82 protein-coding genes, 4 tRNA genes, 1 rRNA gene, 1 riboswitch and 3 other annotated features are annotated in these 89,156 nt (G+C 30.0%); of the genes, 68 read left to right on the forward strand and 19 right to left on the reverse strand.

The window, feature by feature from the left end; all coding sequences use genetic code 11:
- Positions 1–555: 555 nt before the first annotated feature.
- Positions 556–1,653, forward strand: a complete 1,098-nt coding sequence (locus tag B5X81_RS03690; RefSeq protein WP_079489441.1) for a GerAB/ArcD/ProY family transporter — start codon at positions 556–558, stop codon at positions 1,651–1,653.
- Positions 1,654–1,785: 132 nt separating this feature from the next.
- On the opposite strand, the gene B5X81_RS27710 is transcribed toward B5X81_RS03690, so the two are convergent.
- From B5X81_RS27710 to B5X81_RS03705, 3 genes are all read right to left on the reverse strand, one after another.
- On the reverse strand, positions 1,786–1,953 hold the full coding sequence (locus B5X81_RS27710; RefSeq protein WP_330397329.1) for a hypothetical protein: 168 nt from the start codon (positions 1,951–1,953) through the stop codon (positions 1,786–1,788).
- A 76-nt stretch (positions 1,954–2,029) separates the two neighbouring features.
- Positions 2,030–3,538, reverse strand: a complete 1,509-nt coding sequence (locus tag B5X81_RS03700; protein WP_079489442.1) for a recombinase family protein — start codon at positions 3,536–3,538, stop codon at positions 2,030–2,032.
- Positions 3,539–4,120: 582 nt separating this feature from the next.
- Positions 4,121–4,255 (reverse strand): zinc ribbon-containing protein, encoded by a 135-nt coding sequence (locus B5X81_RS03705; RefSeq protein WP_079489444.1) that lies wholly within the window; start codon positions 4,253–4,255, stop codon positions 4,121–4,123.
- Positions 4,256–4,476: 221 nt separating this feature from the next.
- Here B5X81_RS03705 and B5X81_RS28325 point away from each other — a divergent pair, with 221 nt between their 5' ends.
- On the forward strand, positions 4,477–4,605 hold the full coding sequence (locus B5X81_RS28325) for a hypothetical protein (protein ID WP_280175242.1): 129 nt from the start codon (positions 4,477–4,479) through the stop codon (positions 4,603–4,605).
- A 117-nt stretch (positions 4,606–4,722) separates the two neighbouring features.
- Here B5X81_RS28325 and B5X81_RS03710 read toward each other — a convergent pair whose 3' ends face one another.
- Positions 4,723–5,301 carry an ABC transporter substrate-binding protein gene (locus B5X81_RS03710; RefSeq protein ID WP_079489445.1) on the reverse strand — a complete coding sequence of 193 codons (579 nt, stop codon included), beginning with the start codon at positions 5,299–5,301 and terminating at the stop codon, positions 4,723–4,725.
- 230 nt (positions 5,302–5,531) lie between these two features.
- Between B5X81_RS03710 and tpx the strand changes: the two genes are divergently transcribed.
- Positions 5,532–6,044: a thiol peroxidase gene (gene tpx, locus B5X81_RS03715; RefSeq protein WP_079489447.1), complete on the forward strand. Its 513-nt coding sequence runs from the start codon at positions 5,532–5,534 to the stop codon at positions 6,042–6,044.
- Between the two features lie 142 nt (positions 6,045–6,186).
- Here the strand turns inward: tpx and B5X81_RS03720 are convergent, their stop codons facing one another.
- Both B5X81_RS03720 and B5X81_RS03725 read right to left on the reverse strand, forming a co-directional pair.
- Positions 6,187–8,316: a HAMP domain-containing sensor histidine kinase gene (locus B5X81_RS03720; RefSeq protein WP_079489449.1), complete on the reverse strand. Its 2,130-nt coding sequence runs from the start codon at positions 8,314–8,316 to the stop codon at positions 6,187–6,189.
- Positions 8,291–8,977, reverse strand: coding sequence for a response regulator transcription factor (locus B5X81_RS03725; RefSeq protein ID WP_079489450.1), 687 nt, complete (start codon positions 8,975–8,977; stop codon positions 8,291–8,293). The genes B5X81_RS03720 and B5X81_RS03725 overlap by 26 nt, the downstream gene beginning before the upstream one ends.
- A 358-nt stretch (positions 8,978–9,335) precedes the next feature.
- Here B5X81_RS03725 and B5X81_RS03730 point away from each other — a divergent pair, with 358 nt between their 5' ends.
- Both B5X81_RS03730 and B5X81_RS03735 read left to right on the forward strand, forming a co-directional pair.
- Positions 9,336–9,800: a C-GCAxxG-C-C family (seleno)protein gene (locus B5X81_RS03730; protein WP_079489452.1), complete on the forward strand. Its 465-nt coding sequence runs from the start codon at positions 9,336–9,338 to the stop codon at positions 9,798–9,800.
- A 13-nt stretch (positions 9,801–9,813) separates the two neighbouring features.
- Positions 9,814–10,746 carry a TDT family transporter gene (locus tag B5X81_RS03735; RefSeq protein WP_079489453.1) on the forward strand — a complete coding sequence of 311 codons (933 nt, stop codon included), beginning with the start codon at positions 9,814–9,816 and terminating at the stop codon, positions 10,744–10,746.
- 50 nt (positions 10,747–10,796) lie between these two features.
- Here the strand turns inward: B5X81_RS03735 and B5X81_RS03740 are convergent, their stop codons facing one another.
- On the reverse strand, positions 10,797–11,096 hold the full coding sequence (locus B5X81_RS03740) for an STAS domain-containing protein (protein WP_079489455.1): 300 nt from the start codon (positions 11,094–11,096) through the stop codon (positions 10,797–10,799).
- A 15-nt stretch (positions 11,097–11,111) separates the two neighbouring features.
- Positions 11,112–12,779, reverse strand: coding sequence for a methyl-accepting chemotaxis protein (locus tag B5X81_RS03745; RefSeq protein WP_079489456.1), 1,668 nt, complete (start codon positions 12,777–12,779; stop codon positions 11,112–11,114).
- A 399-nt stretch (positions 12,780–13,178) separates the two neighbouring features.
- Here B5X81_RS03745 and B5X81_RS03750 point away from each other — a divergent pair, with 399 nt between their 5' ends.
- The 7 genes from B5X81_RS03750 to B5X81_RS03780 all read left to right on the forward strand — a co-directional run bounded on the left by B5X81_RS03750 (position 13,179) and on the right by B5X81_RS03780 (position 19,529).
- A complete protein-coding gene (locus B5X81_RS03750) occupies positions 13,179–13,556 on the forward strand; it encodes a MarR family winged helix-turn-helix transcriptional regulator (protein WP_079489458.1) in 378 nt (125 codons plus the stop codon).
- Between the two features lie 100 nt (positions 13,557–13,656).
- On the forward strand, positions 13,657–14,010 hold the full coding sequence (locus tag B5X81_RS03755; protein WP_079489459.1) for a carboxymuconolactone decarboxylase family protein: 354 nt from the start codon (positions 13,657–13,659) through the stop codon (positions 14,008–14,010).
- Positions 14,011–14,147: 137 nt separating this feature from the next.
- On the forward strand, positions 14,148–15,854 hold the full coding sequence (lpdA, locus tag B5X81_RS03760) for a dihydrolipoyl dehydrogenase (RefSeq protein WP_079489461.1): 1,707 nt from the start codon (positions 14,148–14,150) through the stop codon (positions 15,852–15,854).
- Between the two features lie 183 nt (positions 15,855–16,037).
- Positions 16,038–16,988, forward strand: a complete 951-nt coding sequence (locus tag B5X81_RS28330; RefSeq protein WP_079489462.1) for a L,D-transpeptidase family protein — start codon at positions 16,038–16,040, stop codon at positions 16,986–16,988.
- 174 nt (positions 16,989–17,162) lie between these two features.
- The gene (locus B5X81_RS03770; RefSeq protein WP_079489464.1) at positions 17,163–17,594 is read left to right on the forward strand and encodes a PspC domain-containing protein; all 432 of its coding nucleotides are present in this window, start codon (positions 17,163–17,165) and stop codon (positions 17,592–17,594) included.
- A 1-nt stretch (position 17,595) separates the two neighbouring features.
- Entirely contained in the window at positions 17,596–18,483 is an 888-nt protein-coding gene (locus B5X81_RS03775; protein WP_079489465.1) for a LiaI-LiaF-like domain-containing protein, read from the forward strand.
- 437 nt (positions 18,484–18,920) lie between these two features.
- Complete coding sequence (locus B5X81_RS03780) at positions 18,921–19,529, forward strand: winged helix-turn-helix domain-containing protein (protein ID WP_079489467.1); 609 nt, start codon at positions 18,921–18,923, stop codon at positions 19,527–19,529.
- A 54-nt stretch (positions 19,530–19,583) separates the two neighbouring features.
- On the opposite strand, the gene B5X81_RS03785 is transcribed toward B5X81_RS03780, so the two are convergent.
- Complete coding sequence (locus B5X81_RS03785; protein WP_079489468.1) at positions 19,584–20,120, reverse strand: cob(I)yrinic acid a,c-diamide adenosyltransferase; 537 nt, start codon at positions 20,118–20,120, stop codon at positions 19,584–19,586.
- A 222-nt stretch (positions 20,121–20,342) separates the two neighbouring features.
- Here B5X81_RS03785 and B5X81_RS27270 point away from each other — a divergent pair, with 222 nt between their 5' ends.
- The 7 genes from B5X81_RS27270 (at position 20,343) to B5X81_RS03820 (ending at position 27,718) form a co-directional block, all read left to right on the forward strand.
- Positions 20,343–20,489 (forward strand): hypothetical protein, encoded by a 147-nt coding sequence (locus B5X81_RS27270; RefSeq protein WP_170917263.1) that lies wholly within the window; start codon positions 20,343–20,345, stop codon positions 20,487–20,489.
- A 204-nt stretch (positions 20,490–20,693) separates the two neighbouring features.
- Positions 20,694–21,047, forward strand: coding sequence for a hypothetical protein (locus tag B5X81_RS03790; RefSeq protein ID WP_079489470.1), 354 nt, complete (start codon positions 20,694–20,696; stop codon positions 21,045–21,047).
- 17 nt (positions 21,048–21,064) lie between these two features.
- The gene (locus B5X81_RS03795) at positions 21,065–21,553 is read left to right on the forward strand and encodes a flavin reductase family protein (protein ID WP_079489472.1); all 489 of its coding nucleotides are present in this window, start codon (positions 21,065–21,067) and stop codon (positions 21,551–21,553) included.
- 117 nt (positions 21,554–21,670) lie between these two features.
- Positions 21,671–22,198, forward strand: coding sequence for a CDP-diacylglycerol--glycerol-3-phosphate 3-phosphatidyltransferase (pgsA, locus tag B5X81_RS03800; RefSeq protein ID WP_079489473.1), 528 nt, complete (start codon positions 21,671–21,673; stop codon positions 22,196–22,198).
- A 65-nt stretch (positions 22,199–22,263) separates the two neighbouring features.
- Positions 22,264–22,482: a binding site (T-box leader), on the forward strand.
- 210 nt (positions 22,483–22,692) lie between these two features.
- A complete protein-coding gene (locus B5X81_RS03810) occupies positions 22,693–25,347 on the forward strand; it encodes a valine--tRNA ligase (protein WP_079489477.1) in 2,655 nt (884 codons plus the stop codon).
- Between the two features lie 50 nt (positions 25,348–25,397).
- Positions 25,398–26,696, forward strand: a complete 1,299-nt coding sequence (locus B5X81_RS03815; RefSeq protein ID WP_079489478.1) for a bifunctional folylpolyglutamate synthase/dihydrofolate synthase — start codon at positions 25,398–25,400, stop codon at positions 26,694–26,696.
- A 107-nt stretch (positions 26,697–26,803) separates the two neighbouring features.
- Positions 26,804–27,718 carry a YncE family protein gene (locus tag B5X81_RS03820; RefSeq protein WP_079489480.1) on the forward strand — a complete coding sequence of 305 codons (915 nt, stop codon included), beginning with the start codon at positions 26,804–26,806 and terminating at the stop codon, positions 27,716–27,718.
- A 51-nt stretch (positions 27,719–27,769) separates the two neighbouring features.
- Here the strand turns inward: B5X81_RS03820 and B5X81_RS03825 are convergent, their stop codons facing one another.
- Both B5X81_RS03825 and B5X81_RS03830 read right to left on the reverse strand, forming a co-directional pair.
- Complete coding sequence (locus tag B5X81_RS03825) at positions 27,770–28,297, reverse strand: DUF4364 family protein (RefSeq protein ID WP_079489481.1); 528 nt, start codon at positions 28,295–28,297, stop codon at positions 27,770–27,772.
- A gap of 434 nt (positions 28,298–28,731) precedes the next feature.
- Positions 28,732–28,938, reverse strand: coding sequence for an alpha/beta-type small acid-soluble spore protein (locus B5X81_RS03830; RefSeq protein ID WP_079489483.1), 207 nt, complete (start codon positions 28,936–28,938; stop codon positions 28,732–28,734).
- Positions 28,939–29,228: 290 nt separating this feature from the next.
- Here B5X81_RS03830 and B5X81_RS03835 point away from each other — a divergent pair, with 290 nt between their 5' ends.
- Positions 29,229–29,915: a 4Fe-4S double cluster binding domain-containing protein gene (locus B5X81_RS03835; protein WP_079489484.1), complete on the forward strand. Its 687-nt coding sequence runs from the start codon at positions 29,229–29,231 to the stop codon at positions 29,913–29,915.
- A 129-nt stretch (positions 29,916–30,044) separates the two neighbouring features.
- Here the strand turns inward: B5X81_RS03835 and B5X81_RS03840 are convergent, their stop codons facing one another.
- Positions 30,045–30,233, reverse strand: coding sequence for a hypothetical protein (locus B5X81_RS03840; RefSeq protein ID WP_079489486.1), 189 nt, complete (start codon positions 30,231–30,233; stop codon positions 30,045–30,047).
- A 142-nt stretch (positions 30,234–30,375) separates the two neighbouring features.
- Between B5X81_RS03840 and B5X81_RS03845 the strand changes: the two genes are divergently transcribed.
- From B5X81_RS03845 to hpt, 7 genes are all read left to right on the forward strand, one after another.
- The gene (locus tag B5X81_RS03845; RefSeq protein ID WP_079489487.1) at positions 30,376–31,551 is read left to right on the forward strand and encodes a polysaccharide deacetylase family protein; all 1,176 of its coding nucleotides are present in this window, start codon (positions 30,376–30,378) and stop codon (positions 31,549–31,551) included.
- Between the two features lie 132 nt (positions 31,552–31,683).
- Positions 31,684–32,463, forward strand: coding sequence for a polysaccharide deacetylase family sporulation protein PdaB (gene pdaB / locus B5X81_RS03850; RefSeq protein ID WP_079489489.1), 780 nt, complete (start codon positions 31,684–31,686; stop codon positions 32,461–32,463).
- A 169-nt stretch (positions 32,464–32,632) separates the two neighbouring features.
- Positions 32,633–33,343 carry a UDP-N-acetylmuramoyl-tripeptide--D-alanyl-D-alanine ligase gene (locus tag B5X81_RS03855; protein ID WP_079489490.1) on the forward strand — a complete coding sequence of 237 codons (711 nt, stop codon included), beginning with the start codon at positions 32,633–32,635 and terminating at the stop codon, positions 33,341–33,343.
- A gap of 163 nt (positions 33,344–33,506) precedes the next feature.
- A complete protein-coding gene (locus B5X81_RS03860; protein ID WP_079489492.1) occupies positions 33,507–34,151 on the forward strand; it encodes a single-stranded DNA-binding protein in 645 nt (214 codons plus the stop codon).
- 525 nt (positions 34,152–34,676) lie between these two features.
- Positions 34,677–34,826: a hypothetical protein gene (locus B5X81_RS27275; RefSeq protein WP_170917264.1), complete on the forward strand. Its 150-nt coding sequence runs from the start codon at positions 34,677–34,679 to the stop codon at positions 34,824–34,826.
- Between the two features lie 341 nt (positions 34,827–35,167).
- A complete protein-coding gene (locus B5X81_RS03865) occupies positions 35,168–36,100 on the forward strand; it encodes a 1-phosphofructokinase family hexose kinase (RefSeq protein ID WP_079489493.1) in 933 nt (310 codons plus the stop codon).
- A gap of 257 nt (positions 36,101–36,357) precedes the next feature.
- Positions 36,358–36,888: a hypoxanthine phosphoribosyltransferase gene (gene hpt, locus B5X81_RS03870; RefSeq protein WP_170917265.1), complete on the forward strand. Its 531-nt coding sequence runs from the start codon at positions 36,358–36,360 to the stop codon at positions 36,886–36,888.
- Between the two features lie 172 nt (positions 36,889–37,060).
- Here hpt and dapD read toward each other — a convergent pair whose 3' ends face one another.
- The 4 genes from dapD to B5X81_RS03890 all read right to left on the reverse strand — a co-directional run bounded on the left by dapD (position 37,061) and on the right by B5X81_RS03890 (position 40,850).
- Positions 37,061–37,783, reverse strand: coding sequence for a 2,3,4,5-tetrahydropyridine-2,6-dicarboxylate N-acetyltransferase (gene dapD / locus B5X81_RS03875; RefSeq protein ID WP_079489609.1), 723 nt, complete (start codon positions 37,781–37,783; stop codon positions 37,061–37,063).
- A gap of 53 nt (positions 37,784–37,836) precedes the next feature.
- Positions 37,837–38,589: a 4-hydroxy-tetrahydrodipicolinate reductase gene (gene dapB, locus B5X81_RS03880; protein WP_079489495.1), complete on the reverse strand. Its 753-nt coding sequence runs from the start codon at positions 38,587–38,589 to the stop codon at positions 37,837–37,839.
- Positions 38,590–38,644: 55 nt separating this feature from the next.
- Positions 38,645–39,523 carry a 4-hydroxy-tetrahydrodipicolinate synthase gene (gene dapA / locus B5X81_RS03885; RefSeq protein ID WP_079489496.1) on the reverse strand — a complete coding sequence of 293 codons (879 nt, stop codon included), beginning with the start codon at positions 39,521–39,523 and terminating at the stop codon, positions 38,645–38,647.
- Between the two features lie 115 nt (positions 39,524–39,638).
- Positions 39,639–39,828, reverse strand: a riboswitch (Lysine riboswitch).
- 26 nt (positions 39,829–39,854) lie between these two features.
- A complete protein-coding gene (locus B5X81_RS03890; RefSeq protein WP_079489498.1) occupies positions 39,855–40,850 on the reverse strand; it encodes an aspartate-semialdehyde dehydrogenase in 996 nt (331 codons plus the stop codon).
- A gap of 687 nt (positions 40,851–41,537) precedes the next feature.
- Between B5X81_RS03890 and B5X81_RS03895 the strand changes: the two genes are divergently transcribed.
- From B5X81_RS03895 to thrS, 13 genes are all read left to right on the forward strand, one after another.
- Entirely contained in the window at positions 41,538–42,707 is a 1,170-nt protein-coding gene (locus tag B5X81_RS03895; RefSeq protein WP_079489500.1) for a M20 metallopeptidase family protein, read from the forward strand.
- A gap of 85 nt (positions 42,708–42,792) precedes the next feature.
- The gene (locus tag B5X81_RS03900; RefSeq protein ID WP_079489501.1) at positions 42,793–43,770 is read left to right on the forward strand and encodes a type II CAAX endopeptidase family protein; all 978 of its coding nucleotides are present in this window, start codon (positions 42,793–42,795) and stop codon (positions 43,768–43,770) included.
- Between the two features lie 225 nt (positions 43,771–43,995).
- Positions 43,996–44,226 (forward strand): small, acid-soluble spore protein, alpha/beta type, encoded by a 231-nt coding sequence (locus B5X81_RS03905; RefSeq protein ID WP_079489503.1) that lies wholly within the window; start codon positions 43,996–43,998, stop codon positions 44,224–44,226.
- Between the two features lie 97 nt (positions 44,227–44,323).
- Positions 44,324–45,064: a class I SAM-dependent DNA methyltransferase gene (locus tag B5X81_RS03910; RefSeq protein WP_079489504.1), complete on the forward strand. Its 741-nt coding sequence runs from the start codon at positions 44,324–44,326 to the stop codon at positions 45,062–45,064.
- A 153-nt stretch (positions 45,065–45,217) separates the two neighbouring features.
- Positions 45,218–45,415 (forward strand): cold shock domain-containing protein, encoded by a 198-nt coding sequence (locus B5X81_RS03915; RefSeq protein ID WP_079489506.1) that lies wholly within the window; start codon positions 45,218–45,220, stop codon positions 45,413–45,415.
- Positions 45,416–45,678: 263 nt separating this feature from the next.
- A complete protein-coding gene (gene hslO / locus B5X81_RS03920) occupies positions 45,679–46,569 on the forward strand; it encodes an Hsp33 family molecular chaperone HslO (RefSeq protein ID WP_079489507.1) in 891 nt (296 codons plus the stop codon).
- An 86-nt stretch (positions 46,570–46,655) separates the two neighbouring features.
- Positions 46,656–46,731: transfer RNA gene (locus B5X81_RS03925), tRNA-Val, on the forward strand.
- 102 nt (positions 46,732–46,833) lie between these two features.
- Positions 46,834–46,909, forward strand: a tRNA-Phe gene (locus B5X81_RS03930).
- 5 nt (positions 46,910–46,914) lie between these two features.
- Positions 46,915–46,989, forward strand: a tRNA-Gly gene (locus B5X81_RS03935).
- Positions 46,990–47,008: 19 nt separating this feature from the next.
- A tRNA-Cys gene (locus B5X81_RS03940) sits at positions 47,009–47,083 on the forward strand.
- 538 nt (positions 47,084–47,621) lie between these two features.
- Positions 47,622–48,548: a putative sporulation protein YtxC gene (gene ytxC, locus B5X81_RS03945; RefSeq protein WP_079489509.1), complete on the forward strand. Its 927-nt coding sequence runs from the start codon at positions 47,622–47,624 to the stop codon at positions 48,546–48,548.
- Positions 48,549–48,769: 221 nt separating this feature from the next.
- Complete coding sequence (locus B5X81_RS03950) at positions 48,770–49,372, forward strand: DUF445 domain-containing protein (RefSeq protein WP_079489510.1); 603 nt, start codon at positions 48,770–48,772, stop codon at positions 49,370–49,372.
- A 123-nt stretch (positions 49,373–49,495) separates the two neighbouring features.
- Positions 49,496–49,709: a binding site (T-box leader), on the forward strand.
- 69 nt (positions 49,710–49,778) lie between these two features.
- Complete coding sequence (thrS, locus tag B5X81_RS03955; RefSeq protein ID WP_139380236.1) at positions 49,779–51,704, forward strand: threonine--tRNA ligase; 1,926 nt, start codon at positions 49,779–49,781, stop codon at positions 51,702–51,704.
- 53 nt (positions 51,705–51,757) lie between these two features.
- Here the strand turns inward: thrS and ftsH are convergent, their stop codons facing one another.
- Entirely contained in the window at positions 51,758–53,320 is a 1,563-nt protein-coding gene (gene ftsH / locus B5X81_RS03960; protein WP_244281988.1) for an ATP-dependent zinc metalloprotease FtsH, read from the reverse strand.
- A gap of 525 nt (positions 53,321–53,845) precedes the next feature.
- Here ftsH and B5X81_RS03965 point away from each other — a divergent pair.
- The 18 genes from B5X81_RS03965 to B5X81_RS04050 all read left to right on the forward strand — a co-directional run bounded on the left by B5X81_RS03965 (position 53,846) and on the right by B5X81_RS04050 (position 74,981).
- Positions 53,846–55,063, forward strand: coding sequence for a DUF3798 domain-containing protein (locus B5X81_RS03965; protein ID WP_079489512.1), 1,218 nt, complete (start codon positions 53,846–53,848; stop codon positions 55,061–55,063).
- A 57-nt stretch (positions 55,064–55,120) separates the two neighbouring features.
- A complete protein-coding gene (locus B5X81_RS03970) occupies positions 55,121–56,758 on the forward strand; it encodes a sugar ABC transporter ATP-binding protein (RefSeq protein ID WP_330397330.1) in 1,638 nt (545 codons plus the stop codon).
- Positions 56,758–57,798 (forward strand): ABC transporter permease subunit, encoded by a 1,041-nt coding sequence (locus tag B5X81_RS03975; RefSeq protein WP_079489515.1) that lies wholly within the window; start codon positions 56,758–56,760, stop codon positions 57,796–57,798. The genes B5X81_RS03970 and B5X81_RS03975 overlap by 1 nt, the downstream gene beginning before the upstream one ends.
- A 1-nt stretch (position 57,799) precedes the next feature.
- Positions 57,800–59,116 (forward strand): ABC transporter permease subunit, encoded by a 1,317-nt coding sequence (locus B5X81_RS03980; protein ID WP_208984973.1) that lies wholly within the window; start codon positions 57,800–57,802, stop codon positions 59,114–59,116.
- A gap of 269 nt (positions 59,117–59,385) precedes the next feature.
- Positions 59,386–59,928 (forward strand): translation initiation factor IF-3, encoded by a 543-nt coding sequence (gene infC, locus B5X81_RS03985; protein WP_079489517.1) that lies wholly within the window; start codon positions 59,386–59,388, stop codon positions 59,926–59,928.
- Positions 59,929–60,253: 325 nt separating this feature from the next.
- Entirely contained in the window at positions 60,254–60,451 is a 198-nt protein-coding gene (gene rpmI, locus B5X81_RS03990) for a 50S ribosomal protein L35 (protein WP_079489518.1), read from the forward strand.
- A 33-nt stretch (positions 60,452–60,484) separates the two neighbouring features.
- Positions 60,485–60,844, forward strand: coding sequence for a 50S ribosomal protein L20 (gene rplT / locus B5X81_RS03995; RefSeq protein ID WP_079489520.1), 360 nt, complete (start codon positions 60,485–60,487; stop codon positions 60,842–60,844).
- 151 nt (positions 60,845–60,995) lie between these two features.
- Entirely contained in the window at positions 60,996–62,360 is a 1,365-nt protein-coding gene (locus B5X81_RS04000; protein WP_079489521.1) for a TrkH family potassium uptake protein, read from the forward strand.
- Positions 62,361–62,372: 12 nt separating this feature from the next.
- Positions 62,373–63,023 carry a potassium channel family protein gene (locus B5X81_RS04005; protein WP_079489523.1) on the forward strand — a complete coding sequence of 217 codons (651 nt, stop codon included), beginning with the start codon at positions 62,373–62,375 and terminating at the stop codon, positions 63,021–63,023.
- Positions 63,024–63,035: 12 nt separating this feature from the next.
- Positions 63,036–63,848, forward strand: a complete 813-nt coding sequence (gene rlmB, locus B5X81_RS04010) for a 23S rRNA (guanosine(2251)-2'-O)-methyltransferase RlmB (RefSeq protein WP_079489524.1) — start codon at positions 63,036–63,038, stop codon at positions 63,846–63,848.
- Positions 63,849–63,945: 97 nt separating this feature from the next.
- The gene (locus tag B5X81_RS28715; protein ID WP_139380243.1) at positions 63,946–64,029 is read left to right on the forward strand and encodes a YqzL family protein; all 84 of its coding nucleotides are present in this window, start codon (positions 63,946–63,948) and stop codon (positions 64,027–64,029) included.
- Positions 64,030–64,067: 38 nt separating this feature from the next.
- Positions 64,068–64,364: a binding site (T-box leader), on the forward strand.
- 67 nt (positions 64,365–64,431) lie between these two features.
- Positions 64,432–65,451 carry a phenylalanine--tRNA ligase subunit alpha gene (pheS, locus tag B5X81_RS04020; protein ID WP_079489527.1) on the forward strand — a complete coding sequence of 340 codons (1,020 nt, stop codon included), beginning with the start codon at positions 64,432–64,434 and terminating at the stop codon, positions 65,449–65,451.
- Between the two features lie 36 nt (positions 65,452–65,487).
- A complete protein-coding gene (gene pheT, locus B5X81_RS04025; RefSeq protein ID WP_079489529.1) occupies positions 65,488–67,881 on the forward strand; it encodes a phenylalanine--tRNA ligase subunit beta in 2,394 nt (797 codons plus the stop codon).
- Between the two features lie 334 nt (positions 67,882–68,215).
- Positions 68,216–68,779 carry a cell division protein ZapA gene (gene zapA / locus B5X81_RS04030; protein WP_079489530.1) on the forward strand — a complete coding sequence of 188 codons (564 nt, stop codon included), beginning with the start codon at positions 68,216–68,218 and terminating at the stop codon, positions 68,777–68,779.
- Between the two features lie 214 nt (positions 68,780–68,993).
- Entirely contained in the window at positions 68,994–71,453 is a 2,460-nt protein-coding gene (locus B5X81_RS04035; RefSeq protein ID WP_079489532.1) for a DUF3656 domain-containing U32 family peptidase, read from the forward strand.
- Between the two features lie 32 nt (positions 71,454–71,485).
- On the forward strand, positions 71,486–73,852 hold the full coding sequence (locus tag B5X81_RS04040) for an endonuclease MutS2 (RefSeq protein ID WP_079489533.1): 2,367 nt from the start codon (positions 71,486–71,488) through the stop codon (positions 73,850–73,852).
- 47 nt (positions 73,853–73,899) lie between these two features.
- Positions 73,900–74,358 carry a DUF523 domain-containing protein gene (locus B5X81_RS04045; protein WP_079489535.1) on the forward strand — a complete coding sequence of 153 codons (459 nt, stop codon included), beginning with the start codon at positions 73,900–73,902 and terminating at the stop codon, positions 74,356–74,358.
- A 14-nt stretch (positions 74,359–74,372) separates the two neighbouring features.
- A complete protein-coding gene (locus tag B5X81_RS04050) occupies positions 74,373–74,981 on the forward strand; it encodes a GerMN domain-containing protein (protein ID WP_079489536.1) in 609 nt (202 codons plus the stop codon).
- A 99-nt stretch (positions 74,982–75,080) separates the two neighbouring features.
- On the opposite strand, the gene B5X81_RS04055 is transcribed toward B5X81_RS04050, so the two are convergent.
- Positions 75,081–75,986 (reverse strand): rhomboid family intramembrane serine protease, encoded by a 906-nt coding sequence (locus B5X81_RS04055; protein WP_079489538.1) that lies wholly within the window; start codon positions 75,984–75,986, stop codon positions 75,081–75,083.
- 711 nt (positions 75,987–76,697) lie between these two features.
- Here B5X81_RS04055 and argS point away from each other — a divergent pair.
- Entirely contained in the window at positions 76,698–78,398 is a 1,701-nt protein-coding gene (gene argS / locus B5X81_RS04060; RefSeq protein WP_079489539.1) for an arginine--tRNA ligase, read from the forward strand.
- Positions 78,399–78,441: 43 nt separating this feature from the next.
- Here argS and B5X81_RS04065 read toward each other — a convergent pair whose 3' ends face one another.
- Entirely contained in the window at positions 78,442–78,930 is a 489-nt protein-coding gene (locus B5X81_RS04065; protein ID WP_079489541.1) for a hypothetical protein, read from the reverse strand.
- Positions 78,931–79,136: 206 nt separating this feature from the next.
- Here B5X81_RS04065 and B5X81_RS04070 point away from each other — a divergent pair, with 206 nt between their 5' ends.
- The 9 genes from B5X81_RS04070 to B5X81_RS04110 all read left to right on the forward strand — a co-directional run.
- Positions 79,137–79,628 carry an amidase domain-containing protein gene (locus tag B5X81_RS04070; protein ID WP_079489542.1) on the forward strand — a complete coding sequence of 164 codons (492 nt, stop codon included), beginning with the start codon at positions 79,137–79,139 and terminating at the stop codon, positions 79,626–79,628.
- A 105-nt stretch (positions 79,629–79,733) separates the two neighbouring features.
- Positions 79,734–81,482, forward strand: a complete 1,749-nt coding sequence (locus B5X81_RS04075; protein WP_079489544.1) for a B12-binding domain-containing radical SAM protein — start codon at positions 79,734–79,736, stop codon at positions 81,480–81,482.
- A gap of 31 nt (positions 81,483–81,513) precedes the next feature.
- On the forward strand, positions 81,514–82,266 hold the full coding sequence (locus B5X81_RS04080) for a hypothetical protein (RefSeq protein WP_079489545.1): 753 nt from the start codon (positions 81,514–81,516) through the stop codon (positions 82,264–82,266).
- Positions 82,267–82,506: 240 nt separating this feature from the next.
- On the forward strand, positions 82,507–82,995 hold the full coding sequence (locus tag B5X81_RS04085) for a GNAT family N-acetyltransferase (RefSeq protein ID WP_079489547.1): 489 nt from the start codon (positions 82,507–82,509) through the stop codon (positions 82,993–82,995).
- Positions 82,996–83,171: 176 nt separating this feature from the next.
- Positions 83,172–84,293 (forward strand): tetratricopeptide repeat protein, encoded by a 1,122-nt coding sequence (locus B5X81_RS04090; RefSeq protein WP_079489548.1) that lies wholly within the window; start codon positions 83,172–83,174, stop codon positions 84,291–84,293.
- Between the two features lie 517 nt (positions 84,294–84,810).
- Positions 84,811–85,725: a bifunctional enoyl-CoA hydratase/phosphate acetyltransferase gene (locus B5X81_RS04095; RefSeq protein ID WP_079489615.1), complete on the forward strand. Its 915-nt coding sequence runs from the start codon at positions 84,811–84,813 to the stop codon at positions 85,723–85,725.
- Positions 85,726–85,794: 69 nt separating this feature from the next.
- Positions 85,795–87,573, forward strand: a complete 1,779-nt coding sequence (gene iorA / locus B5X81_RS04100) for an indolepyruvate ferredoxin oxidoreductase subunit alpha (protein WP_079489550.1) — start codon at positions 85,795–85,797, stop codon at positions 87,571–87,573.
- 1 nt (position 87,574) lies between these two features.
- Positions 87,575–88,150 carry an indolepyruvate oxidoreductase subunit beta gene (locus B5X81_RS04105; RefSeq protein WP_079489551.1) on the forward strand — a complete coding sequence of 192 codons (576 nt, stop codon included), beginning with the start codon at positions 87,575–87,577 and terminating at the stop codon, positions 88,148–88,150.
- Between the two features lie 794 nt (positions 88,151–88,944).
- Positions 88,945–89,156 (forward strand): 16S ribosomal RNA (locus B5X81_RS04110); the annotation flags it as partial.

Here is an 89,156-nt window from a genome sequence, read left to right on the forward strand (position 1 = left end):
TTTTAAATTGCTTTATCAATTCTAATTTTAGTTTGAACTTTTTATCCAGAATATAAAGTACTAAAACCGGAATAAATGGACTAATTATCATAAGTGCTAAATTCATAGGATACACCCCATTCAGTATAATTATAGTTTTATTATATTGAAAAAATAGAAATGTTCATATTAGAATAAGAGTTAGGAGAGAAATTATTCATGTTTATATAATTTAAAAGAAAGCTTGTTTATTTGATTAATTAGCTTTTAAGTCCCATAATCATTTTGGGCAATCACACATTAGTTTAGTAAAATAAAAACTAACAGGAGGTTGTCTGAAATGGGAAGTAAATAAATATTATTGTATAGTTATAAACTCTATCATATCTCTTTTTTAATTAAAGATATAGTAATTATAACATAGATTTAAAGAAAAATGGATATAAATAACAAAAGTGTTAATTTACATAACAAGTGTAGTGAGCAAACATTAGATTTAAATCCTCTAAATAAGTTTATGAAATATTTTAAGTGATTTGACAAATACTAATTTTAAATATTTTGGAGGCTGAAATAATGAAAAAGGAAGTTATTTCTGATAAGCAGGGGATAGGACTTATAGTTTTGTTTATAGTAGGTTCATCTTCAGTATTTACACAAGGATTGGAGGCTAAAAAAGATTTATGGTTAGCTTTTATTTTAGGAGTAATTATGGTTTTACCTATGGTAATTATATATGCCCGGCTTCATTATATTTTTTCGTATAAAGATTTATTTGATATTGTTGAAATTTGTTTTGGAAAGTTTATAGGAAAGATTATAATATTTTTATATGTTTGGTTTGTCTATTTTGCCGCTGGTGATATTTTGGTGAATTATGGTCAATTTATTAAAATCGTTAGTTTCGATGAAACACCTCAAATTATATTAATAATGTTTTTGGGTATACTATGCATTTGGGGAATAAAGGAGGGAATTGAAAACTTAGGGCGACTAAGTGATATTTTTATCTATATATCTATTTTTGCTTTATTAATAATAGTGCTATTTTTAATTCCTGATATGAATATAAATAATTTACGCCCTGTACTTAGTGAAGGTATTAAACCAGTTTTAAAAGGTGCTTTTAGTGTATTTACATTTCCACTTGTTCAAATAGTAGTGTTTACTATGGCTTTTTCAAAATTCAAAAGAGCGAAATCTTCTTATAAAATTTATATTACAGGTTTATTGATAGGAGCAGTATATTTAGCTTTACTTTCTATAACTAATGTTTTAGTGCTAGGTGTAAATGCAGCAACAAGCACACTTTATCCTTCACGTTCTACGGTTGCCAGAATAGATATTGGTTATACAATACAAAGAATAGAAGTAGTTGCAACTACTATATTTATATTAGGGGGATTTATTAAAATAAGTTTATTATTGCTGTGTGCTTGTAAAGGAGTTGCTAAAATATTTGAGTTTAAAGATTATCGATTTATCATAACTCCTATTTCTTTACTGGCAATTAATTTATCTTATTTTCAGTATGAAGACGTAATATATTATTTTGAATTCAATAGAAACATTTGGCCCTATTATCATCTTCCTTTTCAAGTAGTTTTTCCTATTGTTATATGGATTGCTGCTGAAATTAAGAAAAAACGCTTAGAAAGCAAATCAAATATGTGAAATATAAGATTTTTGATTTAGAATTATTAAATAAAATCTATTTTTTCTTATCTCTTAAATATCTGATACGATATGTTTGATTGATTATTAGAATTTTCTGTTTTTGGCGTGGTTATTAAAAAGTATATCATTTTACGAATAGAAGTACATAGCATTATATATTGCATTAGTGAAAGATTGGATTATTTCAGGATTTTTTTCAATATAACTTTTTTTAGCTGAATAACAAGTATAAGGTAAATATCCACCTTCTTTACCAATAGAGGCCACTATATAACCAGCGCCTTCTTTTTCCATCATTGTGGCAGTTGGTTCGAAAAGAGTAACATAGTCGTTTCTATGATACCACCAATATAGACCCCAGTAATTTCAACCCTTATATTTTCAAGTATACATCTAAATTAAAATCATTTCTATCCGCATCTTTATTTTTATTATAAATAATCCTATCAATAATGTTTTTTAAGAATATATTTTTTCCTTCAGCATTAATACTATTATAATATGTTTTAATATACTCGATAGTATCATTAATCATTGGAATCCTATTTTCCTCAATATTCTTCGACTCATTTAGTAAAGATACTTTTTTCTTAAGAACTTCTAGATCTTCATTAGTATTATCTATCTTGGAAGACAAAGTATTCATTCTATTTAAAAAGGTATCATTATCATAAACTTCCTGCTCCAATAGATCATAAAGCTTTTCTTTTTGCTGATTGAGAGTATTAAGCTGCTTAATCTTTGATTGTATAGTATCCTTTAGAACTTTTAACTCAGTATTGTTTGAGGTTTTTTTATTTCTTTTAAACTCAAATTTTATATTTTCCAATTCTTCAAGAACAATTTTTATAACACGTTCTTCAATCAAGTAAATATAGCTGGACTTAAGCTTACCGCAATTTTTATAGCATCTAATGGTATCAGGCTTATTTTTACATGTCCTGATAGTCATAGTATTGCCGCAGCCACCACATATAATAAGACCTGCCAGTGGGTTTCTTAGTTTTTTGCTAGTATGCTTTCTAGGATTATGTCTTTCTTTAGCAATTGACTGAGCCTTTTGAAAGGTTATCTCATCAATAATAGCCTCATGCTTACCATCAAAAATCAACCAGTTTTTCTTGTCCTGGAGTCTTGATATTTTCTTTCCTGAGTTATCATATTTAACCTTTTTCTTACCCCAAACAACCTTGCCAGTATAAACAGGATTTTTTAATAATGTTCGGATAGTAGTCTTTTCCCAATTCAAATTATTACTAGCATTTGGGATTTTATTTTCAATCAGATACTTAGCAATTTTAGAATCTCCATAGTTCTTATTTACATACAAATCAAATATAAGCTTAACCACATTGGACTGCTTATCATTTGTTATTAAACTATTATCTTTCTTTTCATATCCAAAGGGAGGAATAGCAGAAATATAATTTCCTTCTTCAAGACTTTTCATTCTGCCGCGAAGAAGACGCTTTTTAATTATTTTAAGTTCTCTTCTTGCCATAAATGCCTCAAACTCACTAAATTCCTCATCAAATTCATTGGCCAGATCATAGATCTTGCAAGGAGTAATAATCTTGGTATCGAACTCCTTAAAAGTCTCAAGAATAAGCCCCTGCTCGCGCATATTCCCCCTGCCAAGCCTATCAATATCCATGACTAATACAGCTTCATATTTATTATCTTCGACTTCATGGAGAAGCTCTAGCATCTTAGGGCGCCTAGCAATAGACTCTCCACTCACCACTTCTTCCTTTATATCCAAAACATTATAATTATGTTTCTTAGCATAAGCCAATAGAGTAGTTCTATGCCTGCTTAATACTTCCTCCATAGACATATTTTCTTCAGCTCTGGATTTTCTAAGGTAAATACATATCTTCATATTATAGACACCACCTATTTAGATAATGGGCTTATTTAATTATATTGTTGTTGAGGTAAAAATATTAAGGTGGAAAAGAACAGTTAGCAGGATATTATAGATTTGAATAAAGAGGCTGAGGAAGTGATATTAAAAGAATTATATATAGATAAACAACATTAAGATTTAAAATAAATTTTAAAGAAAATAATAAATGCTTCTGAATTTTTTATTTTAAATTTATTGAACCTCAAAGTTGTTTATCTTTATTAGAAATAAAAAATATCAAAAAAATAATGTCATGCAGAATATTTATATTTGTTAAGGTTATTTTTATTAAGATTTTCAAAAGATTCTTTATTATTCTTCTGAAATTTGTTCAAAAAATTTTCTCCACCATATTTATTTTTAGAATAATTGTCACTGATAAGATAGTCAGTAGATATTATATATATATATTGATTAAAAAAGGATATGGATTCTGTATTTTAAATATCAGAAGCAATAGAAGTTTATCTGAATAGTCAAAACTAATTTGTGATTATTAGGTTTTGAAAAAGTTATTTGACTATCCAGACGAATTGACAAGATAATTTATTCAAGTTAAAATTTACGATATTCTGTATGATCACAACTAGGGCATGGTGGAATAGTATTAGTATCATTATCAAACACTACTTGTCCACATTTTAGGCAGATGTAAGGACCGTTACCTGTTTTTTCTCCTGCACTTGGCATAAATCACACCTCCTCTAATTATCATATTTCTACAATTATAAAGAAAAACCTTCATACAAATAGTGACATAAAAATACGAATTTAGATACGATTATAACAATAAAGTATCCAATTGAAACTGCATTAAAAAGTTAATTAAACAACAATTAACTTTTTTGCATGTAGTTATTGTTATAGGACAATTCACATAGTTCATACAAATAAATAAGGAGGGATACCTGGTGGATAGGATTTTTTATACTGGGAAGATAACAAAGGGTGAACTCTCTGAGAGATTAAATGAACTATTGAATAAATATTTAGATGAGTTATATAAAAATGATAAAGTAAAGATAGAAAAGGAGTCATAGACTCCCTATTTTTTTATAAATACATAGGTGAGGGAATTGCATAATTCTAACTTGGCAAAAGTACATAATATATATTACCTTTATTTGTAAAGATAAAAAATCTTTACTTGTATGGTATCATATGAATAGTAATACATAATCACCTTCACCACCTTTAAAAGCTCCAGCCATTACTGCAAACTGGATATCAGTTCTAACAGTAACATCTTTTCCAGGCTCTAGACCATGTTTTCTAAGTACATATTCCAACGTCATCTCAGGCATTCCACCTTTTCTTCCTCCTATGATGGTTTTTCCATTAAGCATATCAAAGGTAAAGTTGTCGTTTTTTTCTCTTCCTACTAAGAATGAACCATCTCTTTGAGTAAGCTGTGCGAAATTTACTGCATAATCTTCTTTTCTCTGATTGTAAACATATACTGATGCTTCTGGACCCATAAAACCTATGTCTGCCTGATTGGATAATAAAGCAGTCATTGTTTTATCGGCACCATTAGTATTTATGAGTTCTACTTTAAGACCTTCTTTTTCAAAAAATCCTTCCGTTAAAGCTACGTATTGAGGTGCATAAAATACTGAGTGAGTTACTTCTGCAACGGTAACCTTTGTAAGCTCTTTTTCGCCACAACCTGTTAAAACTATAGAAAAAATTAGTATTGCAGACAATAACAAGGAAATGACTTTAAACTTTTTCATATAAATCCCTCCATAATAAAATTTTGCCTATAATTTTATTATATTCACTATATTTTTAAAGGTTACAATTGAGTAGGTTATATAAAATTAATTGCTTGGGAAGAGCTATATAATAGATTTGCTAATAGAAGGCCCAATTAAGCCATGATAAATAAAACGTATGTTATATTTATCCCATATTGGGTATTAATAATATCAAAAGAAAGGTATAGGAATAGAGGAGGAATATTATGAGAAAAGATATTATTAAATTTGGTGGAAAACCAATAACATTAAGAGGTAGAGAAATCAAAGCTGGAGATATTGCCCAAAATTTTAGTGCAGTTAATCAAGATTTATCTAAATTTAATTTTTATAACGATACGAAGGGAAAAATAAAGGTTATAAGTGTTGCACCTTCCATAGATACATCAGTTTGTTCCCTTCAAACTACAACCTTTAATCAAAGGGCTTCAGAGTTTAAAGATGATGTTGAAATAGTTACTATTACAGTAGATTTGCCCTTTGCTCAAAAGAGATTTTGTGGAGCAAAGGGGATTGAGAATATTCAAGTAGTATCAGACCATAAGGACCTTGACTTTGGAGAAAAATATGGCTTTGTAATAGATGAAATGAGATTGCTTTCTAGAGGTATAGTTGTAGTAGATAGGGACAACACAGTTAAATATGTTGAATATGTTGAAGAAGTAACCAACGAACCCAATTATGAAAAAGCTTTGGAAGAGGTAAGGAAATTAATATAGGATTTAATTTAATTATAGAAAAACACCACAGTCAAATAGAATCTTTTCTGCCTGTGGTGTTTAATATTGATACCAAAAAGAATTACCAAGACCTCAAAAATCAAATCTTAAAATTACAAATGTCTACTTAAGCTTATTTGTACTATTTCAGTAGAACAATAACAACCTTAAATAAATCGCCATCAATTTCTATGTTGAATGTCCCATTTTGTAATTCTATAAGACTCTTCGCAATAGATAATCCAAGACCGCTGCCTTCACTGTTTCTGGATTCATCTCCACGTTTAAAGCGCTCCATTAGTTCATTTGCATTGATGTTAAGTTCATATGAGGATATGTTTTTTATTATAATAGTAACGTTATTGTCTGAATCGATTATATCAATATAAACTCTGGAGCTATTAAGGGCATATTTAAAAATATTGGACATAAGATTTTCTATTACACGCCATAAAAGTTTACCGTCTGCTTTAACAAATACTTTTTCCTTTGGATATTTAAGCTTAAAATCTAATCCAGAAGCAGCTATTTTGTCATCCAATTCCCCCATTCCTTGCTTTATTAGAGATATTACATCTATTTCTTCTAAATTTACTGGAATACTGCCACTAGATGCCTTTGAGGCTTCAAATAGGTCATCGGTTAATGCTTTTAGTCTTAAGGCTTTTTGATCTAATACATCTATATATTTTTCTGCATTTTCAGATTTCAAACCTTCTTTTTTTAATAAATCTATATAGGTTATTATAGAGGTAAGGGGAGTTCTTATATCATGGGATACATTACTTATAAGCTCAGTCTTTAATCGCTCACTTTTAAGCTCATTTGCAACTGCTTTACTGAGGCCTTCAGCTATGCTGTTTATGTTATCAGCGAGCTTTGCAAACTCACCCTTTCCCGATATATCGATTACATGATTAACATGACCTTCCTTTATCATAGTTACGCCCTCTTTTATTGCAGTAAATTCTTTTGTCTTCTTAAATGATAGCCATAATGTTACTCCTACAGCTCCAGAAGCAATAAAAAATACTAAAATAGCAGGTATAAAAGCACCAGTCAATAGTGCGAGCATAAGGGAAGATAACCCTATTATTAATGGGCAGCCTATTGAAATTAACAAAATTTTTATGGTGAAATTCCCACTATTGTATATTTCACATATAAGCCTGAATAGCTTATTGAATATATTGTATATTAATGTATGCTTTATAAGGGTTCTATTCTTAATATGCTTAACTAGGGATAGGACTAATAATAAGCCCAAAGTACCCAATGCAGCTGTTATATATGGGATTAGAATATAAATATCTTTTATAAATATAAATTCCATTGCTCCAAACCATAATACTATAACACCTAAGCACAGTATAATATTAATATCATTGTAAAGTCTATTGACGAAATTTAAATAAAGCTTATTATCTTTAAAGGATTTTCTACCAATAACCAATATTAAGTATATAAATGCAAGTAATAGACCAACTAATAAAGTTGCCACATTATATAGAGTGTCAGTTATAGCAGCTTTGCTTTTTTCCCATTTTTTAATTTTATCATTCAAGGGCTCTTCAATAAATGCAATATACATAGTATGGTTTGCTTTCTCTAATCTTCCAGCATTCCTTGTAATCAAGTAATCATTATAATACTTAGGATTAGTTTTTACTTCCTTAGGAAAAACTATTTCTTCAGATTTATCAAAAATTAGATAAGCAGGATAGTTTTTAAAATATTTTTTAGATTTACTTGGGCTATTAGTAAATTCATTTTCACCATCGCTTGCATAATATAAAATTCCATTTAAGTTTTGTAATTTACTTAAATATGAATCAAATATTTTCAAATCCTCTTCGATTAATTTATTTTTACTTTGGAATATTTCATCGGCATTATATCTTTCAAAGGTTTCATAATTTTTATCATCAGACCAGTTAGGATTATAGTTATTGGAATTTTTCTTGAACTCTGAGAAGAGATGTTCTTTTTCTCTTTGCAGATCCCCTGTAACTGTTTTACCAGATAAGATATAATCCTTGTTTTTGTACTTTGTGATTAAAAGGGATAGATAATGGGTTAAAGAGTCTAATTCCCTTATATAATCTTCACCATGATAATAATTATCCTCAAAAACTATATCTATTTCACCCTGGGTTGATTCCATCAAATTTATAAATATAGTTATACTACTGGTAAAGCAAGTTATTACTATTATAAAAACAATAATTTTTGTTATTATTGAATGACTAAAATTTTTCCATTTTATAGCCAATTCCCCACACCACCTTTAAATATTTTGGTTCCTTTGGATTTATTTCTATCTTTTCTCTTATTCTCCTAATATGTACCGCAACTGTATTTTCTGGATTATAGGCTGGTTCATTCCAAACTTTTTCATAAATTTCATCTATGGAATAGACCCTGCCGGCATTTTTTGTTAAAAACTTAAGTATTTTATATTCAAGGGGAGTTAATTTAATTAATTGTCCATCAACAGTTACTTCTTTACTTTCATCCTTTACAATTAATTCACCGGTTTTATAAACTCCAGCTTTAGGGGTGAAGCTTCCAAGATTTGTATACCTTCTAAGCTGGGATTTAACCCTGGCTATAAGCTCTAATGGGTTAAAGGGCTTTGTAATATAATCATCGGCTCCTATGTTTAGTCCCATTATCTTGTCCATATCTTCAGATTTAGCAGAAAGCATAATAACTGGAATGTTTTTAGTTTCTCTTATTTTATTTGTAGTCTTCATACCATCCATTTTAGGCATCATTATATCCATAATAATTAAATGAATTTCTATATTATTTAATATATCCAGTGCTTCCAGTCCATTATAAGCCTTTAAAATACTGTAACCTTCATTTTTTAAGTATATTTCTATAGCTTCAACTATTTCTTTATCATCATCGCATACTAATATATTCATAAAGTGTCACCTCTTATTTTTTTTGTAGACATATTATATCACATCCCTTCAATATATAAGCTTTAAATATGAAGATTCAAGTAAAGCTATTAACTTTCTAACTCCCATGCTTAGATGATAACATTTGTATCTTACAGAATAGTTAATAAAATTCTTAAGGTTTTCTTAAGAAAAGAAATCAATAAAAATTCCTAATCACTTTGACTTTGTTTATATGCTAAATAATGAAGATATTTACTAAAAAATAACTATAATATTTTGAAATAGAAAACAGTTATATATTTAAATTTTTAATTAGAAATCCACAATCTTATCTGATATATTTAAAAGTAATTGAATCAAAATGGAGGAGATATAAATGAAAAAGGAAGTAAGTATAAAAAAGATTAAAAATGATGCGGAAGAATCATTTAGAAGAGGCGATTTTTACTGTTCAGAAGCCATAGTGAGTTCTATAAAAAATAATTTTGAAATTGATATGCCCGATGAAATGATTGCAATGGCTTCTGGATTTCCAATAGGAATAGGAAAATCAAAATGTGTTTGTGGAGCAGTATCAGGTGGAGTATTATCTTTAGGATATTTTTTCGGAAGAACAAAGGGTGGAGATCCAAAGGTTCAAAACACTTTGAAATTAGCTAATGAATTACAACAAAGCTTTAGAGATAATCATGGGTGTTTATGTTGCCATGTTCATACAAAGGGAATGAATATGGCTTCTGGTGAGCATAAAAAGCAATGTATATCCTTTACAGGTGAAATAGCTCAGAAGGCAGCTCAAATAATAGTAAGAGAGCTTAATCTTAAAAATATAGACGAATAATGGGGAGTGAGAAATGGAAAGAGTAATAAGAAAGGTTCCTCTACCAATAGCAGGACTGATGTTGGCTTTAGCAGCAACAGGTAATTTAGTATTGTCTTATGGTAGTATATATAGAAATGTTTTTGGATTAGTATCTTTGGTAGTATTTATGCTCCTAGTAGCTAAAATTTTAATTTATACTAAATCAGTTGGTGAAAAACTTAAGAATCCTGTTATAGCCAGTGTAAGTCCAACTTTTTCTATGGGGATGATGATTTTATCTACTTATATAAAACCGTATTTTCCTTTAGGTGCTTATATAATTTGGGTATTAGGGTTATTGATACACTGTGGTTTAATAATTTACTTTACAAAGAATTTTATTTTTAAATTTGATATTAGAAAGGTTTTTCCAAGTTATTTTGTAGTTTATGTGGGTATTGTAGTTGGCAGTGTTACAGCTCCGGCATATAATATGCTAAAGCTTGGTCAGATAATATTTTGGTTTGGGTTTATTTCCTATATGATTTTATTACCGATAGTAATTTACAGAGTTTTTTTTATAAAGGAAATTAAAGAGCCCGCTTTGCCAACAATAACTATATTTGCAGCACCTGCAAGTTTATGCTTGGCAGGATATATGAGTAGCTTTACAGAAAAAAATATGAGTATAGTTATATTTTTAACGGTTTTATCACTTTTTATGACTTTATCTGTGCTTTTATACATGCCTAAAATGTTAAGAATTAAATTTTATCCAAGTTATGCAGCATTTACTTTCCCATTTGCGATTAGTGCCATTGCTTTGAAAAAGGTTAATGGATTTTTAATCAAAACTGATCAAGGAATGGAGGTATTAAAATATATAGTAAATCTTGAAGAATTGATTGCAGTTATAATTGTAGTTTATGTATTAATAAAATACTGTGGATTTGTTTTTGCTAAAGAAAAAGCTATTTCTTTCTAAGATTAAAGAGGCCTGTACTTATTTAAAATAGGTACAGGCTATCTATATAACTAGTCTACTATTTGAAAAAAATCATTTAATTTTGTAATTGTTAAAATCCTATCTACTAATCTCGGTATACTTTTTAAAATCATATGGCCTTCTTTTTCATTCATTACTTTAAGGAGTGAAATTAAAATACCTATTCCTGAGCTATCAATAAAGGTAATGTTTTTCATATCTAGAACTAATGTTTCTATATCCTTTGTTATATTACTTTTAATTTCTTCCTTAATATTATTGGAGTTTTCAAACGCTACTTTTTCCTCTAGTCTTACAATAAGGGAATTTTCTCCTTTTTCAAATATCATATTATCACATCCTAATCAATCTAGTTTAAATTCATTTATGCTATTAATAAGATTTTCTGAAATATCCTTTAGCATATCAGAAGTAGCTGCCAGTTCTTCCATTGTTGCTGTTTGTTCTTCAGTAGCTGCTGCAATTTCTTCAGTTGCAGCGGCATTTTCTTCAGAGATAGATGACAAGGTGTATACCATTTGTTCTAACTCATTACTTGTATCAATTAATGAATTGGTTATTTTTTCAACGCCTTCAAGTTCATTAGCAGTATCTTCAGTATGTTTAACTATTTTATCTAATTCATCCCCTGCTCCTCTAATATTTTCCACTTGTTTTTTAATTTCTTCCTCATTAAACTCCATAGAGTGAACAGAAACTTGAGTTTCAGAAACAATATCTTCTATAAGGCTAGTTATTTTTTTAGCAGAAATACTTGATTCTTCAGCTAGTTTTCTTATTTCCTGAGCCACTACTGAAAAGCCCTGTCCATATTCACCTGCTCTTGCAGCTTCTATTGCTGCATTTAAAGCAAGAAGATTTGTTTGAGAAGCTATTCCATGGATAACTTCAACAATGCTGCCAATCTGCTGAGATCTCTTCCCTAAGTTTTGTATTGATTTAGTTGCAAACTCTACAGTTTCAGTGATTTTATCTAGTTCATCAATTGTCGAATGCAGATATTGGTTTCCGTTTAAAGCAGCATTATAGGAGCTTAGAGATTTTTGTGATGCAATATTAAAGCTTTCCTTAACATCTCCACTGATATCATTTAGTTGATTAGAAACATTTTTTAAGTTGTCAGCATCTTCAGTTAATCTAGTGCTGCCTGATGCCATATCCTGGATGTTAATGGCAATTTCTTCAGCACTTTTGCTTGTTTCTTTTGAGGAAATTCTAATAGAATTACTATAGTTTTCCATATCATCAGAGTTTTCCTTAATCTTCGATATAAGATTTTTTAGATTCTCAATCATAGTTGAAAAGGACTTAGCTAAAATACCAAGCTCATCCTTGGAAGAATATTGAATTTTCACATTTAAATTTCCCTTGGATATGGCTAAGGCTTTATCTGACATAGTTCTAATTGGTTTAACAAGCCATTTGTTAAAAAATAATACTATTAAAACTAATATAATCACAGTAATTGATGAAAGTATAATTACTAAGGTTTTAATATTTTCAATATCTTTGTGAGATTTAGCCTCAATATTTTTAATATCTTTATCGATAATGCCTTCGAATTCTCCTATTAGACTTCTAACTTTGTTAACGGATTCAGTAAAATCTGTTCCAAATAATACTTTAGCTTCATTGATTTTTCCAGACCTATAGAGGGAAATAACTTCTTTTCCTAGATCATGTATTTTTTTATGGGGTTCTTCTATTGCTTTATGGACATCCTTTGTAGAGTCTGTTGGCTTAAATGAGTAATACCATTTACCAAAACTACATTCAGTGTGGGAGTTTACCTCTGGAATTTCTCCAGTTGCAAACATTCTCGTTATATTTTCCATCCAAATTATATGATCTATTTCTTTGTTCAATAGAAATTTAGATAATTCATAATGCTCTTCTATAATTTCTTGATTTGTAGCTAGTTTTTCATTAGATATAAAAAAACTATATGCTAGTACTGCTGATACTAAAAAAATAATAATAAAACTAATAGATATTTTATGCAGTATTTTCATTACGTAATCTCCTTTCTTGTCTAAAAAATCTTCTATACAATTCTAATTTATACCCAAGTAAATTTAAATTATATATAATTTATGAAAAGAATTTAAAAAAATGATATAATATTTTTAAAAGTTGAAAAAAACCTTAAAATAGAGGACAATAAGTTATAGTACAGATTAAAATATATAGTGAATTAAATTCAAAATTAAATTTATACATCAAAAAATCCAAGAAGCATCGATATTTTTAGAGTGTATAAATTAAGTTTTACTATAATAAACCCTATATAATAAGGGTTTTAAAAAATTTTTAACTATTATAAAGAGGTGATATAATTGTTTAATCTGGATACATGAGTTGCATATATAGCTGATAACTCCACTAAATATATTGCTGAAGTTTTTGATAACATTCTTCACAAAAAAGGAGTTACCAGAGTGCAATGGATTGCACTTTATTATTTAGGGATACAGGAGCATACAAATCAAAAAGAATTGTCAAGTAGAATGAATATAAAAGAGTCAACTGTGGCTAGGCTTGTAGATAGATTGGAGCGAGATGGTCTTGTTGTTAGACAAAGAAGTGAAGAAGATAGGAGGGTTTATAACCTTTTACTTACAAAAAAGGGGAATGAATACAGAAAAGAGTTACTTCCAGAAGGAGAGAAATTTAACGAAATAGTATCCAGTAATATTACGGAAAAAGAAATGCAAACCTTTATGACGGTATTAGATAAAATGATTAATAATATAAGATATTATAGAATTAAAAAAGAAAGTGAAAAATAAATATTTATTTTTTAACTAAGATTGATTGACATTTAACAAAATACTTGCTATACTAATAATTAGTATAGCAAGTATAAAATGTGTAAGGAGGAGTAGAAATATGTCAAAAAATCCAAGAGAACTTTTGAATGCTTTTATTGGAGGTCTTGAAAAATTAGGTGAAACCAATGGTGAAAATATAGAAGCTTTTATGGGATTACTTGGAAAATCCTATGAACCGGGAAAACTAGATGTAAAGATGAAGGAGTTAATAAGTGTGGCCATAGGTGTATATAACCGTTGTGAGTATTGTATAGTATTCCATACTTACAAAGCCCTTGAAGCTGGAGCTACTCGTGAAGAAATAATTGAAGCAGCTATGGTATCTGTTGCCTTTGGTGGAGGACCAACAATGGCATATAGTGTAACACTGCTTAAAGATTCTATAGATGAATTTGAAAAAGATTTCCAATAAGTAGAAGGCAGCTTAGGCTGTCTTCTAAATAATTTTTTTATTAAGACCTCGAAGAAACATCTTAAAATTAGAATTTTGGATTTGCAATTTCAAATTTATAGTCATATGAATTTGCACCTATAAAGGAGGTTTTAAAGATGGCTAAAATAAAACTAAATAAATTAACTGGACATGCAAAAGAAGGAATAATAGGAGCAATTAATAAAAAAATAGGAGATACAATTAACTCAGGTGAAACTTTGCTGGAGATTGAATCCAATAAAGGAAATATAAGCGTTGAATCAGAAGTATCTGGGAAGATATTAGCGATAGAAGTAGAGGTAGGATCAAAGGTTAAAATTGGTGATGTGTTGGCTGAGATTGAAGGAGAAGCTTCAGAAAGTAAAGAAACGAAAAGCAAAGGAAAATTCGATTATTTCGGCAGTTTAATGAAGCCGCAGAAAAAGGAAATTAATACAGATATTACAATAATAGGCGGTGGGCCTGGTGGATATGTTACAGCATTACAAGCTGCAAAATTAGGAGCTAATGTTGTTTTAATAGAAAAAGAGAAATTAGGTGGAACATGTTTAAACTGGGGATGTATTCCTACTAAATGTTTTGTAAGATCTTCAGAGGTTTTTGAAAATCTTAAAGAAGCAGAAAAATATGGATTACAAGCGGAAAATGTTTCAGTGGACATGAAAAAAGTAGTAGAAAGAAAGAATAAAGTAGTGACTCAACTTGTAGATGGAATAAAATACCTTCTAGACAAAAACCATGTAAAAGTGCTACAGGGTAAAGGAGAAATAATAAATAAAGAAACTGTTTATGTGAAGGAAAGAAATGTTGAAAACACAATTAAGACGAAAAATATCATAATAGCCACTGGATCAGAAACCTTTACTTTACCGATACCTGGAGTTGATTTGGAGAACGTTATAACTAGTAATGAAGCATTGGATATTACAAGCTTACCTAAAAGCCTTGTTATAGTTGGAGGCGGAATAATAGGTATGGAATTTGCTTTTATTTTTAATAGCTTTGGAGTTGAGGTGTCAGTAATTGAATATTTAGATAATATTCTTTCAGTACTTGATGAAGATGTTTATGAAGAGATAACCAATATAGCTATAGAAAAAGGGATAAATATTTATACTGGTTCAAGGGTTGAAGAAATTATGGAAAGTGAAAATAAGGAATGTATTGTGGTTTTTAGTAAGGATGATAAAAAGAAATTTATTTGTTCAGAAAAGGTTTTAATGGCAGTAGGGAGAAAACCATATTTAGGAAATTTGGACATAGAAAAATTAGGCGTAGAATTAAATGACAATAAAAAGGGTATAAAAGTTAACGAAAAGATGCAAACCAGTGTATCAAATATATATGCAATTGGTGATGTGACTAATAAAATACAGCTAGCCCATGTGGCATCCCATCAAGGTATTATTGCTGTAAAAAACATTCTTGGTGAAGGTGTAGATATGAACTATGATGTAGTACCTAGTGGAATATTTACTAATCCGGAGATTGCAGTAGTTGGGCTAGGGGAAAAAGAAGCTATGGACAAGGGTTTGGATATACAAGTAGGAAAGTTTCCATTTGAGGCCAATGGTAAGGCTTTAACTATTGGAGAAAGTAAAGGTTTTATTAAGCTAATTAAAGATAAAGCTACAGGTAAAATAATAGGGGGATCAATTATTGGGCCCCATGCCACTGACTTAATAGCTGAAGTTGCTTTGGCAGTAAAAAATGGATTAAAGGCAGAAGATATAATTGAAACAATTCATGCACATCCTACCACAGCTGAGGCAGTTCATGAAAGTGCATTAGCAACAGAAGGTGGAGCAATACATTTTGAATAAAAAATCAAGAAGCATTCATATTTTAAAATACAGTCATTGTAAAATTACAGTGTCTGTTTTTTCTTTTTTAAAAAAGTATGTGGAATATCATCTAATAAAGACTTTAAAATGAAAAAATTACATATAGATTTCTTTAATATAATATCTCTAAATTTAGAATAATAAATTTAGGAGGTATTTTTTATGGTTAGAAAGCATAAAAATATTATTCTAATATGTATAATAATATTTTGTTTTTTTAATATCTATAGTATTACATTTTTTGTTTCTAAAATTGAGGATGCAGCTTTAGTATTTTCACAACAAGAAAGTAGCAATACAAATATGATATTTATTAATAGGTTAGTTAAAGACGGTAAAGTAGTAAAATTACTTAGAGAGGAAGAAGAGCTTGGTGAGATTATTATAGATGATAATCTATCATCGGATAGAAAAGAAAAAATTAGTTTCTTTAGAACCTTGGGTTTATATAACATAGGCGCAGATGTCAAAGAACTAAACATATCTTTATATTATTTAGGTTATGGTACTAATAAAAATTCACGTATTTTTGATAAGAAAACAAAAGAAGCAGTCCGAGCTTTTCAAAGAGATTATAAATTGAAAGTCGATGGCTTTGCAGGAATACATACAATAGGAGCTTTGAATCAAACATTGAAATCTAAAAAAATTACAATACCAAATTGTGAACCTAATGTGCAAAAGGTTTTATCAAATAATTATTGGATAGTTATTAACAAAGATGCCAATATATTAAAATTGTACAGAGGACAAAAATTAGTGAAAAAATATCCTGTGGCCACAGGAAAAGAAAAAAATTATACACCTGAAGGAAAGTTTAAAATAATAAGGAAAAATATAGACCCATATTGGGGTGGGGGAAGAGATAAAGATCCAATAAAGGGAGGAGTTCCACAAAATCCATTGGGAACAAGATGGTTAGGATTAGATTTTGGAGGAGGAACTTTGTATGGAATTCATGGAACTAATAATCCTAGAAGTATAGGTAAGCATGTATCAAATGGATGCATTAGAATGCATAATAGGGATGTGGAAGAGCTTTTTAGTATTGTTAAAAGAAATACCATGGTATATATAGGGACAGATAAAAAATTAAATCAGTATATTTATTAGCCGCCGATGAAAATATCAGCGGTTTTTTTATATTTCATATTTCAGGTATTTAGATGAATTAATAAATTCCCAGCAGTACCTTGTAAAACAAGATAGCTTATGTTATACTATAATCCATGAAATTAATATATAAATGGCAATAAGTATGAGAAAACGTAGCAAAGGAGTGTTAAAATGTCAAAAAAATTATTTCGTTCACCAAATGACAAAATCCTTGCAGGGGTATGTGGAGGAATTGCAGATTATTTTGCAATTGATCCTACATTAGTTAGAATTGTATGGGTTATTTTTACTTTAATGGGTGGAGCGGGAATAATAGCATATATAATATGTGCTGTAATTTTTCCTGAAGGGTCAGGTAATGATACTGGATTAATTGGTGATGAATATGTAGTTGGAGCAAAGAATTATGAAGATAAGTATAATAATTATGATGATGAGGGACATGATAAAAATAAAATTTTAATAGGTTCTATACTTGTTGTTTTGGGAGTTTTATTCCTGATTAGAAGATATGTTTACTGGTTCGATTTAGGTAAGCTTTGGCCAGTCGTTTTAATAGGTCTTGGAGTATTTATTATATATAAAGGAAAGGAGGGAAATTAATTTGAGGAGCAATGGTCTGACAGGCGGACTAATATTGATATGTATAGGTATCTTTTGGCTATTAATGAACTTTGGGATTATAAACTGGTCAATTCTAGATGTGATGTTTCAGTTATGGCCATTAATACTTATCGTAATAGGTATTAATATTATTTTTAAATCCAAAAAGTTTATAAGGTATATAACTTGGGGGATATTTTTTGTTATCATAATTTTATTTGGATTTTATAATCAATACAGATTTGAAAATGATATTGTGTTAGATTCGAATTCAAATATAAACATTGAAAAACGTGCAGAAACTACCAAGGGAAAATTAAAACTTCAATTAGGTAGCGGAAATATAAAAATAAAGTCAACGGGAGATAGGTTATTAAGAGCTAAAATACCTAATTCTAAAGTTAAAAAGGAAGTAAGATTTAGCAATGATAACACCAATGTGGATATAGATATTGAGCAAAGGTCCGATTTTATTAGATTTGGTGACAAAAAAGACTATGATTATGATTTGGAAATAGATGAAACTTTGCTATGGAATTTGGATATAGACACAGGTGCAATAAATGGAACAATGGATTTTACCGATCTAAAAGTAGAAAAACTTGATATAGATATGGGAGTATCTAATTTAAACTTATTGTTTGGAGATAAACAAGAAAAAACAAAGGTTGATATTGAGGGTGGAATATCAAATCTTGAGATAACTATACCGGAAAATCTTGGGACTGAAATTCAAATTAATGGTGGGCTAAAAAATACTAATATTCATGATTTGGGATGGAGAAAGCTAGGAGATAAATATATATCTCCAAATTATGATGAAGCTGAAAAAAAACTTGAAATAGATATTGATACAGGTATTGGAAGACTCAATGTGAGAGAAAAATAGAATTCAAATATAAGAAGGAAATTAGTCCTTCTTTTTTTATTGAAAATCTTAAAATACTATTGAAAAAAAATAATAATAACTTTAAAATATTATTAACGTAAAAAATATTTTAATAAGATAGATTTTATATAAGAATAAGCAACTTTAAGACTTAATTTGATTATCTTTATAATTGAGCAAATTGCATAATTACCTTCCTAAAAAATTATTTACTACATATAGTTTTAAAATCTTCAAAGCCATACCATCGAAATATATTTAATTCTAAATAATTAAATTAAGGATAATATTCGCATATGCAACCCAGCCAAATTAGAGTTATGCAATTTCCTCAATTAATATTAAAAACCCCGATATGAGAACTGTCATGAAGAGTCAAATTATAATAATATTTTTGTTGTTTTTAGATTGAAGGCTTAACATGGAGGTGATATTTTATGGAAAAAATGAAAACTTTAACTACATTAGAAGAAATTAAAGCTTTTTCAGACCCATATAGAATGCAAATAATAAGATGCTTTAAAGAGTTAGGAGAACCTGCTACTGTCAAGCAAATAGCTGATGAAATGGGGGAAGTTCCTGCAAAGGTACATTACCATGTGAAAAAGCTTGAAAAGGCAAATATTTTAGAGCTAGTATATACTAAAGAAATTAAAGGTATCATTGCTAAATATTATAATCCTACTGCCAAGTTTTTTAGAATAGAAAATTGTGATTATGAAATGCCAATGTTTAAAGATTTCTTAACTAAGACTCAAAAGTTGTTTTCAAATGTTTTTGATGATGCTAAAAGAATATTTATTGAACAATTAGATTCTTTTCAATCAGATAAGTCCGATGAGAATCTTAAAGAAAGTGAAAATCTTGAAGATGGGTTTATAACGTCATCATATTTATATTTAAATGAAAAGCAATATATAGATCTTCAAAACTATATTAAAGATTTGAGCTATGAAAATCAAAAGAAGGATAATAAAGAAAAAGAAAAGTATTTTTTAATGACAAGTATAATAAGAATAGAAGATGAAAAAAATAATCGAAGGTAGAGACCAAAGTCTCTACTTTCGATTTGTAAAATTTTATATATTTTTAACGTTTTACTATTTTTTAAAATCTACATATGCTAAGTTCACTTCTAAATATCTTGCCAGTGTATAAATAACATCTGATAGTCTGTTTACATATTTAATTAATATTGAGCTTACCTCCTCAGTACGAGACAATGTAATTATTCGTCTTTCTGCTCTTCTACATATAGTCCTTGAAAGATGAAGTGCTGCACTGCTTTTATTACTTCCAGGAATTATAAACTTAGATTTTTGATTTTCATTCATTTTTGATAAATATTCATCAATTATTTTCTCCAATTCCTTAACATTTTCATCATTGATTTTTTCAGGGAAATTCCCCTTTTTCTTTGTTGCTAATTCTCCAGCCACATTAAATAAGGATCTTTGTATCTGTAATATGATTTCATTGATTTTCTCATTTTCTATAAAATTTTTGGCAAATCCAAGTGAAGAATTTAATTCATCAATTGTTCCATAGCTTTCTACTCTAATTGAATCCTTATCAACTCTAGTATTATCATAAAGGCTTGTTTTACCTTTATCGCCGGTTTTGGTATAAATTTTCATATGAGCACCTCCTATTCTATGATTTATATATTAAATATTTACCCCATACATAATATTTTATTCTAGAGATTAGATAAGTAACCTTAGAGTTTATTAAGTGAGGGAAATGAATAATTATCTCAATCAATTTAAAAAAAATATATTGGATTTTAAAAATAGAAGTATAAATTGTAGAAAATTAGCATATAATTTCTAAAAAGGTTAAATATGGAGGTTTGCTAAATGCGTGAAGAATTGGTAGATATAGTGGAAGATTTTATTAAGCTTTGTGATAAGCTCCTTGAAAGTGGAAAGATAGACAACAAAATGTATGATGAATTGACGCAAAAGAAGGTAGAATTTCTTAAAGATACAAAAAGAGTAATTTAAAAAAATTACTCTTTTTGTATCTTTTATGAATAACCTTTTGGCTGAAGAGAAGAATATTATATATAAATAGTTCATAGACATTTTAAATATAACCAAATATCATAAATTTCATAGAAAAATGCGATCTATTTACTATTTTTCATGAAATTTACATTATATTTTAAATTTGGTTATATATAGCAAGGACATTTTGGAGGGATTTGAATGTCTAATTATAATTATGAAATAAAAATTGATAGCAATTGTAATAAGTTTGGGTATATAAGAGGTAATATAGATAATTATGCATGGTTTGCATTGGTTCACAAGGAGGCTGTAGAAAATGGTATAAATCCTGAAGATTTAAGTAAAGGGGTGGGGAGGATTACTAGATTATGTCTTTATAAGGACCATTCAGACTTTTTAGGAAATCCTCATATGCCTTCACTAAGTGTAAAAAGATATATTTTTGCAAATTATCACAGGGATTGGAGTGTTTTAAATAGAAATTATTATGATATGGTAAAAGAATTGATAACTTATTTGGAAAGGAGGTATTCTTTAAGATTAGTTAAATGATAAAAGGGGGAATTTAGTTGAATACAAAAGAAAAAAGTTTTAAACAAGCATTAAAGAAAATAGCCAATACTGTGGCAATTGTAACATGTGAAAATGGTGAAAGAAGAGATGCTACAACTGTTGCATGGATAACAAAGGTTTCAAATGTACCACCTCTTATAATGATCAGTGTTTCATCAAAGAGATATATTCATAACTTAATAAGTGAAGCTAAGGAATTTAATGTAGCAATAATAGGAGAGGAATTGGAAGATTTAGCTTTATTTTGTGGGACAAAAACAGCTTATGATGTAGACAAATTTAATGAATGGAACATAGAAACAATGAAGCCCTATTTGATATCATCACCCCTTATAAAGTCTGCATTAGTTAATTTGGAATGTACTTTAGTCAATAAATTTGAAGTGGGAGATCATACTGCATTTATTGGGGAAGTTGTAGCTGCTCATAATTTAAGGGAGGGAAAACCCTTAATAGTTACTGATAGATTATGTACATTAGATTAATAATAGCATATAATAGTAGAAAGAAAGTTGAAATTCTTTTGCTAAACATGTAAAATATTGTTTTAGGAAGTTATATAATCCTAATTTACTTCTTTAACCAAAATAAAGGAGAAAAATATGAATCTACCTAATATTTTAACAACTATAAGGTTTTTACTGGTGCCCCTATTTATTTATGTTTTTTTTAGTGAAGCTAAAGAGAGCATCATTTATGCAACATATATTTTTATTTTAGCAGGAGTAACAGATGTTCTAGATGGTTATTTTGCGAGAAAATATAATTTAATAACAAAGTGGGGACAAGCAATGGATCCATTAGCTGATAAATTAATGCTCATTACTGTACTTATATGTTTTACTATTAAAAATTATTTACCGATATTGGTAATTATGATTGTTGGTCTAAAAGAGATTCTAATGATTTTAGGAGGAATATTTCTTTATTACAAAAAAGATAAAATTGTTATTCCAGCAAACAAATTTGGAAAGATTGCCACTGTGAGTTTTTACATAGCAATTTTATACATGGCCTTTAAATTGCCCTATAGTATAATACCGATCTCTTTGGCAATCATATTTGCTCTATTTGCTTTAATAAAATATATATTACAATTTAAGGAATTAAAACAAAATACTTTTATATAGATTTTTAAAACAAGATATATACTTGACTTTTATTTATTATATATATATAATAAATAAAAAATTGTATAAAATCAGTGAAGAAGAGGAGTAGGAATGCAAAACATCTAGAGAGGGAAATTCGAAGGCTGGAAGATTTCCTATGATAATTGCTTTTGAAGGTAGCTTCTGAGATGCTGAATTGAAGATGAGTAGATTTAGCCGGGATATCCCGTTATAGATATTAGAGTGTTGGTTATATACTGAAAATAGGGTGGTACCGCGAAACAAGCCATTTCGTCCCTTTGTGGATGAAGGGGCTTTTTTATTTGTTTGGAATATGGAACTTGAAACTACTGTGTGGGGGGGAATACGAATGGATATTAAAATTAGGTCTGTAAAGTTAACTGATGCACCTGATATAAACGAAATGAGAATACAGGATGGGGTAAGTGTTAGAAAAGAGTATCAGGTACCACAGCAATTTAAATAAATTATGAGTTAAAGGAGATGGTAACATGACAAAAGAAAATTTAGCAACCAAATATAATCCTAAAGAATTTGAAGAAAAAATATATGATATGTGGATGAGTGAGAACTATTTTAAAGCTGAAATAGATCATGATAAAGAGCCTTATACTATAGTATTGCCACCACCTAATATTACTGGACAGCTTCACATGGGTCATGCACTAGACCAGACATTGCAGGATATACTTATTAGATGGAAAAGAATGCAGGGTTATTCTGCTTTATGGCTTCCAGGAACAGACCACGCAAGTATAGCTACTGAGGTAAAAGTAGTAGAAAAAATCTATAAAGAAGAAGGAAAAACAAAGGAAGAAATAGGTAGGGAAGAGTTCTTAAATAGAGCATGGGATTGGAAGAAAGAATATGGAAATAGAATTACTGAGCAAATGAAAAAGCTTGGAAGCTCATGTGATTGGGAACGTGAAAGATTTACAATGGATGAAGGGTGTAACAAAGCAGTAACAGAAGTATTTATCAAATTATATGAAAAAGGATATATTTATAGAGGCAATAGATTAATAAATTGGTGTCCAGATTGTAAGACATCACTGTCTGATGCCGAGGTTGAACATGAAGAAAAACAAGGTTTTTTCTGGCATGTAAAATATCCAGTTAAAGATAGTGATGAATATATTGAGATTGCAACCACTAGACCAGAAACAATGCTAGGTGATACAGCGGTAGCAGTACATCCTGAAGATGAAAGGTATAAGCATTTAGTAGGTAAAACACTTATATTGCCAATAGTAAATAGAGAGATTCCAGTTATAACAGATGAATATGTAGAAATGGAATTTGGAACTGGTGCAGTTAAAATAACTCCAGCTCATGACCCAAATGACTTTGAAGTAGGTCTTAGACATGATCTTGAACAAATTAATGTAATGAACGAAGATGCAACAATGAATGAAAACGCTGGTAAATATGAAGGTATGGATAGGTATCAGTGTAGAAAAGAGCTTGTAAAGGACTTAGAGGCTGAAGGATACTTAGTTAAAATAAAAGAGCATGATCATAATGTAGGAGCATGCTATAGATGTAATACTGTTGTTGAGCCAATACTTTCAGAGCAATGGTTTGTAAAAATGGAAGAACTGGCAAAACCGGCTATTGAAGCTGCTGAAAACAAAGATGTGGAATTCGTACCAGAAAGATTTACTAAAATATACTCACATTGGCTAGAGAATATTAGAGACTGGTGTATATCAAGACAATTATGGTGGGGACATAGAATTCCTGCATATTATTGTAATGATTGTGGAGAATTAATGGTTAGTAGGGAAAAACCACAAAAGTGTACTAAGTGTAATTCATCGAATATAAGACAGGATGAAGATGTTTTAGATACTTGGTTCAGTTCAGCCCTCTGGCCTTTTTCAACATTAGGTTGGCCTGAGGAAACAGAGGATTTAAAGTATTTTTATCCAACCGACGTTTTAGTTACTGGATATGATATTATTTTCTTTTGGGTTGTTAGAATGGTATTTTCTGGCTTAGAACAAATGAAAGAAGTTCCCTTTAAGCATGTATTTGTACATGGTCTAATTAGAGATCCCCAGGGAAGAAAGATGAGTAAATCCTTAGGTAATGGTGTGGATCCATTAGAAATAATAGATGAGTATGGAGCTGATGCTTTAAGATTTATGCTTGCAACAGGAAATAGTCCTGGTAATGACATGAGATTCTTCATAGAAAGGGTAGAAAGCTGTAGAAATTTTGCCAATAAGTTATGGAATGCGTCTAGATTTGTATTAATGAATTTAGACTCTGAAGAGTTAAATCAAGAGTATGAAAAGCAGCTGACTCTTTCTGATAAATGGATACTGTCAAGATTAAATACACTTGCTGATGAGGTAACAACAAATCTTGAAAAATTTGAACTTGGAATAGCAGCTAGTAAGCTATACGATTTTATCTGGAATGAATATTGTGACTGGTATATCGAGTTGGTTAAACCAAGATTGTATGGTGAAGATTTTGATTCTAAACGTACGGCTCAGGATGTACTAACTGAGGTATTAGAAAATATATTAAAGCTTCTTCATCCATTTATGCCTTATATAACCGAAGAAATATGGACTCATTTACCAGATATCAAAGATCATGTAATAGTAGCCAATTGGCCAAGTGCAGATAGGGAAAAAATAAAGCCAGAAGAAGAGAAAAATATGGAATTAATCATGGATGCAATTAAGAACGTTAGAAATATTAGAGCAGAGATGAATGTAATTCCATCTAGAAAAGCGAAAGTTATTATTGTGGCCAATGAAGATGTATTTGAGACTATAGTAGAAAACAAGAGTTATCTAATGACATTGGCTAGTGCTTCAGAAGTAATAATTAAGAAAGATAAGATAAATATACCCGAGGATGCGGTATCGGCTGTTATAAATGGTGGAGAAATATTTATTCCCCTTGATGATCTTGTGGATTTTGAAAAGGAACTTGAAAGACTGGAAAAAGAAAAAACTAAACTTGAGAAAGAGCTGGATAGAGTTAATAAAAAGTTATCTAATAAAGGATTTATTAATAAAGCCCCTTCTAAATTAGTTGAAGAAGAAAAGGAGAAAAAAGATAAGTATCAGGAAATGTATGATAAAGTATTAGAAAGATTGGAGTATACTAAAAATAAGCTAAAGTAGTATTATAGCCCAGCTTTTTTGCTGGGCTTATATGGATAGGGGGATTAATATTGAATTATAATGAAGCTTTAGAATATATTCATGGGACTTATAAATTTGGTAGCAAGCTTGGTTTGCATAATATAAAATATTTACTTAAGCTTATGGGTGATCCTCATAAGGACTTAAAATTTATACATGTTGCAGGGACTAATGGGAAAGGATCAACCTGTGCATTTATAAGCTCAATTCTTGTAGAACAGGGCTATAAAGTAGGCCTATTTACATCACCTTATCTCGAGGAGTTTACCGAGAGAATAAGAATAAATGGGAAAAATATACCTGAGAAGGAATTAGCTAAGGTTACTGAGATAGTAAAGTCAAAGGTAGATATTATGTTATCAGAGGGTAAGTCTCACCCTACTGAATTTGAGATAGTAACTGCAATAGCCATGCTTTTTTATAAACTAGAAAAAACCGATTATGTAGTACTTGAAGTAGGTTTGGGAGGAAGACTTGATTCAACAAATGTTATACCTGCTCCTTTAGTTTCTGTAATAACACCAATAGCCCTTGACCATACAGAATATCTAGGTGATACCTTAGATAAAATAGCCTTTGAAAAGGCTGGTATTATAAAAAATAACAGCATTGTTGTGGCACATCCACAAAAAAAGGAGGCTATGGATGTAATAGAAAAAGTTACTGGTGATAGGGGATCAAAATTATTGATTGTACCAATTGAAGAAGCTGAAATAGAAAAATATGATGAATTTGGTGTAAAGTTTAATATTAATCTATTTGATGAAAAATATTGTGATTTAGAAATTGGGTTATTGGGAAAACATCAGGTTAGCAATGCAGTAGTGGCACTTACATGTATAAAAGCTTTAAAGAAGTACTATGAAATCGATATTTCAGAAAAGTCCATAAGAAATGGACTTAAAAATACAAAATGGTCTGGCAGACTTGAGGTGCTCAGAAGAAATCCTACCCTTTTAATTGATGGAGCCCATAATATTCATGGTGCCAAGGCTTTAAAGAAGACTATAGAAGACGTATTTGAGTACAATAGATTAATAGGAGTTATTGGAGTTTTGGGGGATAAAGACGTTGATGGTATACTAAGTGAGATTATTCCACTATGCCATAAGGTTGTTATAACTAAACCAAATAATCCAAGGGCAATTTCCCTTGATGAGCTTGAAAAAAAGATCAAATTTTTTAGCAAGGATGTTTATGCCTATGAAGATATAAACAGTGCAGTGAATAAATCGTTGGATTTAGCTAAAGAAAATGATTTAATTTTATATTGTGGTTCGTTATATATGATAGGAGATGTAAGAACTATACTTACTAAGGATAAATAGTGGATTATCCACTATTTTTTTTGCTTAAAAAATCACATGACAGTAGAAATTTTCATACTATAGTAATTAAGATAAGGGTTCTAATATTTTTTTTTGGAGGTATTTTAATGAGGAATATAAACCCAGTAACAACTATTATTTCTAATGTTGGTGATGATACACTTTCAATTATAAACTTAATAAGCTTACGTGAGGTAGGAAAGATATTCCTCAAAAACTCCTTTGGACCTCATCATATGGTGGGTGATATAAGTAATAAATATCTTTATATATCAAATTGTTATAATTCAAGTGTTTGTAAATACGATATGATTCTTGATATGGTAATAGATACAGTTTATGTAGGAAGCAATCCATGTCATTTAGCATTAAATAAAAAAAGTAATTTATTATATATAGCAAACGAAGATTCGAATTCTATTTCAGTAGTAGATGCAAAAAAAATGTCTTTACAAGCTCAGATTCCTGTTGGTGAGATGCCTCATGATGTAAAGCTAAGCAGTGATGGAAGCTATCTTTTCATATGCAATTTTAGAACAAATACCCTATCTGTTATTAATACTTTAACCAATGAAAGAGAAAAGAATATTTATGTAAATTCAAATCCATATCATATGTGCCTTAGCAGGGATGGGGAGAAGTTATATATTGTAAATACTAATTATTCTAGTTTAAGAAAGGGAAGCGTAACAATATTGAATACAAGGCAGCTAAAGGTTGAGGAGAAAATTGAAATTGGAAAAACCCCTATGGATGCAGCCTGTGGATTAAATGAAAAATATTTGTATATTACCGATATGGAACTAGACACTGTTTCAATTTTAGATTTAAAGGAAAAAAGGATTGTTGATAGCATCAATGTAGGTAAGATGCCCCTTAGTATAGAAATAGACAGTCAAGATAAATATATTATATCAAGTAATATAGGTGATAATTCTGTATCTATTATTGATTTAAAAAGATTTTATTTAATCAAAAACATAAAAGTGGGCAAAGAGCCCACAGGGATTTTATGCATTTAAAGATAGATATACAAGCAGTTTTGGCGAGAGGTAATTATAAAAAAGTTCCAATTAATTAATTAGTAGTTTAATTATCTCTCCATATATATCTTGAGCTTTATTTCTCCAATTATCACATATTGTTTTAGCATGTTTATTAGATACTACATCTAACTTAAGGTCAATTAAAGTTATATCATTTTCTATAACCTTAAGTTCTACTAAGTAGTCATTTTTTGATTTTTTCTTATAATTAGCAGAAATTTGTGTTTCCTTTAACAAAATTTTTTTTCTATTTTCTATTGCTGTATCTATCCTATTAAGTAGATTATCAGATAACCTGTCCTTAAAATAATTAAGAGTATCCTTACCTTTTTCTGTTATTAAATAGTAATAGTGTTTTTCATTTTGAGTGTACTCTAATAATGATGTATTTACCAGCTCGGACAAAAACTGCTGAAGCACAAAATAATTCATTAACTCATTTTCCATAATAAAATCAGTTATCTGATTATTTGTAATGGCAATTTCAAATTTATTCAAGATATATAAAAGTAATAGTTTGTTTTCAGCTTCCACTTTAGTATTATTAGCAAACATATTTTACCACCACACCTTAAGTTTTAAAATAATCTAAGTTTAATATCAGATTTATAATATAGATATTAAGCTTCAGATAAGAGGATTTTAAACTTTAGATTTGGGGAATTTGCATACTACAGTGAAACAAATTGAAAGGTTAATTTACACATCAAAAAAATTACAGCAACATTAATATTTTTAGGATTCATAAATTAAGTTTTGAGATTGTTTCACTATATATAATTGAAATAATGCTTTAAGCACTATGTATTTATGCAATTTCCTCACTTAATAAATTATATCATATTTATTGGTTTCATTCATCTAAAATGATATAGAGGGGTAAAATAGATATAAGCAATGTATATATATTAAAATTTAGCCTTTTAAAAAAGACTGTAACACCCACAATTCATCGTGGGTGTTACAGTCTTTTTTAAAAATTACTAATTTTATTTAGTTCCTCCAGACATTTGTCTTTCTGCCATTTCAACAAGACGCTTAGTCATATATCCACCTACATAACCATTTTGTCTAGAAGTTAGATTTCCTTTATCCATATTATCATAATTTGCTAGACCTAATTCGTTAGCAATTTCTAGCTTGAAGCTATTTAATGCTGCTCTAGCTTCAGGAACTACAGCTTTATTACGTGCCATTGATTATCCTCCTTTTATATTATTATAGATAAACAACACTATCATCTTAAAATAAGATTTAAATTATTTGTGTTGCATTATTAATTTAACCAAATTAAATAACGATTATGTTAGTAATTTTAACTTATAAATTTATAATTTAGTAAAGAAACATAAAAATAATAATTTAGTTAAAAAAATGTAAAAAAAAATTGTGAAAAATATAGTAGAATATAAATAGATGGCAATTGTGATTAATAGAGGTTAGAATTTGGTATTTATATATAATATAAAGTATGTTGGAGGGAAAAATGAATTATAAAGAAGAATTAAAGGATATGCTTATAGAATTGGGAGCGAGCAAAGTAGGATTTGGTTATCTGGAAGATGTTTTACCAGCTAAATATAAGCATTTAAAAACTGGAGTATCTTTAGCTTTCAGATTATCAGATGAAATAATTAATGAAATTGATAATGAGCCTACCCACAGTTATTTTCACCATTATAGAACAGTAAATTTTAGGATAGATCAGATAATTCTAAGTGGAATTTCAAAATTACAAAATTGGGGATTTTTAGCAATGCCAGTTCCTGCTTCCCAGTCGGTTAATGTTAATGGTAGTAAATACCAAGGGATATTTCAACATCGAACTGCTGCCACGCGGGCTGGACTTGGATGGATAGGTAAAAATGCATGCCTCGTAACAGATGAATTTGGACCAAGAATACGACTTGGAACTATACTGACTAATATGGAGGTATCCTACGATTCTCCTATAACATCTTCTAAATGTGGAAATTGCAATAAATGTGTTGAGGCTTGTCCTGCTGTTGCACTTAAAGGAAATATTTGGTATCCAGGTATAAGACGTGAAGAGCTTGTAGATCCACAGGCATGTAGTCAGCATATGTCAAGTCATTATAAACATATTGGAAGAGGAGCTGTATGTGGCCTTTGTATAAAAAGTTGTCCAAGGGGAACTAAAATAATTAGATGAGGAAATTGCGTATGAAAATATTATCCTCAATTTAGTTTTTAAGAAGGTAATTATGTAATTTGTCTAGATAATAAAGATAAAAGCCAGATTCTAAAAAAATTAGAATCGAGGCCTTTATCAAAACTTGCTTTAAGTCAATTTTCTGTTCATCTTTACCTTGACATCTTTACGAATGCCGTGGTTATGAGAACTTTCAAGTTGAGCTTTTTGAGACTTTGCTTCTTTATGCCAATGTCTATCTTCTTCTTTAAAAGTTCTTCTACCAAGCTCTGTTCTTTTTCCTTTAATATTTGTATATTGACTTCGAATAATTGACAAGACAAACACTCCCTTAGAAGCTTGTTTAATTATTTTATTAAATTTTAACCCAAAATACTTAACAAAACATCTGGGATAATAATAGTTTTTGAATTATTAGTGAATATATTCATAATACTTAAAAAACATAGGAGGAATTAATTTGAAAACGTATATAAAACATACTATAGCAATAATCCTATCAGTAACTTTATTTACAGGCTGTACAGCTTCAACTATAAAAGTAGATAATAAAGTTGAAAATAATGGCAAAAACAATGATACAAAAACAGAGGAGCTTGTGGAAAATAATGATAAAGATAAGAAGGAGCAAAATGAAAATAATGGAAATTTAAAAGCTTCACAATCTAATGAAAATAGTACTAACAACGATGAACATGAAGATAGCAAGTCCAAAGAAATAAATCTTCAAGAAATTAAACCTAATGAATTAGGACAAGTAATGGTTATTATGTATCATGCCCTTGGAGATGAAGAAAAAAAATATATAAGATCAATAGAAAATTTTAAAGAAGACTTAAAGCTTTTATATGAAAAGGGCTATAGACCTGTTAGTTTAGAGGATTATATTAATAATAATATTGATGTAGAACCGGGAAAAACGCCTGTGGTTTTGACCTTTGATGACGGAAACTTGAGTGATTTTAATGTTATAGAGGAAAATGGAGAAAAGAAGATCGACCCTAACAGTGCTATTGGTATTTTAGAAGAATTTAATAAAAAATATCCAGATTTTGGACTTGAAGCTACTTTTTATATATATGGAGAAAATCCCTTTAGACAAAAAAATTTAATTGACTATAAGCTTAATTATATTGTTGAAAGAGGAATGGACATTGGAAATCATAGTTTTGGTCATGACAAATTAAGTACATTGTCTAAAGAGGAAATTAAAAGAACTTTGGCTAGAAATGTTAAATTTATAAAACAATATTTACCGGATTATGAGGTTAACACATTGTCATTACCATATGGAGCTAGGCCAAAGGATGAAGAAACAAGAAAATATCTTTATAAAGGTTCCTTTGAGGGAATAGAATATAACAATATTGGTGCTTTAGCTGTTGGTGCTAATCCTGAGCATTCTTCTGTTCACAAGGAGTTTGATTATGAGTATATAAACCGTGTACATGGAAGCTCTGAAGAATTTGGACTTAGATATTGGCTTGAGTATTTTGATAAGCACCCAGAAAAGAGATATATAAGTGATGGTGATAAAGATACAGTAACAATTCCAGAATCCAAGAGTGACTTTATAAATGAAAAAGGTCTAGGAGAAAGAAAACTGAGGACATATAAATTAGAAGAAACTAAATAAAATGATATTTTATATTTCAGTAATAACCCGCTATTATTTAGTGGGTTATTTTATTTTTTTCCAAAACATATAGAATAATAAAATATTTCAAGAATAAATTTAATATATAAGCTAGATACAAGGAGGTATACTATGAGGTGTTTGGTGATTTCTAAAAGGCGTATGGTCTTAACTATTATAGTTTTTATTATTATTGTATTAAGCATAGTATTCTTTAATGATATTAGTTATAAAGTTATGGAGACAATTGCACCAAATAAATTAATTCCTATATATTCTGTTGAGACGGAAGAGAAAAAAGTAGCTATAAGTTTTGATGCTGCTTGGGGTGACAGATATACTGATGGGATTTTAGATACATTGGACAAATATAATGTTAAATCAACCTTTTTTTTAGTAGGGTTTTGGGTCGATAGATATCCTGATATGGTAAAAAAGATTAATGAAAAAGGTCATGATGTAGGGAATCATTCTTCAACACATCCCCATATGTCAAAGTTATCTAAGGAGCAAATTGTCAAGGAACTAAATCAAACAGGTGAAAAAATTTATAATTTAACTGGAAAAAAACCATATCTTTTTAGACCTCCATTTGGAGATTATAATAATACCCTTATAGAAACAGCTAAAGAATGTGGATACTATACCATCCAATGGGATGTGGATTCATTAGATTGGAAGGAACTTGGAGTAGAACCTGTAGTCGATAGAATAACAAGAAATGTAAAAAATGGCTCAATTGTTCTTTTTCATAATAATGCTAAATATGTTTTAGAATTTTTACCACTTGTAATTGAGAGGCTCCAAAAAAATGGTTATGAAATAGTTCCAATTTCAGAAATAATAATGAAGGATAATTTTTATATTGATCATACAGGAAAACAAAAGAAAATAGATGGTTCAAAAGATTAAAAAACACTGGCTATTTAAGTTGTTTTATTAGCCTTATCTTATATACATAAATATAGGATTATAGAGAAATTATAATACTACAAAGATAGTTAGATATAATTTCACTATAGTTAGTTTTTTACAAAAGCTAATTATGCAATTTTCTTACTTATTTTTAGGAGTTGAAAAGATGAGCATAGTTAAAGTTATTGGTATAGTTACAGACCACAGAAATACTATGATTAGTAATTTAGTATTTATATTATTAAAACAAATTGGATACAATGTGGCTTTAATAAATGATTCACTTATTAAAATCAATGAACATGTTGTTGAAAAAAAGTCAATAAATGATAATAGTATTAAAAAATTTTTTGTAGAGGAAGAAAAAATAGATTATATTATTTTAGATAATTTTCAGATTGAGAAATTGTACAAATTAATAGGTGAATTTAAAATAGATGCTTTAATAGACGATCAAAGAAATGATAAAAATAAACTGGATAAGGAAATTTGTGCTATAAAAAAAGGTTTATTAAATAAGTTGAGAAGAAATGGAACATGTATTATTAATTCAGAGAATAGAGCGTTAAATAACTATTTTGATAGTTTACAAGACAAAATTATTATAACCTATGGATTGGAATCAAAATCTACTATAACGGCATCTAGCTTAGACATTGATGAAATTATATCATTTAATTGTTGCATACAAAGAGGACTAACAACTCTTCGAGGTAATGAGATTGAACAAATGGAGTTTCCAATTAAGATACGATATTATGATGATTTTAATATATATGATTTTCTAGCACTAATAGGTATAGCCCTTATATATGAAATACCAGTAGAAAGTATCAGGCAAATAATATATAGAGTGGATACAAAGAATTTTGACTAAATTTTGAAACTTCTGTTCTATTTTTTAGGAAAGTAGAATAAATATATTTGTAGATTGATTAAGGGTTATTTGAAATAAATGTATTTCTTTATTCTGTTTTACCATATATAACCCAACAACACAAGAATCAAAGAATTATAAGGAGCGTAAGGGGGCTAGAGATTTGAGAGTATTTGAAAATAATGTAGCTGCTGTTATTGGAATACCATGTTCTGATTTGGAATTTAGCCATGAAGTATATGGTGAGGGGTTTTATAGTTTTAAACTTAGAATACCTCGATTAAGCAATCATGATGATATTTTACCCATAACAATTTCAGAAAGGTTAATAGTAAATTTGAATTTCGAACATGAAAAAAAATATAGGGTAGAAGGGCAATTAAGGTCTTATAATAAAATTGTAGATGGGAATAATAAATTAATATTAACAATATTTGCTAGAGAATTATGTGAAGAAAGTTCAGAAAACATTATAAATCCAAATCAAATATTTTTAGATGGATTTATATGTAAACACCCAGTTTATAGAACCACTCCATTTGGAAGAGAGATAACAGATATGCTAATAGCAGTAAATAGGCCTTATAGAAAATCTGATTATATTCCATGTATAGCATGGGGAAGAAATGCAAGATATTCTGAAAAAATGAATGTAGGTGATCGTATAAAAATTTGGGGTAGAATTCAGAGTAGGGAATATCAGAAAAAGACAGAAGATGATAAAGTATTAAAGAAAACGGCATATGAGGTTTCCATATCGAAGATGAAGGTTTTTCCTGAAGAGAATAATAAGATGGAAGATGAGTAAGAAAATAATCCTATATATAAGTTTAAAGAATCATATTTTTCCTTGAATCCAGTAATATTTAAGGGAAGATATGATTTTGTTTTTGAATAAAGGAACTAAAAAAATTTATATAATTTCTCCAATAAATAATTATTGTGACTTTTGTACCTTTTATTGTAGCAAATGCAAACAAATACTTGAAAAAATACTTAGAAAGAGTAAAATATAAATAACGCACTAAAAATATTTATGGCTATTTTAGGATAAAATAATAAAGGCCTAATATGGTTTAAAAAACAATTCTTAGAGGGATTTTTACTTAAGTGAGCAAATTGCATAATTACCTTCAGCAAAAACTATCTACTATATATAGTCTTAGAATCTACAAAGATACACTACATATATTATGCAATTTTGCCAAGTTAGAGTTATGCAATTTACTCAAGTAAAAAATTCTATAACTATCTTATAAATTATTGAACTGTTCCAAATTTTAATTATATCATTATCTCAAGTTTATATACTTATATAACTGGAGGAAAAAATATGTATTATAAATTTATTGCTGCTTTTGTCCTTTTGATTATTCTGTCTTCAATTCAGTATACTTTAAACAAAATAGTAATTTTATTAAAAGAAATTAAAAATATTTTATATAGGCTAGATAAGCTGAATTTAGATAAGGATGATAAGTAAGAGGGTTATTTAAATTCTCATAATAATCCATTGAAATCATGGTAATTTTATATAGGGTTTAAAGAGTAAAACCTTAATATATATCAAAATATTTAAATTCCTACAGATTAATTTCCCATGATTTTAGTTTGATTATCTGTATGAAAGGTATAAGCTGTGGATTTGTAGAAGTATAAAAGCAAAGCTTTACATTCATACTTGTATAATGTATAATACTACTTGGCTTTTATTCTTAAAAGTAGTAAGATATATAAACAATATTTAGAGTATAACTAATTTTGTGAACAAAATGGTAAAATACTGATGAGAAAAATTAACTTTTTTATAAAGAAGGGATAAAAATGATTACTACTGTAACTTTAAACCCAGCTGTTGATAGGTCCTATATAATAAATGATTTTAAACCAGATAATAAATATAGAGTAAATGATGTAACTGTTACAGTGGGAGGAAAAGGAATTAATGTTGCTAAGACAGCTTCTATATTAGGAGAAAAAATAAATGCAACTGGCTTTTTGGGCGGATTATCAGGTGATTATATAAAAAGGGAATTGGTAAAACTAGGGATTTCCACTTCTTTTGTAAGTATTAAAGGAGAATCAAGGAACTTTACTGCTATTATTGATCCTATTAATAAAACAGAAACCACTGTTAATGAAGAAGGGCCTTTTGTTACAAAGTCAGAGTTGACAACATTTATTAAGGAATATATTAAAATATTAAAATATAGTAAAATTATAATTGCTTCAGGAAGCGTTCCCAAAGGGGTACCTAAGACCATATATAGAGATATGGTGAAAATAGCTAAGGATAATAAGGTAATACCTATTATAGATGCATCTGGAAAGTATTTAGAGGAAGCTATAAAAGCTAAGCCTTACATGATAAAACCAAATATTCAAGAGCTTAGAGATTTAGTTGGTTATGGTTTAAAAAATGAATTCGAAATAGTTCATGAATCAAGATATATATGTAAGCAAGGGGTTGAGCTGGTAGTAATTTCATTGGGAAGTGAAGGAGCTATATTTGCCACTCAGGAAAAAGTCTTTAAGGTAAAGACTCCAAATATTAAATTGGTAAATGCAGTAGGTTCAGGCGATGCTCTAGTGGCAGGAATAGCCACTGCTATGATTAGGAACTATTGTTTAGAAGAAATGCTAAAATATAGTGTTGCCTGTGGTACAGCAAATGCATTGGAAAAAGAGATTGGATACGTAGACAGGAAAAAAGTTGAGCAATTGTATAACAAAGTTGAGCTATTGAGGTTGGTATAAAAAACGCTACAGGCGTTTATGTAGATATGTGATTTTAAATATTAACTTATTTATTTTCAAACCATACTGTATTTTTATTTCTTAATTATATTAAGCTGAATTAATGAATATACTATATTAAATATATTACATATAGAATAATGAGCCTTCAGTGAGGTAGGCTTGTTTTTTTATTCACTTATCTATAATTGACAACTTAATAAATATTAATTAGAATAATGAATTATAGATGTATATAAATTGGAGGTAATTCTAATATGGAGATAGAAAATAAACGAAAAGAAGTTTTATTTACCAGAGAAGATATTAATGAAAGAGTTAAGGAATTAGGACAACAAATATCTAGGGAGTATGAAGGAAAGAAATTACTAGTAATTTCCTTGTTAAAAGGAAGTTTCATTTTTACAGCTGATTTAGTTAGGGAGATTAACATACCTGTCAAAATAGAATTTATGGCCACATCTAGCTACGGTAATTCTACAGAAAGCTCTGGAAAAGTAAGAGTTTTGTACGATATAAAAGAAGACTTGAAAGGATACGATGTTTTAATAGCCGATGATATTGCAGATACTGGTATAACAATGGAGTTTGTTATTGATTATATAAAAGGCAAAAATCCCAATAGCGTTAAAAGCTGTGTTTTGTTAGATAAGCCATCAAGAAGAAAAGTAGATCTTGAGGCTGACTATGTTGGATTTACAATTCCAGATAAGTTTATTGTAGGCTATGGTTTAAACTATGGGGATTATTATAGAAATATTCCTTATGTTTTTGCGTTTGTAGACTAATTAAAGGTGCTGCAGGTACTTTTATAGTTGTAAGTTCTAAGTTTAAAGGTCTAAGCTTTTAAACGAGCTTTGGTTTCCTTTAGAATAGTACTTAAGAAAATGACTTGAATCCTACTTAGAACTTAGAATTTGGAACTTACAACTATAAAAAAGCGGCATATAGCCGCTTTTTTTATCCTCTTAAATCATCTAATATTTGAGTCTTATCAATAGTTTTATCATCCTTATCTTTAATTATTCTAGCTGGAGTACCAGCAACAACTACATTTGCAGGTACATCTCTAGTAACTATTGACCCTGCTGCAACTACTGAATTTTCTCCAATTGTAACTCCTTCCAATATTACAGCATTAGCTCCTATCATAACATTATCCTCTATTGTAACTGGAGTTGCACTAGGAGGCTCAAGTACTCCTGCTAAAACAGCACCAGCTCCAACGTGTACATTTTTTCCAACTGTGGCTCTAGCACCTAATACAGCATTCATATCAATCATGGTGCCTTCACCGATTTCTGACCCAATGTTTATTACTGCTCCCATCATTATAACAGAGTTTTTACCAATTTTTACTCTATCCCTTATAATAGCACCAGGTTCGATTCTAGCATTAATTTCTTTTAGGTCCAATAAAGGAATAGCAGAGTTTCTTCTATCATTTTCTATGACATAATCTTTTATCAAAGAAGAGTGTTCCCTTAGAAAACAAGCAATATCATTATGCTCACCAAATAACACCCAAAAATTGCCCATTCCAAATATTTTTATATTATCGTCTTCTACAGATGACAAATCTCCTTTGATATATATTTTCACTGGAGTTGCTTTTTTGGCATTTTTTATAAACTTGGCTATTTCATATGCATTAGTGAGATCGTAATCTTTTGTATTATTCATATTCGTCATTTGTTATATCAACCCTTTCTGCAAAAATTGTATTTAATATATTATTATTTTAATATATCATCCATATTATATAAACCTTTTTCTTTTGTTATTAAAAACTTGGCAGCGCTTATTGCACCGGATGCAAAAACTTTTTTTGACATTGCTGAATGTTTTATTTCAATTATTTCATCAGGGCCAGCATAAATAACTGAATGTTCTCCTACAATAGTGCCGCCTCGCACTGCATGTATACCAATTTCAGATTTTTGTCTTTTGGATGATCTTCCATGTCTTCCAAAGGTAAAATCCTTGCTGTTAGATAATTCTTCATTAATAGAATCTGCAATCATATATGCAGTACCGCTGGGGGCATCTACCTTTTTATTATGGTGTTTTTCAATAATTTCGATATCAAAATTATCCTTTAATATTTTAGCTGCTTTTTTTGCAAGATCCATTATGAGGTTAACACCTAAAGACATATTTCCTGACCTAAATAGAGAAACTTCTTTTGATGCACTATTAATTTTTTCTATAACTGTATCCTCTAATCCCGTTGTACATATAACTGCAGGGGTTTTTGATTTGACACAATAATCTATTAAATCAGAGGTCATAGAATGATGGGAAAAGTCAATTATAACATCTGACTCAATATTGCATTCATCAAAGCTGCTAAATATCGGATAATTATATTGGTTATTCTTATTTTTATCAATACCAGCTACAATATTCATCTGACTTTCTTCATTAACAAGATCCGTAACTACTTTTCCCATACTGCCATTACAGCCACAAAGTAATACCTTTATCAATATTAACCCTCCTATTATAATTATAATGCAACAATATTATTAAGACGAGGTTGCTTTAAAGCAATCCATATTCTTTCATTCGAGTTTTCAAAATTTCTAAGTTGTCATTTGACATTTCTACTAATGGGAGTCTAAGCTCTCCCATATCAAAGCCCATTAAATTCATGGCTGTTTTAACTGGAATAGGATTTACTTCAATGAAAAGTGAATCGATTAGAGGTTTCATTCGTAGCTGAAGATCACATGAGCCCTTTAAATCACCATCAATAAATTTTTGAACCAAGTCATGGGTGTCTTTAGGTGCAATATTAGCTACTACGGAAATTACTCCGTCTCCCCTAAGAGACATTAGAGGGACTATCATATCATCATTTCCTGAATAAATATAAAAATCATCAGGTACTAATCTGGCAATTTCAGCAACTTGAGATATGTTACCGCTTGCTTCTTTAACTCCACATATATTTGGTAGTTTAGCAAGCTCGGCTAAAGTAGATGGAAGAATATTTACACCTGTTCTACCGGGCACATTATAAATAATAATTGGTTTTGTAACTTCATTGGCTATGGCTGTAAAATGGGCAATAAGACCTTTTTGAGTGGATTTATTGTAATAGGGAGTTATAACTAAGAGACCATCAGCGCCAACTTTATCTGCATATTTACTAAGATCTATTGCATGTTCAGTACAATTACTGCCTGTACCTGCTATGACTGGAATCCTTTTATTTACTTTTTCCACTGTAAATTTAATTACTTCTTTTTGCTCTTTGTCATTTAAAGTTGTCGATTCACCAGTTGTTCCGCAAATAACTATAGCATCGGTTTTTTGTTTAATATGCCATTCTATTATTTCTTCGAGTTTATCATAATTAACTTTGTTATTTTTAAAGGGTGTAACTAATGCAACACCTGATCCTCTAAAAAGCTTCATTAAAATCATCCTTTCATTTTATTGATCATTTTCAAATTATTATCAAAAAAATAAACAGTCAAGAGCAAAAAGTGCAATTGACTGTTTGGAAGTCAGCTTAGTTCCTTTTTGCCCTGTGTGAAATAGCACACCATCAAAAGACTGGGCATTCTAATGATGACAGTACTATACTTGTTCAGTATAGCCCCAACACATATGTTATGGGTTAGATATGTGTTTCGGCAGTTGTACCTTTCCTACAGAACTTAATTTCCCAATAGTTTAATCTGAAGTATTCATTACAAACTGCGGCCTCTATATCACAACAAATTATTATGATTTTTTTAAGATGTTAAAAATTTTTAATTAATTCTTCGGCAATTTGTACAGTGTTTGTTGCAGCACCTTTTCTAATATTATCTGCAACAACCCAAATATTTAAACCATTTTCAATGCTGAAATCTTTTCTTATTCTACCGACATAAACTGAATCAGTATTCTTTGCATTTGTAGCTAGTGGATATATGTTATTTTCAGGATCATCTTGTAGAATGATTCCAGGACTGTTAGCAAATAATTCTTTTACATCTTCAATTTTAAAGTCTTTTTCTAATTCAATATTTATTGATTCACTATGACAATCAAATAATGGAACTCTTACAGTAGTGGCAGTAATTTTTAAATCATAATCACCTAATATCTTTTTCGTTTCGTCTATCATTTTCATTTCTTCTTTTGTATATCCATTTTCTAAGAATACATCGATATGAGGAAGACAGTTATTAGCTATCGGATGTGGGTAGGCTTTCATCATATTATTACCCTTTAAGCCTTCTTCTAAATCTGATACTCCTTTTACACCGGAACCTGAAACGGCTTGGTAGGTGGAATATACAATTCTTTTAATTTTATATTTGTCATGTAAAGGTTTTATAGCAACTACAGCTTGAATAGTTGAGCAGTTGGGATTAGCTATAATACCTTTATGGAGCTTAATATCCTCAGGATTAACTTCTGGTACAACTAAAGGTATATCCTTTTCCATTCTCCAAGCACTACTGTTGTCTACAACTACTACTCCTTTGGAAGCGGCAATAGGAGCAAATTTTTTACTAATAGCACCTCCAGCTGAAAAAAGAGCAATATCTATATCTCTATCGAAAGAGTCTTCTTTCAATTCTTCAACTGTATATTCAATACCTTTGCATTTGACTTTTTGACCTGCTGATTTTGATGATGCAAAGGCATAAAGATTTTTAAATGGAAAATCTCTTTCTTCTAATACCTTTAAAAAAGTTCTACCAACCATTCCAGTAGCTCCTACAATAGCTATGTTTACTTTTTTCAAAACAAAACCTCCTATTCTTCATTTGAATATAATAATTACTTATTTTTATATACGTTTATACAAATATTATATACGTACCGTTAATTTTAGATGTTGTTTAAATATATTATATGCCCAAAGAATAAGGTTTGTTACATGTAATGATTATAAAGAACACTAATGAAATACTGAAGTTTTTATTAAAAAAACAGCAAAAAGAAAACAGGCTTTCTTCCTTATATTGTAGTTAAATTATATATATGGTATCACTTGTAACATGGTATGTCAACATAAAAGAATTGAAGAATATATATTTGTTTTTTTAAAATAGATGAGATAATTACATGATTAGAACTTGGGACAATTGTATAATATAGATGTTAGTACTCTAAAGGCTTTAAAACAAGAGGTAACTATACAATTTTCTTGTATAAGTGAATTTAATTATAATAAAATCTTCAATAAATATAAAATAAAAAGTATATTAATACATTTATTTGTGAGATGAATTAGAACTTTTCAATTAAAAAATTGTTGCTTTTTTAAGTTGTTAAAAATATAAAAAAAGTATAAAATTAAATTATTAATCTAAAATTGACATGGATTACATATGGGTTTTGATTGTAAAGGTTAATTTACTTATTTTTAATGTATATCTCGATTTTATACTTAGTCCATATATAAATTAAATATTTTTGAGGTGAAATTATGATTAAAATCAATAAGGATTTAAAAAGCCTAAGAGATGAAATTATCAAAATAAGAAGAGATTTGCATAAGATTCCAGAATTGGGCTTTGAAGAGTTTAAGACAAATAAATATATTAATAATTTTCTTAAAGGATTAGATGTAGATATTTGTGGTAAAGCTGCTGGAACTGGGATAGTAGCTTATTTTAAAGGTAAAGAAGGTAATAAAACCATCGCCTTTAGGGCGGATATTGATGCTCTTCCAATACTAGAGAAAACTGATGTACCATATGCTTCTTTACATCAAGGCAAAATGCACGCTTGTGGTCATGATGGTCATACAGCTATATTATTAGGATTAGCTAAATATTTATCTATTAATAAGGCAAATATTAGAGATAATATACTATTAATTTTTCAGCCAGCCGAGGAGGGTCCTGGGGGGGCTGAAGTTATCATAAAGGAAGAGATTTTAAAGAGATATAATGTTGATAGTATTTATGGTCTTCATTTATACCCTGATATTGAAGAAGGTAAAATAGGGTTAAAAGCAGGACCTATGATGGCTCAGACAGGGGAATTTGATATTTTTGTAAAGGGTAAGAGCGGTCATGGCGCTATGCCTCATTTGGCTAAGGACTCAGTAGTTATAGCCTCACAATTAGTAGGATCCCTTCAGCAAATTGTTAGTAGAAGTTTAGACCCTATTGAACCTGCTGTAATAACCATAGGAAGGATGGAATGTGGAGAAAGAAGAAATGTAATTGCAGGTGAAGGGGTTATGGAAGGAACAATGAGGGCTTTCAATGAATCTGTATATAAAAAAATGAAAAGAAAAATGACTATTATGGCCAAAAGTTTAGCCATGTCACATGACTGTGAAATAGATATTGTCTTTAGGGATATGTATCCTTATGTAAACAATGATAGGAAGTTAACAGAAGGAGTTATAGAAGCTATAGGAAAAGATAATATTGAGGTTATTAAGCCACAAATGCTTGCTGAGGATTTTTCGTACTATCAAAGAGAAATTCCTGGATTATTTTTCTTTTTAGGAGTAAGAAATGAAGAAAAAGATTTCGTTTATTCACTTCATAATTCCAAGTTTGATTTTAACGAGGAAGTATTGTTAACTGGAATTCAGGCCTATGTGAATATACTTATTCACAATAAAATAATAATAAACTAGGGAAATTGCATAATTTTAATTAAGTAGTTTTAAATAAGGCAATTATGTAATTCTCTTTAATGAACTAATTAAAGAGGTGAGTAGGATGAAAAAAGGTAATATTTCTATTTTAGAAACAAATATAATGTATTTAGCCACAGCTCTTTTATTAGTCACTATAGGAGCATATGTTCAATCAATTAATATTAAGATGGGACTAATAGTAACGGAGTACATTTTAGTGTTGATGCCAGTTATTATTTTAATTAAATTGAAAAATATTAATATTAAAACTTTTTTAAGATTAAACAAGTTAAAACTAAAACATATTTTAATCATTGTAATTATTACATTACTAATTTATCCCGTTGCAGTGTTTTTTAATATGAGTATGCTTACTGCTTTAAGTTATTTTGGATTAGAAATAAGACCCTTACCTATTCCTAAAGCAAGCAATTTATTGGAATATATTAATCTATTCTTTATAATTGCAATTTCAGCAGGAATATGTGAAGAGGTATTTTTTAGAGGGCTTCTATTGAGAGTATATGGAGAAAAATATAAAGTTGCTGGAATTGTAATAACTGCCATTTTATTTGGAGTATTTCATTTTAACTTACAAAATTTATTAGCCCCTATAGTTTTAGGCTTAGTTTTTGGATATTTAGTTTATATAACTGATTCTATTTATGCTGGTATTGTTGGTCATATTGTCAATAATGGTTTTGCTGTAACTTTAACTTATCTACTTAATGTTTTGCAGAAAAAAATTAGCAAATATGGGGATATGGTTCCCCAGAATATAATGCCTAATACTTTACAATTGTTTATTGGTGTCATAATTATGGGGGTTTTAGCTGTTATAACTGGTATGATTGCCTATTGGCTAATTAGGATAATAAAAGATGATATGATAAAGAGTTCCTATAGAAATAAAGGGATGGAAGATGAAACTGTAATAGAAAAAAACAATATTGATGGGAATCCAATAAAAAAAGGAAAATATAGATTTGTAGAATTTATTCCAATTGCTGTTGTTATTGCAATTTATGTTATAATTTCTATTTTACAATTTTCCATATAAATTAACCCCTTTAAAACCTAGGGCTTTAAAGGGGTTTCATATATATTATTAAATATATATGAAAGGGGGAGTGGGGAAACAACATAACAACCATTAAAAAGGATAGCATTTACCCATGAAAATTTCAATATAAAAATACAATTATTACAAAATGTTTAAAAATTTTATTTTTATGTATAAAATTTAACCCCTTACTCAATAATACATGTGAGGGGAGTGATAAATTTGTCAAAAAAGAATAGAGATAAAAACAAAAAATTTAAAGTTGAAACTATAGAAGATAAGTGGAAGTATGAAATTGCTTCTGAATTAGGGCTTTTAGATAAGGTTCTAAGTAATGGTTGGGGAGCACTTACAGCTAAAGAAACTGGAAGAATAGGTGGGTTAATAACCGTGAAGAAAAGAAAGATAAAAAAAATGCAACAGCAAGACAAAGAAAATGTTCAAGAGGGATAGTATAAGCTATCTCTTTTTATTTATTTCTTTAGTTTTTTTTCTGTTTTGTGTATAATTTATAGGGAGAACTTAAAGATAAAAGTAGGAAGGGATAAAAATGGAAGCTTATAGTGGATTTGCTGAGGTATATGATTTTTTAATGAGGGATGTAGATTATAATGGATGGGTTAACTATATAGAAAAAATTTTTAGAAAGAAAAATTTTAATCCCCACACAATTCTAGAGATAGCTTGCGGAACAGGAAATATAACAAATAAATTAGCCAAAAGAGGATATGATGTAGTTGGAATAGACAAGTCTACTGAGATGTTAACCTTTGCTAAAAATAAGGCATATGATTTAGGAGCTGATGTTAAGTATTTAAATCAGGATATGAGGGAGTTGGATTATAATAAAAATGTTGATAGTATATTGTGCCTGTGTGATGGAATTAATTATATATTAGAAAAACAAGAATTAATGACAGTACTAAAAAAAGTATATTCTTTACTTAAAGAGGGTGGACTCTTTATTTTTGATATAAGCTCATATTATAAGCTTTCTCAAATTTTAGGGAGTAATATATATGCTGAAAATTTTGAAAATGTATCTTATATATGGGAGAATTATTTTGATGAGGAAGAGAGTATTTGTGAATTGAATTTGACAATTTTTAAAAGGAAAAATAAATTATTTGAAAGATATCAAGAATGTCATTATCAAAGAGCCTATAAAACTGAAGAAATACTTAATGCTTTAAAGAAATCAGGATTTAAAAATATATCTTATTACAAATCATTTACATTTGAAGATATAAATTATGAAGATAATAGATTAAATTTTGTGTGTGAAAAGTAAATTATTTGTTCAAAATGTATAATATTTAAATGATTTGAACATTATAATAAAAAGACTTAAAATCATTTATTTGTTTGACACTACAAGAGGGCTGTGTTAAAATTAACGTAAGCTAGCTTAATTTTTAAAAGTTTTAGGAGGATTGATTGTTTAATGAAAGGTAAAGTAAAATGGTTTAATAGTGAAAAAGGTTATGGATTCATCACAGGAGAAGACGGAAATGATGTATTCGTACACTATTCTGCAATCGAGCAAGACGGATTTAAAACATTAGAAGAAGACCAAGAAGTTGAATTTGAAGTTGTTGAAGGGGAAAAAGGACCTCAAGCAACTCAAGTTACTAAGCTTTAATTTATATATAAAATGAATTAATAAGCTTATCAGCCCTGAATTACTTCAGGGCTTTATTGATGGGGCTTTAAATAAAATTGTTTTACTATATAGATTTTCCATAGTAAAACTTAATTTATGCATATCAAAATATTACTAGAAATATTGGATGTTTTGATATGCATAAATTAACTGTTTTGCAGGAATATCTATAATAAAAAGGCCTAAATATTAGTGATCTTATAGTTATAGACAGGGAAGTAAAAGTGGTTGGAGGGATTAAGTTGAAGAATTATATAGTAAGAGCTTTAGCTGCAAATAAGAATATAAGGGCATTTGCTGCAATAACAACTGATATGGTTGAAAAAGCTAGAAAAACACATCAAACTACACCAGTTGCAACTGCTGCTTTAGGTAGAACGATGACTGCTGCATCTATTATGGGATATATGCTTAAAGGAAATAATGATACTTTAACTTTGCAAATTAGAGGGGTCAATAAAATAAAATCTATTGTAGCGGTTGCAAATTCAAAGGGGTATGTTAAGAGTTATATTTCTAATCCATATATAGATGTTTCTTTAAATGATAAAGGAAAGTTGGATGTTGGTGGAGCCATAGGGAAAAATGGAAAACTAATAGTAGTGAAGGATATGGGGCTTAAAGAGCCTTACGTAGGTCAATCGAATTTAATAACTGGTGAGATAGCAGAAGATATAGCAGCATACTATATGTACTCTGAGCAACAGCCTTCTGTGGTGTCATTGGGAGTTTTATTGAATTCGGATAGTTCAGTAAAAGCATCAGGGGGAATTATTATTCAGCCATTACCTGATGTAGATGAAGAAGTTTTAGATAAGCTTGAAAAATCCATTAAAGATATAAAGCCTATTTCATCAATGGTGGCCAAAGGAATGACTGGAGAAAACATACTGGAGGAAGTGCTAAAGAATTTTGAAGTAGAAATAATTGAAAAGGGAGAAATAGATTTTCAGTGTGACTGTTCAAGGGGAAAAATTGAAAAAGCATTGATTAGCATAGGTGAAAAGGATCTAAGAAGTATTATTGAGGAAGATGGCAAAGCTGAAATTCAATGTCATTTTTGTAATGAAAAGTATTTATTTGATAAAAATCAGCTTATAGAACTATTGAATAGGGCTATAGATCATAAATGATAGAGATATAAAAAGCTATAAGATGAAATTTTTATTGACAATAAGTGAATTTTATTGTATCATAATATTTGGCATATTAAGTAAATGGGCGCATAGCTCAGCTGGGAGAGCACCTGCCTTACAAGCAGGGGGTCACAGGTTCAAGTCCTGTTGCGCCCACCATTAAATAGAGGTAAGAGGCGAGAATCGAGAAGTTAGAAAAAGACCGAAGAGAATGCTTTTAGGGTCTCTAGCATTCCCCATCTGATGTCTTGCATCTAGTTTGCCCAGATAGCTCAGTCGGTAGAGCAGGGGACTGAAAATCCCCGTGTCGGTGGTTCGATTCCGCCTCTGGGCACCAAACAGGCGGTAGTGGCTCAGTGGTAGAGCATCGCCTTCCCAAGGCGAGGGTCGTGGGTTCAAATCCCATCTACCGCTCCAATGAAATAGATGTTAGTATGGCGGCATAGCCAAGTGGTAAGGCAGAGGTCTGCAAAACCTTTATTCCCCAGTTCAAATCTGGGTGCCGCCTCCAAAAAAGTAAAAACATCCAATTAGGATGTTTTTTTGTTTTTCTTTATATATAAATAAGTTTTAGGATGAAACAAATTAAAGATTCCAGAAGTATCTTTAAGGAAAAAGTGAAAATTATTTATAGTGACAATGTTTTTCAGAAATGAATTGAGAATAAAATACGAGCTAAAAGTATAAATATTATTGAGACTGCTTATTAAAGGGACTTTTAGGACGATACAAATCTATATCCTTGTACTTCAATGAATTTTGAAAATTTATACAGTTGAGGATTGTAATGTATTAAAAAGTACATATATTGACAATACTGCATATAATGAAAAGGATAATAATTTAAATACATGTATTTATAGATATTCAAGTGAAAATTTCAAGGTTTACATATGAAAAATCTCTAAAGATCATGGATATTTTAATATGTATAAATCAGGTTTTATTATGTCAATTCTATATAAATAGCATTTAAAACAAAATATAACATAGTTATATGTGTATATGCTTTTTTCAAACCCATATACTACTACTGAAAGGAGGGATTTATGGTGATTGATTTACTTTCAGTTACTTTTTATGAAAAAGATAGTGAAAATGCTAATAATTTAATTGATATGATACTTAAAAACTATAATGATGAAGATATTATTATAAAAAATGAAATATCAAGAGTTGGTAATTCGAACACAATTTATTTTTATATAAATGAAGACATTATAGGAAAAATGGATATCTCATATAATGATTTTGTTAATATGTTTAAACACTATGCTTCTGTAGGAATATCAAGCTATATAATAGATATTCTAGAACCCAAAATAATAGAAAAAATTATTCATACTAATTACTATTTTTTGAAGCCTGATGAAAAAAAATTCATTATGGATCAATTTAATACTAGTTTAGACAATGAGATTTATGATAAGAATATTGATGTACCATATAAGGTTAACAGAAAAGCTAAAATACTTTATAAGCTAGTAGAATTTTTATCAAAAAACAGCAATTTAAACATAGAAGGATTTGTTAATTTCAGATTAGGAAAGTATTTAGAGGATTTATATGAAATAATCGACAGGGTAATAGAAGAATATATGATGAAGAGAGAATATAATGAGTTTATCAAACTTTTAAAGTACTTTGTTAACATACAAGAGCCTAAGATGGATTTAATTAATATTATTGTAGATGCAAATGGAGGATATCATTTTCTTGATGGAGAAAACAGAATAATAGACGATGAATATATAAGAGGACTAATAGATGATCTAATAGATAATAATTTAAACAATGATGACCTTCTTATAAGTTCACTTATAACTATAGCTCCCAGAAAAATAGTATTTCATTTTGTTAAAAATGTTAAAAATACTGAAATTATTGAAACAATAAAAAATATATTTGATGGTAAGGTATATATATGTGATGATTGCAAAATTTGTAAAATACCAAAGAATATAAGAGGAGAGTAGATAGAGTAGATTTCTGTCTACTTTTTTTACTTATATAGTAATCTTAGAATCAGAAAAGAGTTGTATAGAGGATTTTGTACTATTGAAAGAGGAGATTTTATATGGTATACTTTATCTTGTTTGTAATAAGACAAGGTAATTGTATAATTAGAATTTGGGACAATTGCATATAAAAAGATAGTTGTGCAGTTTTCTTATAAGATATAGTAAGAGGTGAAGAAATGTTTTGGATACAGGTATTATTACTATCTTTAATAGGTGCTGGAATAGGGTGGATGACAAATGTTTTTGCAATTAAGTTGATTTTTAGACCTTTAAATCCAATTAAAATTCCTATACTCAATTTTTCTGTTCAAGGTTTGATTCCTAAGAGAAAAGGAGAAATAGCCCGTAGTATTGGACACACAGTAGAAACAGAGCTTATTTCGATTGAAGAAATAATTGATAAATTAATAGAAGAAGAAAATAAAAGTGAAATAATTGCACAAATCAAGAAAAAAGTTAGGACAATTGCTGAAGAAAAAATGCCTTCTTTAATTCCTGGGGCAATTAAGGGAATGATACTTGTATATGTAGATGAAATTATTGATAGTGAGGGTGAGAATGCAATTAATGATTTAACTGAAAAACTTGTGCTTAAGGCCACTAGTAAAGTTAAAATTTCTGAAATTATTGAAGAAAAAATTAATAGATTTGAACTTGTGAAGCTTGAAGAAATAATATTAAATATTGCCAGGAAAGAATTAAAGCATATTGAACTTTTAGGTGGATTAATAGGTTTTATAATAGGATTTTTACAAGGAATAATAATTTTACAATTTTAATGCATAAATTGTTTGTTTAATACACAAACTTACCTAAAAGACTTTTTAAAATTAAAGTAACTATACAAATTTTACTATTGACAAATAAATTTTTATTAATATAATTATATTTAAACCAATAATGATAATGCTATGATGGGAAAGAGTACTATAGATTCAATCTTAAGAGAGGAAATGTCAATGGCTGTAAGCATTTCTGATATGGCTATAGGAAAACTAACCTTGAGCAGTGATTTAGTAGCTATAAGTGAAAGTATTACCGGGTGGCAACGTTAATGCTAAGAGAGTGAATATTTTAATTAGGGTGGAACCGCGGGTGTAACCTCTCGTCCCTACGTAATGTAGGGATGGGAGGTTTTTATATTTTAGAAATAGGAATACAAAAGACCATAAGGAGGTTTTATACATGGAACAAGTGAAAGTTACTTTGAAGGATGGTTCTGTAAAAGAGGTTCCTAAGGGAACTACTATATTAGAATTAGCTAAGAGTATTAGTGGAAGACTTGGGAAAGAAGCTGTTGCTGGTGAGTTAAATGGAAAGGTTGTAGATTTAAATTACAAATTGGATAAAAATTGTAAGATTAATATTTTTAAATTTGATGATGAAGAAGGAAAAGATGTATTTAGACATACAAGTTCTCATATACTAGCCCAAGCTGTTCAAAAACTATTTCCAGGGACAAAATTAGCTATAGGTCCTGCAATTGAAAATGGTTATTATTATGATTTTGATTCTGACCATAAGTTCACACCGGAAGATTTAGAAAAGATTGAAAAAGAAATGAGTAAGATAGCCAAGGAAGGTCTTAATCCTGAAAGATTTGAACTTCCAAGGGAAGAAGCAATAAAATATATGGAAGAAAAAGGAGAGCCTTATAAAGTAGAATTAATTAAAGATTTACCTGAAGATGCTGTTATATCATTTTATAAGCAGGGAGATTTTGTTGATCTTTGTGCTGGGCCTCATCTTCCTACTACAAAAATTGTAAAGGCTCTGAAGCTTTTAAGTATTGCAGGGGCTTATTGGAGAGGCGATGAAAAGAATAAAATGCTTCAAAGGATTTATGGAACTTCCTTTCCAAAGAAAAAATTATTAGAGGAATACATTAATAGGTTGGAAGAAGCTAAGAAGAGGGACCATAGAAAACTAGGCAAGGAATTAAAGCTGTTTACTATACTAGAAGAAGGACCAGGCTTCCCATTTTTCCTACCAAAGGGAATGGAACTTAAAAATACTTTAATGGATTATTGGAGAGAGGTACACAAGAGATGGGGATATGTAGAGGTTGAAACTCCAATTATATTGAACAGAAAGCTTTGGGAAACTTCAGGACACTGGTATCACTATAAGGAAAATATGTATACTTTAAAAATAGATGAGGAAGATTATGCTATTAAGCCAATGAATTGTCCTGGTGGAATGCTGGTTTATAAGACAGAGATGCGTTCCTATAGAGATTTCCCTATGAGAGTTGGGGAAGTAGGAAGAGTTCATAGACATGAATTGTCTGGAGCACTACATGGTCTTATGAGGGTTAGAGCTTTTACTCAAGATGATGCCCATATATTCATGCTACCGGAACAGATAAAAGATGAAATAAAGGGTGTTGCAAAATTAATAGATGAAGTTTATACAAAGTTTGGATTTAAATATCATGTTGAGCTATCTACTAGACCTGAAAACTCAATGGGTAATGATGAAGATTGGAATATGGCTGAAGATGCATTGAGGGAAGCCTTAGAAGAGGAAAATCTTTCATATAAACTAAATGAAGGGGATGGGGCATTTTATGGACCTAAAATTGACTTTCATTTAGAAGATTGTATAGGTAGAACATGGCAATGTGGTACAATCCAGCTTGACTTTCAACTACCCCAAAGATTTGATTTAACATATATAGGTAAAGATGGTGAGAAGCATAGGCCTATTGTAATCCACAGAGTTGCATTTGGTAGCATAGAAAGATTTATTGGGATATTAATTGAACATTTTGCAGGTAAATTCCCTACATGGCTTGCACCAGAACAAGTGAGAGTTCTTCCAATAACTGATAAACATGTAGAATATGCTAAAAAGGTTGCTGAAAAGATCCAGAATAAGAATATTAAAGTGGAAGTAGATAGTAGAAATGAAAAAATAGGATATAAAATACGTGAGGCTCAGCTTGGTAAAGTTCCATATATGCTTATACTAGGAGATAAAGAATTAGAAAATGATACAATATCCGTTCGTTCAAGGGATAAAGGAGAATTGGGAAATCAAGATGTAGATAGCTTTATTGACAATGTAGTAGAGGAAATTAAAAATAGAACATTAATAATATCAGAATAATGGAGTAAAAAATAACTTCCTGATAAATACTATTAGGAAGTTATTTTTTAAGTTTATATAATAGAAACTTTTTGTGTGCTATTGTATTTCTCAATGATTGTATTTAAATCTTCGCCAGTTAGAGTTTCCTTTTCATATAAAACATTAGCTACTTTGCTTAATAATTCTTTATTTAATTTTACTTTTTCTAAAGTGTCTTTGTAGCATAAATCGATTATTTTATTTATTTCCCTATCTATTATGTCGTAACAGTTTTTAATTAGGGTAGGTTCATAAAATCTATTTCCTAAATCACTCATACCATATTCGCAGACCATCTGAAAAGCTATTTCATTTGCTTTTTTCAAATCATCCTTTGCTCCTGTTGAAATGTTTCCAAATATTACTTCTTCAGCTGCTCTACCACCAAGCATCACCTTTATTTTATTGAACAGCTCTTCCTTAGTTATTAAAAATCTTTCTTCATTTGGTGTATACATAACATATCCTAAGGCTTGGCTTCTAGGGATAATGGATATCTTTGAAATTAAATCTGAGCTCAATATTTTCCCCATTAAAGCATGGCCAGCTTCATGAAAAGATACTCTTCTTTTTTCTTTTTCAATGATTGAGTAATTTTTTCTTTCAAGTCCACCAATGACCTTTTCGATGGCATTGTTAAAATCGTCAAAGTCAATAGATTTTTTATTATTTCTTACTGCTAAAATTGCAGCTTCATTAGCAATATTAGAAATATGGGCACCAGACATTCCATGGGTTCTTTTTGCAAGCTCACTAATATTTATTTTTGGATTGATAGGCTTATTTTTAATATGAACTTTAAAAATCTCCTCTCGAGATTTAATATCTGGATTTCCAATAAATATATTTCTATCAAATCTTCCAGGTCTTTTTAAAGCCTCATCAAGCATATCTATGCGGTTGGTAGCACCTATGACTATAACAGTTTGATCATTGTTAAATCCATCCAATTCAATTAATAGTTGATTTAAAGTCTGATCCTTTTCGTTATTACTTTCTAAAGTTCTTTTAGCTCCAATTGCATCTATCTCATCAATAAAAATTACTGAAGGAGCTTCTTTTCTGGCTTTTTCAAATAAAGCTCTTACTCTTTTAGCACCTACACCTACATATTTTTCTACAAATTCTGATCCACTTGCTGCAATAAATTTGGAATTGGTTTCACCGGCAATAGCTCTTGCTAGTAGTGTTTTTCCAGTTCCAGGAGGACCATGTAATAATATACCCTTAGGAATTTTTGCCCCCATAGCTCTGTATTTATCTGGATTTTTTAAAAAGTCAATTATTTCTTCCAGCTCTTCCTTTGCCTCATCTAATCCAGCAACATCTTTAAAGCCTATTTTGGGTTCATTAGCTTTATCATTTTTTTTATCAGTTTTTTCAGTTTTGAGATTAACTGGGGCAAATTGAGGAGAACCATTATACTTTAAAAAATATATCAATAAAATAATAGTTATCAATATTATTATACTGATTCCAGAACTACTGATGCCAACATAACCTTTGGGCTTATTGTTAATACCAGGGCTAGTTAACATAAAAAAACCAAAAATTATTGAAGGTAACAATATAAATAAAAGGGACTTTTTTTTCAAATTAAATATCACCTGCCTTTTATTTTTTATTTAGTATTAGTGTACCCAAAGTTAATTTAAAAAATAAATTAAAAGTTAAATTATATAAATTTTAAAAAATATATATATTAAAAAATATTTAAATTAAAATTAAAAAAAAGAAGGAAAATTCAGAATAGTGTAGAATTACTTTAATTAGCAATTGTAAAATTTTCTTGTGGAAGTAAATAATAATATATGTGTAAAAAAATATAAATCATTATAAAAATAAACTATAAGGTTAATTTATGGAATTTTATTTGGCATGTCTACATATTTATGTATTAAGGAAATAGCATAATTTTTTATGCAAAAGCTTATTAATACATATAAACCTATAATTAGAAAAGTTATGGTATTAATATTTTGAAATTTTCTCCAACCTAAATTATGTAGTTTTCTCAATTTATTATTTTTCAATATATTTTGAAGGGAAAGGAGGTTAAATTTTAAAAGGATTTAAGTTGCAATGAAATATATTTATGAAAATTTGAGGGGGATTTAATTATGTTTAAGAAAATTTTGTCTATTTTATTAGTGCTGATGTTAGTAGTTGGTTTAGCTGCATGTGGCCAGCAGCCAGCTTCAAATGAAGAACAGACTCCAGCAGAAGAAAATAATGAACAAGAAGCTCCAGAGGAAGAGTCTAGTGAAGAAACAGCTTCTGATTCAGGAAAAGATGAGAAATGGAAAATAGGTATAATGACTGGTACCGTTGTGCAAAATGAAGAAGAATATAATGCAGCTCAAAATGTGTTAAAAGAATATGGTGAAGAACATATCATTACTATGACATATCCACCTAAATTTATGGATGAGCAGGAAACAACCATAGCAAATGTTACAAGTATGGCGGCAGATACTGATGTAAAGGCGATTGTAATTTGTCAGGCTGTACCTGGAACCTCAGCTGCTATAGATAAAGCTAAGGAAATAAGGGATGATATTCTATTTATAGCTGGAACACCTGGAGAAAATCCAGATGATATTTCAGCTAAGGCAGACTTAGTATTGCAAATGGACGAACTTGCAATGGGTAAAACTGTACCAGAACAAGCTAAAAAGCAGGGAGCAAAGGTATTTATTCACTATTCATTCCCAAGACATATGTCCTATCCACTTCTTGCTGCAAGAAGGGATATTATGGAGGAGCATTGTGCAGAAATAGATTTGGAATTTGTTGATGCTTCTGCTCCAGATCCAACAGGTGATGCTGGTGTATCAGGAGCTCAACAGTTTATACTTGAGGATGTACCAAGAATGATAGAAAAATATGGAAAGGATACAGCATTTTTCAGTACCAACTGTTCAATGCAAGTTCCTTTAATTAGTGCTGTACTACAAGGGGGAGCTATATATCCACAGCCTTGCTGTCCTTCTCCTTATCATGGTTTCCCATCAGCATTGGGTATAGAAATACCTGATGAGAAAAAGGGAGATATTGATTATGTAATAGAAGAGACTAGAAGAATAATCAAGGAAAAGGGTGGAGAAGGAAGATTCTCAACTTGGCCAGTACCTGTTAATATGATGTATATTGAAGCCGGTGCAGAATATGCTAAGGCATATATAGAGGGAGAAACCGAGGGTAAGGTAGATCTAGAAGTGCTAAAGGCTAAATTTAAAGAATATGCCGAGACCGATGTACAAGTAAATATGCTTGAAGAAGGCGGAAAGAAATATGATAACTACTTTACTGTATTAATTGATTTCATTAATTACTAGAATTTATATTTGAAAATTTAAAATGTAAGGTTACCTGAAGGTAGCCTTACATTAATTATGAATAGACCTATAGGTGGTGAACATAAAATGGAGGAACAATATGTATTACAAATGAAGAATATTGAAAAAAGTTATTTTGGAAATAAAGTTTTAAAGGGTGTAGATTTATCGGTTAAAAAAGGAGAAATTCATGCCCTTCTAGGGGAAAATGGAGCTGGGAAATCTACCCTTATGAATGTTTTATTTGGAATGCCTGTAATTCATTCAACAGGAGGATTTGAAGGAGAAGTTAGAATTGATGGAGCCAATATGAATGTAAAATCTCCTAAGGAAGCAATGGAATTTGGAATAGGTATGGTTCACCAGGAATTCATGTTAATACCAGGATTTACTTTAACAGAAAATATTAAACTTAATAGAGAAATAACTAAGAAAAATTTTTTGAATAGAATTTTTAAAAAGGATACATTAAAATTTTTGGATTTTAAACAAATGAACACAGATTCTAGAGAATCTTTGGATACATTAGGTCTTGATATTGAAGAATGGGTTAAGGTTGCTGGATTACCCGTTGGTCATATGCAATTTATTGAAATTGCAAGGGAAATTGATAAAAAGGGTATAAAGCTTTTAGTTTTTGATGAACCTACGGCCGTATTGACTGAAAGTGAAGCCGACAATTTAATAGCATCCATGAAAAAAATAGCTCAAAGGGGAATTGCGATTTTATTTATTACCCATAGATTGGATGAAGTTATTAAGGCTGCTGACAATGTAACTATATTAAGGGATGGAGAACTGGTTACTACAAGAAAGACGAAGGACACGAATGTGGGAGAACTTGCAGAGCTTATGGTTGGAAGAAAGATTGAGCTGACTAAATCAGAAGATAATGAGGAAAAGGATAATAATAGAGAAGTTGTTTTGTCGTTGAAAAATTTAAAGGTAGATATGCCAGGTGAAGAAGTAAAGGGAATGAGTCTTGATATTATGAAGGGAGAAATATTTGGAATAGGTGGGTTGGCAGGACAAGGGAAAATAGGAATTGCCAATGGAATAATGGGGCTTTATGAAACTGAAGGAGAAATTATCCTAAATGGAGAAAAGCTTAATTTAAATGATACAAAGGATTCTTTAAAGAAGGGACTGGCCTTTGTATCTGAGGATAGAAGGGGAGTAGGCCTTCTTCTCGATGAGTCAATTGAGCAGAATATTGTTGTTACCACTTTGCAAATAAAGGAAAAATTCCTAAAGAAGTTTGCTATTTTTAATCAAATTGATAGGGGAGCAGTACGGAAAAATGCCCTTAAAATGATTAATGATTTAGATATAAGATGTACAGGCCCAGAACAATATACAAGAAGATTGAGTGGAGGAAATCAACAAAAGGTTTGTATTGCTAGGGCTCTTACCCTAGAGCCTAAAATTCTTTTGGTTTCAGAACCTACTAGAGGTATAGACATAGGTGCAAAAAAATTGGTTTTAGATTTATTGGTAAAATTGAATAAGGAATTGGGGATGACCATCGTTATGGCATCCAGTGAATTAGGAGAACTTAGATCTATTTGTAATAGAATAGCAATTATATCAAAGGGAAAGGTAGAAGGAATACTTAGGCCTGATGATAGTGATAGAGACTTCGGTTTGATGATGGCTGGAGAATATCGCAAACTACATAGTAAGGAGGCTATATAATGACTGATTCAATCAGAGATATTACAAGAAAAATAGGGCTTCCAAGGATAATAATTTCTTTGTTTTTTATATTTCTATTGATATTAGCTGTAGGTATCGGTATGCCCTTTGATGCTTTACTTGGGGATATAATAAGGAGATTCGGAATGTTTGGTATTCTAGTTTTAGCTATGGTACCTGCAATTCAATCGGGAATAGGACCTAATTTTGCCCTTCCTCTGGGCATATTGTGCGGTATATTAGGTGGAATAGTTAGTATAGAGCTTGGGCTATTAGGTGCGCAAGGTTTTTGGGGTGCAATTCTTATATCTTTACCCTTTGCTGTATTAGTTGGGGTTGGATATGGAATGCTTCTGAATAGGATTAAAGGTTCTGAACTTGTCGTGGCATCCTATACTGGATTTTCTGCTGTTGCCTTTATGTGCATCATGTGGGTTGTACTGCCCTTTAAGCATAACGAAATGGTATGGCCTATTGGAAGGGGCTTAAGGGTTACTATTTCTTTAGAATCAACCTTTGGATATATACTAAATAATTTTGGGGGATTTCATATTGGTAATTTTTATATGCCCACAGGTCTAGTACTATTTTTCTTTGTATTGTGTTTAGTTGTATGGCTATTTACAAGAAGTAAGATAGGTATAGCTATGAAGGCAGCAGGAGATAATCCCAAGTTTGCAATTGCTTCAGGTATAGATGTTGATAAATGTAGAATACTAGGAACCACCCTTTCTACAGTGCTTGGAGCAGTAGGTATAATAGCATATGCCCAAAGCTATGGCTTTTTTCAATTATATATGGCTCCACTAATGATGGCCTTTCCAGCTGTTGCAGCAGTTTTAATAGGTGGTGCCACAGCTAAAAAAGCAAAAATATCCCATGTTATAATAGGAGTCTTTCTGTTCCAGGGACTTCTTACAATTGCCCTCCCCGTTGCAAATCAAATAATAAAGGTAGGAAATCTATCGGAGGTACTAAGAATGATAGTTCAAAATGGCATTATATTGTATGCATTAACTAAAGTTGGGGGGGGAGAATAATATGGCAGAAATCAACAATACAGATGAAATAAGGAAAGAATCTGAAAACCAAAGCTTATTAAAACAAATAAAAAAAATGATGTTTAATAATATAGTTACTTTGTTATTTCTCATACTATGCCTTGCAGGGGTTATATTATCTGAACTTCCAATATTTTTCATAGTAAATGAGCTATTAACTAGAATATTTAGAAATTCCTTTTTAGTCCTTGCCCTTATTATTCCTGTAATAGCAGGAATGGGACTTAACTTTGCCATAACAGTAGGTGCCATGGCTGGGCAGGCTGCTATCATTGCAGTAACCCACTGGGGTGTACCTGGAATATATGGGTTTATACTTTGTGCTATTTTATCTGTACCCCTTGCTGTAATATTTGGTGTTTTAACGGGAAGATTATTAAATAGAACAAAGGGACAAGAGATGATAACCAGCTTAATAACTGGATATTTTGCAAATGGTATATATCAGTTTATTTTTTTGTTTGGTATAGGAACATTTATCCCAATGGTAAACGAAGTTCTGATATTACCCAGTGGTGTTGGAATAAGAAATACTGTGGACTTAGCAAAGAATAATGGTATAAAATATGCGTTAGATGACTTGGTAAAATTTCCTCTTTTCAATGTTCTGCTTTTTATAAGTATTTTATCATTACTATATTTTGCTTATAAATTATTTAAAAAAGATATTACTGTAGCTGAACGTGAAAATAGATATAAATATATAATCTATTTTGCATTGTCCATAATTGTGATTTTTATAAGTACTGGATTTATTTTGGATATAGGAATTCCAAAAGGATTAAAAGCTCTAAGGGTTTTAAAGGTTCCTATTGTTACAATGTTTGTAGTTTTGTTTTTATGTGCCTTTAATGTTTTAATAGTTAAAACAAAGCTAGGACAGGATTTCAGAACCGTTGGACACGATCAAAATATTGCAAAGGTTTCAGGCATTAATGTTAATAGAGTTAGGGTGATAGCTATTACAATATCAACGGTTTTAGCTGCATGGGGACAATTGATATTTCTTCAGAACATAGGCATAATGAATACCTATGGTAGCCATGTCCAAATTGCTCTATTTTCTATAGCTGCTTTACTTGTTGGAGGAGCTTCTGTTACAAAGGCTACAATTGGGCAAGCGCTACTTGGGGTAATACTTTTCCATACATTATTTATAGTATCTCCTAAGGCAGCACAAAACCTTTTCGGGGATGCACAAATAGGAGAATTCTTTAGGAATTTTGTTTCCTATGGAGTTATAGGTATAGCCTTAGGCTTGCATGCATGGCAAAGAGCATTTGATAAAAAGAAATAGAGAATTTAATATTTTTTAGGAAAATGATTTCTTGATGTGAATAGAATAAAAAACTATTGACATAATATAAAAGTAATGATAAACTAATTTATGTTAAATGTATTAATGAAAATAAAGTAGAAGCATATCGTTTCTCACCTTGCGACTTGGTCAGTAAGGTAAATATAGCCTAATATATACTATTTATTTAACGCCTATATATTATTAATTGTGGCTATAAGACGAATGCTTAGACATTCGTCTTTTTGTTTTTTATATAATTTTCAGATATGTTTTTTAAATTTATCAGGAGGTGGACAATTATTAAAAAGAAACTTGAGGTTAATGAATCTATAAGGGATCGTGAAGTAAGACTTATTGACTCTAATGGAGAACAGCTAGGGGTAGTATCATCACGGAGAGCACTTGAGATAGCAGAAGAAAGAAAGCTTGATCTGGTAAAAATAGCTCCAAATGCTAAACCGCCAGTATGTAAAGTAATGGATTTCGGAAAGTATAAATACGAGCAAGCTAAGAGAGAAAAGGAAGCAAAGAAGAAACAAAAAACAATAAGTGTCAAGGAAGTTAGATTAAGTCTTAATATAGAAGATCATGATTTGAACACAAAGGCTAATAATGCCATGAAATTCCTTGAAAAAGGAGATAAGGTTAAGGTGTCTTTAAGATTCAAGGGTAGAGAGCTAGGACATACTCATTTGGGGAAGGATGTATTGAATAAATTTTTCTCCATAGTTTCTGAAGTTGCTACTATAGATAAAAGTGCAAAAATGGAAGGTAGAAGCATGGTAATGTTCCTATCTCCTAAAAATTAAATATAACCAACTTCAAATACTAAGTTTTAATTTTGATTATATAGGGTTTACATAGTAAAATTTAATTTATACGGGTACAAATGCTCGCAGATTTTTAAGAGCTTTTGACATGGATAAATTGAAGTCTTTACTTAAGTCCCTATAGACATAAACAAATTGAAAAATGAATTCATATATCTCAAAAAATCTCGTAAGCATGGATATTTTTAAGATGTATAAATTGAATTTTGACATTGTTTCATTATAAATAGGGCTTATTTGAAAGAAGTAACTTCAATGTTTCTTGTTTTTCTAACCCTATGAAAAATTGAAGGGAGGAATAAAAATGCCTAAAATGAAAACCCATAGAGGAGCTGCTAAAAGATTTAAAAAGACTGGCTCAGGGAAAATTAAAAGAGCAAAAGCTTATAAAAGTCATATATTAACTAAAAAATCAGCTAAAAGGAAAAGAAATCTACGTCAATCTGGAATAGTATCCAAAGGCGATGAAAAGAGAATTAAAAAAGTTATTCCATATTTATAAATTCTAGGATGAAAAGTAAAGGAGGTAAGGAAAATGGCAAGAGTTAAAAAGGCTGTAAACGCCAAGAAAAAGCATAAGAAAATATTAAAGCTTGCTAAAGGTTATTATGGAGCGAAAAGTAAACTTTTTAGACCTGCTAACGAAGCTGTAATGAGGTCTTTGAGGTATGCATATATAGGACGTAAATTAAGAAAAAGAGATTTTAGAAAATTATGGATATCAAGAATTAATGCTGCTGCAAGGATGAATGATATTTCATATAGCAGACTGATCAATGGATTAAAGCTTGCTAATGTAAGCATAAATAGAAAAATGCTTTCTGAAATGGCAATTCACGATCCAGAAGGATTTAAGCAGCTTGTAGAAGTTGCAAAGTCAAAATTAAATGCATAAATAAAAATAGGCTCATACAGAGCCTATTTTTTTGCCAATTTAAACACCTTTGAGTAAAATTGTTAGTAAAATAATGAATTGAAGTTTTTACTTTTAAAAAAAGGATTAAAGTGGTATAATAAACAAATGAAAATCAAATAATTCGATTGGGGTGATTACAATCGAAAGGAATAATACTTTACGTAGTTATAGATTGAATCCTGCTCAAATACTAGTTTTAGGTTTTGCCAGTGTAATATTAATTGGAGCTCTATTGTTAAATCTTCCTATTGCTTCCCAAAGTGGTGAAAGCGTAGGGTTTGTGAATTCCATATTTACCGCAACCTCAGCAGTTTGTGTAACAGGCTTAGTTGTAGTAGATACAGGTACGTATTGGACTGTATTTGGAAAGACAATAATTCTTTTATTGATACAAATTGGTGGGTTAGGATTTATGACTATGGCTACTTTGGTGGCTTTTATTATTGGGAAACGAATATCTTTGCGTGAAAGATTAATTATGCAGGAGGCTTTAAATCAGTTAACCATATCAGGTTTGGTAAGATTAACACAGCATATTTTGATTACGACCTTTATAATTGAAGGTATAGGAGCCTTTTTTTTATCATTAAAATTTATTCCTATATATGGTACTAGTAAAGGAATACTATATGGTATTTTTCATTCAATATCTGCATTTTGTAACGCCGGTTTTGATTTGATTGGTAATGGCAGAAGTTTAACTCCATTTGTGGATAGTGCCTTAGTAAATATTGTGATATGGCTCTTGATTATTGTTGGCGGTTTAGGCTTTACTGTAGTTATGGATGTAATAAAATTCAAGAAATTTAGTAAGTTAACATTACATACAAAATTGGTTTTATCTATAACTGCTATATTAATACTTACAGGATTTGTATTGATTTTTGCTTTAGAATTTACTAATCCAGATACACTTGGAAATTTGAGTATAAAGGGTAAATTTCTAGGGAGCATGTTTCATTCGATAACACCTAGAACTGCTGGCTTCAATACCCTCCCCATGGATAAGTTGAGGATGGCATCAAAGTTTTTCATAATAATTTTTATGTTTATAGGAGGGTCTCCAAGCTCTACAGCTGGAGGAATAAAAACTACTACCGCAGGGGTTTTGGTTCTAAAGATTATATCAACCATAAGAGGAAAGAATGATACTGAGATTTTTAATAGAAGAATTGCTAAGGATGTAATAGATAGGGCCTTTGCTATATTAGCTATTGGAATGCTGTGGATTTTAATTGTAACAATGATACTTTCTATCACAGAAGCGAATCAAGATTTTCTCCATATATTATTTGAAACAGCTTCTGCCTTTGGAACCGTTGGACTTACATTGGGACTTACTCCTAATCTCAGCATAATAGGGAAAATAGTTATATCCCTTACTATGTTTGCTGGAAGGTTAGGTGCACTTACCATTGTATTTGCATTAGGGAGAAAACAAGAAAAAAATAAAGGTTTAGTAAGATATCCTGAAGGAAAAGTAATGGTAGGATAGAGAGGTGACTATATGAAGAAACAATTTGTTGTTATTGGCTGTGGAAGATTTGGAACAAGCGTTGCTAAAACTCTATATAATATGGGATATGAAGTTTTGGTAATAGATAAAAATGAAGAAACCATACAAAGTATTGCAGATAGTGTAACCCATGCTGTTCAGGCTGATGCTACAGATGAAAAATCTATAAAATCCTTAGGAATAAGAAATTTTGATGTTGCAGTAGTAACTATTGGATCAAATATTCAATCTTCTATATTAGTTACCTTGATGGTTAAGGAACTTGGTGTAGAATATGTTATAACTAAGGCCCAAAATGAATTGCATGCTAAGGTACTATATAAAATTGGTGCTGATAGGGTTGTATTTCCTGAAAGGGAAATGGGAGTTAGGGTTGCACATAATCTAGTATCTTCAAACATAATGGATTATATTGAACTTGCTCCTGATTACAGTATTGTAGAGATTGCGACTCTAGATGAATGGATAGGTAAAAGTTTAGTAGAATTAAATATGAGGTCAGTATATGGTGTTAACGTTATGGCTATAAAACATGGACCCAATATTGATATATCACCGGATGCTGAAGATTTAATTGAAGAAGGCGATGTTTTAGTTGTTATTGGACATAATGATGATATACGTGAAATTGAGAAAAAATAGGGGTGCTTATAGGTGATTAAGGAAATAATATCCCCATCGAATCAAAATATAAAGCATATTAAATCATTACATAAAAGAAAATATAGAGATAAGCATAAAGAGTTTTTAATAGAAGGGCTTAGAAGTGTTGAACATGGTTTAGAGAATAATGCAGAGTTTAGGAATATATGTTATAATGATGTGATAACAAGTAGCAATAGGGGCTGTAAGTTATTAGAAAAAATTTCTCAAAGAAAAATAGAATTATGTAAAATAAATGATAAGATTTTTAAGGAAATATCTACTACCGATAGTCCCCAAGGAATATTAGGTGTTGTAAAAAGGCGGTATTATGATTTAGAAGATATAATCAGTAAGGACAAATTATTTCTAATAATTCTTGATAAATTGCAAGACCCCGGAAATGTTGGTACAATTATTAGAACCGCCGATGCGGCAGGGGTAAGTTGCATAATATCATTAAAGGGGACTGTGGATATATATAATAGCAAAACCATTAGATCTACTATGGGATCAATTTTTAGTATGCCAATAATACATATAGAAACCATAGGTGATGTAATTGAAATCTTAAAGGGAAATGGGGTAGATATTATTTCTACCACATTGGAGGCCGAAAGATATCACTTTGAAGTAAAATATGGAAGAAAGAATGCAATTATTATTGGTAATGAAGGAAATGGAATTTCTAATGAGTTAATTAAACGATCCGACATAAAAGTTAAAATACCCATAATAGGAAATGCAGAATCTTTAAATGCTTCCATTGCAGCGGGTATAATTATATATGAAATAGTAAGACAGACTCATTTTCAGAAAATTTAATAATTAAATGAAATAACTACTTGTAAACCTTTTTTTGCTGTGCTATAATTTTATCTAAGTAGACTAGTAAAAAGGGGTGCATCTATTAATGTTATATATGGCTAAATTCTTTTGGAATGTTTTTATGTTAACTGGTAATTTAGATGCGTATCTCATATATAAAAAGATAGTAGGTTGTTAAGTTTAATTATTGTTTTTAGTAATTTTAATTTAATATATTCAATGGCAATGAAAGAGAAAAGTAAGATAAATACAACTTACAGAGAGGAAATGTTATAGGCTGAAAGCATTTCTAGTTTAAGATTTATCAGAAGTTCACTCTGGAGCTATGGAGCTGAAAGTTATTAGTAAGCTTTATCGGATAACACCGTTATAATGTCGCAAGAGATGTTAAGAATAAATATTAATCTTATATCTTAATATTATATATGCATATAAGTTTTATTATAATAGTGTTGTCCATATCTGTTTCTTAACAAAAAGGGTGGTACCGCGATGAGAACCTTCGTCCCTTGTGGATGGAGGTTTTAATATTTTTTGAAGAATATAATTTTTAGACATATATACAGAAAGGAGATATACAATGAAAGAACAGATTTTAGAAATTTTAGAAAAAGTTAAAAAAGATATTGCTTCAGCTGAATCATTAAATGAATTAGAGCAATTTAGAGTTAAGTATTTAGGGAAAAAAGGGGAATTAACTGTTTTGCTAAGGGGCATGGGTAAATTGTCTAAGGAAATGAGACCCGTAATAGGTAAATTGGCAAATGAAGTTAGGGACTCAATTGAGAAAACTTTAGAGGAAAGTAAGGCAGTTATAAAAGAAAAAGAAAAGAATGCCAGGTTGAAAAATGAAGTTATTGATGTTACATTACCTGGTAAGGTTAATAGAATAGGTCATAAGCATCCCCTTACATTGGTTTTAGATGAAATTAAGGATATATTCATGGGGATGGGATATAAAATTGCCGAGGGCCCTGAGGTTGAAACTGTTTACTATAATTTTGATGCACTAAATGCACCAAAGGATCATCCATCGAGGGATCTTTCTGATACCTTCTATATAAATAAGGATATATTACTTAGAACTCAAACTTCACCGGTTCAAGTTAGAGTTATGCAAAAATCCAAGCCCCCCATTAGGATTATTTCCCCGGGTAGATGTTATCGTACCGATGAAATTGACGCAACCCACTCTCCAATGTTTCATCAAATAGAAGGATTGCTTATAGATAAAGATATTACATTGGGAGATTTAAAGGGTACTTTAGATACCTTTGCAAAAAGACTTTTTGGTATAAATACCAAAACAAAGTTTAGACCACATTATTTCCCATTTACAGAACCTAGTGGAGAAGTCGATGTATCCTGCTTTAAATGTGGAGGAAAGGGATGTAAAATCTGTAAAGGTAGTGGATGGATAGAAATATTAGGCTGTGGAATGGTTCATCCAAACGTCTTAGAGGAATGTAACATTGACCCAGAGGTTTATAGTGGCTTTGCATTTGGAATGGGCCTTGATAGAATAACTATGCTAAAATATGAAATTGAAGATATACGTCTTCTATTTGAAAATGATATGAGATTTATTGAACAGTTTTAAAAGCTGGCAGATAAACAATGTTAGGAGGATGACTTTATGTTAGTACCAGTGAGTTGGTTAAAGGATTATGTTGAAATAGATAACATTTCTTTAGAGGAATTAGAAGAAAGATTAGTATTATCTGGATCAAATACTGAAACAGTTACAGAAGTAGCTGAAGGTGTTAAAAAGGTAGTTATTGGTAAGATTATGGAAATCAATAAACATCCTAATGCAGATAAGTTAGTAATTACAAAGGTTGATGTGGGAGATGAAGTTTTACAAATAGTAACTGGGGCAGATAATATAAATGAAGGTGATTTTGTACCGGTGGCTTTAGTTGGAGCATGGCTTCCAGGAGGAATGAAGATCAAAAGAGGAAAGCTTCGTGGTGAAACCTCCAATGGAATGCTTTGCTCTGCTGAAGAGTTAAATTTCGATGATAGTGTAATTCCAAAGTCATCAAAGGATGGTATTTTGATTTTAAAGGGTAAATATACATTGGGAGAAAATGCAAAAGAGGCATTAGAGCTCAATGATAATGTAATCGAGTTTGAAATAACACCTAATAGACCAGATTGCTTGAGTATGATAGGTATGGCTAGGGAAACATCTGCAACCTTTGATATTCCAATGAATTATCCTAGAATAAATTTAAAGAATGAGATAGAGGATGTAAAGGATTATGTGTCAATAGAAGTTAAGGATTCTAATTTATGTAAAAGATACATTGGAAGAGTTGTTAAAGATATAAAAATAGAACAGTCGCCAACTTGGCTTCAAATGAGACTTATGAAGGCTGGTGTTAGGCCAATTAATAATATTGTTGATATTACCAACTATGTAATGCTTGAATATGGTCAGCCTCTACATGCCTATGATTTAGATAAAATAAAAGAGAAGAAGATAATTGTTAGAAGAGCTCAAGAAGATGAAAAGATTAAGACTTTAGATGGTGTAGAGAGAAAGCTAGATGAAGAAGTACTTGTTATTGCCGATGCAGAAAAATCAGTAGGGATAGCAGGAATAATGGGGGATGAAGCTTCTGAAGTAACAGATAGTACTGATACTATACTTTTGGAAGCTGCAAACTTCAATAAAAGAAACATTAGGACTTCCTCAAGAAAATTAGGTCATAGAACCGAAGCATCTTCCAGATTTGAAAAAGGTATAGATCCAAATATTGTGGAAGTAGCCATAGATAGAGCATGTCAACTTATTGAAGAACTTGGTGCCGGTAAAGTTATAAAAGGAAAAATAGATATTTATGATGAAAAGTTAGAAAACTGGTCTATAGATGTTAGACCAAATAGAATAAATAGTCTTTTGGGAACAAAGCTTAGCCCCGAGGAAATAATTAAAACATTGACAAGACTGGAACTTTCTGTGGAAAAACAAGAAGACAGATTAGAGGTTTCTATTCCAACCTTTAGACAGGATTTAGTTAAAGAGATAGATATAGTGGAAGAGGTTGCAAGAATATACGGATATAATATTATTGAATCTACATTACCAAAGGGAGCAACATGGGGTGGCAAGACAATTGAGCAAGAGATTGAAGACTATACTAAATCGACTTTAAATGCATTGGGACTAAATGAAATAACAACCTTTTCATTTGTTAGCCCTAAAAGCCTAAGTCTAATAAATATACCAGAAGACAGTTTTTTAAGAAGAAATATCAATCTTATTAATCCTTTAGGAGAAGAATACAGCGTAATGAGGACATCTTTAATGCCAAATCTGCTGGATGTTCTGGCAAGAAATTTTAAAAGAAATGTACCTGCTGCGTTGGCCTTTGAATTAGGAAGAATATTTATTCCCCATGATATTCCTATAACTTCACTACCTCTTGAAAAAAAGAGGTTGACTTTAGGTATGTATGGTGATGATATAGATTTCTTCAGCTTAAAAGGTGTTGTTTGTGATCTTTTAGATAGATTAGGGATTAAAGATTTAAGCTTTGAACCTGAAAAAGCTCATCCTTCTTTTCACCCTGGAAGATGTGCAAATATTATACATGGTAACGATGTTATAGGAACTTTAGGAGAAATTCATCCGGATGTGCTGGAGAACTATGGTTTTGATAATAGAGTATATATTGCAGATATTGACTTTAATATATTATTGCAAATAACAAGATTAGATAGAACATATAAACCTTTACCAAAGTATCCTGCTACAACTAGGGATATGGCTGTAATTGTAAAAGAAGAATTCTATCATAAGGAAATAGAAGAGATTATTTTAGAAAATGGAGGATCAATACTGGAATCCTGTACCTTATTTGATGTATATAGAGGTAAGCAGATTTCCAAGGGAGATAAAAGCATGGCTTATTCATTGACTTTTAGAGCTAAGGATAGAACCCTTACTGATGCAGAAGTTAATAAAGTATTCGATAAAATATTGAATCAATTAAAAATTAAGTTAAATGCTGAATTAAGATAATATATATGTTGACAATAGTCGTTACCTATTAGCTCACCTAGGTGGTAACGGCTATTTTTGAAATTTATTAGAATATATTTTTGCCTTTTCAGGCTATGAATGTGGTAAAATATAATTAATCCCGGATTATTCATATAAATTTAGGATAGAAATTTGCAAGGGACTCATATAAAAGAAATAATTTATAAGGTATATTGTTATATCGTATAAACATATTGAAGTTTGATATTGCTATACTATATATAAATTATTTTAAGTTGTAGAAGGAAATTATAATAATATATAGAACTAACTACTTGAGGGATTTGTTTAATCTAAAGGGGTTGTATAATAAATGATGAATAAAAATAAAGTTATAGTAAAAATATTAGGACAAGAATACACAATAGTTGGTGATGAATCAAGGGAATTTATGCAAAGGGTCTCTAACTATGTAGATGATAAAATGCTTGAAATCGCAGAAAAAAATAAAAAATTCAGTACAGCTATGGTAGCTGTTTTAACTGCCATTAATATTGGAGATGAATATTTTAAATTATTCGATGATTATCAAAAATTAAAGGCTGAAAATGAAAGGCCTACCCATGAATTAGAAGAAACTAAAAAGCTTTTGGAAGCTGCCACTATAGAGATAAAAAAGAAAACAATAGAGTATGAGAATTTACTTAAAGAATATGAAGATATGAAAGAGAGCCTAAGAAATACCGAAGCTAATTATATGGAACTGAGGGAAGAAGTAAATAGGCTTAGCTATGAATTGAATATAAAGAATAACAAGCTTAAGAAAGAGGAAAAAATTAATGAAGATTTAAAAAATAAACTTGTTCAAAGTGAAGTTAAATTAGTTCAAACTAAAAAGGAACTTCAAGAATTTATTGAAGCCTTTGATAATTCTTAATATTAGTATTCTATAGATATTCAAGCAAAATAGTTAATTTATACATTTTAAAATATCGATGTTTCTATGACTTTTTTGATGTATAAAAATTATATAAAACAATGAATGCTTCTACATTCTTTTTATGAAATTTATTTAGGAAGTAGTGATATAATAATATTACTACTTTTTGTTGTGCCAATATGTGGTATAAAATTGTTTTAGGAGTGGTAATATGAAAAAAGCCGAGCTATTGGCTCCAGTTGGAAGCTTCGATGCCTTAATAGCAGCAGTTCAAAATGGTGCAGATGCAGTGTATTTAGGTGGTAAAAAATTTGGTGCCAGACAATATGCCAGTAATTTTGATGAAGATACTTTAAAGGATGCAGTAGAATATTGTCATATTAGAGATGTTAAGATTTATGTAACTGTAAATACCTTAGTTTTAAATGAAGAATTTGAAGAGCTTATTGAGTACATAGAGTTTTTATATAATATAGATATAGATGCTATTATTGTACAGGATTTAGGGATTTTGAAGGCCCTTAAAGAAAAGTTTCCGGATTTTGAGGTCCATGCCAGTACTCAGATGACCATACACAATCTTGAAGGAATTAAATTATTAGAAAATTTAGGTGTAAAGCGAACAGTTGTGGCTAGAGAGATGAAGCTAAAGGATATAAAGAATATAAGAGAAAATAGTGATATGGAAATAGAGGTATTTGTTCATGGTGCTCTTTGTATCTGCTACTCGGGACAATGTTTAATGAGTAGTCTTATAGGAGGAAGAAGTGGAAATAGAGGACGTTGTGCACAGCCTTGCAGACTTCCATATAAATTAGTAGATTTAGAAACAAAGGAAGAGATAGAAAGTGTACAGGGAGACTATATTCTTAGCCCAAGGGATTTGAACACTTTGGAAAATTTAGGTGAAATTCTAAAGCTGGGAGTACATTCCCTTAAAATTGAAGGGAGAATGAAAAGACCAGAATATGTGGCTACCGTTGTCAAAGCCTATAGAAAAGCTATTGATATGTATTATAGAGATGGTAGAATAAATATTGATGATAAAACAAAACATGAGCTGCTTCAGATTTTCAATAGAAAATTCACAAAGGGTCATATATTTGAAGAAAGAAATAATAGCTTGATGGCCTTTGAAATGCCTGGGAATAGAGGTGTTGAAATTGGTCATATTACTGGTTTTGACCCAAAAAAAGGCAGGGCTAAGGTTAAGCTTAAAAATGAGCTCAATAAGGGTGATGGTATTGAAATTAGAAATGGAAAAACTGAAACTAAAGGAATAAAAATCATAAAATTATTTAGAAATAATAAAGTAGTAGAGAAAGCATCAAAGGGAGATATTATCGAGATAGAATTAAAAGGGAAAGTTCATAGGGGAGATAAAATATTCAAAACCTCTGATATTAGCCTTTTGACAAGTGCAGCTAAAAGTTATAGTAGTGAGAATATAAGAATTCCTATTAGTGGTGCTTTAAAGGGCAAACTGGGTGAAGTGTTTGAATTATATATCTGGGATGAAAAAGGTAATTATGTATCAGCTAAAGGAAATCAGAAAATTGAAAAAGCTATTAACAAAGCCTTAAGTAAAGAAAGGATATTAAAACAACTAAGTAAATTGGGTAATACTCCCTATGGTTTTGAGAAAGTTGAAATAGATATTGATGAAAATATATCGGCTCCAATAAGTGAGATTAACAATTTAAGACGAGAGGCAATTGAAAATTTGAATAATTTAAGAAAAAATATAAATAAAAGAAATAAAATCAGTTCAAAGCTTGATTTTTTTCAAAGAATTATTCCCCGGGAAAAGGAAAACGTACCTTCTCTATATGCATATGTTAATAATTTAGAGCAGCTAGAGGCTATAGTTAGTACTAGAATAGAAAGAATATATTATTCCAATATATTAGATATAGAAAGAGCTTTTGATATAGCTAAGAAAGCTCAAAAACTGCTGATACCATCATTAGATAGGATAACTAATGATGGAGATATAGAAGCTTTAAAGAAAAAAAAGAATATTATTACTCAAAACAATCATGTTTTATTGGCAAATCATGGGCAATTAAATATTTTTAGAAATGATAATATAAAAATACATGCTGATTTTTCCTTTAATATATTTAATAGTATGGCTGCTAATCAGATGCAGGACCTGAAGGTGAAAAATATTACTTTGTCTCCAGAACTTAATTTTAATCAGATAAAAGATTTAGTTAAAAAAATCAGTATTGACTGTCAAATCATTGTTTATGGACATCTTCCTATGATGATAACAGAATATTGTCCAGTAAATGCTATAGTAAATAGAGACAATGAAAAAAGCTGTGGACTTTGCCAAAACAAAAAATATGGTTTGAAGGATAGATATGGAGTAATTTTTCCACTGAAAAAAGATAACAATTGTAGAACACAAATATTAAATTCTAAAAAATTATTACTAATTGATTATATGGATGGAATTTTTAAAAGTAATATAGCTAATATAAGATTGCAGTTTACAAATGAAGATAAAAATGAAATAATAAGTATAGTAAAGGCTTATGATAAAACCCTTAACAGAATTCTCAGTGGAAAAAAAGGAGTAACGAATGAAATCAAAAACTTTATTAAAATGTATAAAGACAAAGGTGATTATACTAGAGGCCACTTTTCAAGAGGTGTAATTTAAATAAAGAGAAAAAAGATAGAAGGAGAATAAAGATGAATGAACGAACCATTAGGGTTCTAGAGTATGAAAAAATTAAGGAAATCTTAAAAAAACATGCAACTTCTCGGTTAGGAAAAGAATTTGTAGAGGAGCTTGTACCAATAAAGGAATATAATGAAGCAAAACATAGATTAATGGAGACCACAGAAGCAGTAAGTCTAATAATTCAAAAGGGTAGTGTACCTATAGGTCCCATTTATGATGTAGAAAGATATATGAAGATTGCAGAAATTGGATCATATTTATATCCTGGACAACTTCTTGAAGTGGGAGATACATTAAGAACTGCGAGGATTCTAAAAAATTTTATTAAAACTACAGAGTCAGAGGATTTTTCACCGCTTCAAAGCTTAGTTTCCAATATCAGTACCTATAAGAATATTGAAGAGCGTATTGACCAGGCCATTATAAGTGAAGATGAACTGTCTGACAATGCAAGCCCGACCCTTAGAAATATTAGAAGACAAATTGAAAATAAAAATACTGCTGTAAGAAATAAATTAAATTCCATGATAAATTCTTCAAGAATGCAGAAGGTTTTACAGGATGCAATAATAACAATTAGGCAGGATAGATTTGTAGTGCCTGTAAAAGCTGAGAATAAAAAGGACGTGCCTGGACTGGTCCATGATCAGTCGTCTAGTGGAGCGACTCTTTTTATAGAACCAATGGCAATAGTAGAAATGAATAATGAGCTTAAGGAACTTAGGCTAAAGGAAAAGGCGGAAATTGAAAAAATACTTAGAGAGATATCGTCCCAGCTGGGAGAAGTTTCTGAGAATATTAAGATAAACCAGGAAATACTTGCAAAAATTGATTTTATATTTGCAAAGGCTAAACTGTCAATTTCTATGAAGGGTATAGAGCCACAGCTTAACAATAATGGATATATAAGAATTAAAAATGGAAGACATCCCCTTATCAAGGCTGATGAAGTTGTTCCTACTAATATATGGCTGGGTGATAAATTCAATACACTGGTTATAACTGGGCCCAACACAGGAGGTAAAACAGTGACCCTCAAAACCCTTGGGCTTATGGTTCTTATGACCCAATCAGGTCTTCACATACCTGCTGATTATGGAACAGAAATTTCAATATTCAATACAATATATGCTGATATAGGAGATGAGCAGAGCATTGAGCAAAGTCTTAGTACATTTTCATCCCATATGACTAATATTGTAGAAATTTTAAAAAATGTTTCCGATAAGGATTTGGTTATACTTGATGAACTGGGTTCAGGAACTGATCCTACAGAAGGGGCTGCCCTGGCTATGGCTATTTTAACACATCTTTATGATAAAGGGGTAAAAACCGTGGCTACTACCCACTATAGTGAGCTAAAGCAATTTGCCCTTGCTAAGGAAGGGATTGAAAATGCTTCTGTGGAATTTGATGTAGAAACCCTAAGTCCTACATATAGATTGCTTATAGGAATACCCGGTAAATCTAATGCCTTAGAAATTTCAAGAAGACTTGGGCTAAGTGAGGAAATAATTAATAAATCCAGAGAATTTATAACAAGTGAAGATATTGAGTTTGAAGAGATTATTTCAACTATTGAGAATAATAGAAAAACTGCTGAGGAAGAAAGAGATGAAGCTATAAAACTTAGATTGCAAGTCCAAAAGCTTAAAGAAGACTATGAGGAAAAATATAAGAGATTACAACAGCAAAAAAATAGAGAAATTAAAACAGCTAAAGAAGAGGCACGAAAAATACTAAAAGAATCTAAAGAGAAAGCAGATGAAATAATAAAAGAGCTGAGAAATATATCCAAGGATGTGGGAAGAGAAAGAAATAAACGAATAGAAGAGCTGAGAAAGAAAATGAAGGGAAGCATTGAGGATCTTCATGAGCCTGTAAACTTTGATGAAGATATTTCTGTTTCTGAGCCACCTAAAAGCTTGAATATTGGTGATACTGTTAAGGTTTTAAATATCAATCAGAAGGGGGAGGTTTTAACACAGCCTAATCAGAATGGTGAACTAACTGTTCAGGTAGGTATAATGAAAATCAATGTTAATCTTTCTAATGTGAGATTAATAAAGGAAAGAAAGACTAGTGATAAAAATACTAACATAGGAAATATAATGAAGACTAAAACACAAAATATAAAAAAAGAGATTGATTTAAGAGGTCAAACTTTGGAAGAAGCCTCTATAGAGCTTGATAAGTATTTAGATGACGCATATCTTGCAAAATTAGAGCAGGTTATTATTATTCATGGTAAGGGAACTGGGGCTTTAAGAAAGGGAATAAAGAATTTTTTAAGGGGCCATGCCCATGTTAAAGCTTTTAGAGAAGGAATATATGGAGAAGGTGGATCAGGAGTTACAATAGTTGACTTGAAATAGTGATGTAAATTTAATTGAACATTTGTACTTTATGGAGTGAAATATATATGATTTTAGTCAGTGGTTGTTTAATTGGATTGAATTGTAAATATAATGGAGGAAATAATTTCCATAAAAACCTTATAGAATTTTTAAAGGATAAAGAATTTATAGTAGTTTGCCCTGAGCAAATGGGAGGACTATCAACTCCCAGATTACCATGTGAAATAATGAGTGGAGATGGAAGGGATGTTTTGCAGGGTTCCTCTAAAATAAAAAACAATATGGGGGAAGATCTTACAGAGAGTTTTGTTAAAGGTGCGGAAGAGACCTTAAAAATTGCAAGAATTTGTAAAGCAAAGACTGCTATTCTAAAAGCCAAAAGCCCTTCCTGTGGTAGTGAAGATATTTATAATGGTAAATTTGAAGGGAAAATTAAAAGAGGTATGGGAGTAACAGCAGCCCTGTTAAGAAAAAATGGTGTATTAGTATTTAATGAAGATAATTATTTGAATTATGATTTTTAAGGGGGAAAAAACAAATGAAAAAGATATTAGCTTATCTATTGATAGTAGTACTCGTTTTTACTATGTTTTCAGGATGTAAAAAGAAGGATGATACAGAAGATTTAGATCTTGAACAGGCTCTGGAAGAAAACGGAGGCGAAGTAGTAGAAGGAAATAATGAAAGTGATAGCGAAACTGATACTGAGGAAGTTGTAGATGATGTTGAATATATTCTATATTTAAAATATAAGAATGAACCTTTCCTTTATGATGACCTTTTTTCTGTAAATATAAACGATGAGAAGTTTAAAGATAAATCAATTGAAGAATTTGTTCTTCAGGAGCTTATAAATTATGAAGGGAAAGGTAACTATGTTAGCCCTGTTCCAGAAGGAACTAAAGTTCTTTCAGTTGAAAGAGAAGATGACAATGTAATCCTTAATCTTTCCAAAGAGTTTAAGGAAAAGAAAATGTCAAGTAGCGATGCTAGACTAGCTATAGGAGGTATAGTAAACTCAATTATTGCATTACCAGGCAATGAAACCGTAGAGATAAAGGTTGAAGGAGAAGTGCTGAAAAACTTTAATGGAATAGACACTTCGAAGCCATTTCATTTTTTAGAAGGTCTAATTCCAAGTAAATAGCAGAGAAGAGTATTTGAGATTTAAACATTAGTCACAAGCTAACGATTAATAGCTAAAAGGTTTGTTAAAATATAAAAAATAAAGCTGCATTTTGCAGCTTTATTTTATGTTATCAAGGGCTTGTTTTGCTTCAGTAAATCCAGGGTTTATTTCTATTGCCTTTTCAAAATGATATATGGCCTTTTGAATATTACCCTTTGATAGGTTAATATGTCCAAGATAGTAGTGAAAATCTTCAACATTATCATTTCTGGAAATACCAGTATTAAATTCTGATTCTGCCTTATTGATTTTATTTTCTTTCAAATAATCTATACCTTTAAAAAGGTTATATTGCCAGCTATCTTTATTGATCTTAATCCCCACAGTTAAAGATGTACATATTAACAAAACAGTCAATATTTGGGTAATTATTTTTTTAGGAGAAAAAGTTTTTTCTCCTTTTATGCCGATTGCCCAGCTTATTATAATTCCACCAACAAGTCCCCAAATATGTGCCCAATTATCAATATTAGGAAAAACTATACCTAAAAATAGATTTAAACCTATAATAGAAAGTAAATTTTTAAGAAACTTAGTATTGAATACATTTGGTCTGCTAATATAAAGATATATATAGGCACCGAACAAACCAAAGATTGCTCCTGAGGCACCAACAGCAACAGATTTAGTGAAAATAAAACTTCCAAGACTACCAAATAATCCAGCTGTCAAATAGATAATAATAAACTTAACCCTTCCATATATAATCTCTATGTTTTTACCTAATATGTTTAATGCATACATATTAAAAAGAATATGGGTTATATCTGAATGCAAAAAAATAGGAGTAATTAATCTATAATATTCTCCTGAAGCAATTAATGGGTTGTATTTAGCCCCAAAATCTATTAAGGTGTATACATTGAAGCTTAGTGATTTATCTACAAGAAACATCAAAATGAAAATTATAGAATTAATAGCAATAATAATATGTGATAAGTAAAATTTTTTATATTTAATCATAAAATATAATTACCTCCTAATAAAAGCAAAATTTTCATGTATTTTTTTTATAAAAGCAGATACAATAATTTTAACAAATAAATACATGAAATAAAAGAAAAACCAAAAAATACTTTAAAGTACTTGATTTACTCCTCGGAATATGTTAAATTATATTTCAAAATGATATATTTTTCAAATAATCAGTTCTAATTTTCAGTTAAGCTTCGATTATTATAAATGTCTATGAAAAGGATAGTAGGCTTTAATTTGTATTTACAGAGAGTTGGGGATGGTGAAAGCCCGATATAGGATTTAAGCCGAAGCGCACCTTTGAGACTTTAGCTGAACTAGTATATGCAACTTTGTATAGTGAAACAATCTTAAAACTTAATTTATACATCCTAAAAATATGGGTGCTTTTACGGTTCTTTCATATATAAATTTACTTTTGAATTTGTTTCACTAAAGAAAGATAGACAATATTGTCATTAAACCTAAAGTTGTTTATCTTTAGTTTAAGTAAAAAATTTATGAATATTATTATTTTACTTAAACAAGTTCACGGTATAAAGTTGATATCTATAGTAGGCTAAATGGTTTTCCCCCATTATAGGGAAGAAAAGAGGGTACATAATATGTACCAAAAAGAGTGGTAACGCGGGAATAAAACTCGTCTCTTAAGCTTATTAAGAGACGAGTTTTCTATGGTTAAAACTAAGGAGGTAGAAAATGATAGATTTTAAAAAAGAAATTGCTGATATTTTAAATGATAAGATAACTGAATTAGATTTTCAGGAAATTCTTAATATGATTGAAATTCCACCTGATTCAGAAATGGGAGACTTTGCTTTTCCTTGTTTCAAGCTTGCAAAGGTATTTAGAAAGTCACCAAATATGATAGCACAGGAGATAATAGAATCTATTGAAGAAAATGATTTGTTTGGGAAAATTGAAAATGCTGGAGCTTATATAAACTTTACTATTAATCAAGAGACCTTTGCTAAAACGGTGATAGAGGAAGTAAATAATCAGGGGGATAAGTTTGGATCATCTGATATAGGAGGAAATAAGAATGTAATAGTTGAATTTTCTTCTCCTAATATAGCTAAGCCTTTTCATATAGGCCATATTAGAACAACTGTTATAGGAAGTGCCATTAATAATATATATAAATTTATAGGATATAATACCATAGCAATTAATCATCTTGGTGATTATGGAACTCAATTTGGAAAGCTTATTGTTGCCATAAAGGCCTGGGGAGATAAATCAGTTATAGAATCTAATCCTATACCGGAGCTTTTAAAGCTTTATATCAAATTCCATGAGGAAGCTGAAAAGAATCCTCAGCTTGAAGATGAAGCCAGGATGTGGTTTAAAAAACTGGAGGATAAAAATGAAGAGGCTACTGAGCTTTGGAAATGGATTAGAGATGTAAGTCTAATGGAATTTAACAGGGTTTATGATATGCTTGGGATTAAATTTGATTCTTTGGCTGGGGAGAGTTTCTATTCTGATAAGATGCCGGCTGTTTTAGAAGAAATGAGGGAAAAGAATATTTTAACTAAATCTCAAGGCGCTGAAATAGTAGATTTAGAAAAGTATGACATGCCGCCAGCCCTAATAACTAAAAAGGATGGTTCTACACTTTATATTACAAGAGATATTGCTGCTGCAATATATAGAAAGAAACATTATGATTTCTATAAGAATATTTATGTTGTTGGATCACAGCAAAATTTACATTTTAAACAGTGGATAAAAATAATTGACTTAATGGGATATGATTGGGCTTATGATTGTATTCATGTACCATTTGGTATGATTAGCCTTGAAGAAGGAACTATGTCTACAAGAAAAGGTAGAGTAGTATTCCTTGAAGATGTTCTTAATAAAGCAGTGGAAAAAACCAGAGAAATCATAAGTAATAAGAATCCCAACCTGGAAAATAAAGAAGAGGTTGCAAAACAAGTAGGAATAGGAGCTGTTGTATTCCAGGAATTATCCAATAATAGAATAAAGGATTATACATTTTCCTGGGATAGAACATTGAATTTTGATGGAGAATCGGGACCTTATGTTCAATATACCCATGCTAGGGCATCAAGTTTACTTAGAAAGGCAGAAATAGATTATAAAAATAATATAGGTTTTGATAAGTTATCTGATAAAGAGTCTATGGATATAATTAGAATTTTAAGCAAGTTTTCAGAGGTTGTTGTAGATGCAGCTAGAAAAAATGAACCCTCTGTAGTTACAAGATATATAATTGATCTTGCCCAGGCATTTAATAAATTTTACCATGATCACCCAATTTTGACTCAAGACAAGGAAATACAAAAGGCAAGATTAGCTTTAGTTTCTGCAGTTAAACAGGCGATTAAAAATGGTCTTAATTTAATAGGAGTAGCTGCACCAGAGAAGATGTAAAAAAATTAAAGCAATAGCTTTTGTAGCTATTGCTTTTTTCCGATCATTTAAGCACATCAGGGTCTTTCTTATGATAAATTCTTTGACTTTTTTCTTTAATATCTACAATTTTTTCAAGTAAATGGTTTACTTCTTCTTGTACAGTATTTATATCATCCTTTGATACATTGTAATATAAAAAGAGATCTTCAAAATATCTCACAAGCTTTGTCAAGCTTTTATCCACTTCTATAAAATCGTTAAAATTTTTACTATTCATGGCATTTTTAAACTGTTCTAAGTCAATTTTAATAATATCAATTATATCTTCTTCTGAATTAAAATCTCCTATAGTCATAAAATAAGGTTTTATTCTTTCAAGATAATATGTATTATCTGTCTTTATATGATACATATATGATAATTTTGTGTTTTTTATTTTAAATTTCACATAAAACATTATACCTTGAATTGATATTACCTTTGCACCTAGTTTTCTCAACTCTTCAATACAAAATTGATGTCTAATTAGCCGTGAAGACATTATTGCCATATCCATTCCTCCCATGGAAAAAAAATCTATCTAATAATATAATAACACAATTATTAATATTTAACATGAAAATCTACTGTAAATCTACTAATTTTTATACCCCAAAACTTAATAAATAGTCATTGAAGCATGTAGTTATATCATTAAAATGTAATAAATATTAATATTTTTCATATAACTTTAGAAAAAGGTAAAGGAGAAATTTTATGCTTTATAGTTATAATAGGCTAAATGCTGTGAATTATGCACGAAAGTGGGCTTTAAAAAGGAATCCTAATTATACAAATTTTGATGAAATGGGTGGAGATTGTTCAAATTTCGCTTCTCAGGTTATACATGCAGGAGACTGCCCTATGAATTATGATAAATATGGATGGTATTATGAAGGAATTAATAACAGGGCACCAGCATGGACCAGCGTAAAATATCTTCATAAATTCCTTATAAAAAATAAAGGAGTAGGTCCAGTTGCAGCTGAGGGAGATGTTACAGATATTCAAGTAGGGGATTTGATACAATTAAAATTTCATTCTATTGAAGATTTTGCCCATTCTCTAATAGTTGTGGATATTAAATATCCTAAAAAAATAGATAATATTTTTATTGCGACTCATACTATAGATAGAATAGACTATAGATTATCAAATTATATGTATAAAGAATTGAGGTTTTTGCATATACTGGGCTTTAGAAAATAGGGAATTTTATTGTATATAATTTAGGCTATTATGTTATAATTGAAATAATTCAAAACTTTAAATACTGTTTTGGAAAAGCAAAAGAAGAAAAGAGGATGTAAGCCAATGAAAACCCTTTTAACGACATTAAACTCAAAGTTTATACACTCATCTTTAGCTATTAGGTATTTATGGAGCTATAATAAAAGACATTTCCCTGATATAAATATAAAGGAGTATACTGTTAACAATAATTTAGATTATATTTTAGGTGAAATATATAAAGGACAATATGATCTGGTTTGTTTTTCATGCTATATATGGAATATTAATGAAACTCTTGAAATAGCTAAAAATCTAAAAAAAGTTAAAAGAGATGTAAAGATTCTCTTGGGAGGACCAGAAGTTAGTTATAATGTAAAGGAAATATTGGAAGAACATAAGTATATTGACTATGTTGTTTTTGGTGAAGGGGAATTAACCCTTAATGAACTTTTTGATTTATTATACAATAAAGAAGGAAATATATATGATATAAGGGGATTAGGATTTAAAGACAAAGACAATATATATGTTAATGAGGAGAGACCATTGATTCAGGATTTAGACCATATACCATTTCCATATGAAGATTTGAAAGAACTTGACCATAAAATTATTTACTATGAAAGTTCAAGGGGCTGTCCCTTTAATTGCCAATATTGTTTATCGTCTACTTTGAAAGGAGTCAGATGCTTTTCCCTTGATAGAATAAAAAAGGATCTAAAAAAATTTGTTGATGCCGATGTAAAACAAGTGAAATTTGTCGATAGAACATTTAATGCCGATAAAAAGCATTGTCTAGAAATAATGAAATATATTCAAAAAATTGATAATGGTAAAATTAATTTTCACTTTGAAATTACTGCATATTTACTGGATGAAGAAATATTAGACTTTCTAAAAGGTGTGAGAAGAGGTCTTTTTCAATTTGAAATTGGTATCCAAAGCACCTCCACAGAAACATTGAGGGAAATAAAGCGAAATATGGATTTTGAAAAGATAAAGTATATAATAAATAGGCTGATTTCCTATGACAATATTCATATACATTTAGATTTGATAGCAGGGCTGCCCTATGAGAATTATAAAACCTTTAGCAGGTCCTTTGATGATGTTTATTCTTTAAAATCAAATAAAATACAATTAGGTTTTTTAAAGCTTTTAAGAGGTTCAGGTCTTAGAATCAATAAAGAAAAGTATGGATATATATATAAAGACAAACCGCCCTATGAAGTTATGTGTAATAATTATATTACATATAAAGATATGTTAAAGCTTAAACAAATTGAGGAGATGCTAGAGCAGTATTATAATTCCCACAGCTTTAATTGTAGTGTAGAATATATAATAAAAGAATATTATAACAGTTCCTTTAAGTTTTATGAAGACTTGGCTGAATATTGGGAAGAATCAGGATATCATCACGTATCACATAAGAAGGATGATTTTTATAAAATACTATTGGATTTTTATGTGGAAAATAGCTTTGATAATATAGATATATTTAAAGAAATATTAAAGTTTGATTATCTAAGGAACAAAAGAGGAAATTTACCTAAATTTTTCAATTCCATTACTATAGAAGATTTTAAAAATAGATGTCATGAATTTTTACAAAATGAAGAAAATATAGACAAATATTTACCAGAGTTTAGAGGCATGACAGCAAAAAAAATTATAAAAAAGGTGCATTTTGAAACATTTAAATATGATATATTCTCTCTTATAAATGAAGCTTCTGAAATAAACTGTGAAAAAATAACAATATTGTTTAATTATGAAATAGATAATAAAGATTTTGAAAGGTCAAAATATTTTAAAGTGAATATATAAAAAACGTTAAGATAAAGGAAGGAGAATGAACTTGAATATTATACAAGACATTATTCTAACTAATAAAGGAATAATCTATAAAAGCTTTAAACTTGCTATAAAGAATTGGAAAATTTTTTTAGTAGGAATTGCCTATTTTATTTTTTCTATATTGATGTTTAGGATTGCTTCATATGCTTGGATACTGGGAGGGATTATAATAGCCTTGTTTCAAAGTGCTATTATATCAAATTATCTCTATCTAATTGAAAATATTATAGAATATGAAAAATTTACCTTAGAAGATTTTAAAAGGGGTTTTACAGTTTATCTTAGGAAAATATATACAATACTAATAATTTTCTGGTTTGTAGGATTTGGAGCAGATTTATTTTTAAGGCCTATAGTATCTATGAGAATAGGTGGGTTTTCTTTATGGTTTATAATACAAATACTGGCTTTTATACTATTAAATTCTCTTCCGGAAACTATTTATCAAAAACATTATATTGGATTTGATATTATTACCTATTCCTTTGAGTTTATAAAGGAAAATTTCTTTGAATGGTTTATTCCTAATATTTGTATAATAGCTTTAATATGGGCTGTGCATATTATTACAAATAAAGTAATGTTTTTAATAGGACTTAACTTAAATATTTTTTCTATGCTAAAAATTTTAATTGACGCAGTTGTTTATATCCTACTCATATCCTACGGAATGATATATAGAGGGAAACTCTTTAATGTTTTAAGCACTTCTACTAGGAGAAAGAGAATGTTTATGAGAAACATGTATAAATAGAAGTGGCAGCATAGAGATATTAAAGATATAACTGCAATACACATTGCCTGAATTAATACTATAATATAATTTACTGTATTATTATGTTTAACTAATATGTTTAACTAAACTTTTAGACAGTTATAATAAAACTTAGTTTATACATGTGTAGATGCTTACTGCTTCTAGGAGTTTTGGACATGTATAAATTAAAGTTTTTATTTAAATTTCTATACATATTTTTTTATAGGAGGTATTATTATGGGTATTAGATTTAGGGAGCTTAAGGAAAATGATATACCAAAGGTAATATCTATGTTTTCAAATCTCAGTAAAGAAATGGTAAAGGTATCTTTTACTGAAATAGCTTCAATGGAAGAAATAAGGGGTTGGATAAAAAAACCTGATACATTTGTTTATGTTGCAGCCGATGGAGATGTTATTTCTGCAGTATTGAGAGCTAAGAGGGGTAAAGGAGATAAAAGACATTCATGTAATTTAACCTTAGCAGTTGATTATAACTTTAGAGGGAATAGTATCGCAAAAGAGTTAATGGAATATGCAATTGAAAATTTGAAGGATAAAGGAATACAAATTTTAAGGGCCCATGTATATAGCAATAATAAACCTTCAATAAATACTATTTTATCCTGTGGATTTACATTTGCAGGAAATGTCCATATGCATCATTATGACGAAAAAATGAAGGGCTATATAGACGATTTAATATTTCATAAGATATTACGATAATACCTTGTTAAATTTAAATTAATTATAATGAAATTTTAGCATTAAGTAATAAAGTCATTCTTAGTAGAGAAAGTCATATATTAAATCATTTTTTATAGAATATAGTGACTTTGCACAACGGGAATGACTTTAATCATGGAATTTATAATCTTTAAAACAATTTGAGGAGGAATGATATGTTTAATCCTATTGAAAAATATCTAAAGAAAAAACTGGATGATATAGTTTTTATTAATCTTAAAGATAATAAAAAAATTCAAATTAAAGGAACTGTTTTAGATCAAAGTATACCGCTGCCAATTCCAATTAATGAAGTAGTTAGCAGAGTTAAAAATACAGGTGAAGAAGATAAAGATATTTCAATTTTTAAAATTATACAAGGCATGATATATATACTGGGAATAGATAGTGGGTTTAAGTATAATGAAATTTATAAGAACTTTTTGAAATCCTTTGATGAAAATATAATAAAAGTAATATTGCAGCAGGCCTTTAGATTAATTGAAGATAACAAGAAAATTTATGCTTTAATATGCTTTAAAAGCTGTTTGTATTTAGAACCTAATGACATAGATTCACTTTACAATTACGCCAGATGTTGTGAAGAATTGTCACAAGAGTTTTCTGATGAATTTATAAAGGATTTTGAGGACGAGGCAATTAAATGTTTTGAGAACTTAACTGAAATAGAGCCAAACTTTGCATTGCCTTATTATCACTTAGGTTTTCATTATTTAAATAAAAAACTCTATAAAAAGGCCCAGCTTATTTGGGAAAAAAGTATTGAAAAAGGAATAGATGAAAACAAAGAAGCTGAAGTAATGAGCAGAATAGCTGAAATAAGTCATAAAATACAATATGAAGAAGGATATAATTTAGTACTAACAGGAAGACCTAACGAGGCATTAGATAAATTGTTACCTTTGGGAGAAAAATATCCAGAGTGGTGGAATTTGCAATTTTTTATTGGACTAGCATATAGGCATTTATCCAATTTTCCAGAAGCATTAAAATATTTGAAAAAAGCTCTTATAATAAGACCAAAGCAAGTTGATATTCTCAATGAAATTGGATTATGTTATATATCCCTTGGAAAAACCAACGAAGCCCTTGAATATTTTAATAAAGCCTTAAGTATAAAAAGAAATGATCCTGAAATCCTGTGTAATATTGGCATTGCTTATCTTGAAGCTGGAGAAGTAAAATTGGCTAGTCAATATGTTAATAAATCCTATGAAATAAACCCTAATGATGAAATAACAAAGGCTTGGAAAAAGAAAATAGAATCAATGGATTAAGATAACTGAATAGTTTATATTTTAGATGGTTGCATAATATAGAATAGTAAAACAGATTCAAAGATGAATCTGTTTTACTATGTAAGGAATTTATAGAGGGTAGTTATTATAGAATTCCTGTACAATAGAATTATGGGATTTTTTTGTTAAAAAATTTGAAAACTTCAACAAAATATTGCAAAACATATTGAATACAACTTAGAAGTATTGTAAAATAGAATTGAATTCAATATTTTTTAGAAGTGTTACTAAAAAATTTGAATTTTTTCTATACAGTTCTTATCTATCAAGATATAGAGATAATTGCATAATTCTAGTTTGGGACAAGAGCATATGGGTTTATTATCATTAATTCAATTATTTGAAATAAAAATAATTTATTGATAGTGTTTTAAGGAGTTTAAGCTAATATGGCATCTATTTTTCTTAGAAGTCAATTATGCAATTGCCTCAATAATTAAAACTAATTTTAAACTAATTTTACGGTAATAAGTTCAGATGATGGGGTGTGAGTGTGGTGATTAAAAATTTTGAAGAGCTAATCGATGCTTCAAAAAAACAAAAGACTATGAAATTAGTAGTTGCAGCTGCTCAGGATGAAGAGGTTCTGATAGCTGTTTGTAATGCGGCAAAGCTGGGAATTGTAGATCCCATTTTAGTAGGAATAACTAAAGAAATAAGAGATATTGCAGAGAAGAATAATTTAGATATTCATGAATATGAATTAATTGAAAAAGCAAATTTAATAGAAGCTGCAAGCGTATCAGTTGAATTAGTAAGCTCTGGTAGAGCCGATTTTGTAATGAAGGGGTTAATAGATACCTCTATACTTCTAAAGGCAGTTCTTGATAAAGAAATAGGACTTAGAACGGATAGCTTACTTAGTCATGTAGTTGTATATCAATGTCAAAATTATCATAAGCTTCTCTTTTTAACAGATGGAGGTATGAATATAGCTCCATCTCTAGATGAAAAAGCTATGATACTTAAAAATTCTGTGAAAGTTGCTAAGGCAATGGGAATTGAAAATGTTAAAGTTGCATGTCTTGCTGCTAAGGAAAAGGTTAACCCAAAAATGATTGCAACGGTTCATGGCGATAAATTGAAAGAAATGTATAAAAATAAAGAATTTGGTGAGGGAGTAATAGTTGAAGGTCCAATAGCCTTTGATCTTGCTATATCTAAAGAAGCAGCCATGACTAAAAAGTTTGAAAGCCAGGTTTCTGGTGATGTAGACATAATTCTTGTTCCGGCAATTGAAGTTGGTAATGGTATTGGAAAAGCTTTAACTTACATGGCTAATGCAAAATCAGCAGGTATAATTATGGGTGCTAAGGCTCCTGTAGTTTTAGTTTCCCGTGCTGATAGCCATGAAGCTAAATTAAACTCTATAGCATTAGGAAGTGTAATAGCTGCAAATAAGACGTCTTAAATAAAATAGCCTTCTATATCCACTGGTTATTTTAAAGATGTCTGAAAAAAAGACAAGGAGAGTGAAATCATGAAGAAGTTTTTAACAGGTAATGAAGCTGTAGCTCGTGGTGCCTATGAAGCTGGTATTACTGTTGCTTCTGCTTATCCAGGAACTCCAAGTACAGAAATTTTAGAAAATGTAGCTCTATATAAAGAAGATATTTATGCTGAATGGGCACCTAATGAAAAGGTAGCCTTGGAGGTTACTATTGGAGCTTCAATAGCTGGAGCAAGGGCACTTGCTGCTATGAAACATGTTGGTGTTAATGTGGCTGCAGACCCTTTTTTCACATATTCATATACAGGGGTAAATGGTGGACTTGTTATAGTTTCTGCTGATGATCCTGGAATGCATAGTTCTCAAAATGAACAAGATAATAGAATGTATGCAAAATTTTCTAAGGCTGCTATGGTTGAGCCAAGTGATAGCCAAGAAAGCAAGGATTTTGTTAAGACTGCCATTGAAATAAGTGAAAAGTTTGATACCCCGGTTTTATTTAGAATGACTACTAGAATTTGTCACAGTAAGGGAATAGTTGAATTCGGAGAGAGAGAAGAAACTCCAATGAAAAAATATGAAAAAAATATTCCCAAATATGTGGCTGCTCCTGCTAATGCTAGGGCATTACATGTTAAAGTTGAAGATAGATTAAAAAAATTAGAAGAATTTAGCAATACTACAGAATTAAATAGATTTGAATGGAATGATAAAAAAATAGGTATTATTACTTCAGGTGTGGCCTATCAATACTCTAAGGAAGTGTTTGGTGATAAGGTTTCATATCTTAAACTTGGATTTACATTCCCACTACCTATGCAAAAAATAAAAGAGTTTGCAGCTCAGGTGGAAACTCTTTATATTATAGAGGAGCTAGAACCATATATTGAAGAACAAGTTAAGGCTGCAGGTGTCAATTGTATAGGTAAAGATATAATACCTAGAGTAGGAGAATTAAATCCTGATATAATTGCTAAAGCAATTTTGGGCGAAGAAAGAGAAATTATTAAATTTGACGAATCAAAAACAGTTGGTCGTCCACCTACAATGTGTGCCGGATGTCCTCATAGAGGTTTCTATTATGCATTGAGTAAAAAGAAAAATATTATGGTTACAGGGGATATAGGCTGTTATACCCTGGGGTCAGCAGCGCCTCTAAGTGCAATGGATACTTGTATTTGTATGGGATCCAGCATAAGTACAGGACATGGTGCTCAAAGAGCCTTTCAAAAAAATGGAATAGATAAACGTGTAGTAACAGTTATTGGAGATTCAACATTTTTCCATACTGGAATTAATAGTCTAATTGATATAGCCTATAATAAGAGTAGTACTGTTACAGTTATTCTTGATAATAGAATTACAGGTATGACTGGTCACCAGGAAAATCCAGGTACAGGATATACCCTACAAGGGGAAAAAACTGGCATGATAAATATACCAAAGTTATGTAAAGCCATTGGAATACCTAATGTAAGAACAGTGAATCCTTTAAAGCTTAATGAAGTAAATGAGGCCTTGGATGAAGCTTTAGCCTCTGATGAGCCCTCTGTAATAATAACGAGATGGCCTTGTGTTCTGAAAAGACTTTCTCAGGAAGATGTAGAAGAATTCGGCAATGAAAGAATCGTTTGTGAAGTGAATGAAGATAGTTGTAGAGGTTGTAAAATTTGTACCCAAACCGGATGCCCTGCTATTGAATTTGATTCTAACATTAAGAAGGCAAGAATCGATGAAAATATGTGTGTGGGTTGTGAAGTATGTTTACAAGCATGTCCATTTGATGCTATAGAAAAGGCGGGTGTTTAAAATGGCAGATATTAAAAATATATTATTAGTAGGAGTAGGTGGTCAAGGTATTATTCTTGCAAGTAAGATTCTTGCAAAGGGTTTAATGAGTGTTGGCTTTGATGTTAAAATGTCTGAAGTTCATGGAATGGCACAGCGTGGCGGCAGTGTAACTACTCAGGTTAGGTTTGGGGAAAAAATATATTCTCCTATTATAGGTAAAGGACAGGCAGATATACTTGTTTCCTTTGAAAAAATGGAAGCTGTTAGGTGGATAGACCATTTGAAAAAAGATGGAAAAGTTGTAGTAAATGATTATGAAATTCCTTCAGCACCAATATTAATAGGATCAGCAGAATATCCTAAGGGTATAGTTGAAGAGCTTCAGTCTAAGACAAATGTTACAATTTTTAAAGCTGCAGACATTGCTAAAGGGTTGGGAAATATAAAAACTATGAATATAGTAATGGTTGGAGCCCTTGTTAAAGCAATGGGAATAGATAATATAGATTGGGAAGAAGTAATAAAAAATACTGTTAAAGAGAAGTTTGTAGATATAAATATTAAAGCTTTAAGAAAAGGAATGGAACAGATTTAATAAATAGAAAAAGAATAATATCAAGAGCCTTATTTGATATGCTCTCCTTTATAAGTAGACATTAAAATAATATAAGCTGTGGACTTGACAGGGAGGGCAATTCAATTTTAAGGTTCTTTTCTATATTGTAAAATAAATTAAAATGTAAATTTATACATCAATAAAATTGCAGAAATTTTTGTCATACATAAATTAAGTTTTTCTATGTAAATTTTTTATGTTTCATAAAAATGGAATTAGTAAGAAATAATTTAAGATGAATAAAATAAGTTTTTAAGGGGAAAATATTTATGCTTTTATGTAATTGAAGAAATTATATGATTTTAATTTAACCTGCTGTGCTATTAAATTAAATTTTTGTTCTAAAATATAACTTTCAATATAGTAACTAGTACAACGAGTTAATTTAGTAAAATTGTGTAATAGATATTGTATGGTTTTGAAGAATTAGAAAATAGTCATATTTAGTTTCAATTATTAAATAAAGTAATTATGCAAATTCCTTATTTAATAAAATTTATAATTTAAGAAAAAATTACCATTTGACATGTTTAATTGTTTTTGGTAAGATAGTACTTGTCGCTAAGAAACAGCGATGAAAAAACAATAAAAAAAATATTGACAAATTAACCGAAATTTGCTATAATTAACTTCGTTGCTGAAATGGCAACAAAATATTTAAAGATAGCTTTGGACATTGAAAACTGAACAGTGTAAGGATAAAAAAACATGTTGAACGATTGATGTAAAAGTCAACGTTTAGCCTGACCAATAAAAGGTCAAACCCGAAAATTTTATTTAAGAGTTTGATCCTGGCTCAGGATGAACGCTGGCGGCGTGCTTAACACATGCAAGTCGAGCGAGAAGGCTTTAACTAATCCTTCGGGAGAAGATAGAGCTGGAAAGCGGCGGACGGGTGAGTAACGCGTGGGTAACCTGCCTTGTACAGAGGGATAGCCGCCGGAAACGGTGATTAATACCTCATAAGACCACAGTATCGCATGAT

The organism is Maledivibacter halophilus (genome assembly GCF_900167445.1).
Taxonomy (GTDB): Bacteria; Bacillota; Clostridia; order Peptostreptococcales; family Caminicellaceae; genus Maledivibacter; species Maledivibacter halophilus.

Excerpts from the sequence above, each read along its gene's own strand:
- pheT (WP_079489529.1), top strand. The coding sequence starts at position 65,488 with ATGTTAGTACCAGTGAGTTGGTTAAAGGATTATGTTGAAATAGATAAC.
- B5X81_RS03785 (WP_079489468.1), bottom strand. The coding sequence starts at position 20,120 with ATGAAAATTTATACCAAAACCGGCGATAAAGGTAAAACAAGCCTTTAT.
- B5X81_RS03770 (WP_079489464.1), top strand. The coding sequence starts at position 17,163 with ATGTCAAAAAAATTATTTCGTTCACCAAATGACAAAATCCTTGCAGGG.
- B5X81_RS03780 (WP_079489467.1), top strand. The coding sequence starts at position 18,921 with ATGGAAAAAATGAAAACTTTAACTACATTAGAAGAAATTAAAGCTTTT.
- infC (WP_079489517.1), top strand. The coding sequence starts at position 59,386 with ATGTTTTTTAAATTTATCAGGAGGTGGACAATTATTAAAAAGAAACTT.
- B5X81_RS03975 (WP_079489515.1), top strand. The coding sequence starts at position 56,758 with ATGACTGATTCAATCAGAGATATTACAAGAAAAATAGGGCTTCCAAGG.
- B5X81_RS28715 (WP_139380243.1), top strand. The coding sequence starts at position 63,946 with ATGGCTAAATTCTTTTGGAATGTTTTTATGTTAACTGGTAATTTAGAT.
- B5X81_RS03810 (WP_079489477.1), top strand. The coding sequence starts at position 22,693 with ATGACAAAAGAAAATTTAGCAACCAAATATAATCCTAAAGAATTTGAA.
- B5X81_RS03725 (WP_079489450.1), bottom strand. The coding sequence starts at position 8,977 with ATGAATATATTAGTATGCGATGATGATAAAGAAATAGTTGAAGCTATA.
- B5X81_RS03835 (WP_079489484.1), top strand. The coding sequence starts at position 29,229 with ATGAATTATAAAGAAGAATTAAAGGATATGCTTATAGAATTGGGAGCG.
- B5X81_RS03820 (WP_079489480.1), top strand. The coding sequence starts at position 26,804 with ATGAGGAATATAAACCCAGTAACAACTATTATTTCTAATGTTGGTGAT.
- tpx (WP_079489447.1), top strand. The coding sequence starts at position 5,532 with ATGAGAAAAGATATTATTAAATTTGGTGGAAAACCAATAACATTAAGA.
- B5X81_RS03705 (WP_079489444.1), bottom strand. The coding sequence starts at position 4,255 with ATGCCAAGTGCAGGAGAAAAAACAGGTAACGGTCCTTACATCTGCCTA.
- B5X81_RS03970 (WP_330397330.1), top strand. The coding sequence starts at position 55,121 with ATGAATAGACCTATAGGTGGTGAACATAAAATGGAGGAACAATATGTA.
- zapA (WP_079489530.1), top strand. The coding sequence starts at position 68,216 with ATGATGAATAAAAATAAAGTTATAGTAAAAATATTAGGACAAGAATAC.
- dapD (WP_079489609.1), bottom strand. The coding sequence starts at position 37,783 with ATGAATAATACAAAAGATTACGATCTCACTAATGCATATGAAATAGCC.
- B5X81_RS03895 (WP_079489500.1), top strand. The coding sequence starts at position 41,538 with ATGATTAAAATCAATAAGGATTTAAAAAGCCTAAGAGATGAAATTATC.
- B5X81_RS03700 (WP_079489442.1), bottom strand. The coding sequence starts at position 3,538 with ATGAAGATATGTATTTACCTTAGAAAATCCAGAGCTGAAGAAAATATG.
- pgsA (WP_079489473.1), top strand. The coding sequence starts at position 21,671 with ATGAATCTACCTAATATTTTAACAACTATAAGGTTTTTACTGGTGCCC.
- B5X81_RS03855 (WP_079489490.1), top strand. The coding sequence starts at position 32,633 with ATGAGCATAGTTAAAGTTATTGGTATAGTTACAGACCACAGAAATACT.
- thrS (WP_139380236.1), top strand. The coding sequence starts at position 49,779 with ATGGAACAAGTGAAAGTTACTTTGAAGGATGGTTCTGTAAAAGAGGTT.
- B5X81_RS04085 (WP_079489547.1), top strand. The coding sequence starts at position 82,507 with ATGGGTATTAGATTTAGGGAGCTTAAGGAAAATGATATACCAAAGGTA.
- B5X81_RS03900 (WP_079489501.1), top strand. The coding sequence starts at position 42,793 with ATGAAAAAAGGTAATATTTCTATTTTAGAAACAAATATAATGTATTTA.
- B5X81_RS03730 (WP_079489452.1), top strand. The coding sequence starts at position 9,336 with ATGAAAAAGGAAGTAAGTATAAAAAAGATTAAAAATGATGCGGAAGAA.
- B5X81_RS03755 (WP_079489459.1), top strand. The coding sequence starts at position 13,657 with ATGTCAAAAAATCCAAGAGAACTTTTGAATGCTTTTATTGGAGGTCTT.
- B5X81_RS03745 (WP_079489456.1), bottom strand. The coding sequence starts at position 12,779 with ATGAAAATACTGCATAAAATATCTATTAGTTTTATTATTATTTTTTTA.
- iorA (WP_079489550.1), top strand. The coding sequence starts at position 85,795 with ATGAAGAAGTTTTTAACAGGTAATGAAGCTGTAGCTCGTGGTGCCTAT.
- B5X81_RS04105 (WP_079489551.1), top strand. The coding sequence starts at position 87,575 with ATGGCAGATATTAAAAATATATTATTAGTAGGAGTAGGTGGTCAAGGT.
- pdaB (WP_079489489.1), top strand. The coding sequence starts at position 31,684 with ATGAGGTGTTTGGTGATTTCTAAAAGGCGTATGGTCTTAACTATTATA.
- B5X81_RS03950 (WP_079489510.1), top strand. The coding sequence starts at position 48,770 with ATGTTTTGGATACAGGTATTATTACTATCTTTAATAGGTGCTGGAATA.
- B5X81_RS04045 (WP_079489535.1), top strand. The coding sequence starts at position 73,900 with ATGATTTTAGTCAGTGGTTGTTTAATTGGATTGAATTGTAAATATAAT.
- B5X81_RS03865 (WP_079489493.1), top strand. The coding sequence starts at position 35,168 with ATGATTACTACTGTAACTTTAAACCCAGCTGTTGATAGGTCCTATATA.
- argS (WP_079489539.1), top strand. The coding sequence starts at position 76,698 with ATGATAGATTTTAAAAAAGAAATTGCTGATATTTTAAATGATAAGATA.
- B5X81_RS04065 (WP_079489541.1), bottom strand. The coding sequence starts at position 78,930 with ATGGCAATAATGTCTTCACGGCTAATTAGACATCAATTTTGTATTGAA.
- B5X81_RS03740 (WP_079489455.1), bottom strand. The coding sequence starts at position 11,096 with ATGATATTTGAAAAAGGAGAAAATTCCCTTATTGTAAGACTAGAGGAA.
- B5X81_RS03790 (WP_079489470.1), top strand. The coding sequence starts at position 20,694 with ATGTCTAATTATAATTATGAAATAAAAATTGATAGCAATTGTAATAAG.
- B5X81_RS27710 (WP_330397329.1), bottom strand. The coding sequence starts at position 1,953 with ATGATGGAAAAAGAAGGCGCTGGTTATATAGTGGCCTCTATTGGTAAA.
- dapA (WP_079489496.1), bottom strand. The coding sequence starts at position 39,523 with ATGAAGCTTTTTAGAGGATCAGGTGTTGCATTAGTTACACCCTTTAAA.
- B5X81_RS04040 (WP_079489533.1), top strand. The coding sequence starts at position 71,486 with ATGAATGAACGAACCATTAGGGTTCTAGAGTATGAAAAAATTAAGGAA.
- B5X81_RS03735 (WP_079489453.1), top strand. The coding sequence starts at position 9,814 with ATGGAAAGAGTAATAAGAAAGGTTCCTCTACCAATAGCAGGACTGATG.
- rpmI (WP_079489518.1), top strand. The coding sequence starts at position 60,254 with ATGCCTAAAATGAAAACCCATAGAGGAGCTGCTAAAAGATTTAAAAAG.
- B5X81_RS03830 (WP_079489483.1), bottom strand. The coding sequence starts at position 28,938 with ATGGCACGTAATAAAGCTGTAGTTCCTGAAGCTAGAGCAGCATTAAAT.
- B5X81_RS03910 (WP_079489504.1), top strand. The coding sequence starts at position 44,324 with ATGGAAGCTTATAGTGGATTTGCTGAGGTATATGATTTTTTAATGAGG.
- B5X81_RS03980 (WP_208984973.1), top strand. The coding sequence starts at position 57,800 with ATGGCAGAAATCAACAATACAGATGAAATAAGGAAAGAATCTGAAAAC.
- B5X81_RS27270 (WP_170917263.1), top strand. The coding sequence starts at position 20,343 with ATGCGTGAAGAATTGGTAGATATAGTGGAAGATTTTATTAAGCTTTGT.
- B5X81_RS03825 (WP_079489481.1), bottom strand. The coding sequence starts at position 28,297 with ATGTTTGCTAATAATACTAAAGTGGAAGCTGAAAACAAACTATTACTT.
- B5X81_RS04075 (WP_079489544.1), top strand. The coding sequence starts at position 79,734 with ATGAAAACCCTTTTAACGACATTAAACTCAAAGTTTATACACTCATCT.
- lpdA (WP_079489461.1), top strand. The coding sequence starts at position 14,148 with ATGGCTAAAATAAAACTAAATAAATTAACTGGACATGCAAAAGAAGGA.
- B5X81_RS27275 (WP_170917264.1), top strand. The coding sequence starts at position 34,677 with ATGTATTATAAATTTATTGCTGCTTTTGTCCTTTTGATTATTCTGTCT.
- B5X81_RS03710 (WP_079489445.1), bottom strand. The coding sequence starts at position 5,301 with ATGAAAAAGTTTAAAGTCATTTCCTTGTTATTGTCTGCAATACTAATT.
- B5X81_RS04050 (WP_079489536.1), top strand. The coding sequence starts at position 74,373 with ATGAAAAAGATATTAGCTTATCTATTGATAGTAGTACTCGTTTTTACT.
- hpt (WP_170917265.1), top strand. The coding sequence starts at position 36,358 with ATGGAGATAGAAAATAAACGAAAAGAAGTTTTATTTACCAGAGAAGAT.
- B5X81_RS28330 (WP_079489462.1), top strand. The coding sequence starts at position 16,038 with ATGGTTAGAAAGCATAAAAATATTATTCTAATATGTATAATAATATTT.
- B5X81_RS04070 (WP_079489542.1), top strand. The coding sequence starts at position 79,137 with ATGCTTTATAGTTATAATAGGCTAAATGCTGTGAATTATGCACGAAAG.
- B5X81_RS04005 (WP_079489523.1), top strand. The coding sequence starts at position 62,373 with ATGAAGAAACAATTTGTTGTTATTGGCTGTGGAAGATTTGGAACAAGC.
- B5X81_RS03965 (WP_079489512.1), top strand. The coding sequence starts at position 53,846 with ATGTTTAAGAAAATTTTGTCTATTTTATTAGTGCTGATGTTAGTAGTT.
- B5X81_RS03690 (WP_079489441.1), top strand. The coding sequence starts at position 556 with ATGAAAAAGGAAGTTATTTCTGATAAGCAGGGGATAGGACTTATAGTT.
- B5X81_RS03915 (WP_079489506.1), top strand. The coding sequence starts at position 45,218 with ATGAAAGGTAAAGTAAAATGGTTTAATAGTGAAAAAGGTTATGGATTC.
- pheS (WP_079489527.1), top strand. The coding sequence starts at position 64,432 with ATGAAAGAACAGATTTTAGAAATTTTAGAAAAAGTTAAAAAAGATATT.
- B5X81_RS04035 (WP_079489532.1), top strand. The coding sequence starts at position 68,994 with ATGAAAAAAGCCGAGCTATTGGCTCCAGTTGGAAGCTTCGATGCCTTA.
- B5X81_RS04055 (WP_079489538.1), bottom strand. The coding sequence starts at position 75,986 with ATGATTAAATATAAAAAATTTTACTTATCACATATTATTATTGCTATT.
- ytxC (WP_079489509.1), top strand. The coding sequence starts at position 47,622 with ATGGTGATTGATTTACTTTCAGTTACTTTTTATGAAAAAGATAGTGAA.
- B5X81_RS04090 (WP_079489548.1), top strand. The coding sequence starts at position 83,172 with ATGTTTAATCCTATTGAAAAATATCTAAAGAAAAAACTGGATGATATA.
- rplT (WP_079489520.1), top strand. The coding sequence starts at position 60,485 with ATGGCAAGAGTTAAAAAGGCTGTAAACGCCAAGAAAAAGCATAAGAAA.